This is a genomic window from Halomonas sp. MS1 (assembly GCF_024182575.1).
In the GTDB taxonomy this organism is placed as follows: domain Bacteria; phylum Pseudomonadota; class Gammaproteobacteria; order Pseudomonadales; family Halomonadaceae; genus Vreelandella.
Genome location: NZ_CP098926.1, coordinates 1,037,869 through 1,153,211, shown reverse-complemented (window position 1 = coordinate 1,153,211; position 115,343 = coordinate 1,037,869). Strand labels below are relative to the sequence as shown.

Sequence of the window (115,343 nt, the reverse complement as noted above, 5' to 3'; positions counted from 1 at the left end):
GATGTGGAACGTTATCGCGAACTGGTTCGCTTGGCTCAGGAAAACTACCGTCAGCATCAACGTGTTTATCAACAAATCGAAGAGAGGGTTCAGAATGGCGCTGGCAGAGGCGTTGATTTAGAGCAGATCACAGGTCGCTTAGCATTAGCTGAGTCTAACCTGATGACGGAAGCGTCTAACTTGCATGATGTTTCTGCGCGGTATTTGCGAATTGTCGGCCAATTACCAACAGACAGTTTAGCGCCTATGCCAGGATTTGAAGATGACTTGCCTCCATCCGTGACTGAGGCAGTTAATCTTGCTTTTGAGGGTAATCCTGAATTCCACGCAGCCATTGAAAATATTGAAGCCAGCCGTGCGCAACAAGATGCTACTCGCGCTGCTTTCCAGCCTCGCTTAGATCTGCAAGGGCGTACAGGCACTTACGATAATACTGACAGTACTCCTATTCCTCGCGGTAGCCAGGATCGCCACAGTATAGAACTAGTAGCCAGCATGAATTTATATCGTGGTGGAAGCGATATGGCATCATTCCGCGCGGCAGGTGATCGAATTGAGCAAGCGGTTAATCAGCGTGAGAATGTTTGCCATAATATTCGTCAAACGACGCAAATCGCTTTTAATGATTCTCGCCAATTGCGTGAACAGCTGAATTATATTAATCAGCATCGGTTATCCAGTGACCGTGTTCGAAGTGCTTACCAGCAGCAGTTCGATATTGGCGAGCGTACGCTGTTAGATGTTCTTGACAGTGAAAATGAATACTTTGAAGCAAGTCGTGCCTACGTAAATGCTAAGCAGAATGTGCTAGAGGCGGATGCACGCACGCTGGCGTCTATGGGGCAACTGATGTTGACCCTCGACGTTGTACGTGAAGGAACGCCTACGCTTAATGAGCTTGGTAGTAATGGTGTCAGTATCAACCCAGATGCCATCTGCCCAGCCACTCATCTTGCCACTCCCTCATTAGCCGAACTAACTAATAGCTACGGGAACACACAAGCCCCCGCATCTATACCCGATATGGTGCTATCAGCCGATGCACTGTTTACAACGGGTAGTGCCGAACTTAACTCAGGAGCACATGCTGAGTTGTCCTCATTTGCTCAAAAAATTCATCAAATGCCTTCGGTAAATCAGGTGGTTGTTTCTGGCCATACTGATAGCAGCGGTACTAATGCATTAAATGCTTCCCTCTCTGAACAGCGTGCTCTTAACGTCGCTGAATACCTCATAGAACAGGGGATTGATCCAAATATTGTGCAAGTGCGTGGTTATGGCTCCCGCCAACCGGTTGCTTCTAATGCGACTGTTGACGGCCGTCGAGAAAATCGGCGCGTTGAGATAACGCTAGATATTTCAAACAGCTAAGCACTTGTTCAAAAGGCTCCTTCGAATGTTGGAGCCTTCATAGGATCTTTGGATGGAAACGATGGAAACCGTCATCATTGAAGCAATCTCAGGCAACGCGTGGGTTCGTGATAGCAATGGAAACATAAGAGAGTTACGTGAAGGTGATACCGTTCAACCCGGCGAGACAATCATTACGGATGCCAATGCAAGCGTAATTGTCTCTACGCCTCAAGGTATGACACGTCAGTTGCCATCTGGTATTGAACTTTCTCATTCAGACATTGTTCTGCGTAGCGCAGAGCCTGATGAAGACATGCGTTTTTCTGAAGCTGAGAAGGCATTAGAAGCAGAGAAAGCATTAAAAGCCGAAGAACAGCTAGAAGAACAGCTCATTGCACAGTTTGATAACGATCCCCCATCGCAGGGTTCGTCTTCCGCGCCCATTATTAGTAAAGACGGGTTAACGTTTGTAATGCTTGAGCGCATTGAGCTGCCGTTGCCGCCTCTTGCGTACGCTTATAACTACGAGCGGGGTGATGAGCCTCTTTATCGCCTTAACGGTTGGGGAGGGACTAGCGAAAGTTTTGAGCCTAGAACGTCAGCTTTGGAGGTGAGAGTTGAGTTAGAAGGCGCTAATGATGACGGCATCTATAGCCAGGATGAGATTGGTGAAGATGGCACCGTTACCGCCCAGATCACTCTGGGAGAGGGCACCCAGGTAGGCGACACTCTGATTGTTACCGACAAAGACGGTAATGAACTGCTTAATCGCCCGATTACACAAGACGACTTGGATAATGGTGTCACGCTTGAAGTGCCGGTTGCCGAAGGCGACACCGGCGTCAGCGTGACCGCCACAGTGACTGATCCTACAGGTAACTCGTCTAGCGATAGTGACACAAAACCGGTGGCTAACGATGAGCCGCTAGAGGACAATGAAGCCCCTGCGGTATCTGTCGAGCTGATTGGCAACGGCGATGACGGCACCTACAGCCAGGATGAGATTGGTGAAGATGGCACCGTTACCGCCCAGATCACTCTGGAAGACGTCACCCAGGTAGGCGATACCTTGGTGGTTACCGACAAAGACGGTAATGAACTGCTTAATCGTCCGATTACACAAGACGACTTGGACAACGGCGTTACGGTGGAAGTACCGGTTGCCGAAGGCGACACCGATGTCAGTGTGACCGCCACGGTCACCGACCCAGCGGGTAATTCCAGCAGCGACGACGACAGCAAGCCAATTGAGCCGATCGATGACGTACCGCCGACTGTCTCGGTCGAGTTGACCGGCAGCGGCGACGACGGCATCTACAGCCAGGACGAGATTGGTGAAGATGGCACCGTTACCGCCCAGGTCACTCTGGAAGACGGCACCGAAGTGGGCGACACACTGACGGTCACCGACAAGGACGGCAATGTCCTCTTTGACGGAGAAGTAACTCAAGACGACCTGGATAATGGCGTCACGGTTGAGGTGCCGGTTACCGAAGGCGATACTGACGTTAGCGTGACCGCCACAGTGACTGATCCTGCAGGTAACTCGTCTAGCGATAGTGACACAAAACCGGTGGCTAACGATGAGCCGCCACAGGACAATGAAGCCCCTGCGGTATCTGTCGAGCTGATTGGCAGCGGCGATGACGACACCTACAGCCAGGATGAGATCGGCGACGACGGCACCGTCACCGCTGAAGTCACCCTGGAAGACGGCACCCAGGTAGGCGATACCTTGGTGGTTACCGACAAAGATGGTAATGAACTGCTTAATCGTCCGGTGACCCAGGACGACCTGGACAACGGCGTTACGGTGGAAGTACCGGTTGCCGAAGGCGACACCGATGTCAGCGTGACCGCCACGGTCACCGACCCAGCGGGTAATTCCAACAGCGACGACGACAGCAAGCCAATTGAGCCGATCGATGACGTACCGCCGACTGTCTCGGTCGAGTTGACCGGCAGCGGCGACGACGGCACCTACAGCCAGGACGAGATCGGCGACGACGGCACCGTCACCGCTGAGGTCACCCTGGAAGAGGGTACCCAGGTAGGCGACACCCTGACGGTGACCGACAAGGATGGCAACGTCCTCGACGAGCGAGAAGTCACCCAGGACGACCTGGACAACGGCGTTACGGTGGAAGTCCCGGTCTCGCCGGGCGACACCGACGTCAGCGTGACCGCCACGGTCACCGACCCCGCGGGTAATTCCAGCAGTGACGACGACAGCAAGCCAATTGAGCCGATCGATGACGTACCGCCGACTGTCTCGGTCGAGCTGACCGGCAGCGGCGATGACGGCACCTACAGCCAGGACGAGATCGGCGACGACGGCACCGTTACCGCCCAGGTCACCCTGGAAGACGGCACCGAAGTAGGCGACACCCTGACGGTGACCGACAAAGACGGTAATGAACTGCTTAATCGTCCGGTCACCCAGGACGATCTGGACAACGGCGTTACGGTGGAAGTGCCAGTTGCCGAAGGCGACACCGATGTCAGTGTGACCGCCACGGTCACCGACCCAGCGGGTAATTCCAACAGTGACGACGACAGCAAGCCAATTGAGCCGGTGGATAACGTACCACCCGCAGTCTCGGTCGAGCTGACCGGTAGCGGCGATGACGGCACCTACAGCCAGGATGAGATTGGTGAAGACGGCACCGTCACCGCTCAGGTCACCCTGGAAGAGGGTACCGAAGTAGGCGACACCCTGACGGTGACCGACAAGGATGGCAACGTCCTCGACGAGCGCACGGTGACCCAGGATGACCTGGACAACGGCGTTACGGTGGAAGTGCCGGTTGCCGAAGGCGACACCGATGTGAGCGTGACCGCCACGGTCACCGACCCAGCGGGCAATTCCAGCAGCGACGACGACAGTAAGCCAATTGAGCCGATCGATGACGTACCACCCGCAGTCTCGGTTGAGCTGACCGGCAGCGGCGACGACGGCACCTACAGCCAGGATGAGATCGGCGACGACGGCACCGTCACCGCCGAGGTCACCCTGGAAGAGGGTACCGAAGTAGGCGACACCCTGACGGTGACCGATAAGGATGGCAACGTCCTAGACGAGCGCGAGGTCACCCAGGACGACCTGGACAACGGCGTCAGCGTCGAGGTCCCGGTTGCCGAAGGCGACACCGATGTGAGCGTCACCGCCACGGTCACCGACCCGGCCGGCAATACCGCCAGCGACGACGACAGCAAGCCAATCGAACCGGTGGATAACGTACCACCCGCAGTCACGGTTGAGCTGACCGGCAGCGGCGACGACGGCACCTACAGCCAGGATGAGATCGGCGACGACGGCACGGTCACCGCTGAAGTCACCCTGGAAGAGGGTACTGAAGTAGGCGACACCCTGATTGTTACCGACAAAGACGGCAATGAACTGCTGAATCGTCCGGTGACCCAGGACGACCTGGACAACGGCGTCAACGTCGAGGTACCGGTTGCCGAAGGCGACACCGATGTCAGCGTGACCGCCACGGTCACCGACCCAGCGGGCAATTCCAGCAGCGACGACGACAGCAAGCCAATCGAGCCGATCGATGACGTACCGCCCGTAGTCTCGGTCGAGCTGATCGGCAGCGGCGATGACGGCATCTATAACCAGGATGAGATCGGCGACGACGGCACGGTCACCGCTGAAGTCACCCTGGAAGAGGGTACTGAAGTAGGCGACACCCTGATTGTTACCGACAAAGATGGCAATGAACTGCTGAATCGTCCGGTGACCCAGGACGACCTGGACAACGGCGTCAACGTCGAGGTACCGGTTGCCGAAGGCGACACCGACGTGAGCGTGACCGCCACGGTCACCGACCCAGCGGGCAATTCCAGCAGCGACGACGACAGCAAGCCAATCGAGCCGATCGATGACGTACCGCCCGCAGTCTCGGTCGAGCTGATCGGCAGCGGCGATGACGGCATCTATAACCAGGATGAGATCGGCGACGACGGCACGGTCACCGCTGAAGTCACCCTGGAAGAGGGTACTGAAGTAGGCGACACCCTGATTGTTACCGACAAAGATGGCAATGAACTGCTGAATCGTCCGGTGACCCAGGATGACCTGGACAACGGCGTCAACGTCGAGGTACCGGTTGCCGAGGGCGACACCGACGTGAGCGTGACCGCCACGGTCACCGACCCAGCGGGCAATTCCAGCAGCGACGACGACAGCAAGCCAATCGAGCCGATCGATGACGTACCGCCGACTGTCTCGGTCGAGCTGACCGGCAGCGGCGATGACGGCATCTATAGCCAGGATGAGATCGGCGACGACGGCACCGTCACCGCTGACGTCACCTTGCAAGACGGCACTGAGGTAGGCGATACCCTGATTGTTACCGACAAAGATGGTAATGAACTGGTTAATCGTCCGGTCACCCAGGATGATCTGGACAACGGCGTTAGCGTCGAAGTCTCTGTCTCGCCGGGCGACACCGAGGTTAGCGTCACCGCCACGGTCACCGACCCAGCGGGCAATACCGCCAGTGACGACGATAAGAAGCCAGTGGACAACGTACCGCCCGCGGTCTCGGTCGAGCTGACCGGCAGCGGCGACGACGGCACCTACAGCCAGGATGAGATCGGCGACGACGGCACTGTCACCGCTGACGTCACCCTGCAAGACGGCACCGAAGTCGGCGATACCTTGGTGGTCACCGACAAGGACGGCAATATCCTCGACGAGCGCGAGGTCACCCAGGACGATCTGGACAACGGCGTTAGCGTCGAAGTCCTGGTCTCGCCGGGCGACACCGAGGTTAGCGTCACCGCCACGGTCACTGATCCAGCGGGCAATACCGCCAGCGACGATGATAAGAAACCGGTAGACAATGTACCGCCCGCGGTCACGGTTGAACTGACCGGCAGCGGCGACGACGGCACCTACAGCCAGGATGAGATCGGCGACGACGGCACGGTCACCGCCCAGGTCACCCTGGAAGACGGCACCCAGGTAGGCGATACCTTGGTGGTGACCGACAAGAACGGCAACGTCCTCGACGAGCGCACGGTGACCCAGGACGATCTGGACAACGGCGTTAGCGTCGAGGTACCGGTCGAGCCGGGCGACACCGATGTCAGCGTGACCGCCACGGTCACCGATCCGACGGGCAATACCGCCAGCGATGACGATCAGAAGCCGGTGGATAACACATCCCCAGCGGTCTCGGTCGAGCTGACCGGCAGCGGCGACGACGGCACCTACAGCCAGGATGAGATCGGCGACGATGGCACCGTTACCGCCCAGGTCACCCTGGAAGAGGGTACCCAGGTAGGCGATACCTTGGTGGTGACCGACAAGAACGGCAATGTTCTCGACGAGCGCACGGTGACTCAGGACGACCTGGACAGCGGCGTCAGCGTCGAGGTACCGGTTGCCGAGGGCGACACCGATGTCAGCGTGACCGCCACGGTTACTGATCCAGCGGGCAATACCGCCAGCGACGATGATAAGAAACCGGTGGACAACGTACCGCCCGCGGTCACGGTTGAGCTGACCGGCAGTGGCGACGACGGCACTTACAGCCAGGACGAGATCGGCGACGACGGCACTGTCACCGCTGACGTCACCCTGCAAGACGGCACCGAAGTCGGCGATACCCTGGTCGTGACCGACAAGGACGGCAACGTCCTCGACGAGCGCACGGTGACTCAGGACGATTTGGACAACGGTGTCAGCGTCGAGGTACCGGTTGCCGAGGGCGACACCGATGTCAGCGTGACCGCCACGGTTACTGATCCAGCGGGCAATACCGCCAGCGACGATGATAAAAAGCCGGTAGACAACGTGCCGCCTGCGGTCTCGGTCGAGCTGACCGGCAGCGGCGATGACGGCACCTACAGCCAGGATGAGATTGGTGAAGACGGCACGGTCACCGCCCAGGTCACCCTGGAGGACGGCACCGAAGTAGGCGACATCCTGGTCGTGACCGACAAGGACGGCAACGTCCTCGACGAGCGTGAGGTCACCCAGGACGATCTGGACAACGGCGTCAGCGTCGAGGTCCCGGTTGCTGAAGGCGACACCGACGTTAGCGTCACCGCCACGGTCACCGACCCGACGGGCAATACCGCCAGCGACGACGACAGCAAGCCGGTGGATAACGTGCCGCCAGCGGTGAGTGTCGAGCTGACCGGTGGCGGCGATGACGGCACCTACAGCCAGGATGAGATCGGCGACGACGGCACCGTCACCGCTGAAGTCACCTTGGAAGACGGCACCGAAGTGGGCGACACCCTGACGGTGACCGACAAGAACGGCAACGTCCTCGACGAGCGCACGGTGACCCAGGACGACCTGGACAACGGCGTTACGGTGGAAGTACCGGTGGCACCGGGCGACACCGATGTCAGCGTGACCGCCACGGTCACCGACCCGAGGGGCAATACCGCCAGCGACGACGATAAGAAGCCAGTGGACAGCGTGCCGCCCGCGGTCACGGTTGAGCTGACCGGCAGTGGCGACGACGGCACTTACAGCCAGGACGAGATCGGCGACGACGGCACTGTCACCGCCCAGGTCACCCTGCAAGACGGCACCGAAGTCGGCGATACCTTGGTGGTCACCGACAAGGACGGCAACGTCCTCGACGAGCGCGAAGTCACCCAGGACGATCTGGATAACGGCGTTAGCGTCGAAGTCCCGGTGGCACCGGGCGACACCGAGGTTAGCGTCACCGCCACGGTCACCGATCCAGCGGGCAATACCGCCAGCGACGATGATAAGAAGCCGGTGGACAGCGTACCGCCCGCGGTCACGGTTGAGTTGACCGGCAGCGGCGACGACGGCACCTACAGCCAGGATGAGATCGGCGACGACGGCACCGTCACCGCCCAGGTCACCCTGGAAGACGGCACCGAAGTAGGCGATACCTTGGTGGTCACCGACAAGAACGGCAATGTTCTCGACGAGCGCACGGTGACCCAGGACGACTTGGACAACGGCGTCAGCGTCGAGGTACCGGTTGCCGAAGGCGACACCGATGTGAGCGTGACCGCCACGGTCACCGATCCGACCGGCAATACCGCCAGCGATGACGATCAGAAGCCGGTGGACAACGTGCCGCCCGCGGTGAGCGTCGAGCTGACCGGCAGCGGCGATGACGGCACCTACAGCCAGGATGAGATTGGTGAAGACGGCACGGTCGCCGCCGAGGTCACTCTAGAAGACGGCACCCAGGTAGGCGATACCTTGGTGGTCACCGACAAAGACGGCAATGTTCTCGACGAGCGAGAAGTCACCCAGTCCGACTTGGACAACGGCGTTACGGTGGAAGTACCGGTTGCCGAAGGCGACACCGATGTGAGCGTGACCGCTACAGTCACCGATCCGGCTGGCAATACCGCCAGTGACGACGATCAGAAGCCGGTAGATTGGGATGTCTCGGTCGACGTGCCGACGGACCACGACGCCACCACGCCGGATGGCAACATCGCCGACCAGGTGGTGTTCGAAAGCGGCCTGGCGGATGGCTCTGCCCCGAACGCCGACGACACCCGCGTCGAGTCCAGCCTGACGCTGACCGCCCTGGATGGCTTACAGGACAACGGTGCGGTGACCCTGGATTACACCGACGCGAACGGCGATCCGGCGACCCTCGAACTGAGCAAGGCGCAGGTGGAAGCACTGGGCGATACGCCGCAGAGCCTGACCACTCAGTACGGCGAGCTAAACCTGAACGGCTACAGCCAGGCCGCTGACGGCACTATCACTCTCGACTACAGCTATGAGCTGACCACGGCACCGAGCGAGAACGTCGATGACCTGATGGATAGCATCACCGTCACCGCCACCGACCGTGATGGTCAGACCGACAGCGGCGATCTAAACATCAAGATCGTCGACGACGCGCCAGTGGCCGAAGACGACACCAACGCAGTGACGGAAGACAACGCTCTCACCACGACTGGCAATGTGCTGGGCGATAGCGGTGCCTCGCCGGGCGATGTGGCCGATACCCAAGGCGCCGACGGTGCCGCGGTGTCCGGCGTGGCCAGCGACAACGTACCGGGCAACGACGCTACCGACAGCGGCGGCACCTTGGTGATCGACGGCGAGTACGGCACCCTGACACTCAATGCCGATGGTAGCTATACCTACACGCTCGACAACGCCAACCTCACGGTACAAGGGCTGAGCGACGGTGAGACGCTGACCGAGACGTTCACTTATACGCTGACGGATGGCGACAGCGATGCGAACGATGCCACGCTGACCATTACGGTCAACGGCAGCGATGACGGCGTGACCGTCGATGTGCCCAACGACCACGACGCCACCACGCCGGATGGCAACATCACTGACCAGGTGGTGTTCGAAAGCGGTCTGGCCGATGGCTCCGCGCCGAACGCCGCCGACACCCGCGTCGAATCCAACCTGACGCTGACCGCCCTGGATGGCCTGCGGGACACGGGCGCGGTGACGCTGGCGTATACCGACGATAACGGCGATCCGGCGACTCTCGAACTGAGCAAGGCACAGGTGGAAGCGCTGGGCGATACACCGCAGAGCCTGACCACTCAGTACGGCGAGCTAACCCTCAACGGCTACAGCCAGGCCGCTGACGGCACCATCACTCTCGACTATGACTACCTTCTGACCAATGCGCCGGAGGAAGACGTCGATAACTTGATGGACAGCATCAAGGTCACCGCCACCGATGAGGATGGCTCGACCGACAACGGCGATCTGAATATCCAGATTGTCGATGATGCGCCGACCGCCGAAAACGATACCAACGCCGTGACCGAAGGTGCCGATACGAGTGGCAACGTGATCGGCGGCGATGGTGTCTCGCCGGGCGATGCCGCCGACACCGAAGGCGCCGACGGCGCCACGGTTACTGCGGTGACCAGCGACAATGTGCCCGCCAACGATGCCACCAACACTGACGGCACGCTGGTAATCGAGGGCGAGTACGGCACGCTGACGCTTAACGCAGACGGCAGTTATACCTACGAAGCCGACCCGGCCAGCACGAATGCCGATGTCCAGGACGTCTTCACCTACACCGTACGTGATGGCGATGGGGATGAAAGCACCGCGACCCTGACCATCAATGTTGCCGATGTCACCGGCACCCCGACCGATACCACTGGCAGCGTGGATGAGGCAGGTCTGGCGGATGGCACCGATGCGTCCGCCGACAGCGAAACCATCAGCGGTGGAAGCCTCGACTTGCAGTCGGGCTGGACGGTGGAGTCGTCGCAGAGCGGCACGACGTCATTGGGTAGCTGGACGGTCAATACCGATGGCACCTTCGATTACACCCTGAACAGTGACGTAGACCACTCCGGTACGCCGCCGACCGATAGCTTCCAGTACACTGCGGTCGATCAGTACGGCAATACCGTCACCAACACCGTGACCATCGATATCGTCGATGATCAGCCGGTGATCAGTGTCGATAACGGTCAGTTGGGCAGTGTTGAAGTCGATGAGAGTGACTTCGACGCTGGGGAAGTCAGCGCCACCGATGCCGACTTTATCGACGGCGTATTCGCTATCGACCATGGGGCAGATGGCGAGGACAGCACGAGCTATCGGCTGCAGGTCACCGAAGGTGCGGTATCCGGCGTAATGGATACCGCCACGGGCGAAGCCGTTCATCTCTTTATGGATGGTGACGATGTGGTCGGTCGTGTGGGCAATGATCCAACTGGCGAGATCGCCTTCCGTATCGAGCTTGATGGCGACACCGGTGCCGTGACGCTGACGCAGACTCGTCCGTTGGAGCACCCGGATAGCGCTGACCACGATGATGCCATCACCCTGAATGACGATGCCCTCCAACTGGTGGCAACCGCCGTCGATGGGGATGGGGACAGTGTCGATAGCAATGCCGTCGATGTCGGTGGTAAGTTCACCTTCCGTGACGATGGTCCTTCCATCACAGCGCCGCCTTCTAGCGCCTCGGTCAATGAAGCCAACCTGGCCTTGGGCAGCGATCCTAATGTGCCAGCGACTAGCGTATCCGATACCTTTGAAGTGGATTTTGGTACCGATGGTGCAGGGGATGTCCAGTTCAGTGAAGGGGGTGTCGATTCGACAGTATCGGCTCTTGAAGCTGCCGAGCTGACGTCGGATGGACAAGATATAGAATATGTCGTTAGTAACGATGGCCACACCCTGACGGGTTATCGCGGCACTGACCGTAGTGAAAGTGGCAAAGTCTTCACGGTCGAGATACTCAATCCGACCTCGGCAACGCCTGGCTATGAGTTCACGCTGCATCGGCCGCTGGATCATGACGGCGGGGCCGAGACCCTCGATATCAACTTGCAGCATCTGACAGTCACCGACGGTGACAATGATACGGTTGAAACCGGCTTCACCATCACCGTTGACGATGATGATCCCAGCGTTGAGCCTAAAGCCATCACGGTGGAGGAGGATTCGGACGTCGGGTCGACCGAGAATACCTTTAATACCAATGCCGATGCGACGGGCACTAACACTGGCATTGACGGTGGCACACCGGACGCAGAAGGTTGGGTAGAAACGACATACGGTAAGGCCAAGGTAAACGACGATGGCACCATTACCTACGAGCCCAACGAAAATTATAGTGGTGAGGATTCCTTTACCTATACCACGACGACCGATAATGAAACCAAGACCTTTACGGTTAACGTGACGGTCAATCCGGTCGCCGATGCGCCGGATCTACAGGGCGGCAATGTCCAGACCGATGAAGATACTGCGGTCGCGCTGAACCTGACGGCACCGAACCCTGTCGATACCACGGATCAGAACGGGGCAACCGCTGGCGACAACCCCGAACTGTTGGGCGAGATTACCCTGAGTGGTATTCCCGAAGGCACCGAACTGCTGGATGGCAGCGGCAATGTGCTGTGGACGAGCGATGGCAGCAATGGCAGCAATGGCGGATCGCTGACCATCGTGCTCTCCGATGGCGATCATACCGCCACGGCCGCTGGTGATCTGACCATGACCACGGCGCAGTACCAGGCGCTGCAGGTCAATCCGCTTGCCCAGAGCCACGAGAACTTCACCGTCGACGTCAGCGTGACCAGCTATGAGGTCGACGACAGCGGTAACCCGCTGAGTGGCGTGGACGGTGCGGAAAGCACTGCCCAAGTGGAGGTTGGTGTTCAGGCCGTAACCGACGACGTCGATCTGACCATCGACGGCTCCGATGATCCCCATACGGCCACCATCGACGAGGACGGCGCGCTGGATCTTGGCAACCTGCTCGGCGCCAGCTTCGAGGATCTCGACGGCAGCGAGGAGCGCTGGCTTGAAATCAGCGATGTGCCGGAAGGCACGTCCGTGACGATGAACGGTAGCACCATCACCGCGGGAGCCGATGGCAAAATCGTTATTCCGGCAAGCGACCTTGGTGACTTCGGCGCCGGCACATCGACGCAGATTCCATCATCCTTGGTACTGACGCCACCGGCCGATTTCAGTGGCGATCTCGATGGCATCACCGTCACTCTCAAGGCCCAGGATCATGACAGCGATGCGGGTGATAACAACGGTGAGGTGAAGGAAGACTCGGTGACGCTGAATATCGACACCCTGCCGGTCGCTGATAAGCCGGCCGATATTAGCGCGGTGGGGCCGGAAGATAGTGAAATAGCCTTCCTGGCGGATCTCGATGTCAGTGATACCGATGGCAGTGAGACGATCATGTCGATCAGTATCGACAGCGTACCGGATGGCTGGGTGATCAAGGATGGCGACGGCACTGTCTTGCATACCGGTAACGGCAGCGATGGCTTCACGATCGGTCCAGACGATGTGGCCGACGGCAGCTATACCGGCTACACCGTCACGCCACCGGCCCATAGCAGTGTCGATGAAAGCCTGTCATTGCAGGTCACCGTGGGGGACACCGCCTCGACCGGCTCGGATATCCAGACCCACAACGTCACGGCGGATATCGCGGTGACACCGGTCGCCGAAGAGGTCGGTGGCGATAGCGACGGCGACGGCCAACCCGATCTGACCATGAATCCCGACCATACCTATGGCTCGACCGTGGACGGTATCGAGGATACCTGGTTCGCGCTCAACGCCGATGGCTTCAATCCGGCGGACGGCTGGGCTAACCAGGACGCCGATGGCTCGGAGCAGACCTTCGCGCTGCTGACGCCGGAGCTGGTCTCAGGCCAGGGTGATAACGCCGATGGCTCCAGCTTCCGCTATTCCACGGATGGTGGCGCCACCTGGGTCGAGCAGACCTATAACGGCTCACCCATCGAAGTGCCGGTGGAATACCTGGACACCCTGGAGTTCCGTGCGGCGCCGAACCAGAAGGGCGAGTTCCGGATTCGCGTCGAGGCCAAGACGGTGGATACCGATGACGAGGGTAATACGGATACCGCTATCTCCGGCGAAGCCATTCTCGATGGTATCTTTATCGACACACCGGTAGCCGACCTCGCTTCGCTCAACGTCGCCTCTCCGGCCGAGGGCAACGAGGATGAAGCGATTGCGCTGGATATCCGTCCACAAAGTTCAGATCCTAATGAGAGCTTCACGGTCACCATCAGCGATGTGCCGGATGGCGCGGTGCTGACCTACAACGGAGCGGACCTCACGCCCGATGGCGACGGCAACTATGTGATCGATGACTTCGACCGCAATGCGCCTTTGACCGTCACGCCACCCCAGGATAGCAACGAGGACTTCACGCTGACCGCGAGCGTGGTTACCGTCGATGAGTATGGTGGTGTGACCGATACCCTGGCGACGCCGGTCGAGAAGTCGATCAACGTCCATGTGGATGGGGTCGCCGATAATCCCGATGTGACCACCGATACGCCGGTCTACGCCGAAGAGGATCTGGATGATGGTAGTGACAGCGTCACGCTGAGCGATATCATCACCGCCAATTCGGGCGAAGCCAGCGGCGATGGCTCGGAGATGTTGACCTACCGCATCACCGGTCTCGACGAGCAGTTCGATGTCGAGGGCGCGACGTTGATTCGCGGCGAGGGCGCCGAGCGTGTCTGGGTAGCCACCGACCCGAATGCCGTCAAGATCACCACGCCGGATAACTTCAGCGGCCAGGTGGACTTCTCGGTCACGCCCATCGTCACCGAAGATGACGGCAATACCCTGGAGAGCGCCGAGCAGCAGGTATCCTTCCAAGTCACGCCGTCGCCGGAGGCAGGGTTTAGCATCCAGTCCAGTCTGGCCGAGGATCAACTGGGGCAGCTCAACCTGAGCTTCGAGCCGCAGAACGGCGATACCAACGAGTCGTTGAATTCGGTATGGATCGAGGTTGCCAGCGTCACGGGCAATCAGTTCGAACTTTACTATGGTGATGACGGTACTACCACCCTGGCCGATGCTGCGGCAGATGGAAGCGTCACCGGCGTGATTGAAGAGGGCGGCTACTATAAGCTGACCGACGGTGCCTGGAACAACATCTTCGCCCAGGGCGACGAGCACTTCTCCGGTAGTGCCGGCACTCTCGAGGTGCAGTACGAGATCACCGATACCCCCAACGCTGGCTATGAGGGCGATGTTGACGACACCACGGTGGTCAAGAACGAAACCCATGAGGTCGTCATCGAGGCCGTGACCGATGTGCCCACGGTGACCATTACCGGGATCGTCAATATCGGTGACAGCGATGCCACCATAGACGAGCCCGCCAAGGACGTCACCGCCGACGGTAACGATCGTGTCGAGGTTACCGTCGATATCACCCAGCCGGATACCGACGGCAGTGAGTCCCTCAAGTACCTGCTGATCGACAATGTCCCCGCCGGGGTCGGCGTCGTGGGTGGCGAGTTCGTTGGGCAGGTCGCAGGTGGCACGGGCAGCCAGTGGCGTATCGAGATCGATCCCGACGTTGCTTTCAATGGCACCGACACCCTGACCCAGACCGTCGAGTTCACGATGGGCGATGGTACCCAGGTGGACGCCATTGAGGACCATGAGATCACCATCACCGCGGTGACCCAGGACAATGGCGCGACCAGTCAGGAGGAGAGCGGCAGCGATAGCTGGACGCTGACCGGTGAGGGCGACTTCGGCGATGGCGAGGACCCGAGCGAGATCATTAGTTGGCAAGACGCCAATGCGACCATGACCGAGGACACCGGCATGGCGCTGTCCGACCTAGTAACTGCCGAGATCGGGGACTCGCCTGATGGTCACAGCGCGGTGACCATCTCCAACCTACCGCCGGGCGCCGTAGTCAACGGTATGCAGCAGACCACCATCGACGGCGAGATAGTGTGGTATGCCAGCACCGATGACGGCAGCAATGCCGCCCTACAGACCCTGCTGGACGGCATTACGGTGACGCCGCCGGCCGACTGGAACGACAGTGAAGGGCCGTTCTCTTTTGACACTACCCTGACGACGCAGTCGCCGAGCGGCGAGGAAAATGCCTCGACGATCAGCGTCACGCCGCCGGTAACGCCGGTGACCGATACGCCGGCCGTCAACGTTTCCGCAGGCGATGTTGTTAGCGGCGAGGATATCGACTTCACCATCGACGTCTCCAGCCCGGCGGATGATCCTGATGTCAGCCTGGTGGATGGGCAACTGGTGATCACCCTCGATGAGACCGGTATGACCAGCGGCGACGGTGCCTCAGGCAGCCTGTGGTACAACGGCGAAGAGATCACGCCGGATGGCGACGGCAACTACGTGATTGATGGTGTCGCCGTGGGCGACTCGGTCACGGTGAGCTATCGTCCGGGGGACAATACTTGGGGCAACGTTTCGCTTATCGCCGAGGCGGCGACCCAGGAGACTGGTGCGGCCAATGTCGAAACCTCTACAGGGTCGAGTGCTTCCGAGATCGCGCCACCGCCGCCGGAAGTCACTGCCAGCGATGCCGTCGGTACCGAGGACGAACTGGTCGAACTGCAGGATCTGGACGTTTTGCTGCCGGATGCCTCACAGAGCCTTGATGCCTTGCTGTTAGAAGGTGTGCCAGAAGGCTGGCTGGTCAAAACCGGTAGCGATGCCGGTTCGGCGACGCTGGCTGATAACGTCGGTGGAGGAGGCTGGTCGATCCTCAACGACGACGGCAGTATGCCGGACTTCGTGGGCCTGGTGCCGCCGCGCAACTGGAGCGGTACCCTGGATGGCGCAGATGCCCTGACCCTGACGGCGCGGACCAGCCGCAACGGTGAGAGCGAGACCACCTCCACTGACTTGGAAGTGGACGTTCAGGCCGTGGCCGATGGCATCACGCTGTCGCCCGAACTGAGCTTCGGTGACGAGGGTGACAAGATTCCGCTCAACCTCAGTGCCTCGATGGAGGACCTGGACGGCTCGGAAACCGCAACGATCAAGCTGACGGGGCTTGGCGAGCATGCCAGCTTCTTCACCGACGGCGGCGATGCGCTGCTGGATAGCGTCAGTTATGACAGCGGCAGTGACACCTACACCCTAAGCGGTATCACGCCGGATCAGATCAATGATTTGTATCTGGTGCAGGGGGCGATGCAAGGCTCCGTGGATATCAAGGCCTGGACCACGGATGGCAGCGATGAGTCGGCGCATGTCTCGGATAGCTTCGAGGTCAATATCGCAGCCGTGGAGCCGACATCCGGCGACGATACGCTGTTGTATAGCGGCTCACCGATTGACGCCCTGGGCGGCGAAGACACCATCGTGATGCGCTTCAGTGAAGACCTGGACCAGAACGACTACGCTAACTTCGATAATATCGAGCGCCTCGATCTGACGGAGAGCGGCAGCAATACGCTGGATGCCCTGCGTCCGGAGGATGTGCTGGAAATGACCGATGAAGGAAATACACTGAGCATTTTAGGTGATGAGAATGACACCGTTGAGATCGGGACAGGCTGGACCGAGGGTGGCAATCTCATAGAAGATGGCGTTACTTTCCGAGTCTACAACAACGCTGATGAAGATATCTCGTTGAAAGTGCAGAGTATACTCGTGGAGTAAGTCAGCAATAGAGACAGCAGCAAGTGTGCAGCGCCAGGGTTGTAAAATACCCTGGCGTTTTTTTAACTGCGACATCCTTTTATTATGAGGTTATAGCACTAATTTCAATGGTTGCTCACGCAACCCCTGCTATACTCCCCCGGTTTTTAAAAATAGCCTTTCTTGGTGCCATTTCGGTCTTTCTTAGTCCGCATGATGTGCTGCCAAGCCTTGGCTGTCGTTTGAAAAAAAGTTAAGTATTCCATGGAAAAAATAAACAGGAGCAGTTATAGGTCTGCACGCCGACGACCATGTTTTTTGGAAGTTACTTTCATTCTTAAAGCGCTGGTGTATCTAGAGAGGAGGGGTGTTGATATTTATTAAATATATGCAGTGGAGCAGTAGAAAAAAACTAAAAAACGCCAGAAAAATTAAAATATAACTACAGGAATGGTTGTGATGATTTTAGGGCTTACCTTGCTATATGTTGGAGCAGTTCTTTTTGTGAACGGAATATGGCTGCTAGGCAAAATTGGTGACAAAGAGGTATCTGTCATCAACATAATGGTTGGTGTGTTGAGCTTCATGATTGCTGTCTATTTGATTTTCCGAGAGCCAGATAATTCTGCTGCTATTAGCGCTGGGGCATTTACCTTGCTATTTTCGTTTACTTATCTTTGGGTTGGGGCTAACCAGTTTTTAAAGGCGGATGGGATCGGGCTTGGATGGTTCTGTTTCTTTGTTAGTATTACAGCAGCCTTTGTTGGGGCGAGCTCTATCACCAATATAGGACTCAACTTCGAGCTGTGGAATACGCTCAGCTGGTTTGCATGGTCTGCTTTGTGGTTCAGTTTTTTTTGTCTGCTAGCGTTGGCGAAAAAAATACAGCGTTCAGTCGCGGTCTACACACTCTTTTGTGCGGTTTTTACGGGTTGGATTCCTGGCATTATGATACTGTTAGGCATCGTCAATACATAGCGACTCGTTACTAAATGTAAACATTACTTAAAATTTATTGAGAACGCCCACATTGCGAATTTACGCGGTATATAATCGTTTAATGGCCGCGGCTGTTCATGAGCACGCCTGTCATGCTGGAGTAGCGCTCTTAACATGTTTTACTGTGCTATCAGTATATGGCAAAGCAATTAGCAAATTATGGAGATGAAAACATGGCATCAGTATTGAGCGACTACATCAAGAAAGAGCAGATGTTAAAGCAGCTGCAGGAAGAGCTGCAAGCGCTTGAAAGTAATAGTGAACTGAAGAAAGAGCTGGAGTTCAATGAAAAATTACAGAAGCTAATGACAGAGCATGGAAAATTAGCTCGCGACGTATGCGAAATGCTTGACCCATCATATCTGTCTTCATCAGTTAAAGTCACCAAGACCAGTAGTACCGATGGTCGCAAGAAGCGTCCTTTAAAGGTGTTTAAGAATCCTCATACAGGGGAAGTCGTTGAAACGCGTGGTGGCAACCACAACGTCATTAAAGAGTGGAAAGCTAAATTTGGCAACGAAGAAGTGGTTAGCTGGATCGTAGAAGAGCGCGCTTAATATGTTCATCCGCCGCTCGTCTGGAGTGCTCCACGGGCGGCGAAGATTGGCAGCCTGGCCATTTGACCTATAGTTTTATAAAGCGGTTGCGCTTCTCTATGTTTACCTTGTAAGGCTCGTAGAGTGCTAGGAGCGAATAATGAACAGAAAATGGCTGGGTTGCTTAAGTTTAGCGGTAACCGTTGGGGTTTTATCTTTGCCGGCAGCGCACGCAGCAGACAGGTTGTGCGAAGACAAAATGACCGTCTTACGGCAACAGCTGGAGCACGCCCAAGAGCATGATAATCAACATCGTGTTCGAGGACTGCAGCGTGCGTTGCACTCCATCGAAGAGCATTGCACGAATGAGCAAGTCCTTGCTGAGGCTACCGAAGAGGTTCGGGAGAGCCAGGAAGAAGTGCGTGAGCGCGAGTTAGCGCTTGAGGAGGCGCTTAGTGAGGGCGACGAAGATGATATTCAGAAACGGCGTGAAAAATTAGCAGAAGAAGTGCGTGAGCTTGAAGAGCACACCCAGGAGCTGAATTCACTGCAGCGGCGTATTAACGAATAATCTGCACGAGGCCGCAGCACCTAGCTGCAAGACTTACGCTTATTCCACACAGCCTCTTTTAATATCGACGAAATACTAGCGACGCCCAATAGAGATAAAAAACAAGCCATAATGAGGGGGAGGAGTACCGCAATGCAGTCACTCCAGCAGCGTATTGGCCTTATGGCAACCATGCTAGCGATGGTAACTCTCATCAGCGGATGTCGCGGGCAACTCACCGTAACGGTACCATTGCCCATGCTGGTGAACAATCCAGCAGCCTTTGATGACAGGCACATCGTTACCCAGGGCGTCGTGCGGCATTTCAACGATCCCATTCATTATTGGATCGAAGACGAAGAGTTGAATCGGGTTGAGATACTCCCCCACCAGGAAATAGCGCCCTATTTAGATGAAGGTGTGGAGGTAGAAGGCCAGTTTCACTTTTCTCCGCATGAGGGGCGGCGGCTTATCCTAACGCGGGTCGATCAGCTACCACGCTGATAACGTCTGCAGTTAAGTGACGCTATTAGCAACCTAGCGTAGCAAGAGCGAACGATCTATCGCTATAAACTCACTGGCCTCATTTATTAATGATGCTGCCGTAAGTTGGGGAACACCATAAACCTCAACTTTTTTACCATGCTTAACGCGTATTTTGTTGACTAAAAGATCAAAGTCTCCATCGCCGGACACTAATACAATAACATCTGCTTGTTCTGCATATTCCATTGCATCGAGAGCAATGCCAACATCCCAGTCACCTTTCGCAGAACCGTCTGAGCGTTGGATGAACGGTTTCAGTTTTACATTAAAACCAATTGCTCTGAGTATATTTTGAAACTCCCGTTGCTTTGGGTCACCTCTGTCGATGGCATAGCAAAAAGCAGCCACAACGTCTCTGTTAGTGGTTACTTGTGCCCAAAATTTGTTGTAATCAAAGTTTTTACCATACGCTTCTCGCACGGTGTAATAGACGTTTTGGATATCAATAAATATCGCAACTTTTGTCATTAGCTATAATCTTTTTTGTCGTTAGTGATGAAATCAATGTGATTCTTCGGCGAGCTGGCATAGTGTTTTTACTGCCGCTGGCTGGCGCCCCTTTTGCCAAGCAAGCATGAGATCCGTGGCTATTGGCAAGTCGTCTAATTCATAGGCGACAATGTCTTCATCGCCGAGTGCCATGATGCTGGGCATAATCGCATACCCCATTCCCGTGGCGACCAAACTGCGAATAGTGATGTCATCGCGACACTCCTGAACAGTATTGGGTACGAAGCCTACCTTCTGAAAGCACCTATCTAACCGGTCGAAGCTGCCAGGCGTTGAGGTTCGACTAAATCGAATGAATGGCGCGTCGTGAAAATCCTTAAGCGAGGTCGGGGTAGTCGCTATGAGAGGGTGGCATCGACTGGTGAAGACCGCCATACGAAAACTGGCTAGTGGATAGTAATCTAGCCGTGGCTCATCTTCTCGTTCAATGAATAGAATGCCGGCATCGAGCCGACCCGCCAGAATCGCCTCTGCCTGAGGACCTGACAACATTGATTCTAGCGTTAACTGTGTTGAGGGGTAGCGTGAGCGAAATCTGCTGATGAGTGCTGTGATGCTGGGAATATAGGGATGTATGGTGCTAATTCCGAGCGAGAGACTTTCACGGTAGCCATTGGCAATATCGCGTGTTTTCTTCGCGACACTTTCGAGTTCTGACAGTAGACGCTGCCCATTGGCATATAGGTAATGCCCCGCTTGGGTCAGAGATACCCCTTTGCGATCACGATAAAACAGGACTGCCCCGATATCGGCTTCAAGCTGATGTATCTGTCGCGTCAAAGCGGGCTGAGCGATGGGTATCTGCTTGGCTGCAGACGATATCGAACCCGCTTCGACCACTGCCAGGAAGTACCTTAGTTTTTTTGTGTCCATGTCCGCTCCCGGAGACGTCACGATGCGCGTCTCATTTCATACAGAAAATACAACTAAAGTCTCATCTCATAAAGGTATGACGCTATCGGGAAGAAGTATTTTATTCGTACTAAGCGTTACAACATACTCAAAACCAATCTGGTTAAGCGCATAACGGCGTACGCGACTCATGTTGCACAAGTATGCGTTCCTGCGGACGCCAGACGGCGCACTTCTCCCAGGCTTACCACTTTACAACAAGGTTTTACCTCTCATGACGTTATCAGCCATTGAGCTTGAGAAAATGATCACGTTTCGTCGGGAGCTCCACCAGCACCCAGAGTTATCTGGTCAGGAGTCTATAACCGCTGAGCGTATTGCAATGATGCTACGTGACTTGGGGGTAGATGAGGTGCATGAGAAGATAGGCGGCCACGGTGTGGTCGGCGTCATTAAAGGCACTAGCACAGGGGCAACCGTTGGGCTTCGAGCCGACTTCGATGCCTTGCCACTCGAGGAAGCTAATCAGTTTTCGCATCGTTCCAGCCAGTCAAATGTAATGCATGCATGTGGGCATGACGGCCATACGGCAATGCTGATGGCTGCTGCTGCACAGTTGGTTAACCAGCGCCCAGCTAAGGGAAATGTCGTGTTGATTTTTCAACCCGCCGAGGAAATTGGTACCGGTGCTGAAGCGATGCTCGCGGAGGGGCTCCAGGAGAAATTCTCGCTTGATGCGATTTTTGGACTACACAATTGGCCAGGTGTAGAGGCCGGGCGTTTTGTTATCCATGACGCCCCCCATATGGCATCAAGCGACGACTTTGAGGTGACGTTCCACTCCACGGGGGGGCATGGCGCCATGCCCCATCTCACAACGGACCCCATCGTCGCGGCCAGCCTATTTACAACCGCTATTCAACAGATTGTCAGTCGTAATATTGACCCTCAGGACATCGCTGTAATTAGTCTGGGTAGCCTGCAAAGCGGCCATGCTAGCAATATTATTCCGGCGACTGCTCGGCTGACGGGTACCGCGCGCTGCTTTAAACCTGAGCTACGCAAACGTCTTGAGAAACGGATTAGCGACGTGGCAGAAGGGGTTTCCAAGGCAACAGGATGCGACGTCACACTCGATTACGTTCCTTCAACACCAGCGGTTGCCAATGATGGCGGTTGTGCCCAACTGTGCCGCGATGTGGTGGTGCAGCGTTGGGGGCATGAACAACTGGTAGAGCACCCAGTCAGCATGGGAGCTGATGATATGGGGGCTTTTCTTACCCATATTCCTGGTGCCTATGCATGGATTGGCAATGGTTCAGGGCCACAAACACCGAAACTTCACCAGCCTGACTATGACTTTAACGATGCCATTCTGTCGATTGGAAGCGACTTCCTGACAAGTGTGGCAATGCAGTTTCTCGATAACCATCAATAAACTGGGGATACCCCATGACACCTCTCGAAAAAACAATGACACACGAGATGAGTTCACGACCAACATTTCGCTTCCCGCATATTTTTGTCGTGTTATTTAGCTTTATATGTCTCGCTGCTTTATCAACCCACTTTCTTCAGGCGGGTAGCTATGAGCGTGTAACCAATGAGCAAGGGCGTACGGTTGTAGTGCCAGACAGTTATGCGGCGGTGGAAGCGCAAGAAGCTGGCTGGTTAAGTCCCTTCATGGCGGTCTTTGAGGGGATGGGTGAAGGTAGTAGCATCATCTTCTTTATTTTTATCTCAGGCGGCGCGTTTGGCGTGCTGAAAGCAACCGGGGTCTTACAAAAAGTCGTTGCCAGTATCAGTAATGCGCTTACTGGGCGTGATCTCATTCTTATCCCTTTACTGATGCTTTTATTTGCGATGGGGGGAGCTACCTTCGGGCTCGCAGAGGAAACAATAGCTTTTATCATTATCCTTGCACCGCTGCTGCGTATGCTGGGGTATGACTCTATTACGGCCGCAGCGGTACCTCTGGTAGGTGCTGGTGCCGGTTTCTCTGCAGCGTTTATGAATCCTTTTACCGTTGGCGTTGCCCAGGATATCGCTGAGCTCCCGATGTTTTCTGGAATGACTCTGCGGGCCTGTTACTGGCTCATATTCGTCAGTGTCAGTATTGCTTTCGTCACTCGCTATGCGGCCAAAGTCAAAGCTCACCCCGAAGCGAGCCTTGTCTTTAATAGTGACCGCCGCCAATTTGGCAAACCACAAGCCAATGAAGATCCTGGCGCGTTATCAGTTGCCGATAAACTCGTCCTCGCTGCTTTCGTAGGCACTATTCTGGTTATTGCCTATGGGGTGATACGCCACGGCTGGTATATCGGTGAGATGTCCGGCGCCTTTCTCTTGATGGCTATTTTAATCGGTGCATTTGCGCGTATGAACCCGAATAAAATTGCCGACCATTTTGTTGAAGGCATTCAGGAAATTGCGATGGGGGCACTGGTAGTGGGCTTTGCCTTTGGCATCCTGGTGATTCTGAGAAATGGGGATATCCTAGATACCATTCTTTACCATCTCGAAGGGCTGCTGAGCGGAATGCCCGCGGTGGTTACTGCGGTATGTATGTTTTTTGTTCAACTTGTCCTGAACTTCTTAGTCCCTTCTGGCAGTGGCCAAGCAGCACTGACCATGCCTTTGATGGTGCCTCTTGCGGATCTTGTGGGAGTCACCCGTCAGACGGCTGTTCTTGCGTTTCAGTTTGGTGATGGTATCTCCAATATTCTTACCCCAACGTCGGGATATTTCATGGCAGGGCTTGCAGTGGCAGGTGTGTCGTGGAGTAAGTGGATCAAATGGATACTTCCATTAGCGATTCTTCAACTAGGTATGGCAAGTCTCATGATTGCGCTGGCTCAGATCTTTTCCTGGACATAAATAAGGCATCAATAATGCGTATTAACAAAATCACGGTATATGGTGTACGTCTTCCGCTTAAACAACCATTTAAGATTGCCTATGACACTTATCACGATATCGCCAGCCTGATTGTCAGCATCGAAACTGCTTCTGGCCAGATTGGCTGGGGTGAAGCCGTGGTAGATCAGCATGTGTCGGGAGAAACGTATCTTGGCGCACGAGAAATCATAACCCGTGAACTAGCGCCGCTACTAATGGGCACCGACGCCAGTGATATTGCGCAATTCCATCATGCTGCCAACCTTAAAATTCGCCATAACCCCTCGGCAAAAGCAGCTCTCGATATTGCGCTTCACGACCTGGTGGCGCGTGAGTGCGGAAAGCCGCTTTATGCGCTGCTAGGTGGGCGTAGCCATGCTAGATTGGAACTTCCATATGTTATTAGCATGTTAGCGCCGGAGGAGATGGCACGTCAGGCGAAAGAGGCTGCTCGACGCGGTTATCAGTCCATCAAAATCAAACTGGGCGATACGCCGGAACATGATGTTGAGCGGATTGCACGGGTTAGAGAAGCACTAGATCGGTCGGTTGCGCTACGTGTAGATGCCAATCAAGGGTGGAGTGCAAAGCAAGCGCTTCAGGTTATTCGGCATGCAGCGCCCTATCAAGTGGATTGGTTTGAACAACCCGTCGCTATGGAGAACCTCGCCGCCATGGCCCGTGTGACGCAGTCGACCGATGCCATGATTATGGCTGATGAGCCTATTCATGGTGTTAAAGAAATGTTGGAGGTGATCCAACTAAACGCTGCTGACATGGTTAACATCAAGCTAATGAAATCCTCCGGCTTACGCCCTGCTATGGCGATGGCAGAGGTCGGAATGGCAGCGGATATACCCTGCCAGATCGGCTCTATGGTGGAGTCCTCGATCGCGACGCTCGCGGGTGCCCACCTAGCGCTGGCGCATCCCAATATTATTGCGAATGACTTGGTGGGGCCTGCCATGATTGGCGAAGATGTTGCCCAGATGCCGGGAGATGAAACGCATATTGTGTTGGACGATTCACCTGGACTTGGCGTGACTATCGATAGGAGTCGAGTGCGGGATCTCAGCGAATTTGTCGACACCATTGACTGAACCAAGATGTACTCTCGGGCAGGAGTGAAGTAAGAAGATGTTCTCTTCTTTGGTGCTTCTGCCCGATAGTTATCAATGCTGTTATAAAATCTCAAACGTATGAATATATAAACATATTAATAGCGTTAAGCTTTTTATAGGCGTTAAGCTTTTAATAGGGATTAAATGAGGTAATTGTTTGGCACAAAGCAATGGCTAGTTGTTTAGCTATCACATAGCCGTGCGCGGCATTGTGTCAGTATCAATCACTGAACTGGGTAATATGCTCTACAAAGCGTCGCACTTTGGCGAGTTCCCCCAAGTGTTCAGGGTAAACAAGGTAATAAGCACTCTCACTGAGCAGCCGATATGGCCAAGCGACGGTCAGTCGGCCACCTTCCAACTCTTCATCGACGGTAAAGTGAGGAACCAGTGCGACCCCACCGCCTGCCATTGCCGTTCGCACCAGCATAGGAAAGGTCTCGAAGCGGGTGCCGTGATAGCTACGGTCAGTAATGATCTCTTGGTTTGCAAACCAATGATGCCATGCGTCAGGGCGTGTTGAGAGATGCAGCAGCGGCAGTTGTGTTAAGTCATCGACTGACTGAATAGGGTGCCGAGCGAGTAATTCAGGGGAAGCAACCGCGACCATATCCTCATCAATAAGCTTATGGCAAGCAAGGCTTGGCCAACTGCCATGGCCATAAAACAGAGCAATATCGATATCTTGCTGCTCAAGATCGAAATCTTTTACGCGGTCATGAAACTCCAAACTAATGCCTGGATTGGCGGCTAGAAAGGTGGGCAACTTATTGGCCAGCCAGCGGCTACCAAAGCTAGGTAAGGTGGCGATTTTAAGAACCTCGCTATTACCGCTGTAGGTCATTATCGCTTGCGTCGACATCTCAATTTGAGTGAGCACTTTGCGTACGTCACTTAAAAAAATGGCCCCTTCTGGGGTTAGCAGCAGGCTGCGTCGCACGCGACGAAATAGCTTGTGTTGCAAGGTGGCTTCAAGGTGCGCGACTTGTTTGCTGACAGCACTTTGGGTGAGGTTTAGCTCATCTGCTGCTCGAGTAAAACTCATATGGCGTGCGGCTGCTTCAAAGCATTGCATAGCCGCCGTAGAAGGAAGATTGCGTGATGCCAAACCTGGCGCTCCTGATGACCTGAAAGCCGCCCCGGCGACTAAGCGCCGGGGGGAAGCTAGGTTTTTATAGTGGCTCATTGGGCGAGCGTTGCAGCCTCCTGGGATTTATCAGGTCGGCGCGATTGAAGCCAGCCCACTGTCACCATGGCAAGCAAGCCTAAGCCGCTGGTTAGCAACTCGGGAACCACCATGGCAAGCCCTGCGACTAACAGTACCAGACGCTCCCCGAAGAAGGAATCACGTACAAAGTAACCGAGTAGTGCGCTGCTGACGCCCATAATCCCTACGAGTGAAAAGAACAGCGCGCTTAACAGTCCCAACAGCGTCGGTTCGACTAATACCAGCATAGGATTATAAATGAAGGCATAAGGAATAATAAACGCACCAATGGCCAATTTAACCGCCGTAAAGCCGGTCTTCATGGGGTTGGCTTGTGCAATGCCTGCACCCGCAAACGCGGCTAAACACACGGGAGGCGTAATATCGGCGATGATGCCGAAATAAAAGACAAACAAATGCACTGCCATTGGCGGAAGGCCGAACTCATTAATCAGTGCTGGTGCGGCAATCGTAGCAGTAACCACATAGTTTGCTGTTGTGGGTAATCCCATGCCCAAGACAATACAGGCAATCATCGTGAACAACAGCGCAAGTATCAAAACGCCATCCGCTAAGCTAATAATGCCAGCAGCAAATTTTGACCCCATGCCTGTCATGCCTACCACGCCGGCGATAATGCCTGCGCAAGCGACCGCTGCGATGACTGGCAGTGCCACGCGCGCCCCTTTTTCAAAAATAACCAATATATCTTTTAGCGATGGACGTGTTTCTTTGCGCGCCAAACTGACAGCAAATGCACATGCGATACCCAGTAGCGCTGCTCGTTGAGCGGTAAAGCCAACGCTAATAGTCGTAATAATGACCAGCAAAGGCAGCAACATGTAGCCTTTGGACAGTATCAGCTTACTTTTGCTGGGCAATTGATCTTTGGGAAGGCCGAGAATGCGATGACGCTTGGCTTCGAAATGCACCCCGATAAAAATACCCGCAAAATAGAGAATGGCGGGAATCAGCGCCGAGAACATGATTTCACGGTAAGAGACGCCCACATACTCCACCATAATGAAAGCCGCAGCCCCCATTAAAGGCGGCATAATCTGCCCGCCGGTAGAGGCTGACGCTTCGACAGCTCCTGCTACTTCGGGCTTGAAACGGGCATTTTTCATCATAGGAATAGTGAAAGAGCCAGAAGCCACGGTGTTGCCGATAGAGCTTCCCGAAATCATACCCTGAAGCGAACTTGCTATAACGGCGGCTTTACCGGCACCACCCGTAAAGCGCCCGGTTAACGCAAAGGCTAAGTCATTAAAGAATCGGCCGACGCCGGTATGCATCAGAACAACGCCAAAAAACAAGAACAAGAAGATAAAGCGCGCCGATATTTGCAGGGGCGTACCAAAAACGCCGCTTTCCCTAAACCATAAGTAGGGAGACACCTGCTCAAGAGAGAAGCCTGGATGAGAAAGCAAAGGGCTGGGGATCAAGTTGCCAAACAGCGCATAGAGAATTGCCAACGTAGCCATGACAACAATTGGCATACCAACAGTACGGCGAGTTGCTTCTAGTACAAACAGCACGCCGAGTGCGGCAATTGCTAGGTCAAAGGCTGAATAGCCCGTAACCCTGGCACGCAGGACTTCTTCATAAAACAGGATTTTATAGTAGGCGGCAAAGGTGGCTACGAAGGCGAGTATTACGTCGTACCACGGCACGCCATTACGCCTGCCCGCACCGCGCGTTGCAGGGAATAAGATAAAAATCATCCCCAAGGCAAGCCCTAAGTGGACGGCGCCTTGCTGCTGTGACGGTAGCGTACCAAAATAAGCGGTATAGAGATGAAAGCACGTCAGTGAAACACCCATTAGGGTGATCATCCAACCCCACTTGCCTAGCTGTAGTGCAGAGCGTACTTGTGACTCACGATCATACTTTTCTAAAAGCGCCGCTTCGTCAGGAGTTTTTTTTTATCCACGATTAAACCTCATACATATAACGCCGCTGGCTTAGCCAGCGGCGAAAAGGGAACATCAATCAGTTAGATCACTTAGGCTGTCAATATTGGAGCGTTCACGGGTGATAATCTGAATGACTTCAGGGTAGATGTGCCCGATAAAGGCGACGTTATCAATCGCGCCACTTTCGAACTCTCCGCGTCCGGCAACGGCATCTTGTGCCGGTGCGTGTACGGTCATCCCAAGATCCATACCGTTATCACGAATGCTCACTAAGTTTTCGATTGAAGCGCCAGTTTCAATATTGGTGAAGTTATGGTTTTCCAGGTAACGGTTCCAAATGGTGGCCATCTCACCGCCGAGTGGGTAGTAAGTGCCGCCTTGGCTACCGGTACCTAAAATAAACTCTTCTTTGGCTTCAGTTTCGCCAAGCTCCGCAACCGGGTTATTTACGGTGAGGCCTTGCTCTTCGTAATATTTTTTAGCACCGGGGTGAATGGGGAGACCTTCTGAACCATTGAGGGCATTTTCAAGGGTAATGAACGCAGATTGAGAGTGCGTGTTTTCTTCAGCATGTTCATGCATTAAACGCGCGAGTTCATAACCCAGGTCTTCATCAATAGTATTTGTGTTGCCAACTAAAATGGCATAAGCCGTAATAGTATTCACATCTTCATTTTGAAAAGCATAACTATTAGCGGGAATCGTAAATCGCTTATAGGCACTGTTCTCTTCAATATAGTCAATAGCGTCATCGCTTAAACTAATTAGGCGTGCATCGCCACTCGAGGCTTGTAAGTTCTCGATGCTGCCAGAAGGTAAACCAAGAATGCCGATAGAAATATCGATGTTGCCATCTTGCACACCATCGAGTGCAGCACCAAAGCCTTCTTGATAGGTATTGTACTTATCGCTACCAATACCGTAGGCATCAAAAAGTAGTTGGGAAACGCCTTGAGTGGTGCTGGCAGGAGGGCCAATAGCAATATTAGGTTTGCTGTCGCCACCGCAACCTGCCAACAGAAGAGTCGCACCAACGCCGCATAGCACTTTTGGTGACAGTACTTTAGAGGTAATGTTTTTCATGTTAACTCCTGCTAATTAAATTATTTATAATAAAATTCTGCTTAGCAATTCTCGCAAGCCGACCGTCTGGGGATCGGTCAGCGAAAAGAGCGCGAAAAAGTAGCTGGCTATTGTTCACGTATGCCGCCCGACAGACAAAAGAAATTAAGTTGCGTACGTATTCCATTTTGTCATGCGATTTGGTTTTAATAAATACCTCTCATAATCAATGATTTACGATTTGTGTCAGTACGCCCGGCACGCTGCCTTCCTTTTAAATTTTTTTAATATTTTTAGTGTCATAGGTGCCAGCAACGCGTGCCTGTGCTAGGCGGCGACCGTTCCCGCTTTTAAATCAATCAGCTATTTTCTATGCATTCCTATTGGGCATACATTTAGCGTTTTTTTTCGTTTGTGATCTGCTATTTGAACCTGTTTGATAAGGGAACATTTGGCAATTTCAGGAGCGTTTACGACGATGGACCTTCCCAACGTCAGCAGTGCATTAGGCATCCTCCATCCCGTTTGCATTACTAAAGGGCGTAATGCAGAGGTATGGGATGAAGCAGGGCAGCGTTATATCGACTTTATTGGCGGTATTGGTGTGCTTAACCTGGGGCATGGCCATCCAGCGGTGGTCGAGGCCGTCAAGGCTCAGGTCGATACCCTCATGCATTCAGCGTTTAATGCTTTGCCGCACCGTGGCTACCTCTCTGTCGTAGAGCGACTTGACCAGTTTGTGCCGGTTTCTTATCCGCTGGGATGTATGTTGACGAACAGTGGTGCGGAAGCGACTGAAAATGCTCTGAAAGTGGCCCGTGGTGTCACGGGGCGCCAGGGCGTGATTGCCTTTGACGATGCTTTCCATGGCCGCACGTTGGCCGCACTCAATTTGAACGGCAAAGTTAAGCCCTACAAAGCCGGTTTAGGCGCGCTACCTGGCCCGGTTTATCACCTGCCGTTTCCCAGCCAGGATAGTGGGATCTCCGCCGAGCAGTCGCTGGCGGCCCTAGAGCGTGTATTTGACGTAGAAATTGCCCCCAGTGAAGTGGCGTGTGTCGTCGTTGAACCCATTCAAGGGGAAGGCGGTTTTCGCTTACTTTGCCCCCAGTTTGCGAAAGCGCTGCGGGAAATCTGCGATCAGCACGGTATTTTATTGATTTGTGACGAAATCCAATCAGGCTTCGGACGAACCGGTAAACGCTTTGGTTTCAGTCACCTCGGCATCGAACCCGACTTGCTTCTGTTAGGAAAAAGCATTGCCTCAGGCCTTCCTCTGGCCGCCTTGGTAGGGCGTAAAGAGTTAATGGATGCTTTACCCAAAGGCGCGTTGGGAGGTACCTATTCGGGCAATGCGGTTGCGTGTGCAGCTGCATTGGCAGTGATGGATATCATGCAAGACGAGGCGCTAAGCGAATGGGGTAATGCCCAAGAAGCGGCGATTGTGAGTGCTTACCAGCGCTGGAAAGCAAGCGAGCGTTTTCCCATGCTAGGTGCCATGACGGGTATTGGCGCGATGCGCGGTATCGTCTTTGAAGACACCGAAAATGCCACGGGGGGAGAGCACTTAGCTAACCTATTGGCCGCGGGGCGCGATGCTGGCGTTTTGCTAATGCCCAGTGGCCGCAAGCGTAATGTCTTACGCTTATTGCCGCCATTGACCACTGAACCAGACGTCATGGCAGAAGGGCTAGGGCTCATCGAGCAGGCGCTGGAGACGCTCAAGGCATGATCGCAATGGTCAGCGAAGTGGCAGTGCGAAGTGGCTATGTGGCGTTTCTCAACGCCTTGCGCGCCCGTGGCTTCGAAGGCGAGATTGCCCCTGACTATGCCAACCGCACGGTGCTGGCAACGGATAACTCGATTTACCAGCGCCTGCCTCAGGCGGCGGTGTTTCCTAAGCACGCGGAAGATCTTGAGCGCCTAGCTAAACTGGCTGCTGAGCTGCCCCACCGCGATATCGTGCTCACGCCTCGTGGCGGCGGCACCGGTACCAACGGCCAGTCGTTGACCGACGGTATCGTGGTGGACGTTTCCCGCCATATGAACCAGATCCTCGAAATCGATGTAGAGGCTCGGCGGGTACGCGTTCAGGCGGGCGTGGTGAAGGATCAACTCAACGCGGCGCTGAAGCCCCATGGGCTGTTTTTCGCCCCGGAGCTATCCACCTCTAACCGCGCCACCATCGGCGGGATGATCTCCACCGATGCCAGCGGCCAGGGTAGCTGCGAGTATGGCAAAACCCGTGACCACGTGCTGGAGCTGGATACCGTTTTGCTGGGGGGCCAGCACTTGTACAGCCGTGCACTTAGCGCTGACGAGGAGCAGCAGGCCGTTGCCCAACCCGGCATGCTCGGCCAGGTGCACACCACCGCGGCCGAAATTATCGACCAACAGCGCGGGCTGATTGAGGCCAAATTTCCGCCGCTCAACCGCTGCTTAACCGGCTACGATCTGGCGCATCTGCGGGAAGCAGAAGGCCAGCTGAACCTGAACAGCCTGCTGTGTGGCTCGGAAGGCACGCTGGGCTTTTTGAATGAAGCGGTGCTCAATGTGCTGCCGATTCCCAAACATGCCACTTTGGTCAATGTGCGTTACGCCAGCTTTATGGACGCGCTACGCGATGCCAAGGCATTGATGACGACCAGCGCGCGCCCCACCTCGATTGAAACCATCGACGACACCGTGCTGCAGCTGGCCATGGAGGACTTTGTCTGGGACAGCGTGGCGACGTTTTTCCCCGCCACCGGCAGCACGCCAATTCGTGGTATTAACCTGATCGAGTTTAATGACGATAACCCAGAGCGCTTGGCAGAACGGGTGCAGGCGTTCACGGACCATTTGAGCCAAGACCCCACGGTAGAGCGTTTAGGCTATACCCTGGCGGAAGGTCGTCCGCAGATCCAAAAAGTTTACGCCATGCGCAAACGCTCGGTGGGCTTGCTGGGCAATGTGCAAGGCGAAAAGCGCCCGATTGCGTTTGTCGAAGATACCGCCGTACCACCGGAGCACTTGGCTGACTTTATTAGTGAGTTTCGCGCCGCACTGGATGCCCGCAAGCTCTCCTACGGCATGTTTGGCCATGTCGATGCGGGGGTACTGCACGTGCGCCCAGCGCTGGATATGAAAGATCCCGAGCAGGAAAAACTGATTCGTGAGATTTCTGATCAAGTGGCTGACCTGACCCAGAAGTACGGCGGGCTGTTATGGGGCGAGCATGGCAAGGGCGTGCGCTCGGAGTACGGCCCCAAATTCTTTGGCGAGCTGTATCCCAGCCTACAGCGCGTTAAAGCCGCGTTTGACCCGCATAACCAGCTAAACCCCGGCAAGATTGCGTCGCCCGCCGAAGGCAGCGAATTAATCGCCAAAGACAGTGACCCTGAGCTATTAACGATTGATGGCGTCACCCTGCGCGGCCAGTTGGATCGCACCATTGATGAGCGGGCGTGGCAGGCCTACGACGCGGCGGTGTACTGCAACGGCAATGGCGCCTGCTACAACTACGATGTTGATGACCCCATGTGCCCTTCCTGGAAGGCTACCCGTGACCGCGTGCATTCGCCTAAAGGCCGTGCCAGCTTAATGCGTGAGTGGTTGCGTCTGCAGTCCCAGGCAGGGATCGATGTAGTGGAAGAGTCGCGCAAAAAGAAAGCCGAAAACGGCTGGGGCTTTATCAAAAGCTTTCCGCACCGCGTCGCCAATACGCTCAGTCGCAAACAACACCACGACTATTCTCACCAAGTTTACGACGCCATGGCGGGCTGCTTGGCGTGTAAATCCTGCGCCGGCCAGTGCCCGATTAAGGTCAACGTGCCACAGTTCCGTTCGCAGTTTTTAGAGGTCTACCACGGCCGCTATTTACGCCCGCTGCGCGATTACATCATTGGTGGCACTGAGTTCATGCTGCCTACGCTTGCCAAGGTAGCGCCGCTGTATAACGCCCTACTCAGCCAGCGCTGGGTCGATAGCCTAATGCGTAAAGGGTTGGGAATGAGCGATTCCCCGCAGCTTTCCCGCGCCAGCGTGAAAAAGCAGCTGCGCGCCTGGGGCGTGGCCGAAGCCACGCCTACCTCGCTTGCACTGCTGACTGAACAGCAGCGTGCCAACAGCGTGATCATTGTCCAGGATGCCTTCACCAGCCACTTTGAGGCCAAACTGGTGATGGATGTAGTGGAACTGCTGTCGCGACTGAATCTGCGGGTGTTCGTGATGCCGTTTTCTGCCAACGGCAAACCGCTGCAAGTGCAGGGCTTTTTAGGCGCCTTTGAGCGCACGGCGGAAAAACAGGCCAAGCGCCTGCGGGCACTGGCAGAGTTCGACGTACCCATGGTGGGGATCGACCCAGCGATGACGCTGACCTACCGCCAAGAGTACGTCAAAGCCCTGGGGGCCGAGCAAGTGCCCAACGTGCTGATGCTGCAAGAGTGGCTGGCCACGCGTATGAACACGCTAGCGCCTCGCCCACTGAACCTAACCGATCCTGGCTTTAAGCTGCTGTCTCACTGCACCGAAAAGACCAACGCCCCAGGCAGCCCAAAGGCCTGGCAGCAGGTGTTTGCGGCATTTGGTTTAGAGCTGGAGTTAGCCACCACAGGGTGTTGCGGCATGTCAGGCACTTACGGGCATGAAGCCCGCAATGTCGCAACCTCCAAAACCATTTATGCCCAATCCTGGCAGCCCCAGGTGGAAGCCGACGAAAACACGGGCCAGCTGCTCGCCACCGGCTACTCCTGCCGTAGCCAGGTGAAACGCTACTCAGCGCAAACATTACACCACCCGCTTCAGGCGCTGTTGGCGCTATTGACGCCGGTGTCTCATCCTTATCCCAACAATATGCAAGAGAGAGCAACGAAATGACTCAGCCGAGCCTTCTTTCAACCAACGAAGTGCGTGACCGTTTCTCTAAGGCAATGTCGGCCATGTATCAAGCCGAAGTGCCGCAGTACGGCACGCTGCTTGAACTTGTCGAGCGCGTTAACCAAGAAACACTTAGTCAACAGCCTGAACTGCATCGCCGCCTGGAAGCGCAGGGCGAATTGGCCCGTTTGAGCGTAGAACGCCATGGGGCTATTCGCGTGGGAACTGCTGCAGAGCTTTCCATGCTGCGCCGCCTGTTTGCTGTGATGGGTATGTATCCGGTGGGCTATTACGACCTTTCAGAAGCGGGCGTGCCGGTTCATTCAACCGCCTTCCGGCCTATCGACGATGATGCGCTGGCGATGAACCCTTTCCGTGTTTTTACCTCGTTACTGCGTTTAGAACTGATTGAAAGTGAGGCTCTGCGCCAGCGTTCGGAAGAGATTCTAGCCAAGCGCGATATCTTCACCCCAGGGGCGCGCGAACTTATCGAGCGCCATGAAACCCAGGGTGGCTTAACCAGCGAAGAGGCCGACCAATTCGTCAAAGAAGCGCTGGAAACCTTCCGTTGGCACCAGGATGCGACGGTCGATCTGGAAACTTATCAGGCGCTCCATGATGAGCACCGTTTGATTGCCGATGTGGTGTGCTTCCGTGGGCCGCATATCAATCACCTGACGCCGCGTACTCTGGATATCGACGAAGCACAGCGCCGCATGCCGGAGATGGGCATGAACCCCAAAGCCGTCATTGAAGGGCCGCCACGTCGTGAATGCCCCATTTTGCTGCGCCAGACCAGCTTTAAAGCATTGGAAGAATCAATCCGCTTTGCCGGTGACGCGCAAGGTACTCACACCGCTCGCTTTGGCGAAATTGAGCAGCGTGGCGTGGCGCTAACACCAAAAGGCCGTGCGCTTTATGACCAGTTACTTACTGAAGGCCGCAAGCAAACCGCAGGGTTGGATAACGACGCCCACCAAACGGTTATGCAAAACATCTTTGCCCAGTTCCCTGATAACGACGAAGCCATGCGCCGCGAGGGGCTAGCGTATTTTCAGTATCATCTGACCGAGAAAGGTCAGGCAGCTAAAGACGTTGGTAGTACCGATATTGAAGCGTTAATCGCCCAGGGGCTGGTGGAAGCACAGCCGATTACCTATGAAGACTTTCTACCAGTGAGTGCGGCGGGTATTTTCCAGTCGAATCTCGGTGGTGCAGAGAGCGAAGCCTATGCTGGGAATGCCAATCGCGATGCCTTTGAAGAGGCACTGGGTACCCAGGTGACCGATGAGCTGTCGCTTTACGCAGAACGTGAAAATATTTCTAAAAACAAAGTGTTGAATAGCCTATAAATAACGTCTGGCTGGGTGAGCCAGTATGTGTTGCAAAGGGCCTGCGAGTTTTCGCAGGCTTTTTTATATATTCATATTTTAAATATAGCTAATGTATCAAGTTTGTGTATGTAAGCTTGTTATTTAGAAATAAGTGATGAAGTGCCTGCAAACCAGGAATCGTGCAGTGCCCCTCCAAACAGGCTGCTTTTCGCTCACGCTGTAATGTGCTGATGCGCATAGCTGAAGATAAAATAAAGCTAATTATAATAATTGCTTAGTTAGATTTTTAATGCTTTTTGGCTATAAATTTGGTGAATTTACATCACTTTATTTTGTGTTTTCTCATATTATTTAATGGCGCTGAAGGTTGGGCTTTGATACTTTTAATTAACCAAATGAAACATTTCCAGGTGTTTCTTCACCTCGGCGTGGCAAGGGGGGCGTCATGAGCTATAGCGCTATTTCTGGGGTGCCCTGCTCAGACTCCAAGCTTCAGGCGGTTTTCCTGCATCAGGAGCCGCATTCTCGCGCCGAAGTGCCGTTCGGGGTCAATGTATTTATCATTGGCTTGCAAGGCCATTCTGATACTGAATCCCGATTCCAGGGTGAAACCGACTTTATTTTACCAACCTGCACTGACGGGACCGTTCACGCTCGAATCTCGTGCCATAACTAACTTATAAAGCGAGGCTTTTATGCAAATTGGTGACACTCGATATAATGTAGAAACTGATCCCTCTGTTAACAGTTATGTATATAGTGTAGAACGTGTTAACGGCCAACTCTATGTCACCTATTCCGCTGGCGGTGATTTAAATATAATTTCAGTTTCTCCTGATGGTTCAGTCAGTACTGCTCCATCACCTGTTCTTGATCCACGCACTGATGACAATTCTGATAGCGTTATTTTTAAAGGCCTTTCTGATGGGAATATTCTTGTTACTTGGTACAGTAGCTCTAGCAGTAAAGGCTTTACCGATACATATTTTAAAATCATTGATGACACTGGTCAGGAAGTAGTCGGCGCTACTAAAATAAATTCTGAAGCAGGTTCCTTGAATCGCTTTACAGAAGTTGCTGAGTTGTCAAATGGTAACCTGGCATTTGTTTGGGCGACAGGTGGATCTGATTATGCCATGCGCAGGTTTGAGGTAGATGGTACGCCATTTGATAATGAGCAATTGTCAGTAACCAACCTTGCTGGGATAAGTGGTTCACAATATCAGCATAATATCGCTGCAAATGATACTGGATTTATCATCACGTGGGATGCTTATAATTATAATAATTATCTAGGGATGCTGTTCGATAATGATGCCTCTATGCCTACTCAAGTTAATGGGAGTAATCGATTCTCTATAGGCGATAGTATTGCGAAAGGAAGTACGTCGCAATATGTGGAGACGCTTCCTAATGGTAATTACCTTGTGCTTTTTAAGGGGGCAACAGGAGATAGTAGTACTCGAGATGTTCGTTACCAGATATACGATGATAGTGGTAATGCGTTACTCTCAAATGATACGGTTATTGGCGGTATGAATTCCTGGGGGGATTTTTCTAAGCCAGTGATTCTTGATGATAGGCTAGTAGTTAGTTATAGCTACGTTGACTACAATACTGATCCAACAACAATAGAACGTTATTTGGTAAGTTATGATTTTAATGGAAATTTAATTGAAGACCTTTCTTCAAGCATACCTACAACGCAAGGTGAGTATGGGTATGTTACATCTTTCGTTGATGTTGATGGTAACCTTTCTTGGTTAGTTAATGATGATGATAGCGGGAATGGTGATTATGATACTTGGCTGCTTCGACAGTCTGAAGTGATTCCTGAGGGCGAAGTATCAAACGAAGCCCCTGCCATTATTTTGCCCTCATCATTGGTTTTTGACGAAAATACCAGCGCTAATGCAGTTTCAGGGCTTTCGATCACTGATGGGAACGCCGACAATCAGACGGTAACTCTGACAGCAACTGATGGTACGATTAATCTTGCTAACATTAATGGTCTTACCAAAGTTTCTGGAGAATATAATTCTGGCTTTGTTACTTTTAGTGGTGATCTCAATGATGTTAACACTGCTCTCAATAGCCTGACCTTTACTCCAACGGCTAATGTTTCTGGAAATAATGCAGCGTCACTCTTTATTCAAACCGCTGATGGCAATGGCGGCAGTGATAGTCAAACGTTGGAGTTCAATATTACCGATGTCGATCCGATCATTGGCAACAACAGTTTCTCTGTAAATAAAAATAGCGTAAACGGCACCGTGATTGGAACGGTTACCCCTAGTGGAGATACTAACGGACTAACATTCAGCATTACCTCTGGCAATGAAAGCGGCGCTTTTGCCATTGATAGTAACGGTCAGATTACTGTTGCCGATGACAGTCAGCTGAACAACAATAGTTACTCTCTGACAGTTGCTGTTGATGACGAAGATGAGGATAGTACGGCAGACGATACTGCCTCTATAACGATCAGCGTCAATAACCCTCCGACGCTAACTGGAGTGCCGGCTAGTATAACGGTCGCTATTGGCTCGATATCTGACCTTGATTTATCTGCCGTCAGTCTGGCAGACATTGATAGTGATGAAATTACACTTGAGATAAGCACTCCTTCGGGAACATTGGCTGCAAGTTCTGATACAGGTGTTGTTGTGAGTGGCTCAGATACCAACACCCTGACGCTCGAGGGAACACCTGATGCTATTAACACTTATCTGGATACAGTCTCCAATATTCAATATAAGCCGGAAGACGAAGGAAGTGGTACAACGCTGACGCTGAGAGCCTCTGATGGAGAGGCTGACTCTGCCATTGCCACGTCGATAATTAACGTTAACGATTTGCCTACTGGTGACGTCACCATCACAGGCGATGCGGTAGAAGACGCGACTTTAACTGCCTCCAACACCCTGGCGGACGAAAACGGCCTGGGCATGGTGACCTACCAGTGGCTACGCGATGGTAATGAAATCACCGCCGCCACCGGCGGAACCTACACCCTGACCCAAGCGGATGTGGGCGCTGCTATCAGCGTCCGCGCCAGCTACACTGATGATCAGGGCACAGCCGAAGCGGTGACGTCTGCTGCCACGGATAGCGTTGCCAACGTCAACGATGCCCCCACTGGCGATGTCATCATTACCGGCGATGCGATCGAAGATGAAACACTCACAGCCGACACCAGCGCTCTGGCCGATGAGGATGGTCTGGGCACTTTCAGCTACGTTTGGAAGGCCGATGACACCGCCATCACCGGTGCCACCAGCAGCACCTACACCCTGACTCAGGCTGAAGTGGGCAAGGCAATCACTGTTGAAGTCAGCTACACCGATGATCAGGGTACCGCCGAAGCGGTCACATCCGCTGCCACGGAGAGCGTGGCGAACGTCAACGATGCCCCCGCTGGCGATGTCATCATTACCGGCGATGCGATCGAAGATGAAACGCTCACGGCCGACACCAGCGCTCTGGCCGATGAGGATGGCCTGGGCGCTTTCAGCTACGTTTGGAAGGCCGATGACACTGCCATCACCGGTGCCACCAGCAGCACCTACACCTTGACTCAGGCTGAAGTGGGCAAGGCAATCACCGTTGAAGTCAGCTACACCGACGGGCAGGGCACCGCCGAAGCCGTGACATCTGCTGCCACGGGTAGCGTCGCCAACGTCAATGATGCACCGACGGGTGGCGTGGCCATCAGCGGCGATGCGATCGAAGATGAAACGCTCACAGCCGACACCAGCGCTCTGGCCGATGAGGATGGCCTGGGCGCTTTCAGCTACGTTTGGAAGGCCGATGACACTGCCATCACAGGTGCCACCAGCAGCACCTACACCTTGACTCAGGCTGAAGTGGGCAAGGCAATCACCGTTGAAGTCAGCTACACCGATGATCAGGGTACCGCTGAAGCGGTCACATCCGCTGCCACGGATAGCGTGGCCAACGTCAACGATGCACCGACGGGTGGCGTGACAATCAGCGGCGATGCGGTAGAAGATCAGACACTGACGGCGTCTAACACCTTAGCCGATGAAGACGGCCTGGGCACGGTGACCTACCAGTGGCTACGGGATGGTAATGAAATCGCTGATGCGACTGACACCACTTATACGCTAACCCAAGCGGATGTGGGCGCTGCTATCAGCGTTCGCGCCAGCTACACCGACCAGCAGGGCACGGCGGAAGCGGTGACGTCTGCTTCGACAGATAGCGTGGCCAACGTTAACGATGCGCCGACGGGCAACGTCATCATTACTGGCACCACGACTGAGGATGAAACACTCACGGCCGACACCAGCGCTCTAGTCGACGAGGACGGTCTGGGCACTTTCAGCTACGCCTGGAAGGCCGATGGCACCGCCATCACAGGTGCCACTAACAACACCTACACCCTGACTCAGGCTGAAGTGGGCAAGGCGATCACCGTTGAAGTCAGCTACACCGATGATCAGGGTACCGCTGAAGCGGTCACATCCGCTGCCACGGAGAGCGTGGCCAACGTCAACGATGCACCGACGGGTGGCGTGGCCATCAGCGGCGATGCGGTAGAAGATCAGACACTGACCGCCTCTAATACACTGGCCGATGAAGACGGCCTGGGCGCAGTGACCTACCAGTGGCTGCGCGATGGCACCGAAATCACTGACGCCACCGGCGAAACTTACACCCTGGCCCAAGCGGATGTGGGCGCTGCCATCAGCGTTCGCGCCAGCTACACCGATGATCAGGGCACCGCCGAAGCAGTCACATCCGCTGCCACGGATAGCGTGGCCAACGTCAACGATGCACCAACGGGTGGCGTGACCATCAGCGGTACGGCGACGGAAGACGAAGTTCTTACGGCGTCTAACACCCTGGCGGATGAAGATGGCCTGGGCACGGTGACCTACCAGTGGCTGCGGGATGGCACTGAGATCACCGACGCCACTGGCGAAACTTACACCCTTACCCAAGCCGATGTGGGCGCTGCTATCAGCGTCCGCGCCAGCTACACCGATGATCAGGGCACGGCCGAAGCGGTGACATCTGGCGCAACGGATAGCATCGCCAACGTTAATGATGCGCCGATGGGCAACGCTATCATTACTGGCACCACGACTGAAGATGAAACACTCACGGCCGACACCAGCGCTCTAGTCGATGAGGATGGTCTGGGCACTTTCAGCTACGTTTGGAAGGCCGATGACACCGCCATCACCGGTGCCACCAGCAGCACCTACACCCTGACTCAGGCTGAAGTGGACAAGGCAATCACCGTTGAAGTCAGCTACACCGATGATCAGGGTACCGCCGAAGCGGTCACATCCGCTGCCACGGAGAGCGTGGCCAACGTCAATGATGCACCGACGGGTGGCGTGGCCATCAGCGGCGATGCGGTAGAAGATCAGACACTGACCGCCTCTAATACGCTGGCTGATGAAGACGGCCTGGGCACGGTGACCTACCAGTGGCTGCGCGATGGCAACGAGATCACCGCTGCTACCGGCGAAACTTACACCCTGACCCAAGCCGATGTGGGTGCTGAGATCAGCGTTCGCGCTAGCTACACTGACCAGCAGGGCACCGCCGAAGCCGTGACATCTGCCGCAACGGGTAGCGTCGCCAACGTCAACGATGCCCCCACTGGTGATGTCATCATTACCGGCGATGCGATCGAAGATGAAACGCTCACAGCCGACACTAGCGCTCTAGTCGACGAGGATGGTCTAGGCACTTTCAGCTACGTTTGGAAGGCCGATGACACCGCCATCACAGGTGCCACCAGCAGCACCTACACCTTGACTCAGGCTGAAGTGGGCAAGGCAATCACCGTTGAAGTCAGCTACACCGATGATCAGGGTACCGCTGAAGCGGTCACATCCGCTGCCACGGATAGCGTGGCCAACGTCAACGATGCACCGACTGGCGATGTCATCATTACCGGCGATGCGGTAGAAGATCAGACACTGACCGCCTCTAATACACTGGCCGATGAAGACGGCCTGGGCGCAGTGACCTACCAGTGGCTGCGCGATGGCACCGGAATCACTGACGCCACCGGCGAAACTTACACCCTGACCCAAGCGGATGTGGGCGCTGCCATCAGCGTTCGCGCCAGCTACACCGATGATCAGGGCACCGCCGAAGCGGTCACATCCGCTGCCACGGAGAGCGTGGCCAACGTCAACGATGCACCGACGGGTGGCGTCATCATTACTGGCGATGCGGTAGAAGATCAGACACTGACCGCCTCTAATACGCTGGCCGATGAAGACGGCCTGGGCGCAGTGACCTACCAGTGGCTGCGCAATGGCACCGAAATCACTGACGCCACCGGCGAGACCTACACCCTGACGCAAGCCGATGTGGGTGCTGAGATCAGCGTTCGCGCTAGCTACACTGACCAGCAGGGCACAGCCGAAGCCGTGACATCTGCCGCAACGGGTAGCGTGGCCAACGTTAATGATGCACCGAAGGGCGACGTTATCATTACTGGCACCACGACTGAAGATGAAACGCTCACAGCCGACACCAGCGCTCTGGCCGATGAGGATGGCCTGGGCGCTTTCAGCTACGTTTGGAAGGCCGATGACACTGCCATCACAGGTGCCACCAGCAGCACCTACACCTTGACTCAGGCTGAAGTGGGCAAGGCAATCACCGTTGAAGTCAGCTACACCGATGATCAGAGTACCGCTGAAGCGGTCACATCCGCTGCCACGGATAGCGTGGCCAACGTCAACGATGCACCGACGGGTGGCGTGGTCATCAGCGGTACGGCGACGGAAGACGAAGTTCTGATGGTGTCTAACACCCTGGCGGATGAAGATGGCCTGGGCACGGTGACCTACCAGTGGCTACGCGATGGCAATGACATTCCCGACGCCACCGGCGAAACCTACACCCTGACCCAAGCGGATGTGGGCGCTGCCATCAGCGTGCGTGCCCGCTATACCGACCAGCAGGGCACCGCCGAAGCGGTCACATCAGCTGCCACGGATAGCGTTGCCAATGTTAACGACTTGCCCACTGGCAGTGTGGCCATCAGCGGCGATGCGGTAGAAGACGCGACTTTAACCGCCTCCAACACCCTAGCTGACGAAGACGGCCTGGGGGCGGTGACTTACCAGTGGCTACGCGATGGTAATGAAATCGCCGCCGCCACCGGCGAAACCTACACCCTGACGCAAGCGGATGTGGGCGCTGCCATCAGCGTTCGTGCCAGCTACACCGATCAGCAGGGCACTGCCGAAACGGTGACATCTGGCGCCACGGATAGCGTGGCCAACGTTAACGATGCGCCGACGGGCAACGTCATCATTACCGGCGATGCGGTAGAAGATCAAACTCTGACCGTCTCTAACACCCTGGCAGATGAAGACGGCCTGGGCGCAGTGACCTACCAGTGGCTGCGCGATGGCAACGAGATCACCGATGCCTCCGGCGAAACCTATACCCTGACGCAAGCCGATGTGGGTGCTGCCATTAGCGTCCGTGCCAGCTATACCGATCAGCAGGGCACGGCCGAAGCGCTCACATCCGCTGCCACGGATAGCGTGGCCAACGTCAATGATGCACCGACGGGTGGCGTGGCCATCAGCGGCGATGCGGTAGAAGATCAGACACTGACCGCCTCTAACACCCTGGCCGATGAAGATGGCCTGGGCACGGTAACCTACCAGTGGCTGCGCGATGGCGTTGAGATTACCGATACCACCGGCGAAACCTACACCCTGACGCAAGCCGATGTGGGTGCTGAGATCAGCGTTCGCGCTGGCTACACCGACCAGCAGGGCACGGCTGAAACGGTGACATCTGGCGCGACGGAGAGCGTGGCCAACGTCAACGATGCACCGATAGGTGTCGTTACAATCAGCGGAGGTGCGGTAGAAGATCAGACACTGACCGTCTCTAACACCCTGGCGGATGAAGACGGCCTGGGCACGGTGACCTACCAGTGGCTGCGGGATGGCACGGAGATCACCGATGCCTCCGGCGAAACCTACACCCTGACGCAAGCCGATGTGGGCGCTGCCATCAGCGTTCGCGCCAGCTACACCGATGATCAGGGCACGGCCGAAGCGGTGATGTCCGCTGCCACGGATAGTGTTGCCAACGTCAACGATGCCCCCACTGGCGATGTCATCATTACCGGCGATGCGATCGAAGATGAAACGCTCACAGCCGACACCAGCGCTCTGGCCGATGAGGATGGTCTGGGCGCTTTCAGCTACGTTTGGAAGGCCGATGACACTGCCATCACCGGTGCCACCAGCAGCACCTACACCTTGACTCAGGCTGAAGTGGGCAAGGCAATCACCGTTGAAGTCAGCTACACCGATGATCAGGGCACGGCCGAAGCGGTGACGTCTGCTGCCACGGATAGCGTGGCCAACGTCAACGATGCACCGACGGGCGATGTCATCATTACCGGCGATGCGGTAGAAGATCAGACACTGACCGCCTCTAATACGCTGGCTGATGAAGACGGCCTGGGCACGGTGACCTACCAGTGGCTGCGCGATGGCAACGAGATCACCACTGCTACCGGCGAAACCTACACCCTGACCCAAGCCGATGTGGGCGCTGCCATTAGCGTGCGTGCCAGCTACACCGATCAGCAGGGCACGGCTGAAGCAGTCACGTCTGCCGCGACGGATAGCGTGGCCAACGTCAACGATGCACCGACGGGCGATGTCATCATTACTGGCGATGCGGTAGAAGATCAGACACTGACCGCCTCTAATACGCTGGCCGACGAAGATGGCCTGGGCACGGTGACCTACCAGTGGCTGCGCGATGGTAATGAAATCACCACCGCCACCGGCGAAACCTACACCCTGACCCAAGCGGATGTGGGCACTGCTATCAGCGTGCGTGCCAGCTATACCGATCAGCAGGGCACCGCTGAAGCAGTCACGTCTGCTACCACGGATAGCGTGGCCAACGTCAACGATGCACCGACGGGTGGCGTGGCCATCAGCGGCGATGCGGTAGAAGATCAGACACTGACCGCCTCTAATACGCTGGCTGACGAAGATGGCATGGGGACGGTAACCTACCAATGGCTGCGCGATGGCAACGAGATCACCGACGCCATCGGCGAAACCTACACCCTGACCCAAGCGGATGTGAGCACTGCTATCAGCGTGCGTGCCAGCTATACCGATCAGCAGGGCACGGCCGAAACTATTACATCGATGCCAACGTCTGCTATTAGTGCTAATCCTGATAGCGATAATGACGGCATTTCGAATGAAGATGAAAATCGCGTACCATCGCTGGATGGAAGCACTACCGGTGATGGCAACGGCGACGGCATTTCTGACGCCGAGCAAAGCAATGTCAGTTCTACACCGTTTTTATTGACGCCGACGGCTGTCTCTAATCCCGAAGATGCCCCTGAAGCGTTTATCACGCTGACGTCGAACGGCAGCCGTGACGCCGAGAGCGATGATGACTTACTAACGTTGCGTAATGTGCGACAGTTGGATGCGCCGAATGACCGACCAGATGACCTTGATATGCCATTTGGTTTAATCGCTTTTGAAGCGGATATAGAAACCGTTGGTGGGTCTAATGTGTTTTCTCTGTTCGTCGCCGATGATGTTGAGGCCAATGGTTACTGGAAGCAGAACGCGGCTGGAGACTGGGTAAATCTGGCTAGTGCAGCCTTTGGCGGTAGTCTGACAAATGAAGGTAATAAATTACGCTTTGATTTTGTCATTGAGGATGGCGGTGAGTTTGATTCTGATGGCGCCGCTAACGGCGTTATTGTTGACCCTGGTGCCATTGGATTCCGCTTACCAGAAACCCCCGAGGATCCAGAGCCTATACCGGATGTCGATGATGGAGGGGTAAACAGCGCACCTATTGCGCGTGACGATGAATTTTCGAGCCGGTTTGGTTGGTTACTGCGTGGGAACCTGTTGGAAGACAATGGCAACGGTATTGATCAGGAGGTTGATGGTGATGACTTCTCAATCACTGATATTGATGGTCAAGAGATTCTTTTTGATACCGCGCTTGTTTTGTCATCTGGTGCGACTCTCACCGTTCAGGAAAATGGTGATTTCCTCTACGACCAGAGAGGGGCTTTTGTGCCCTCACAAGAAGTAGACCGCGTCAGCGATATCTTTGAATATTCGATTGAGGACTCGCAGGGAGCATCAAGCACAGCGACAGTTTCTGTTGAACTGGGCGATGTCACGGATACGGTCGAGATCTCAGTGCTTCAAGCATTATATAAAGTCGCGTTTGATCGAGAGGCGGATGCTACAGGACTAAATTACTGGTCAGGTGTGCGTGAAAACGGTGTGAGTATGTTTGATATTGCTGATTTCTTCATCGAATCGGAAGAGTTTACCGATGATCACGGGAGTCGCTTCAGTGATGATGACTATCTGACCCTGCTATATGCCAACGCCTTTGATAGAGCTCCTGATGCTGATGGCTTTGCGTACTGGTCAGATGTGCTTGAAGAGCCGACGGTTGATCATGGTGATGTGATGACCTATTTCGCTACTTCTGAAGAAATGCAGGTGAAACATTTAGCGGAAGGTTTTATTTTCGCCTGATGCATTGACGTTAGGCAGAGCACCAGCGGCCACTCTTCGCCTGCGGGAAGAGTGGCCGCTTTTGATGTGTATCCGTTTTGTTTTGTTAAGCAATAACACCGTGATTAGATCAGCACTCGTAGACACTGACCTGCATGATACAGCGAGAAACCACCCTCATAGGCGCAGCTCCACAGTGGGCGGGCTTTGATGGGTTTGGGCTGTGACAACGGCAGCGGCAGCAGGCTGTCATCTTCGTTTGCAATGTAATGGGCAAAACCTTGCCCGACCACCGTGCCGGTAGTGATGCCGCGTCCGTTATAGCCAGTGGCTGACAATATCCCAGGGGCCGGTTCAAAAATACGTAAGGTGTGGTCCGGTGTGAACGCGACCTTACCTGTCCAGGTGTATTCCCAGCGAACGTTGCCGAGCCCAGGGAAGTAATGATCTTTTATGGTATCGGCCCAGCGGGTTAAGTAAGCCAGCGGCTTGCCTTCACCTTTCCCCAGGCTGCCCAACAGTAAGCGGCCTGCCTTATCCCGACGAATGCTGCTAAGTACCGTGCGAGTGTCCCAAGCGCCTTGTTTTTCTGGAAGAATCGCATCGGCGGCTTCGCCCGTCAGGGGTTCTGACGCCAGTTGATAATAGTGGCCGATAAAGAAGTGTTGTCGAACTTGGTTCCAGTCGTCTTCGGTATATGCATTGGTCGCCATGACGACTTTGTTCGCGGTTATGCTGCCATTTTGAGTTAACACCCGCCAGCGGTCTTCCTGTCGCTCGATGCCTGTTACGGGGCTTTGGCAATAGAGAGTGGCCCCTAGGTTTGCAGTAGCGCGGGCGAGCCCTCGTGTATAGGCGCACGGGTTGATAGTGCCAGCGCGCTTATCAAGCAGCGCGGTATGTATCTGAGCGGTTCCCGTCATCCGCTCGCATGCTTCACCTTCCAATAGGGTCACCGGGGCTCCACGGTTTTGTAACTGCTCGTGGCGGCGTGTGAGCTCTTGGCAGCCTTTGGTGTTATGGCCAAGGTGCAGGGTGCCTGTACGCGTTGCATCGCACTCAATGGCATAGCGCTCAATAATGTCGAAGACTTTTGCTGGCGCGCCGCCCAAAATAGTATTAACGCGTTCGCCTGTTTCTTCACCTAGCGCGGCCACGATGTCATCGGGTGGAATCCAAAGCCCGGCATTCACCAAGCCAACATTGCGGCCTGAAGCACCCGTGGGGATATCTCCCGCCTCCAGCAAAATTACCTTGATGCCTTTTTCGGCCAAATGTAACGCGGTGGACAGACCCGTAATACCGCCACCAACAACACAGACCTCGGCCTCTTCCTGGTTCGCTAACGCAGGATAGTGTACTGGGGCTTCCGCGCTCGTTTGCAGCCAAAGGCAGCGCTCGGAGAGGGTCGTTTGCATCTTTATAGTACCTCCTGAAAAGAAGCGCAGGTCGGCCATAGGTCCTGGTACTTTTAGTAAGGGCCCTACAGGGAAGGGCCCTTATAGAGGGGAAGGGTTAGTCGAACTTAATGCCTTGAGCTAGTGGGAGTTCACGAGAGTAATTCACGGTGTTAGTTTGGCGACGCATATAGCTCTTCCAAACGTCGGAGCCAGACTCGCGACCGCCACCGGTTTCCTTCTCGCCCCCAAACGCACCGCCAATTTCAGCACCGCTAGGGCCGATGTTGACGTTGGCGATGCCGCAGTCACTACCAACCGCAGAGATGAAGGTTTCGGCTTCGCGAACATCGGTGGTGAAAATGCACGATGACAGACCCTGTGGGACGTCATTATTGGTAGCAATAGCCTCATCCAGCTCTTTGTAGGTGAGAACATAAAGAATGGGCGCAAAAGTTTCGTGCTTGACCAGCTCGTTTTGCTCGGTCACTTCAACAATGGCGGGCTCGACGTAGTAGCCTTCACCACTGTTGGAGAATTCTACACGGTTGCCACCGAACACTTTTGCACCTTGCTCACGCGCCTTAGCCAGCACGCTTTGCATCGCATCAAAGGCTTGATGGTCAATTAGCGGGCCAACCAAGTTACCTTCAAGCGGGTTGCCGATGGACACCGCGCTATACGACTTCTTCAGACGCGCTAAGATTTCGTCTTTAATGGATTCATGAACGACTAAGCGACGCAGTGTCGTGCAGCGTTGCCCAGCCGTACCTACCGCAGAGAAAAGGATGGCGCGAGTCGCCATATCAAGGTCTGCGCTTGGCGCTAAGATCATGGCATTGTTGCCACCCAGTTCAAGAATGCTGCGACCGAAGCGCGCAGCGACTTGTGGGCCTACTTCGCGACCCATGCGGGTGCTGCCGGTAGCGCTGATCAGCGCAACGCGGGCGTCATTGACCAACTGCTCGCCAGCAGCACGCTCACCAATAATCACTTGGCTCAGGTGCTCGGGGGCTTCATCACCGAACTCTTCAATGGCACGTTCCAATAGTGCTTGGCATGCCAGTGCCGTTAACGGTGTTTTTTCGGAAGGTTTCCAAAGCAAGCTATTGCCGCATACCAGCGCTAAGGCTGAATTCCATGCCCAAGGGGCGACGGGAAAGTTAAACGCCGTAATCAGGCCAATCGGGCCTAACGGGTGCCAACTTTCGCGCATATGGTGACCGGGGCGCTCGGAAGCGATGGTCAGCCCAAACAGCTGGCGAGATTGACCAACGGCGAGGTCACAAATGTCGATCATTTCCTGAACTTCGCCAAGCCCTTCCTGGAGAATCTTGCCACACTCCCAGGTAACCAGCTCGCCAAGTGCTTCCTTGTGCTGGCGCAGTTGATCACCAAACAGGCGAACCAATTCACCACGACGGGGGGCAGGCATGCTTTTCCAAGCTTGAAAGGCTTTTTCTGCGTTCGCGATAGCGGTTTCAACGTCGCTGCTAGAAGCCGTTGTAAGACGGCCAATTTCGCTGCCATCAATCGGTGTGGTAACAACTAGATCGCCGCCTTGATACTGCTCTTTTGCGACACCCATTTTTTCCATCAGGGAATGAATCATTGCTTCACCAAATATTGAATTGTGAGTAAATTGGTTACAGGAGCAGTATTGCCAAGCATGAGGCAGCTCATCAAACGATGTTTGTGAAAAACATCATTCCTTAATTTCACCAAGTGGGAGTGCTATGCGTCGTCGAAACTTACCTTCTTTGACCAGCCTGAACTGTTTTGAGGCCGCGGCAAGGCATCTCAGTTTTACGCGGGCTGCGGATGAGCTGAGCCTGACGCAAAGTGCGGTGAGCAAGCAGGTGTCGCAACTGGAAGTTACCCTGCAACATCCGTTATTCAGGCGGGTGAGAAAGCGTCTGCACCTGACGCCAGAGGGAGCGGTCTATCTCGGCGAAGCGCGTAAAATATTAGCCCAAGTCGAAATGTCCACGCGTTATATGCAGTCTTACGGCGTAGAGGCAGATGTGCTGAATATCGCCACATTGCCCACCTTTGGGGCGCGGTGGCTTATCCCCAGACTCAACGGGTTCCGCTTTAAATATCCCAATATTAATCTCAATATTGCTAATCGTACCGAACCGTTTGATATGCAAAAAGAGCGTATAGAGGCGGCGTTCTTTTTTGGTCATGGCGTATGGCCGCGGGCGGAATGTATTAAGTTGCTGGATGAAGAGGTGGTGCCTGTCTGCTCGCCTGCCGCCATGGAGCAGACAACCGTTCGCGACCCATTAGATTTAACAGACATGGTGTTGTTACAGGTTTCTACTCGGCCCGAAGGGTGGCATGACTGGTTTGAAGCACAAGACCTCTATACGGAACACAGCTACCATGGCCCAAGATTTGATACGTTCTATATGGCGTTAAGAGCGGCACGCGCGGGCTGTGGCGTCGCCCTAGTACCAAAGTTTCTTGCTCAGGAAGAGCTTGATGAGGGGAAGTTAGTCATTCCTTGGCAGTTCTCACTTAAGAGTCAAGATGCTTACTATATGGCGTACCCAGAGCATATGGTTGAAGTTTATAAACTGCGCGCTTTTATTGAGTGGATTCGTGCGCATTTAGATTGATAACGATCAATCTAAATGCTTTGTTGGCGGTGGTTTAAGAATGACTGCTTTTTTTATATGGTCATCTAAAAATAATATGCTAAGTTATTAATCGCTATCTTATAAGGAGGGCTAAAATGTCAGACTTAGCCGAAACATATCTTTGTGCTGAATTCCATTTTCAATGATAGGCTCAGGATAGTTCTTCAAGAAAAAGTCTTTATCAATGCAATCAACCCTAAAGCCCTGGCGTTGGTAGAAGGTCAGTTGATAGCCGAATGTGCCCGTTCCCACCTCTAGGCGCTGTGCACCTGATTCCTTCACTTTTTCGATAACATATCTAAGCAGTTGGGTGCCAACACCATGCTGTTGAACCGATGGTGAAACGGCAATGTTCATCAGTTCCAGTGCTCCCTCATAAATTGGCTTGATAACACAAGCTCCGACGATCGCCCCTTTGTCGTAGGCTGTGAAGCACCTTGATTGGTATAGGTACCTTTTAATGGCCTCCTCGGACGGGTCCGCTAAAAGAAGTAGCTCCATTGGTACTTCAGAGGGTGTTATCTCAGCGATTTGCAACGCAATCTGCTCCTCTCGTATTCAGAATAATTTACATTCTATTTTTGTATGGATGTCTTTATGTGAGCGTTTGGGTGACTTTTTGACGTTAGGATACGTGTTCTGATTTGGATAGGCACACGTGGCCTGTCACTATAAAATTAAAGTATTTATGTAACATAAAAAGCCTGGGTGCAAGCTGCCTTAGGTAGGGGCATTTTGTTGCTGTTGGTTTGAAAAAGCTGATGTGCGAGCTCATCGGCGCGAAGTTATTCACACGAGATCATCATGACCCTACTGGATAAACGTGCATTGTACTTATTTGAGGTAAGCAGCTGCGGAGGCATTCGTGCGGCGGCGGAGCATCTGCATACCAATCCTTCCGTAGTAAGCCGCCAAATACGGGGGTTAGAGCGGGAATTGGGCATGGCCTTGCTGGAGCGTCAAGGGCGGCATGTGACGTTGACCGAGGCAGGCCAATTGGTAGTGGAAGGGTTTCTTGCTCAGCGGCGGTTGAATTCAGAGCTGGGAGATACGCTGTCCCGGTTACGCAATTTACAGTCGGGGAAAGTGGTCGTCTCGGTAGGTGATGGCTTTGTGGATAGTTTTATCAACCATGTGATGCGCCGTGTTTCCGAGCAGTACCCCGATGTGCTGATCGAGATTAAAACAGGGATTTATTATCCCCGAGAACCCCATGAGATGGTGGCCAACGACGAGGTAGATATTGCGATTACCTACGGCCCCATTTCAGACCCACGGTTAGTGGTGCACTCCTTTGAACGAGGGCCGTTGTGCGCACTGGTAGCACCGACCCACCGGCTTGCTCGCCAATATAGCGTGTCGATCACAGAGTTATTACAGCACAAGTTGATTTTTTTACCGGATGTCTCGGGCTCGCAGCAGTTCGTCAATGCGCTATTTGGTGCTGCCGGTCAGTTGGCTACGCCTGCCTATCGCTGCAACCTGCATTCAGTGTCTCGAAGGATGGCTTGTGCCGGGATTGGCGTGTCGTTTATGACGGCTGCTGCTGCACGCAGTGAAATAAATGCGGGTTTGCTGAAGGCGGTTCCTATTGATCACCCTATGGCGGCTAGCAGCCAGGGCAATTTGGTGCGTAGAGTCGGCAGAAGACTTTCGCCCGCTGCCGACTATTTATGGAAGTTAATGATGGCAATGCAGTGATGTGCTGACGTATCAGTTAGCCATCATGTACACGCCTGGGCCAATTGGCCAGCCCATCGCCAGCCAGAACATCAAAAACGTTGACCAGGCGAGCAAAAAGCCTATGGCTAACGGCAGCATGGTGGCTATCAACGTGCCTAGCCCCATATCTGGCTTATAACGCTGCATATACACCAGTGCTACCGAAAAATACGGGCTCATGGGGGAGATAATGTTAGTGCTGGAATCGCCTATGCGGAACATTGCCAACACAAAGGCTGGATCGAAGTCGATCATCATCAGCATCGGCACGAATACCGGAGCCATTAATGCCCACTGAGCGGAGCCGCTGGTCATAAAGACGTTCAGCACCGCGCTCATCGCAATAAACGCGCCTACTAGCGGTAGCCCAGTAAATCCGGTGCTTTGCAGAATATTGGAGCCTTCAATAGCAATAAATTGCCCCAGTTCTGACCAGCGGAAATAAGCAATAAACTGCGAAATTGCAAAGAACAGTACTAGGGTAGGTGCTAAGTCACTGGCAGACTCCGCCATGCGTTGTGGTACATCACGGCTGCTGGTGATCTTGCCGGTGGTGATGCCATAGACCAAGCCAATAGTGACAAAGTAGCCAAACATCAGTGGCACGAGTGAGCGCAAAAATGGCGAGGGAATCAAACCGCCTTCTTCATTGCGCAGTGGCGATGCTTCGGGTACCACGGCAATTAAGATCAGCGCTAGGTAAATCAGTGTGGCAACGCCTACCCGCTTTAGACCGCGCTTTTCTGCGTCGGTTAATGCCGGTTTTATGATGTCAGTTTTAAAGTCTTTGCTCATCGGTAGGGTGCGTTGCAGCCTCGGCTCTACGATCTTATCGATGACTAACGTGCCAATAATTGCCAGCACAAACACTGAGCAGGCCACAAAGTAGTAGTTATCCACAGGTGAGACGTAGGCGTCTGGGTCTACCAAGCGTGCAGCCTCCGTGGTTATGCCAGCAAACAGCGCATCCCCGACGGTAATAAACAGGCTGGCATCAAACCCGGCGCCTGCCGCCGCATAGGCGGCGGCTGCACCGGCGATTGGGTGGCGGCCCACCGAGTAGTACACCATGGCAGCTAGAGGGATCAGGATCAGGTAGTTGGCATCGGAGGCAATACTGCCGCAAATACCCGCCATAAAAACGCAGAAAGTGAGCAGAGCGGGTGGTGCTTTCGCCACGCTCACCTGCATCAAGGTCGACATTAAGCCCACTTTATCGGCCAAACCAATGCCAAACATCACCACCAAAATAAGGCCGAGGGGAGGGAAGTTAACGAAGTTACTGACCACGCTGGTCAGCATAAACTCAATGCCATCAGCCGAGAGTAGACTGCGTACCTGCACCACCGCGTCGGTTTGCGGGTTAACCGCTGAAACGCCGAGTGACGAAAGCAGGGCTGAGAGGATTACAACAGTGCCCGCTAAAATGGCAAAGAGAATAAACGGGTGTGGGAGCTTATTACCCACACGCTCAATAGATGAAAGAACACCTTGCATCGTATTAATCCTTTTTTCTTAACGTTATTTTTTTAATCGTAATGAGAGGCTTGCAGAGAATTAAGTTCGTGATAGCAACTCTTTTGCCAACGCCACAAACATCCCGCCTGCGACCGGCAGAACAGCATCGTTAAAGTCGTAGTGCTCGTTGTGCAGATAGGCGCTATCGCCATTACCGACAAAGAAGAAACACCCCGGTACTTCCTGCAGGTAGAACGCGAAATCTTCCGCCCCCATGGTGGGCATATAGTCCAACTGCTGAATGTCGTGGCTTACTGCGTGCTTGTTGGCAATCGTTAGCACGCGTTCTGACCACGCTGAGTCGTTAACCAGTGGTGGCACCTGGTGTAGGTGTTCCAGATGAAACTGCGCACTGTGGGCTGCGCATACGCCCGCGGTTACCTGCTCAAGCTTGCCTGCGAGTGCTTCGCGTGAAGAGGGGCGGTCACTGCGGATATTCACTAACAGTTCGGCTTGGCCAGGAATCACGTTGGCGGCGTCGCCCGCATGGAAAGCGGCTACAGTGATCACGCCTGCTTCCAGCGGCGATTTGTGGCGGCTCACTAACCCTTGCAACTGCTGTATTAGTGACGCCCCGACATAAATAGGATCGACCGCCAAGTGCGGCATGGCGGCATGGCCAGAAGTACCTTCAATAGTGACTTTATAAGTGTCGTTACCGCCCATAGCTGGCCCGGGTTTAACAAACAGTTGGCCTGCTGGGAAACCAGGGCGGTTGTGGTAGCCAAATATCGCGTCCACCTTGGGGTTTTCCAAGACCCCTGCCTTGACCATGATGTCGGCACCATTGCCACCTTCCTCGCCAGGCTGAAATAGCAGTTTAATGTGCCCACATAGCTCGTCACGCAGCGCTATGATGGCCTCGGCAGCCAATAACAGCGTGGCGGTATGCCCATCGTGACCACAGGCATGCATCAAACCTTGCCGTTGGGAGCGATGCTCAAACGTGTTGGCTTCATCGATGGGTAACGCATCCATGTCGGCGCGAAAGGCAATCACTGGGCCTTCGCGACCGGTCGCTAGCTCAGCCATAACGCCTGTAGTGGCAATACCTTCGGTAACGCGATAGCCAAGCGCTCTTAGCCGCTCCGCGACCAGCGCGGCGGTGTTATTTTCCTGGAATTTAAGCTCGGGCTGCTGGTGCAACCGATGCCGCAAAGCGGTGGCTTCACCAACTTGTTTATCTGAAAACATTTCCTATCCCTACTGTTGTCGGTGCCTTTATTCGGCTTTTTGTAAGCTAAGCGACTTGGCGGGTAGAAAGGAGTCGTTTTAATGACGAATTTGTTGCTTTCAAAGCAACAATAATGGGGGGATACAACCGAAGCTGCTTCCTAGCGATGTTATCAACGCCCTTGGCAGCTAGCGGTGAAATTTTCAGTGTCACCTTCCTTAATGCTTATTTTTAACTTAAGCATTCTGCTTATCGACTAAATCATACCTCTTTGCGGCAGCCGCACAGCAGGAGATTGCAATCACCCAGCAAAGTAGGCTATTGGTGGCGCAGTTGATAGATCAGCTTGATGCACAAGACACACACGGCCGTGGAGTGCTCGGTATGAAGACCTTGTCGAACATGGGGTTTGCCCTATTTGGTGCAGCGCTGGTCGCGATTAGTTATGGACTTGCGCGCTTTGCGTTTGGTTTGTTTGTACCTTCCATTAGCGCCGAACTAGAACTGACTGCGTACTTAGTTGGTATTATCGGGGCGCTGCCGTTTATTAGTTTTGTCTTGGCGACGTTGTTTGCACCGCTTGCAGCCGATCGGCTTGGTGCGCGTAATTTAGCAGTGTTATCCGGTGGATTCGGTGTGGCCGGGCTGGTCTTTATCAGCCAGTCGTCTGGTGCCTTCTCGCTCGGCGTAGGTGTGTTTGTCTGCGGGATCTGTACTGGCTTGATGATGCCCGCTCTGACGGCTGCTATGCAGGCGTTGGTGAGCCGAACAATGCATGGCCGCGTTAGCTCTATCATGAATGCTGGCACCAGTATTGGCATTATCGTAGCAGTGCCGACAGTCGTGTTCCTGGCCGATGCGTGGCGCTTTACCTACACTAGCTTTGCTGTTTTGGCGGGTTTAGGGGTGATTGCTGCCTGGTACTTTATCCCTTCGGTCTCTCGGGTTGTGCCAGCCAATGCGGCACCGCCACCGCCAATCACGCGGCTACAGTGGTCGCGCCTTACTCGGCTATCACTCTTTGCTTTCGCGATGGGGTTTGTGTCTTCGCCATTCTGGCTTTTTGCGCCTGATTTGGCCGTTACCCTTGGTGGGTTGCCTCCTAATCAAACTGGCTGGCTTTGGTTTGCCGTAGGACTTGCTGGGCTTGGAGGTGCCGTAGTGAGTGATTTGGCTGACCGTAATAACCCTCCTATTACGCAGGCACTAATGCTAATGATGCTGTCTTCAAGCTTGGCGTTGCTTGCTGCCAGTCCCAGCCAGTTAGCATTGGCGATATTTTCCGCCATGGTGTTTGGACTTGCTTACATGAGCTTAACGGGACTGTATCTGATGACGGGCATTCGGCTATTGCCGGGGCGGCTTTCCATGGGGCCCGTCTTACCTTTCATGGCCTGTGCGCTTGGGCAGGCAGTAGGCTCGCCGGTTGTCGGTATGCTGGTGGACGGTTTTGGTTATGCCTATGCATTTTCGCTATTTTCGGTCGTCGGCATTGTGGTGGCGATTATATCGCCAGCTTATCCCGGCCACATTGATTACTGGGCAGACTTGGTGGAAGAGTCAGCGCAAGAAGAACCACTGCAAGAGGAGCAGCCCGCTGCTGAAGAGACGGGTCTCCAAGCAGCCTATGACCACCAATTGCTGGATGAGAATGGCGAGCCCATCGAAGAGCCCGTTACGAAAGAGGATAACGTAGCCTAATGCGTTTCTGATTAGCGTTATACGGTCGAAAGCCATGGAGGAATTGGAGAAGATGCCAGGAGGGCGATTTGCCAGGGTTTGCTATCACCGGTAGCAGAGGGGGGCTAGAGGCAACGGATACCTAGCGGCATCGGCGATAAAAACGACAACGCCAGCTGAACCCAGAGGCTAGCGTTGTCGGACGAACAGCGATCAGGCGAAGGCGTTCAGACACCAGGTAATGGCGGGGATGGCGACAATATCGATCAGCACGGCGCCGCACAGCGGGACGATAATGAAGGCCTTATGCGACACCACACGATAGTGCTCGCACACCGCACTCATATTTGCCACCGCATTGGGAGTCGCGCCTAGGCCGTGGCCAATAAAGCCCGCGGTAAGCACTGCGGCGTCGTAGTTGCGGCCCAGCAGGCGGAACATCACCACCACGGCCAGGAAGACGATGGCCAAGGTCTGCACCAGCAGGATCAACAGCAGTGAGCCGCCCATCTCCTGGAGCTGCCAGATCTTGAGATTCATCATTGCCATGGTCAGGAACACGCCCAAGGCCACGTCGCCCAGAGTGGCGAGGGCGTTGTCCGGCATGCTGACCCAGTGGAAGCGATCATTAAGATTGCGTAGCAGGATGGCGACAAACATGGCGCCCACATAGCTCGGTAGGATGATCCCCAGGTGGGTCGACAGAGCCTCTTTGAACCACACGCCCAGCACCATGATCGGGACTATTACGGCCAGCACGCGCAGCAGGGTGCGGCTGTCGATGGGCGCTTGAGAGGGGCGCTCCTCGGCTTGCAGTTTCTCCAGGTCATGCACGTCCTCGGCGACAACCGGGATCTGCCGACGGTCGATTATCCAGCGGGCGATAGGCGCACCGATCACACCGCCGACAATCATGCCGAAGGTGGCAGAGGCAATGGCGGCAGTAGTGGCTCCCTGGGCGCCTAGGGCTTCCGCCTCAGGGCCAAAGGCCGCTGCTGCGCCGAAGCCGCCCTCTAAGGAGGTGGCTCCGGCCATTAGGCCGATCAGCGGGTCGAGGCCTAGCAGGCTGGCCATGCCAATGCCCACGCCGTTCTGCATCAGCGCCAACAGCCAGCAGGCCACTAGATAGATACCCAGCGCCTTGCCGCCTTTTTTGAGCAGCGCCAGGCTTCCGCCCAGGCCGACGGTGGTGAAGAAGGCGATCATCAATGGGCTCTGCATCGCCGTGTTAAGTTCGAAGGTAACCAAGCCAAGATCGCGCAGCAGCCAGGCCAGCAGAGCGAAGCCGAAACCGCCGATCACTGGGGTGGGAACGCAGAAGTGTTCCAGCCAGTTGAGCCGGCGCTTAAGCCCGGCGCCAAATGCAAGCAATATCAGCGCCAGTGCCGTGGTGGACACGGCATCCAGAGTAAAGTGCATGGTGATGCTCCATGAGTTGTTATGTGCCGCTCAGGGCGGTCGGGTAGGGGTGGCCGTTGACGACCGGTTAATCGTTGGTTAGCGCGCCAGGCGCTCGACCAGACGGGCCGCCACACGGGCTGTTCGCGCGTCTATATCCAGGCTTGGATTGAACTCGGCTACGTCCACTACTGGCAGCGCAACGCGTGCGGCTAGGTGATCAATGACATCCTCAACCAGGGACAGCTCGATGCCCCGGGCGGAAGGGGCGCTGACGCCCGGGGCAATCCAGGCGGGTAGGGCGTCTAAGCAGATGGTGAGGTAGAGCCAGTCAACCCGTGTCAGCAGCCGCTCAAGAGCGGTTTTCATCGCGGGGCTATCCAGCGAGCGACACTGCTCGTCGAGCACCCACTCCACTCCCAGCGACTCGGCGCGGGCGAAAAGCGCTGGCGTATTGCCGCCGCGACTCACGCCAAGGCAGGTGTAGTGGAAGTCGATGCCCGCCTCTTGGCACAGCTCGGCGCACTGCCGAAAGGGCGTGCCGGAGCTGGCGCGCTCGGCCTGGCGCAGATCGAGATGGGCATCCAGATTGAGGATGCCTATGCGCGGCATCGTCGTCTGACGCTGGGCGTGAGCCAGCAGCCCCGAGAAGCTAGCGAAGGCGATCTCGTGGCCGCCGCCTAAGCCGATAACCCGATGCCCCTGTTCGAGCAGTTCGGACACCCGCCCGGCGAAGGCTTGCTGGGCGCTCTCTAAGTTGTCGCCTTGGCAGACCACATCGCCAGCATCATACAGCGGTGCCGTCAGATGATACGCCTGGTTAGCTAGCTGGCGACGCAGCGCCAGGGGCCCTTCACTGGCCCCCGTCCGCCCTTGGTTGCGGGCTACGCCAGCATCAGAACAGAACCCTAACAAAGCACGCCCCGGCGCCTCGGCCCGAAAGGCCGGACGCATCACCTGATGCCAGCGCCGTGCGTCACCTGTCTCCGTGCTATCGACCCGGCCTTGCCAGGGCGCCATCAGCGCCGCCTCATTATCTGCTTGTGTCACTGCAGGAGTTCTCCCAATCGTTGTGCACTGAGGCGCGTGGCCTCGCTCAGAGTCTCGGCTCGGTCTTGAGCCCGGGCGCTGGGGGCCATCACACTGATCACCGCCTTGAGACGACCGCGGCCGTTGAACACTGGCGCGCTGGCGCCCCACACCCCTTGATCGATTTCGCCCAGACTGACCGCTACGCCCTGCTGGCGAATAGCCTCAAGGCCGATCAGGGCATCGTCCCGCTCCGCCTCCGAGCGAAGCATCAGTGCCATCTGGCGCTCTTCTTCGCTCATCCAGGCCAGCAGCGCTCGAGCGCTGGCACCCTTGAGTAACGGTTGCACCTGGCCTCGGTGGTAGCAGCAACGCAGCGGCTGTGGGCTATCGATCATCTCTACGCAGAGGGCGTGGTCACGCGCTGCCACCAGCAGCGCCGAGCTCTCTTGAGTGGTCTCGGTCAACTCGGTCAACACTGGGCGAGCCCAGCGAAGCAGCTCGTTGTTGTGCTCGAAGCCCTGGTGCAGACGTACCGCCTGAGGGCCCGGCGCATAGGTACCGCCCTCGCGCTCGCTGACTAGGCCCCAGGCCAAAAGTTGGCGCAGGTGGCGGTATGCGGTTGAGACTGGCTGAGCGGTCAGCTCGGCCAGCGACTTCACCGTCATTGCTTCCCCTTGATTGGCTAGGCAGCACAGTAGCGCTAGCATGCGGTCGGATGGTCCCATCGCAATTACCTCAAATTTTGATAAACGATACGCAGCAAAATAGATAAAAGAAAAAAAAGTTATCAATTTTTGATAATTAAAATTCTTAGACTTTAGTCTTGCTATGGGAGGGTGGGGTATTGTCGGCGTGAAATAGCAAGGGGCAACGCGATGTTCCAGCGGTATCAGTAACGTCGGATTTTTTAAAACGCCTAACGCAATGGTTGTGCTTTACCGATGCATTTTTACTCTGTACATCGCGCTATCAGCATGCCTGAGCAGCGTATCTGCATCGTCTCCATCGATGGGGTAGCAAGCTGTACCAATACTGCAAGACGGCATGTTGATCGCACCGAATTCTACGCTCAGTGGCTCGGCCATGATGGCGAGAATCTGATTTACCTTGTGTGTAACGGCCTCCATTGATTGGATGCCCGTCAGTAGAATAGTAAATTCATCACCGCCTATTCGCGCGGCCGTGTCTGTTTCACGTAGACAGCTTTCCAGTCGTCGAGCCACCGTACAGAGCACTTCATCTCCTATGGCATGCCCATAGGTATCGTTAATCACCTTAAAATCATTAATATCCAGAAACAGCAGCGCAAGGCTGCTCTGATGGCGATGAGCCGCGCCCAAGCCTGAAACGAGCCGATCATAGAAGAGTGATCTATTCGTCAGCTTCGTTAGTGGATCGTGATGGGCAAGGAAGCGCAATTCTTCTTCGGCTTGCATTAGGGCGGTTACGTCTCGGGCGACGCCGATGCGAACTTCCTCGTCTTTATACCAGCGAGCAGACCATAGAATGTGCACCGTGCTGCCATCCTTGCGGAGGTAGCGGTTGCGGAAATCGACGTGTTGTTGACCGCTCATGACCCGCACAATGGAAGCTTGCGTGAGCGCGAGATCGTCAGGATGCATGTAATGGGTGATTAAAGTGCCGGTCAGTTCATCGGCACGGTAACCAAGCAGTGACTCACAGGCATCACTCACAAACATGATTTGGTGGTCTTCATCGACCACGAAGACCGTGTCCAGCATCAGATGCACTAGTTTGGGATAGAGCGCTTGCAGGTCAACGGGCATAGGCGAATCCGGTGAACGTTGTTCAGTGGCAGGAAAGCTGCCAAAGAGCGATCATAACCTATGACCCAATGCCTAATACGTTGACCAGACAAAGTCAGTCGTTTAGCTGGTTAAGCCCACTAGCCCCATCATGAGCTTAATTCCCAGTGAAAGCAGTAACAGAACACCAACACTCGACAACCAAAGGGTCATTAACCAGCCTAAACGCTTAGCGAGTGATTTCATTGCATTGCTCCTGTACGTTCCTTAATACCAGTACGTTGATCAACGTCAGCTTGTTCAATGGTAGGCATCACCTGGCTTCACTTTGCCGCGGAAGACGTAGTAGCTCCATGCGGTGTACATCAAAATAATTGGTAAAATAAACAGTGTTCCCACTAGGGCAAAGCCTTGGCTTTGGGGCGGAGCGGCAACCTGCCAGATAGACGCATTCGGTGGAATAATGGTTGGCCACAAGCTAACTCCCAAACCGCTATAGCCTAGAAAAACCAGCCCTAGTACCAAAATAAAGGGAAGCGCGTTGCGCTGATAAGTAATGGCACGCCACAGCCACCAGCCGGTGATTGCCACTAATAGCGGCACCGGTAAGAACCACAGTAGATTGGGTAACGAAAACCAGCGTGACGCAATGTTTGGATAGGCAAGCGGTGTCCATACGCTTATCAGGGCGATCATTATGAGTAGCCCGATGACTAACGGTTTAGTGATCTGGTACATCCGCTGTTGCAAGGGGCCTTCAGTTTTCATAATCAGCCAGGTGCTGCCAAGCAGTGCATAAGCAAACAGCAGGCCGATACCGCAAAACAGCGAGAATGGCGTTAGCCAATCTAGCGCACCTCCGCTGTAGCGAACGCCATCGAAAGCGATACCTTGAATATAAGCACCTAATGCAATGCCCTGGGCCGTCGTTGCCAGCAGCGAGCCGCCAATAAAGGCTTTATCCCATACATGCCGTCGCTCGGGGGATGCTTTGAAGCGAAACTCAAAGGCGACGCCACGAAAAATCAGCCCTAGTAACATCACGATTAGTGGAATAGCGAGCGCTTCCAACACGACTGCATAGGCGAGGGGAAATGCAGCAAACAACCCTGCTCCGCCTAGCACCAACCACGTTTCGTTACCGTCCCACACTGGCGCAACGGTGTTCATCATAATGTCTCGGTCTTGCTCGTTATGAACATGCACAAAGAGCAAGCCAATGCCCAAGTCAAACCCATCCATGACCACATACATCATCAATCCAAACAGAATGATAATGGCCCAGGTGAGTGATAGATCAATTCCCATGGTGCGCCCCGTTCTAATTAGTGAGTCGTGTTGCTCAGCGTTTCATTGGCTGCCGAGAGAGGCCGAGCAGGCGTGCGATGATGGCCCGGACCGCCTAACGTAGGTGCGGAGGGCTCGCTTGGGCCTTTGTTTACCAGGTGCAACATGTACATAACGCCGGTGCCAAAAACCGCCAGATACACCACCACAAAAATAGTTAAGCTAATGCTGAGGTGAACAGCACTGTGTGCGGAAGCTGCATCGGCGGTTCTTAATAATCCGTAAACCACCCAGGGTTGCCGGCCTACTTCTGTGGTAAACCAGCCCGCTAGCAGTGCCACCAATCCTGCTGGCCCCATGCATAGGGTGCAGATAAGAAATCTACGGGACCCATAAAGTCGGCCTTTGACGCGCAGGATGTTGCCCACGATGGCAAGCAAAATCATTAATACGCCCAACCCCACCATCAAGCGAAAGCTCCAAAATACGATGGTCGAATTGGGTCTGTCTTGTGGGGCGAACTCGTTAAGGGCGGGCACCTGCTCGGTCAAACTATGTCGTAACAGCAGGCTTCCCAGCACGGGGATCTCCAGTTTGAAGCGGGTTTCTTCGCGCGCCATATCGGGCCAGCCGAATAGAATGAGTGGGGTGGGCTCGCCGCTGCTGTTATCCCAATGCCCTTCGATAGCGGCGATTTTGGCAGGCTGGTGCTTAAGCGTATTGAGACCATGAAAGTCGCCCACCACGGCCTGAAGCGGAGCGGTGATCGCCAGCATAATCAGCGCCATGGAGAGCATAGTGCGCACCTCGGCGGACTGCTTGCCCCGTAGCAGCAGCCAAGCGCCAGAGGCGGCGACGAATAAGGCTGTACTCAAAAAGGCGGCTAGTGCCATATGGGCAAGTCGATAGGGGAACGAGGGGTTAAAGACAATCTTCATCCAGTCAACTGGAATCACCGCGCCATTAACAATTTCGTGCCCTTGAGGTGTCTGCATCCAGCTGTTGGAGGAGAGAATCCAAAACATCGATACGATGGTGCCGAGTGCAACCATACAGGTAGCGAAAAAGTGTAAGCCTCGGCCGACACGCTCCCAGCCAAATAGCATTACGCCTAAAAATCCGGCTTCGAGGAAAAAGGCGGTAAGCACTTCATAGGTGAGCAACGGCCCTGTGACGCTGCCTGCAAAGGCGGAAAAGCCGCTCCAGTGGGTCCCAAACTGGTACGCCATCACAATGCCGGATACCACACCCATTGCAAAATTAACGGCGAATATTTTTGACCAGAAATGGTAAAGGAGGCGATAGGTATCCCGCTGGGTTTTTAGCCATAGCCCCTCTAATACCGCTAAGTAACTGGCTAGCCCGATGGTGATGGCAGGAAAGATAATATGAAAGGAAATAGTAAAGGCAAACTGAACTCTGGCCAGGTCAATGGCCTCAATTCCGAGCATGGTGCTTCCTCCGGTGACAGCCACTGTCTTTAACTCAATAGTGGGCCGGTATAGCCGCTGTGTGGCTTCATAGGAGTAGTCTATTGCCTGCTGTATTTCATAACAGACTCAGTTTTTCATTAAAAAACCATATCAGTTGAGAGGTGTCACGAGGTAAGCAACATAACAGCAATGAGTTATGGCCGATCTACTAGAGCCGAGTTGTTAAAACAAGGGTATTAAAACAGAGTTAATAGCTGCCCCAGGGTTTCCATGCCCCGCTCGCTGCGTGCTGTCCACGGGTGGCCATAGCTTAAGCGTACGCAGTGCCGGAACTGCTGGGTTGCGGAAAAAATGGGGCCTGGCGCCAAGCTAACACCATGGTCGAGCGCCATGTTAAATAAGCGTAGTGAATCAACTTTTTCAGGAAACTCTACCCACAAAAAGTAGCCGCCATCAGGGCGAGTAATACGCGTTTGGGTGGGAAAGTAGCGATCTGCAGACGCCAGCATACTGCCTTGTTGGGCTTCTAGAGCGTGGCGGAGCTTACGTAAGTGGCGGTCATAGCCGCCGTGCTGCAAATAGTCGGCAATGGCTGCCTGCGCGGGAATGGAAGGCGAAATAGTCGTCATTAACTTCAGTCGTGAAATAGCTTCGGCGTAGCGTCCCCCGGCTACCCAGCCAACGCGATAGCCAGGCGCCAAACATTTCGAGAAAGAGCTGCAGTGAATGACTAGCCCCTCATCATCAAACGCCTTCACTGGGGTAGGCGGTGTGCTGCCAAAGTACAGCTCGGCATACACATCATCCTCTAGCATGGGGACTTGGTGCTGCTTTAATAGTTGATAAAGGGTCTGCTTACGCTCATTGCTTAGGCTGGCGCCGAGCGGGTTTTGCAGATGGCTCATAAACCAGCAGGCTTTGATAGGTAGCGACGCCAATCGCTCTGCTAACACATCAAGGTCGATACCCTCGCGCGGATGCACTGGAATCTCCACTGCACGCAGTTTTAGCCGCTCCAATACTTGCAAGCTGGCATAAAACGCTGGGGACTCAACGGCCACCAAATCGCCAGGTTGGGTCACGCACTGCAGGGCTAAGTTGAGCGCTTCCATCGCGCCATTGGTAATCACCAGCTCTTCCATTGGAAGCTGAATTCCCCCCAGCATGTAGCGCAGGGCGATTTGTCGGCACAGGTCGACATGCCCGGTGGTCATGTCGGCGACGACCTGCTGAGGAGAAAGCTCGCGCAGGCCACGTGTCATGCTGGTGCTCAGCCGCGAAAGTGGAAAAAGTTCAGGGCTTGGGAAGGCCGACCCAAAGGGCACCGTTCGATCATCCTGCAGTGAATCTAGCACCGAGAACACTAGCTCACTGACTTCTACTTCCGCGGGGTCGGTGGGCTGCAGCGTCACACGTGGCTCACCCAGCAAGCGCCGAGCATGTTCACGCACAAAATAGCCTGAGCGTGCTCGTGCGGTGATGAGACCACGGTTTTCGAGTAGGTAGTACGCCTGAAACACTGTGGATGGGCTGATCCCATGGTGACGACTGGCCTGGCGAACCGACGGAATTCGCTCCCCAGGGCCAAGCACGCCCTGACGAATCAGTGTGGCGATCTCATCGGCAAATTGTTCGTAACGTTTCATGGGATAAACCGTCGGTGCGTTGAGGATAGCCCCAGGGTACTCCATCACAGTTTTAAGTGGCACAAGTGAAACTCTCTGCTAGAGGGAAATGCCACTGTGACGGATGTGGGAAATTTAAAACAGGCTCAAATTCATTAATAAAAAGCATATCAGAAGGTAAATTTATAAGCTGTTTCGACTCAACTGATACGCAATATTTATCTAAAACTGCGCCTGTTTGTTAGTCAGCGTAGTGGGGATAGTGGTGGTTAATAATCGGCGACGCCCCTCGACCGTATGACCTCCATTCCCTCTATTCTGGATATCGGTATGACGCAACGCATTCCACTGCAAAATTTAACCACTGAGGCAGCGGTTGAATACCACTCGCCTTCTGCCAATGATTCCCGTCATCAGCCTGCTAGTAACAAGCCACCCAGTAATAAGCCATCCAAGCTTGGGCATATTTATGTGCGAGAAATTGGCGGTTTCTTTCAACGCATCCGGCGTTACTCAAACTGGTTGTTAATGGCGCTGTATTTTGGCTTGCCATGGGTTAATTGGGGGGACCGGCCGCTGGTATGGTTTGATCTCGCTGCGCAAGAGTTTCATATTTTTGCGGCGACGTTTTATCCACAAGACTTTATCTTGCTCACCTGGATCTTGGTGCTGTGCGCCTTTGGCTTGTTTTTGATCACGGTAGCGGCGGGGCGCGTGTGGTGTGGCTATAGCTGTCCGCAAAGCGTTTGGACCTTTCTGTTTATCTGGTTTGAGCATCGCTTGGAAGGGCCACGGCACCGTCGTATACGTCGTGATAACGCATCACGCACTTTTGACACGCTGTGGCGCAAAACCGCTAAACATGCGGCTTGGCTGCTAATCGCGCTGGCAACGGGGATCGCCTTTGTCGGCTACTTCACGCCGATTAGAGCGTTAGTGGTGGACTTTGTCAGCTTGAATGCGCACCCCTGGGCGCTATTTTGGATCGGATTCTTCACGGTTTTTACGTACCTGAATGCGGGTTGGCTACGCCACCAAGTATGCCTCCATATGTGTCCTTACGCGCGTTTTCAGTCGGCAATGTTCGATGCTAATACACTGATTGTTTCTTATGATGCTGCGCGTGGTGAGCCTCGCCGTAACCATCATCAAAAAGCTGCTAAGGCATCCAGTGTTGGTGACTGCATCGATTGTGAGCTGTGTGTTCAGGTATGCCCAACAGGTATCGATATTCGTGATGGACTGCAATACGAATGCATTGGCTGTGCCGCGTGTATTGATGCCTGTGACAGCGTCATGGCACGGCTTAATAAACCGCTTGGCCTCGTACGCTATACCACGGAGCGCGCGTTGGAGGGAAAAGGCACCCGTTTCTGGCGCCCTCAACTGATCGCTTATGCTGTGGCGTTGCTCTCTATGGTGGTGCTACTCGTTGGCTTCTTGAATACCCGAGTACCCATTGATGTTGATATTGCGCGAGATCGCCAAGCGTTGTTTGAAGGCACCGAAAGTGGACGCATCGTCAACTACTACAACGTAACGCTGCGCAATCAAGATACCGATCCTCACCGCTATGTGTTAACGGCATCCGGCTTGCCAGGGCTGCGCTTACAAGGCATGCAAACCATTGACGTAGAGGCTAATGAGACCCGTCACTTGCGGGTTGCTCTCAGCGCCGATGAGAGTGTTTTGAATCACCCCAGCCACCCCATTGAGCTGCGCTTTACATCGCTGGAAAAGCCATCGGTAACGCGTGTTAGTGAAACGCGTTTCCTGGGGCCATCGAGGTAGTCGCCATTCTCTTAGCCAAACGCTAGTCAGCAATAGGCAAGTCGTCCCAGACATCAAGTGGAGAGGACTTGCCGTTTGACCATAGCCTGAACAACCTTAACCATTCATCTTGGTTATACACTCACCGATTGGCGAATGAGCTGTGCTTTTTCCATCAATAGCGGCCGGTAAGTTTCTAGCAGCGTAGGCATATCCACGCGGGCGGCATTGGTACTGATATTCATCGCGCCGACCAGTTTCCCATGGGTATCAAATACGGGGACAGCAATCGAGCGCAGGCCGGAATCCAACTCTTGATCGGTAATCGCATAACCCTGTTCCCGCGCTTGCTGAATCGCCGCTTTTAGTGATGCGCTATCGGTAATGGTTTTGTCGGTATAGCGCGTTAAGGTGAGCTGGCTCAGGTAGTTATCCAGCTCGCTATCCGGCAACTGGGCAAGGAGCACTCGACCCATAGATGTGTATGCCGCCGGTAGGCGGGTGCCGACGGAAAGCGTGATTGCCATTAAGCGGTGCGGAGCAGCTGAGCGGGCCAGATAGATAACGTCGTCACCATCGAGCACCCCAAGCGATGAAGACTCACCACACTGGCGGGTAATATCCTCCAGGTACTGCTGAATGACGCCTCGGTAATTATTAGACGCTAAATAGGAGTAGCCCAGCTGCAGCACTTTGGGGGTTAGCTCGAAGTAGCGTTGCTGTTTGCGCACATAGCCAAGGGCGTGGAGCGTCAGTAAAAATCGCCGTGCTTTCGCGCGGTTCATGCCTGTGCGCTCGGCGACTTCACTGAGTGTCATCCGCGTGTGCGTCTCATCAAACGCCATCACGACTTCCAGCCCGCTGGCCAGCGCGGCAACAAAATCACGATCCGTCGGTTTTAAAGCATCTTCTGGTAGGGCATTACTCATGAGTGTCTCGGCTGCATCGATGTGGATACGAAACGAGAAAATAACATTTTGTTCGAATGGCGAACAACAAGAGACGTTTCTTCGTGGTGAATCGGAGTTAACTTACGGGGGCTTAATAAAGACCTAAAAGCAAGTCTCAAGAGATTGCTAGCGAGTAGTTGCATCTATGGAGGGGCATCAGCGCTCATATATCGCTCTTTCTATCTATGAAAAAGGGTGGACCAAAAAGGCCCACCCATTAGCAAATTCCTGATTTAGGAAGGTTGCTGATTACTTCGAATTTCTAATCGGTAACTCAGCAGCACTGAACGTGCTCGCGTCGGTTTGGTGTTGCGCTGATGAATCAGGGTAGGAGATCTTATTGGCTTCACCAGAGCCGCGCTCGGCAAGTGCTGCACCAGAGAATAAAATTAGAGCGGCGGCTGCTACTGTATTGATTAACTTCATAACTTTTAACCTCACGTTAAATAAAACATCTCTACATTTGCGATGACGGTTCATCGCTATGTGGACGATGAGAGATATTGTAAGCAGGCTAACATAATTATAAAATTGATTAAAAATACTCGAACCATTCTATTATTTAGAATGGTTTTTTGAGGGGCTAGAATTGGTCACTAATGCACAAAAACGAGGCGCGACGGGTGAAACGTCACGTGGCTCCCGTGAGGTCAAACGACTGCTTTGTGTTAGGTAGCGGGTGGCAGGGGGCAAATAGTTGCGAATAGGCTAATGCCGTTGCCAAGCAAGACCGAAAGGCGCTTACTTGGCAAGGCAATGAAGTGGCGAGCGGTGAAGTATTACGCTGCGCTTAGTTTAGCGTAGCTTCAAGGCGTTCTGCTCGTTCACCCGGGGCGGGGTGGCTGGAGAAAAAGCTGCTGTTGTTGCCGTATGCTGCTTCCAATTTGCGTAGCGCAGTCAAAGAGGCTTCTGTATTCAGGTTGTACTGCTGCATCAGCTCAACAGCGTAGTCATCAGCTTCATTTTCCTGACGTTGGGAGAACTGGGCATTCACCAGTTTTTCGCCCAGCTCACCAAGTTGAGAGCTTGACAGTGCTGCTGCAGTAGCACTTCCGCTGGCAGCGGCGGCTTCACGCGCAGCCGATGCTGCGTAAGCAACTTGGAAAGCACGTTTGGAGTGTCCTAGCGCCACGTGGCCAATCTCATGAGCGATAACGTAACGCACTTCATCGTCTGTCATTGCGTCCATTAGGCCGGTATGCAACCGGATAGAGCCGTTGGGTACCGCAAAAGCGTTGATGTCATCCAACTGATAGACATTGTACTCAAGGTCGTTTCCGTCGATGTTTTCCCAACCCTGGGTCAGGCTTGCCAGCCGCTCGGCATATTGACTGTTGCTGGCGACAAGCTGGTTTTCGGCATCAAGCTGGGCAATTGTCTGGTCGCCGAGTTGCTGCATTTGCTCGTCGCTCATAGTGGCAGCGCCTGCTAAGCCGGTGCCAGCAGAGATCATGCCGCCTATATCCGCGCCTGATTGACAGCCGGTGAGGGTGAGTACGGCAGCTAAACCTAAGGTGTAGGATGTTTTACGTACTAGGGGCGTTGTTTGCATCGCCAGTTCCTTTGTCGATAGGTATGAATAAATAATGGAAGTCGAGAGTCTAACATGACGCTTATTCCAACAGGCTAACTATACTGTATATTAATAGGTGACTCTATACTTCTAGCAACGTATGGGGATATCTATGGGGATAGATAAGTGCAATATCTGACATATCAGGCTGATTACCTCGACTAAACGACGTTGGCCTTCAGCGTGGCGCTTGTTTAGGATCAAGAGTGATCCTTCATCAATTAGCGAGCTGTTCTTATGAAGCCTGAAACCATTGCCCTCCACCATGGCTATGCGCCTGATTCACAAAACGCTGTTGCTGTGCCGATCCACCAGACCACGTCGTTTTCATTTGATAGCGCCCAGCACGCGGCGGATCTGTTTGATCTGAAAGTGGAAGGAAATATTTACTCGCGCATTATGAACCCAACCTGTGCGGTGCTGGAGCAACGGGTGGCCGCGCTAGAAGGTGGCATTGCAGGGTTGGCAGTGGCGTCTGGTATGGCGGCGATTACCTATGCGATCCAAACCATCGCTGAAGCGGGCGATAATATCGTCTCGATTAGTGAGCTGTATGGCGGCACTTACAACTTGTTTGCCCACACTTTGCCACGCCAAGGCATCCAAGTACGGTTTGCCGATAAAGATGATATCGATGGCCTTGAAGCGTTAATTGATGAGCGTACCAAAGCGGTATTTTGCGAGAGCATCGGTAATCCATCCGGTGGCGTGGTAGATCTGCAAAAACTGGCTGATGCAGCGCACCGTCATGGGGTGCCGGTGATTGTTGATAACACCACCGCTACGCCGTTTTTATGTCGTCCCATTGAGCACGGAGCGGATATTGTCGTTCACTCGGCCACGAAATATATCGGTGGCCACGGCACCACGGTGGGCGGAGTGATTGTTGATTCAGGTACATTCCCCTGGGCGGAAAATGCCAGCCGTTTCCCGCTGCTTAACGAGCCAGACATCTCCTATCACGGCGTTAGCTATACCCGCGATGTAGGCGCCGCCGCCTTTATTGCCCGTGCCCGCGTGGTGCCGCTGCGCAACATGGGCGCGGCGCTTTCTGCCCAAGCGGCCTGGAACCTGCTTCAGGGGCTGGAAACGCTATCACTGCGTATTGAGCGCATTTGTGCCAATGCGTTAGCCGTTGCCAAGCATTTGGAAAACCATCCGCTGGTGAAGTGGGTGCACTACGCGGGCTTGGAAAACCATCCTGACCATGCGCTGGCCAAGCATTATATGAACGGCCATGCCTCGGGAATTCTTAGCTTTGGTATTGAGGGAGGGCAGGCCGCTGGTGAGCGTTTTTACGATGCCCTGGCGCTGATTCTGCGTTTAGTTAATATCGGCGATGCTAAAAGCTGCTCTTCCATTCCAGCCTCCACCACGCACCGCCAGTTAAATGAGCAGGAGTTAAAGGCCGCAGGCGTTACGCCGGATATGGTGCGCTTGTCGATTGGCATTGAGCATATCGACGACCTGTTAGCAGATATTGATCAAGCGCTAGCGGCTTCTCAAGGGTAACGCGCCTCTCATTCGGATGCCGTCCACGTTTTCTAACGCTAGGTGATAGGTAGTTAACTACTTGGTTGCCTAGCGTTATTACGTTGTGTAACGCAACTTTTAATCGCTACTTTCTTTGCGCGCCCCTTCGGCTAAGTGCATGACGTTAGAGGCTTCGATCCGGTTCAAACAAACGGGTAGGGGCTGATGTTAGGCATGTCTCAACGTTAGATATCACTTTAAATTTGACGATATTGCTAATGCTATCAAAACTAAAGCTAGCACCATAAAGCTAATTCCATAAGCGATAGCAGCGATGCAGGCGCTTTCCCATAGAGTGGGATCACAATAACTAACAAAACCTATCAAAGAGGGAACTGTCATGGAGTTGAATCACAGCGTGTCGACTCATCGTCTCAAGGCAGCGGTAGTGGCTAGCGTATTACTTTTTCCTGCCGCACAAAGCGCATTAGCGGATGAGGTTGTTGAACAGATCGAACTAGGTCTTGAACTCTATCAAGAGCAAGAGTACGGCGCGGCAATTACCGAGTTGGAATTTGCTATTGAAGATATGCGCAAGATGATGTCAGGCCTGATTGCCCAAACCTTCCCTGACGCACCGGAGGGTTGGACGGCACATGAAGCGACCTCCGGCGGCGCAGGAGGGGGAGCCGCCGCCATGTTTGGCGTTGGTGGTACGTCGCTTGAGCGCACTTATCAACAAGATGACGGCGATGGTCAGATAACCGCGAGCATGATGCTTGATAGCCCGCTGATACAAAGCATGGGGGCAATGTTTAACAATCCGGCAATGATCGCCGCGCAGCCAAATATGGAGCGTGTTCGCTTGGGGCGTGAAGCAGCAGTGGTGAAATGGGAACCTGAGCGCTCCCATGCGGAAGTGACGTTATTACTCGATGGGCGAATTATGATGCAGGTGAAGGGGGAAAACCTGGAATCCCAGGATGTCGCCGTCGACCTAATGCGTGACTGGGATCTTGCAGCTGTGCGTGAGCAAAGCGCACGTTAACGTCGCCTTGCACGTGTGACTCCATGTGATCATCAGTAGCCGTCTACTTCTCAACGACTTCTCAACCTTGTTCCGCCTCAACGCTGTGAGCGAAGAGGCGGCAACGCGAAGCGAGACTTACACGCTTAACTTTTCAACACGCTTAGACGCGGCCAGCGTATATAAAAACTCTAGCCCTAACGTGGCTGCGGCGAGTGACGTGATATCGCCATGGTCGTAAGCAGGGTTTACTTCAACAACATCCATGCCTATTAACGGCATGCCCACCATGCCGCGGATCACTTTTAGCATCAGGTCGGTAGACATGCCGCCACATACCGGTGTCCCGGTGCCTGGCGCGTAGGCAGGGTCTAAGCCATCAATGTCCAGGCTGATATAAGCTGGATGATGGCCAACACGGGCACGGATACGCTCCAGTACGGCGGCAGGGCCGTGATCATTTACCCAGTCTGCATTCAGCACTTCATAAGGGTGGTTATGACGATCATAGCTAGTGCGAATACCAATTTGCAGCGAGTGCTCCGGCACTACCAAGCCCTCTTTTAGGGCATGGTGGAAAATAGTGCCATGGTCAAAGCGCGTGCCTTGCTCGTAGGTGTCGGTGTGGGCATCAAAATGAATCAGTGCCAGTGGGCCATGCACCCGAGCATGAGCGCGTAGCAGGGGCAGGCTGATATAGTGGTCACCGCCCAGTGTCAGCATTTTTTTATCGGCTTTTAGCCACCGCAATGCGTGGGTCTCAAGGTTGTCGACTAGGCTTTCCGGCTCACCGTAGGCGTAGTCCAGATTGCCCGCGTCGCATACCCGCAGCCGCTCTTCCAAGGCGAAGTCCCAAGGCCAGCGTTTGCCTTCCCAGATCAGGTTAGCAGTGCTTTGACGAATGGCGTTTGGCCCCATGCGGGTACCTGATCGTCCTGAACATGCTAGATCAAAGGGCACACCGCTCACCACGACCTCAGCATCGGTCGTTTTAGGGTCGGTGGCCTTCGGCACGCCCATAAAGGTAGAGATAACATCACCAAACAGGCTTGGCATGATCTGAGATGGGGTCACCGAGCGTGTACTCCTATGGCGTGCAGTAGCAATAAAACAGGGGGATAGGGCTTGAAGTAGCGCGACGATAAGGAATTTTCAGCAATGAATGAAATGAATGTTTAGAATGAAACCATTCGCTGGGTAAATAGTGAGGCGCTATGCGTTCGCTTCGTCATTTTGATTTGAATCTTCTGCTGGTATTTGAAGCGTTGATGCGTGAGCGTCACGTGACACGAGCAGCGGAAAAGCTGCACTTAAGCCAGCCCGCCCTTAGTCATGCGTTAAAACGGCTGCGCGATGCGTTGGACGATCCATTATTAATACGTACCAACAATGGTCTGCAGCCAACGCCTCGTGCGCTGGCGCTGTTGCCAGTCGTGCAGCAGGCACTGGCCATGTTGCAGGAAGGTCTCGCCCCGCCGATCAACTTCTTACCCGCCACCAGCGAGCGGCATTTCACCCTGGCCACCACGGATTATTTTGAAGAGGTGATGTATCCGGCGTTTGTTAGCCAATTGTTGGCTTACGCGCCAGATATCAGCTTTTCCATTGAGCTGATCACTCCCAACGTACTGAGTGAAGGCCTGGAACAGCGCCAAGTGGACATGGTGGTCGGGTTGGATAGCCAAAGTGTGTTGCCCAGTGGTGTCATACAGCATCTTTGGATGGATGAGGAGTTGGTTTGTTTGGCAGCAACTGACAATGAGCGCGTAGGTGATGCACTGACTATTCAGCAGTTTGCCTGTGAGTCCCATGTGGCACTGTCTGATATCAGCGGTCTAAGACCCAGCAATATCGATAATTGTTTAGTGCAGCACGGCTTAAACCGCCGGGTGATTTCAAAGAATTTAAATTATATTGCGGCAGCGCGGGTCGTTGCGCTCACTGATGCGATCATGACGTTGCCACGCCAAATGGCCGAGCGATTTATCACCATGCTGCCGGTGCGGATCGTCGCGCCACCTAAAGAGTTACCTGCACTTAATATGACGCTGATTCAGCATGGGCTGTATGCCAATGATCCGGCCCTCATTTGGTTGACGCAATCGCTGATCGAATTCGCTAGCACCTTTAAGCAGAAAGCCGCTGAGCCATAGCCGGACTCCGCATGCTGGTAGGGAGTTGCTTCACTAAAGGCGGATGACCCCGTAGTGGTGACTTAATAGAGATGACTTAGTAGAGTGTTATAAAAGACACAGTAAGCGGGATTTAGCTAAACCACAGGCAACCATAATAATGACAGCGACATATAAACTCCTGATTGCCGACGATCATCCCCTGGTGCGCGATGCCATGGCGCGAGTGATCCGTGAAGCTTACGCAGATGCTGAGGTTATCGAGGTAGAAGACTTTGATGCGGCCCTCGCCCATGCCCAGCAAGATCCTGATCTTGATTTGATATTGCTAGATTTAAATATGCCCGGCATGAACGGGTTAACAGGACTTTTGCAGCTGCGTAATGAGCAGCCTACGATTCCGGTGGTGATCGTGTCTGCGGAAGAGGATAAGCAGATTATTCTGCAGGCAGTCTCTTGTGGTGCGGCGGGGTTTATCACCAAATCACTGCCCCGTGATCAAATGCGCCACGCCATTGCCCAGGTGTTGGAAGGCAATATCTTTCTACCGGCTGATGCCATGCGTGCACCGGACAGCATCCGCAAGCGTCGCCATCAGGATCAAGGGTTTACCGCGGAACAACTGCGCCTGCTGACTCGCAAGCAGCTACAAGTGTTGGAGCATATGACGCGCGGTGAATCTAACAAGATGATTGCCTATCACCTTAATATTGCGGAAACCACGGTGAAGGCCCACGTGTCAGCGATCTTGCGCAAGCTGGGGGTGACCAGCCGAGTACAGGCGATTTTATCTGCCAACGATATCGATTTTTCCCAGTTCCTCAATCGCTGACAAAATAGTGGCCAGCGCTATCCAGCCAGTGGGTTTGCCAGTGGCCCAGGGTGTTTACCTGAGAGAGTAAATTGGTAAGTGCCCGTGAATCGATGCGTTGTTGTCCAAGGCGATGCAGTGGTTGATGGGTACCTGCCAAGAGGCTTTGCCACTGGAGAACCAGCGCCGCGAGTGGCGTTTCAGGAGGTGTTAGCGTTGGCAGTTGCGCCTGCAGAACGCTATCCGACGTTTTCCAGAGGGCGTCGGTGATCGATTGTAGCTTTTCCGCTATCCGTTTTTCCTCTCTCAGCTTCCTCCCTGTCGAGCCCGCGTCTTTGCTGATTTCCCCCACATTACTGACTTGTCCCGCATTGCTAGTTTGCACGACATAGCCAAGCGAACAAGGCGCGCCGTCGCCCCTGCGAACCGCTGCCACATAGCCCAAGTGATGGTCATAGCGCGCCTGCTGAAAAAAAGCCGCGCTGTGATGCTGCTCCGCAAGTGCCAATAGTAATCGCTGGCTGGGTGTGCCCGGTAGGCTCAGTGTCCGCATGATGGCGGTGCTGGTCGCTAGGCTAGCAGGGGGAGGCTGCTCAGCGTGTATTGCGACGCGGCTCGCCAGATTTGCTAGCGCGTGGCAAACGGCAGCGGCGCCTGTGTTATGGGAAACCCATACCGCAGGCGCGGCAGGCAATGGTGTTAAGCGCTGTATCAACTGCTGAGCCAGCAGCCCTTGTTGAGCCTTAGAGGCAGCTAGCACGGCGTCTTCCAACAGCGCCACCATGGCGTGGTTGGCTTTACTACCCATCGCTATCACCCAACTGCCGTGGGGTGAGTTCTCTTGCTTGAAGACAATCGCCTGAAGCGCCAGCCGCTGAGCGGTGAGCGGACTGGGTACGACGATTGCCTCGGGCACAAAGCAGGCCGCCCAGGCGGTGGTGGCAAGTGCCGCAAAATCATCGCTAACACCGTACTGACCGCACCAATGCTGCACGGCGGGGTAAGCCGCTGGTTGTCTATCAAAAGCATCAAAAGCGGGTGGTGAGGGCGATGGAGACGCGTTATCTAGTAGCCAACGGGCATTACTAGCCGCAAACAGGATTGCGGCTGGCTGATGTTCAGAGGGTGGCGTAGCAAAGCGACGAGCTAGCGCTTGGCGGCGGGCGTGTGTAAACCAAGCCGGGGCTAACTGCAGCGTATCAGCGGGTGGCTGCCAACGGTTGTCATGATCGTTAGGTGCTGTTCCGAGCAGGGTTGCGAAGAAGGTTGCTAAGCGCTCACTTAGGGCCGCCGCAAGGGCTTTCACCTGCTCCTGTGTCGCAGTGCCGCTTAGCGTCAAGCTAAAGGCATCTGTCGCCCCGCTAGGGGCCAGCGTTGCGCGGTAGTCGGTAATCGAATCAGGTAATTGCTCCACTAGGTAGCCTTGCTGTACCGAATCAGCTAAGCCGCTAAGGGCGATAAGCTGATGACGAGCAATGGCCGAGGGCAGCGGCCACAGTAGCTCAACGGCGTTGCCCGTCCTGGCTATCTTCGCGTGGGGCAGATGGCTCCACCGGGGCGTAATGGCAAGCGAAAGAGCGCTGGGTGTGGGTGGGCTAAACAGCGTTGCCATGCGTTTAATCAGGCGGGCCATCGTTTCCGTGTCCCAAGGGCTAATAATGGCGATGCTAACGCGGCCGCCGTGGTAGTGGTCGCGGTGAAACGCGGTGAGCGCTTCAAGTAATAGCGCCATGTCGCTACCTAGGGTTTGCGCATTGCCGTGACGGCAGCCAGCACAGATATGTTGAGGGTCGCTGAGCGTGGCGATGGCTGACAGCCGTTGCATCGCCGAACTGTGCTGGCGGGCCTGCCACTCGGCATCGATAGCGGCGACTTCAGCACAAATGACGGATGGCGAAAACGCAGGCCTGGCGAGCTGGCTGGCAACCGTGAGCGCCGCTGATTCTAAGGTCTCTGCTGGTATCGAGAAATGTACATCGGTGACGTAGTCATCGGTATGGGCGTTCAGGCTACCTTGGTGTTGGGCAAGCCAAGTAAGCAGGCTGATGTTAGAAGACGCTTCCAGCGGCGCGGTAGTGAGCACGTGCTCGAGCAGATGAGCCAGCCCTGGCAGGGCGCGCGGCTCATCCAAATAGCCCGCCGCAATGGCGATGCTAACGTGAGCGCGGGTTAAGTGGGGCGCTTGGGCCAGCACTCCCTGCGCCCCGTTCGGCAGGGAGATACAGGTTTGTTGAAAGCTAAGCTTAGCCATTAAGCAGGCTACGTAGCAGCGCGCGCAGTTTGCCGGGGCGAACGGGTTTGTTTAATTGCGGCACGCCAGCATGACGCAGGCGGCGCTGCCAGTGGTCAGAGCGGTCGGCGCTGAGAATAGCGGCTGGAAGGTGCGGGTCGTGCCAGTGCTGGCGAAGTTGGCGAATAGCCTCCAGGCCGGTCATATGGTCATCTAAGTGCAGGTCGACCAGCAGCATATCCGGTGCTTCCTGGCTGGCTTTAGCGGTATCGACATCCAGGGCAGTATCGCAACTGATCTGCCATTCACTTAACAGCAGCGCCATGCCTTGCAAAATCGTTGGTTCATTATCCAGGATCAGCACGCGAAGCCCTTCAAACTCATTGCCAGCGGAGAGCGGCGCGCTGGGAGCGGGGGCTTGGCTAAAGGAAATAGCGCTGGCACGCGGCACCGTAACAGCAAAGCAGGAGCCTTGGCCGGGTGCAGAACGCACAGAGAGCGGATGCTCAAGGCGCTGGCTAATCCGTTCCACAATGGCAAGCCCCAGGCCAACGCCCTGGCGGTCCCGCGCGCGGGTAGCGTTAAGTTGGTGAAACTCGCGAAAAATAAGCTGGTAGTCGCTTTCGGGAATACCAATACCGCTATCGACAACTTGCACGGCCAGGCTGTCGTCGTTATGGCGGCGGACACCCAGGCAGATGCCGCCACGCTGGGTATAGCGGCAGGCGTTAGCAAGAAAGTTGCGCACAATGCGGCTGAGTAGATAAGGGTCGCTGGTCACCGCTTGATGAGAAGGCACGTAGCGCAGCGTGAGCCCTTTACGTTGCGCCACCGGGGAAAATTCATCCGCCAGACTGCTGAGGATATCGTCGAGTTTAAAGTGGCGTAGTTGTGGCTGTACCTGGCCGTGATCCAGCCGTGAAATATCCAACAGATCGGAAAGAATCGCTTCGGCGCCTTCCAATGAGTTTTGCACACTCTCAATCAAAGACAGGTTCTCGCTGTCGGTCAGCCGTTCCTGTAGCGAGGCCACCAATAAGCGTGCAGCGTTCATGGGTTGTAGCAGGTCATGGCTAGCGGCGGCTAGGTAGCGGTCTTTACTTTGGTTAGCAAACTCTGCGGCATCGCGAGCGCTTCTAAGCTCCTCGTTGAGCCGTTCAAGCGCTTGGGTGCGGTCAACTACCCGTGCTTCCAAATGGGCGTTGAGGGTTTCTAAATGCTGGCGCGCGCGCTCGCGCTCGGTAATATCTGCCACAAAGCCTTCGATCAGGTCTTCGTCCCCGGCAAGCTCGGCGGGCTTACGTATTAGGGTAATTGCCACGGGTACTTGATGCCCGGATGCGCCCTGCAGCCAGGTGGTTTGGCCGGTTACGTGGCCTTGCGCGAGCAGCAGATCGCGCAGTTGTTGCCCAGTAGATGCGTTAACAAACAGCGCGTCAAAGCGCGCGCAGCGCTCAAGTGTATGTTCCACGCTACTATCATCAAGCATGGCGGCTAGCGCCGGGTTAGCGGCGCGCAGTTTGCCGGATAGCGATGCTTGAAAAATACCGTGCAGCGCGTTTTCGAACAGCAATTTATAGCGATTACGCTCCACCTCAAGCTCTTCTAAGCGTACGGAAAGCTCGCGATAGTAGCTTTTACGCGCCGACTGCTGGCCAAGCCCGAGTAGGTCGCTGACCGAAAAGCCCGAGGGATCGCTGGCTTTTTTCATAGTGCCTCTTCGTAAACCACCGCCACGTCTCTTGAGCTGGAGCGCCGTGGATTGGTCAGGATGCAGGGATCACCCAGCGCATGGTTAGTGAGAAATGGCACGTCGCTACGCGAGACGCCCATCACGCCAAGGGTTCCGCCTAGGCCAACGGCATGTTTTAAGTCGACTAAGTACTGAAACAGGGCTTTTTTGACCTGCTGCTGCGACAACCCCCGACAGTCGATACCCACGGCCTCGGCCACCCGCTTAAAGCGGTCAGGGGCGGCTTCGTAGTTATAAGCCACCACGTGCTCTAGCAGCATGGCATTGCATAAGCCGTGGGGTAAATCCAGGAAACCACCTAAACTATGGGACATCGCGTGTACCGCGCCCAAAATGGCGTTTGAAAACGCCAGCCCTGCTTGCATACTGCCCAGCATTACCTGGGCACGCAGCTCGCCGTCGGTTGGGTTCGCCACCAGTGCTTCAAGATGGCTACTGATTAAGCGCATGGCTTCTAAGGCATGGGCATCGGTAAGCGGGCCGCTACCGGTTGAAACAAACGCTTCGATGGCATGCACCAGCGCATCGACCCCGGTACACGCGGTGAGATAGGGCGACATGGTCATGGTGACTTCTGGGTCGATCAGCGACACATCCGGCACCACGGCTTTGCTGATGATTGAGAATTTCATGCGTCGCTGTTGGTCGGAAATAATCGCAAACTGGGAAATATCCGCCGACGTGCCCGCAGTTGAGGGAATGAAAATTAGCGGCGGAATGGGCACGCTAATCGTATCCACACCTTCAAAATCAAGAATGTGGCCACCGTGGGCGGTGACGATGCCAATCCCTTTGGCACAGTCCATGGGGCTGCCGCCGCCCACTGCCACAATTGCTTTGCAGCCGGTTTCACGGTAGACCTCGGCACCGGCCATAATCTCATCGACCCGCGGGTTAGGTGATACGGCGGTAAAGCGCTCAACGGCAATATTGGCTTCCAACAGCTTGGCTTCAATATCGGCGACCCAGCCTGCCAACAGCACGCCGGGGTCGGAGACCAGGAGTACCTTTTCTGCCCCGAATGTCGTGGCGTAGTTGCCCGCAGCGTGGCGCGCCCCGTCGCCAAAAATAATTTCAGGAGCGACAAACTTACGAAGTTGTGTGAGCGGCGAAGTCATGGGGCGGTCTCGTTTATCGTTGTTAACCATTATCTTAAGCACCTTAAGGGATTGTTGCGCTACGACCTTGGTGCTGTCGTTAGGTGGCTAGATTGATAAAAGGCTAGCTCGCGGGCCAGCATGGTTTGGCGAGCTTTGGGGTGGCGAATGCCGTGGTATTCGTTATCAAACAGCAGTGTTTGTGCTTCGCCACCGTGGAGTTCGATATGCCGCGCCATGGCATGAGTTTGTTCTGGCACCACGATGGCGTCTTTGCCACCCTGAATAAACAGTGCCCGTAATGGGCGCTGACAACGGGTGACGTGGTAGCTAGGGCTGCGCTGGGCGAGCTGGGTCTCGTCTCCAATTAACCAGCCCAGGTAACCGGATTCAAAGCGGTGTGTTTGTGCCGCTAACGTTAATGCATCGGTTACCCCGTACAGGCTAGTGGCCGCAGCAAATAGCGGCGTGGCCGCCAAGGCATTAAGAGCAGTCAACCCGCCAGCGCTTTGGCCGCGAATAAAGCAGCGCGCTGTATCGATCGCAAAGCGTGTGCAGGCGGCGCTAACCAAGGCGATGACATCCTCAGTATCGCTGATGCCCCACTGGCCGGCTAAGCATTCGCGATAGCGGCGGCCAAAGTTGCCGCTGCCACGGGGGTTGATATCTAAAACGTGAAAGCCCTGTTGCTGCCAGTAGGCTACTAGCGGGTCATAAATAGGGTAGGCGGCGGCGGTGGGCCCGCCATGAACGCGCACAATCAGCGGCGCAGCGCGGTTGGCTAAGGCTGAGTAGAAAAAGCCGTGAACCGTTTCGCCTTCGTTGCCAACAGGGGTTTCCAGCCATTGTGCGGTGGCGGAATTTTCAGTCACTAGGTTTTGCGTTACGTTACCCTCGGCCTTACCTACTAGACAGTTACGCGAGCCATTTTCGTTGAAGCGTATCAACTGAGCGCCGCTGGTGGCGCTTTGCACAATGGCGTAGTCACCGTGCCTTGCTAGCGTGATGCTTGCCACGCGGCCGGGGTCTGGTAGTAGTGCTTCAACCTGCTCGCCGCAACGGCGATAAAGCTGAGCTGCACCCTGGTGCAGTTGGCAGTAAACCTGCCGATTGTCTCGCCATACGTGCTGGCGCTCACCCAACTGCCACGGTGTGGTGATGTGGTCAACCGGGGCATTGCTCAGGCACACAGGGGTAGCCAGGTTTACCTGCCAGGGTTGCCACCAGCCAGCGTGATCGCTCATGCAAATCAGCGCGTTGTGAGGGCCCAACTGTGGCTGGCTAATCGCTGCGCCGAAATCCCAATGCTCCAATATTTCAAGCTGACCTGTGCTGGTCACCCGCGCGAGATGTAGCTGGCTGCGTTGCCAAGGCATGTGCGGCAACGACCAACTGACCCAGGCGAGGTAACCACCATCGTCGCTTAATACCGCTGCGCCATAAAAATCAGCACCTTCAGCCAGCACTTGCCTGTTATCGCCCGTTCTGCTGCTGTCAGTAACGGCGACCAGCCGTTGACCTTGTTGATCTTCTTCTACCGCAATCACCCGCTGGCGCTTAGGGTCGGCGCACAGCCCGCCGTAGGCTGTTTGTGGGCGCTGTTGCCAGCAGTAGTTTTTACCGTGACGGTCGAGCTGCATAATGGCTTGATCGTGCTGGCGCACCCATACGACGCCCCCTAGCAGGGGCGTGTAGCTGCCGCCGCCGTACTGATTCATGCGGCTACCCACCGCCTCTTCTACTGCACAGCTCGGCGTCTCGTTGCTGTCGGCGCGCCACTGCCAAAGTTGCATGCCGCCCGTTTGCGGGGAGCGTGCGAGCCAGTAAACAGCTTGGGCGTCGCTGTGCAGCTCGGCCAAGGTATCAGTGGGTTCGGCGGCATCTGCCAGGGTAAGCAGCATAGGTGTGCTCCTTAGTGTGGGGCGCCCCACAGCAACCGTGCTTCGTAGCGTGGGTAAAGCTGCATTACGCTGCGGGTGAACTCATATTCGGTGAGTGCCATAGTGCTAAACGTGTCTGGTAGTTCAACGGCTAAGGCATGATTGGCACCCAGCCCTTCGCTAGCCACATCACTGAGGCGCTGGTCTAGCCATTCAAGGTAATGCGTGGTTTGGCCAATGATCGTTTCGGGCGGCGCACTGGGGCCATGACCCGGTACTGCGGTGCTGGCGTTGAGTGTGCGTAGATCATTCAGTTCTTCCTGCCACTGTTGCAGGCTTGGGCTGTGGGCAGTGGCGGCAGCACGTTGGTAGAAGCCCATGTCGCCTAAAAACAGCACGTCGGTGGCATGGTCCATAATCACCAGGTCACCACCGCTATGGCCGCTCATGGCGAACAGCGTGAGCGGGTAGTTGCCAAGGGTTATCTCGCCTGCCTCGATCACCTTGGGTAGGGCAATAGATGAGTGCTCCAAACTACGCCCGGTCAGCCGCGCTACATTATCGATCAGTGCGTCACGGTCGCGGGCCATCAACGTACGAGTGCTGGCTAAGGTGAGGTGCTGTGCCTCGCCAAAGGCGGCATTGCCAAAAAAGTGGTCAGGATGGTGATGGGTATTCAACACCCAGCGTACGGGTTGAGCGGTGTGCTGAGCAATGAGTGTTTTGAGCGCGTCGCCAAAGTGTGGGCTGCTGCCGCTGTCGATGAGAATGACACCACTGGGCGTAGCAATAAATGCTTGGTTGCCAATATGGCCGCAGTTGCTGGTGGAAAGCTCTTCTCTTAAGCCTTCCACCATCCAGGTGTTTTCCGCGACCGCTTGGGCGGTTAGCTGACGTTCGCAGAACATCACCGGTTCGCTGGCTGCCAGCGGCGTGATCAGCAGTGTACTGAAGGCGGCCAGAAAACCGGCTTTCATGGCTGCAGACCAATAGAAAAGCGGTTGCCGTTGTTATCCCGCGCGCCAATCACATAGCCGCCTGGTGAGGGGCGCATATGCAGCCCTAAGGTGGGGTTGGCGCTCACCGATGCGTCGATATCCAGGGCGGCCACTTGCTGGCCCTGCTGATCCAACAGTTCAAACGACTGCACATAAAAGGCGGGCTGGCTGGGGATTAAGCCGCTGTCCATGGGGTGAGAAAGGCGCACCCGCAGGCGCTGTTCATCTTCATTGGCAAACAGCCGACCCTGCAGCTCGCCGAAGGTGGTTTCCCAATCGGTGTCAGCGCTGGCAATGCCGGGTGTGGTGCAGCCACCGCCTTCCGCTTCAATGTAGGTGCCACCCACATGCCAAGTATCGCCCTGTTTTACTGCGACGCGCACCGCGGAGGCCTGTTCCAAGCGAATATTTAGCGACAGCTTGGCTAATCCATGGCTCATCGGGGAATAGCGGAACAGGCGGGGAATCGGGTTGAGATCCACCCAGGCAATAATGTCAGTGATTGGCTCGCCACTGGCTTCTAAGGCGCTGGCATCTAGCGCAATGGGGACTTGCCCTGAGTCTTCGGCGAACCCCGGCGCGCTAACGATGACGCGCTCATCAAACACCACGGGGGCATCGCCCAGAAAGCGCTCGCGGTACACAGGCCACATAAAGGAGTTAAGCGGATCCTGTTCAGCCGTGCTCGCTGTGGCCAATGCGGTGTTCGGCATTGCGATCAGTAGCCAGAAAAGCGCCGCGAGTGGAGGGGCAAGGTTTGCGGCGAACGTCGCGGCGAGCCGTTGTAACGTGATGATGGAAGTTAGGGTTGCCATGATGCCTCCCAGCGTTGGGATTATTGTCCAGTCGTTTCCATGCTGACCGTTTCCAACCAGGTGCGAATGGCCCACAGCCCTTCTTGGCTAACGTAATCGGACATGCGCGGCATTAGCACCCGGCCGTTGCGCTCGGCGCCATTGGTGACCAACTCTTTAAACCACTCATCGCCCCATGCGCCATTTTCCAGCTCGCGCAGGTCGGGAGCGATGCCGCCAGATTTCGCTTCTAGCCCGTGACAAGCGGCGCAGTTGCTGTTGTAAGCGCGGGCACCAATATCGATGGCAAGTTCTTGCTGGGGGTGATCACGGTAGGGGTTCTCTTCCCGCCATTCGTCGCCTAAGCGTTCGAGGTCTTTAATATCAACGGCTTGAGGAGTCACGCTGCCGTGAGACCAGGCCAGCGGCGAAGCTAGCAACGCGGCAACAGCGATAGCGCCCACTTGGCTACTGAGGCGTACGGGCAATGTTGCGGCGATTGTTTTTGCCAGTACGGTTTCTTTAAGTACGGTTTTTGTAATGGTCATGGGAAATGCTCCTCAGGGGATCAATGTATCGTCACTTGAGTGAGCTTAGGCAGGCAGGCCTTCCGAACCTATAGCACCTTAGGCATCGCTAGGCTCCTCCTTTGGAAGTAGTGCTAAATCAGGATGAGAACGCGACTGGAGGGGGAGATTGGTTTGTTATCCGAGCTTCTAAGCTGGACTTAGTCTTGCTGGCACCACGCAAGCAGCAGCTTGGCCGCTTTGCAGCCATTGCATTGTGATCATTACTCGGATGGAAAACCCATGACATACGCTATCAATAACAACACGTCAGCCCGCAAAATTTCGTGGCCCTTTCGCCTGCGTACACTCACCGCCGCCGTTGCTTACGCTTCTGCCTTAGGCGTCGGGGGCATTGCGCTGACAGCCCACGCCAGCGAGGTGACCTGGGACGATATTCTCAATGACCATAACAACACTGAAACGGTGTTGATGTACGGCATGGGCGTGAAAGCACAGCGCTATAGCCCGCTTGATCAAATTAACGCAGATAACGTCGAGATGCTGACACCTGCGTGGTCTCTCTCCTTTGGCGATGAAATGCAGCGGGGTCAGGAGTCGCAGGCACTGGTTCATGAAGGCGTTATTTATGTTACCGGCTCCTATTCACGTATTTTTGCTATTGATGCGCGCACTGGCCAGCGGCTGTGGTCCTACAACCATCGCCTGCCCAGCGATATTCGCCCTTGCTGTGACGTGGTGAACCGTGGCGCGGCCATTTATGGTGACAAGGTATTCTTCGGTACGCTGGATGCTGGCATCGTGGCGCTGAATAAAGATACCGGTGAGGTGGTGTGGCGCGAACGCTTTGGTGACCACCGTGCGGGCTACACCATGACCGGTGCGCCAACGATTGTCGAAGATAGTGAAACAGGTCGCGTGTTGCTAATTCATGGCTCTTCGGGAGATGAGTTCGGCATTGTGGGTAAGCTGTATGCCCGTGATCCTGATACCGGCGAAGAGATTTGGATGCGGCCCTTTGTTGAAGGCCACATGGGACGTCTGAACGGTGAAGAGAGCACGCCGACAGGCGATGCCAACGCACCTTCATGGCCCGATGACCCCGATAGCGAAACCGGCAAAGTACAAGCCTGGAGCCAAGGTGGTGGCGCGCCATGGCAGAGCGCCAGTTTTGACCCTGATACCAATACCATCATCATTGGTGCCGGTAACCCTGCTCCTTGGAATGGCTGGGCACGCACCTCGGAAGACGGCGACCCGTCGGACTACGACAGCCTTTACACCTCTGGACAGCTGGGTATCGACCCTTCGACTGGCGAAGTGAAGTGGTTCTATCAGCATACCCCCAATGATACCTGGGACTTCTCGGGCAATAACGAAATCGTCTTGTTTGAGTACGAAGATGAGAATGGCCAAACGGTGAATGCAGGTGCTCACGCTGACCGTAATGGCTTCTTCTATGTCACCGATCGCACCAACGGCGAGCTTATCAACGCCTTCCCGTTTGTCGATAACATCACCTGGGCCACCCACATTGACCTGGAAACCGGCCGCCCGGTTGAGGCTGAAGGTCAGCGCCCACCGCGCTTGGAAGAGGGACAAACCCGCTCTGAGCCTGTTGAAGTTTCACCACCGTTCCTGGGGGGTAAAAACTGGAACCCAATGGCTTACAGCGAAGACACCGGGCTGTTCTACGTGCCGGGTAACCACTGGAAAGAAGATTACTGGACCGAGGAAGTTGAGTACGTGGAAGGCGCGGCCTACCTGGGTATGGGCTTCCGCATTAAACGTATGTACGACGACCACGTCGGTATTCTACGTGCTGTTGATCCGGTCACCGGTGAGTACGCTTGGGAGCATAAAGAGCCCATGCCGCTGTGGGCAGGCGTGCTAGCGACCCACGGTGACCTGGTGTTTACCGGTACTGGCGATGGTTACTTAAAAGCATTCCATGCAGAAACCGGTGAAGAGCTTTGGAAGTTCCAGGTAGGCACCGGCATCATTTCACCACCGGTTACTTGGGAGATGGACGGTGAGCAGTACATTGGTGTTACTGCAGGTTATGGCGGTGCAGTTCCACTATGGGGCGGCGATATGGCTGAACTGACCCGGCCGATTGCTCAGGGCGGCTCGTTCTGGGTCTTCAAGTTACCTTCCTTCGTTCAAGATCTGGCTAACCGTTAAGTTATTGGCACCTCTTGGGCGGCTTTTGCCGCCCTTTTTTGAATGGAGATAACGGTAATGGAGAGAATAACAATGCTAACTCGCAGTGCTCCGCCTTTATGGAGCCGCCAAGCAACGGCGGTTTTCCTCTGCCTTAGCGCGATAGGCAGCGTTGTCGCCGATGATTATGTTGAAGCGTATCAACCGCCAGTGCATAACGGCTGTGAGTTGGTGCCAGGTACTCAGTGCGCCAATATGGATTTATCCGGCGGTGACTTTTCCAATCTTGACCTACAGGGCGCTAACTTTGCGGGCAGTAACCTAGAAGGCTCGGATTTCCGCCACAGCAACCTACGCAGCGTTGATTTTGAAGGCGCATCGCTGAGAAATGCCAACCTCAATCGTGCGCGCATGCCCAACACGCATTTACGCGGTGCCGATCTTTCCCATGCCAGTTTGGTTGGGCTGGATAGCTGGAGTATTTATGCCCAGGGAGCGACATTTGATTATGCCGATTTGACCGGCGCTAACCTTGAGTTTGCCCGGCTTTCCGGGGCCAGCATGCAAGGAGCAACGCTGATGGGCAGCAATCTGGAAATGGCCTGGATGAATAAGGTCAACCTGATCGGTGCGGACCTGCGCGATGCTAATCTGCAAGAAGCCAAAATGAACATCACGCGCCTCAATGATGCTGATATGACCGGTGCGCGTATCCACTACGGCAACTTCCAGATGGCCCAAATGGAGGGCTGTACCGGCTGTCCGTTTGATTGGGAGTAATATCACCATGACGACACAACCTTCGGCGCACTCTGTGTGCCGCTATCTCCTCTGTTTGGTGTGGGGGAGTGGCATGTTCAGCGGGGTGGCAGGCGCTGAAGCGCCCGCCGCGGCATTTAACCAAGAAGGCTACCGCTTGCCGCCTTTTAAAGCGCCGGTTACTGCACCGCTACCAGGGGTGACCACGTTAGATGACCATGCTTTTCAAGCGCTACTGGAATCGCCGCCTGTGATACTGGTGGATGTCTATGCGCTGCCCTGGCATAACGGGCTTTTTCTGCAGGATAGTGCGCACTTAACGATTCCAGGGAGTATTTGGCTGCCTAATGTGGGCGCGGCTAGTTTGGAAGAGGAGTGGATTGATTATTTCACCACAGCACTGGATGCGCAGCGTAAGCACGCTGAAGCCGCGCCGCTAGTATTCTTCTGCCGTGCTGACTGCTGGCTTTCCTGGAACGCTGCACGGCGTGCTGAGGCAATGGGCTATGAAGAGCTCTATTGGTACCCAAATGGGGTGGATGGCTGGCAAGCGAGCGGACATTCGTTAGCAGCCGTTTGCCCGCAGCTGCCCGCCCATGCTGAGCGAGCCACCTGCGAGCCTTAATCATTTTATTACTGATAAACAGGTTTATTGCCGATAAATCAGCTCAAGTGGTTGGCGGGGCGAAGGCGCCGCTGAACCAGTTTGATGGTCAGCCTGACGTTCAACCTGATTCTGTAACTGCTTTGTTTGCAACTGCTTTGATTGGCGGGCATTGCGGGGAATCAGCGTCGCTTGATCGGGCGTGTTGTGGCTGTTTTCTGCGATTAGGCTCTCTAACAACCCATGCTGGGGAGAGTGCTGGCATACCGGGTCGGTGGCGTTCATATCGCCGGTTAATAAATAGGCTTGGCAGCGGCAGCCGCCATGGTCTTTGTCGCGGTCGTCGCACTGTTGGCAGAGCGTAGGCATCCACTGGGTGCCGCGAAAACGGTTGAACGCATCACTTTGGTACCAAATGTCCTGCAGCGACGTCTCTTTGACGTTCGGAAATGCCATCGGTAGCTCCCTGGCGCTGTGACAGGGCAACACGGCGCCATCTGGGGCTACGGTCATAAAGATACTGCCCCAACCACCCATGCACGCTTTAGGCGCTTGCTCAAAGTAGTCCGGCACCACAAATAGTAATGACATATCGCGGCCACGTGCCGCCAGTGTTTCACGCCAGCGATTGGTTTCCGCCTCGGCGCGTACCAGCTGTTCACGGGTAGGCATCAACGCCTGGCGGTTCAAAAACGCCCAGCCGTAATACTGGCAGTTGGCCAGTTCAACCGCATCCGCGCCTAGCTCATCGCAGAGGGCAATCAGATCGCCAATTTGATCGATATTGTGCCGATGTAGCACCACGTTTAATACCATGGGGTAGCCAGCGGCCTTGACCGCTTTGGCCATGGCCAGCTTGTTGGCGTGGGCCTTGGTAGAGCCTGCCAGCGCCTGGGCCAGTTCGGGGTCGGCGGCTTGCAGGCTAATCTGGATATGATCCAGGCCCGCTTCTGCCAAGGCGTCTACCCGCTGGGCAGTGAGGCCCACGCCGGAGGTCAGCAGGTTGGTGTAAAAGCCTAGCTGGCGTGCTTCGCTTACCAGCGCTTCCAGGTCTTGACGAATCAGCGGTTCGCCGCCGGAAAAGCCAAGCTGTGCTGCCCCCATGGCCCTGGCTTGGCGCAGCACGTTAAACCATGCGTCGGTATCCAGCTCGTTTTGGTAACGGGTAAATTCCAACGGGTTAGAGCAGTAAGCGCACTGCAGTGGGCAGCGGTAGGTGAGTTCCGCCAGCAGCCATAAGGGCGGTGAGGTTGTTTTATTAACCACAATGAACCTCCTTCACGGCTAGCCAGCCGTTACCGCGGGCTTCATCGATAAACTGCACGACATCGTCTGCTAAGGTGTCCGCGCCTGGGTAGCGCTGCTGTAGGGTGGCTATAATGTCAGCGATGGAGTGGTGGCCATCAACCTGCTCAAGAATCGCGCCGGCAGTCGCGCTGAGCTTGACCATGCCTTCGGGATACAGAATGACGTGGCAGCCCTGAATGGCTTCCCACTGTAAGCGCCAACCGCGTCGCAGCTGGTAAATATCTTGATGTGATATGACGAGTTGCTGTGACATGGTGAATTCCCCAACGCTAGTCGATCATTGCCTAGTAATGAGAGTGCTCAAGCCCACGGTGATACACCGCTTCGCGGGTGACGGTGTGGTAAGGCGGGCGGTCTAACTGATAGGCCATGGTCATGGCATCCAACATGCTCCACAGCACATCGAGCTTAAATTGCAGAATATCCAGCGCGCGCTGCTGCAGCGCCACCGTGGTACACATGCCTAAAGCGATTTCCAGACCGTGCTCGACGTCTCGGCGGGCTTCGCTGAGCCGTTTCCGAAAATAGCGATAGCCTTGCTCGTTAATCCACGGGTAGTGCTGGGGCCAGGTGACCAGGCGGTTTTGGTGGGCAAGCGGCGCAAATAGCTCGGTAAGCGATGAGATCGCCGCTTCCTGCCAGGGGGCTCGGGCGACAAAGTGGCGGTAGGCATCCACCGCAAAGCGCACGCCGGGTAGCACACGCTCCTGGGAAAGCAGTGTATGACGGTGTAGCCCTACGGCTTCACCTAGGGCTAACCAGGCCTCAATCCCGCCTTCATCTCCGGCGTGGCCATCGTGGTCAAGCAGGCGCTGCACCCATCGCCTGCGGGTAGCGGCATCGGGGCAGTTGGCCAGCAGCGCGGCGTCTTTTTGGGGAATCATCAACTGGTAGTAAAAGCGATTAGCCACCCAGCCTTGCAGTTGTTCCTGGGTAAGCTCGCCGTTGGCCATCGCCTGTTGAAAGGGGTGATTAAGATGGTAGTACTGCCCTTTACCCATTAGCGCTTCACGAAACGCCTCCCGACTGAGCGGGGTGGCAGAAGCACTGGGCGTTATCGCTGTCATCGCCATAGTCGATTTCCTGGTTATTTTTGCAATATCTAATATATATATTGCTGATTTAAATGGCTTTTATTTTTAGCCATTTTTTATGCATAGAATTTATTTAATGAAACAGGTTATTTGGTTATAGCTCGCTCTGTTTGAATTATTTTATAAAGTTATATGCTTATTTTGGTTTAATTTTGTCAGGGCCTGTTTCCTCACTTTTTACCGATCTACTATCTTTTAAATTCTACTAACCTAGTGCTTTTTTAATCTAAGATTTAGGTCTGGATGTTAATAAATTAATACTCAATAATTCTAAGATAAGAGAGTGTTTAAGGTCTGTGAACGTCGACCTAAAACGTCAGTTTCATTCCGTCGTAAGCTGTTTCGATGCCTGCGGCCTGCAATGTTTTCGCTGCATCGCTAGCGCCGTCCAAAATCGGGTTGGTGTTGTTGATATGAATCAAAATACGCTGCGTGCTGCTGGGTAGCTCGTTCAATAGCGCACACATACCGCTGCTGCCATTGAGCGCGAGGTGACCCATCTGTTGGCCTGTGGAGGTGCCCACGCCAAGTGCCTGCATTTCGTCGTCTTCCCACAGGGTGCCATCCACCATCACCACATCTGCGGCGTTTAAGAAACGCATGGCCAGCGGTGTCGGGTTGCCAAGCCCGGGGGCGTAGCACAGCGACTTGCCGCTGTTGCGGTCAACAATATATAGCCCCAAATTATCGCCACAGGAGGGCGCGCCGCGCCGTGGTGAGTAGGGCGGGGCATTGCTGTGTAGTGCAAAGGCGGTGAGCGCGATATCTGGCAGAAAGGGAATCGAAAACTCGACAACTTCCTGATGATCTTCCAACTCAATCGGCTGCCAGCGTAGTCCGCCCCAGTATTCCAGCATCGGGAATAGCGGAAAACCAGTCGATAAATCGCGATGCACATTAGGCGTGCACCACACCTCTAACGGGCAGCCTTCTCTAAGGGAGAGTAGCCCGGTGACGTGGTCGATTTGGGCATCTACCAGTAGCACGCCACGAATACCGCTACCACGCAGATCACTTGGCCATAATTCCGGGTTGGCATTGAGCTGAGCGCGAATGTCAGGGGACGCATTGCATAGCAACCACTGCTTGCCATCCACGCTTAACGCAATCGATGATTGAGTGCGAGGTTGATGATCGGCACTGCCCAGGCGAGCGTGGTAGCAGTTAGGGCAGTTGCAATTCCATTGGGGAAATCCGCCGCCTGCAGCAGCCCCAAGAACTAAAATCTGCATAGACTGACCTCCTACGTTAGTGCTGTGGATGTGCTATGAATCCTGGCTGAAAGCCCCTACCTGATATCAACCCAATAAGGCAGGCAGGGGCCATTGCTCATTAGCTAGAGGTTAGCGGGTAGAGATATACAGCGTTACTTCAAAGCCAAGGCGCATGTCCTGATACGTCGGTTTGGTCCACATAAGTGACTCTCCTGCGTTGTTAAGCATGTTGTTGTGAGTGTCGTTACAAATGTCGTTATAAGTATTGTTGTGGGCGTTTTTGGCGATTAATCATTATTGCCATACCCACTACTTCAGTTAATCATGGGTAGGGCGAATTGAATGCGGTACTTTGGAAGTAGTTTTCTCTAACTTTTGGTGGGGAATCGTTGTTAAAAAGGGTAGTGTTGTAGTTAAACAACCCAATTGAATCGAAGGTTGAATAGTAACTGGCGGTCGCCGCGTTAGATCCTAAACTGCTATCTGGCGCGACGACGCATGTCAGTAATAATGCCCAGCGTCCAATAACCAAGGGTGAAAATATGACTGTTTTGGTCATGACGCTGGAAATGGGCTAACCAAGGGAGAAAGCGTGTGAAAATAGGCGCACCGAAAGAGACAGCTCAAGGAGAAGCGCGTGTAGCGCTTACTCCTGAGAGCGCAAAACAGCTTCAAAAGCTAGGCCATGAGTGCTTGGTGGAAGCCGGCGCAGGGGCTGCTGCGGGCTTTAATGACGACACGTATCGCGACGCGGGTGTCAGCGTTGTGGAAAGCGCGGAAGCGCTGTGGCGTGATGCGGACGTGGTGATTAAAGTCCGTGAACCTTCGGAAACTGAGGCTCACTATTTACGTGAAGGTCAGACGCTGATTGCGTTCTTCTGGCCAGCACAAAACGAAGCACTGTTGGAAACCTGTAAAGCTCAGGGCGCGTCTGTTATTGCGATGGACATGGTGCCACGTATTTCCAGAGCGCAGAAAATGGATGCGCTCTCCTCAATGGCCAATATCGCGGGCTACCGTGCGGTGATTGAGGCGGGCAATAACTTTGGCCGCTTCTTTACTGGCCAGGTAACCGCCGCCGGTAAAGTTCCTCCTGCCAAAGTATTGGTGATCGGCGCGGGTGTGGCGGGCTTGTCGGCGATTGGTACCGCGGCTAGCCTTGGCGCTGTGGTGCGTGCGTTTGATGTACGCCCAGAGGTGTCCGAGCAGATTGAATCCATGGGCGCTGAATTCCTGTTTCTCGATTTTGAAGATAGTCAGGACGGTTCAGAAAGCGGTGGCTATGCCTCACCCTCTAGCCCAGAGTTTCGTGAGAAGCAGCTAGAGTGTTTCCGCGAACAAGCACCGGATGTCGACATTGTCATCACCACGGCGCTGATTCCTGGCAGGCCCGCGCCAAAGCTGTGGCTGGAAGATATGGTGGCAGCCATGAAACCTGGCTCGGTGATTGTCGACTTAGCCGCTGAAAAAGGCGGTAACTGCGACTTAACCAAGCCGGACGAGCGTGTGGTATCTGATAACGGCGTAGTGGTGGTCGGCTATACCGACTTCCCCTCACGCATGGCCACCCAGGCGTCGCTGCTTTACGCCACCAACATTCGCCATATGCTAACCGACCTCACGCCTGAGAAAGACGGCGTCATCCATCACAATATGGAAGATGATGTCATTCGCGGTGCTACGGTCACGCACCAGGGCGAAATCACCTTCCCGCCGCCGCCGCCCAAAGTAAAAGCTATCGCTGCGGCGAAGCCAAAGAAAAAAGAGAAAGAACCAACGCCTGAAGAGAAGAAGGCGACTGAACACGCGGCGTTTAAAGCGCAAACCAAGCGTCAAGTAGGCTTGCTCGCCGTTGGTGGCGCGCTAATGCTGCTGTTGGGCCAAATAGCCCCAGCCTCATTTATGCAGCACTTCATTGTGTTTGTGTTGGCGTGCTTCATTGGCTTCCAGGTGATTTGGAAGGTGAGTCATTCGCTGCACACGCCGTTAATGGCGGTCACTAACGCTATCTCCGGCATCATTATTTTAGGGGCAATTTTGCAAATCGGTTCAGGCAGTGGCGTCGTTATCGTGCTGGCGGCCATTTCGGTACTGATTGCATCGATTAATATCGTGGGTGGCTTCCTGGTGACACGCCGGATGCTTGCCATGTTCCAAAAATCCTAAGCGGCGGAGAAACGAGATGTTAGGACAAGGATTCGTATCTGCCGCGGCAATTGCGGCAAGTGTGCTATTTATTTTATCGCTAGGCGGCCTGAGTAATCAGGAGAAAGCCAAGCGTGCCGTATGGTACGGCATTGTGGGTATGGCCGTAGCGGTGTTCTTTACCTCCCTCGGGCCAGGTATTGGCGGCTACTGGTGGCTGGTTCCGGCGATGTTGATCGGTGCAGGGATTGGTGCCTATGTCGCAGGCAAGGTCGAAATGACCGAAATGCCTCAGTTGGTAGCGGCACTACATAGTTTTGTGGGTTTGGCAGCGGTCTTTGTTGCCTGGGGCGCAGATTTAGAGCGCCGCCGGGTGCTGGCCGCACAAGCGGCCGACGGCGCGATGCAAGAGTTTTCTGCGTTTGCCGCATTGGTGGCCACGAAGGCTCCTGCTGAGCTGACCTTTTTGCAGATTGAGGTGGTGTTCGCGATTTTCATCGGTGCGGTGACCTTTACCGGCTCGGTGATTGCGTTCGGTAAGCTGGCAGGCAAAGTGGATGGCAAGCCTCGTCAACTACCGGGTGGGCATATGCTCAACGCCGGTGCTGCGGCGCTTTCGCTGCTGCTCGCGATTATGTACCTCAATGGTGCAGGCTTCTGGACATTGCTCGTGCTGGCGGCGCTGTCATTCTTTATTGGCTATCACCTAATTATGGGCATTGGCGGTGCGGATATGCCAGTGGTGGTGTCGATGTTGAACAGCTACTCCGGCTGGGCAGCGGCGGCGATTGGTTTCACACTTTCCAATGATCTGTTGATTGTTACCGGCGCACTGGTGGGGTCCTCAGGGGCAATCCTGTCTTACATTATGTGTAAGGCGATGAACCGCAACTTCGTTAACGTGATTTTGGGCGGCTTCGGTGGTGCTCAAGGGCCAGCGGCTGAGATTGAAGGCGAGCAGGTCGCGATTGATGCAAGTGGTGTGGCGAGTGCCTTAAACGACGCAGATAGCGTGATTATCGTGCCGGGGTATGGCATGGCGGTGGCTCAAGCACAGAGTGCGGTGAGCGATCTAGTACGCAAGCTGCGGGCATCGGGTAAGACCGTACGTTTCGGTATTCATCCGGTGGCAGGGCGTCTGCCTGGACATATGAACGTGCTCCTGGCTGAAGCCAAAGTGCCTTACGATATCGTGCTGGAAATGGACGAGATCAACGACGATTTCTCAAGTACGGACGTGGTGATCGTGATCGGCTCCAACGACATCGTAAACCCCGCTGCCGAGGAAGATCCCAATAGCCCTATCGCCGGGATGCCGGTATTGAAGGTTTGGGAAGCCAAGCAGGTGTTTGTCAGCAAGCGCGGTCAGGGCACGGGCTACTCTGGCATTGAAAACCCGCTATTCTTCAAAGAGAACACGCGCATGTTCTACGGCGATGCGCGGGATAGCTTGAACGCACTGTTGCCAATGGTGGAGTAAAGGTAAGAAAACGCTACTATCCTGATAGTGGTATGGGCAGGGCGTCTGACGCCCTGCCTTTTTTTATGGGCTAAGTTTTATTGGCTCAGTTTTTATTGACTAAGAAATAGCTAGTTTAATAATAAATAACTATCGATCTATTGGTTTATTACAAATTGTGACTATCGATGAGGTGCTTTAAAACAGTACATATCAACGCAACGCTTGCTGATTACCTACACTGTAGACAGCAATATGAGATGTCGATCATCTGTTTCCTTGGCGAGTCCAAGGCAAAGAGCAAGAAGGGGAGAGAAACATGAGTGGAAAATGTCCTGTAATGCATGGTGGTAATACGTCTACTGGCACCTCCAACAAAGATTGGTGGCCAGAGGCGTTGAACCTAGACATTCTGCACCAGCATGATCGTAAAACTAACCCGATGGATCCTGACTTTGACTATCGGGAAGAGGTCAAAAAACTCGATTTTGACGCCCTCAAGCAAGATGTTCATGCCTTGATGACTGATAGCCAAGCATGGTGGCCAGCCGACTGGGGCCACTACGGTGGCCTGATGATCCGCATGGCATGGCACTCTGCCGGAACTTACCGCATTGCCGATGGCCGTGGCGGCGGTGGTACCGGTAACCAGCGTTTTGCACCGCTCAACTCCTGGCCGGATAACGTAAGCCTTGATAAGGCGCGCCGTTTGCTGTGGCCAGTGAAGAAGAAGTATGGCAATAAAATCAGCTGGGCCGACCTAATCATTCTTGCGGGTACGGTGGCCTACGAATCTATGGGACTGCCCGCTTACGGTTTCTCGTTTGGCCGCGAAGACATCTGGCACCCAGAGAAAGACATTTATTGGGGGGCTGAAAAAGAGTGGTTAGCGCCTTCTGACGAGCGTTACGGTGACGTTGAACAGCCGGAAACAATGGAGAATCCGCTGGCTGCGGTTCAAATGGGACTTATCTACGTTAACCCAGAAGGGGTTAACGGCCAGCCTGATCCGCTTAAGACAGCTCTGCAGGTGCGCGAAACCTTCGCTCGTATGGCGATGAACGACGAAGAAACCGCTGCCTTAACAGCGGGCGGCCATACCGTGGGTAAATGCCATGGTAATGGCGACGCCGCTGCGCTAGGTGCCGAACCTGAAGCCTCTGACGTTGAAAACCAGGGCTTTGGCTGGGGCAACCCGACCATGGATGGCAAAGCGAGCAATGCCGTGACGTCGGGTATTGAAGGCGCTTGGACCACCAACCCAACTAAGTTCGATATGGGCTATTTCGACCTGCTGTTTGGTCATGAGTGGGAGCTAAGAAAAAGTCCTGCGGGTGCTCATCAGTGGGAGCCTATCGACATTAAAGAGGAAGATAAGCCGGTTGATGCAACCGATCCCTCTGTGCGTCACAATCCGATCATGACCGATGCGGATATGGCGATGAAGATGGACCCGACGTACCGTGCTATTTGCGAAAAATTCATGGCCGATCCGGAGTACTTCAAGCAAACCTTTGCTAAAGCGTGGTTTAAGCTAACGCACCGTGATCTAGGCCCGAAAGCACGCTATATCGGCCCAGAAGCGCCGGCTGAAGACCTTATCTGGCAAGACCCTGTGCCTGCAGGTAGCACCGATTACTGCGAAGAAGTGGTTAAGCAGAAAATTGCTGAGAGCGGCTTAAGCATTAGCGACATGGTCAGCACCGCGTGGGATAGCGCGCGCACTTACCGTGGTTCCGACATGCGCGGTGGCGCCAACGGTGCGCGCATTCGTTTGGCTCCCCAGAAAGATTGGCAAGGCAATGAGCCAACGCGTCTTGCCGATGTGCTAAAAGTATACGAGCAGATCTCTGCTGATACGGGTGCCAGCATTGCCGATGTGATTGTCTTAGCGGGTAGCGTGGCTATTGAAAAAGCGGCCAAAGCAGCGGGCTATGAGGTGCGTGTGCCGTTCCTCAAAGGCCGTGGTGATGCCACTGATGAGATGACTGACGTAGACTCTTTTGAGCCTTTAGAGCCACTTGCCGATGGCTTCCGTAATTGGCAGAAGAAAGACTACATCGTCAAACCCGAAGAAATGCTGCTGGATCGTGCTCAGTTGATGGGGCTCACCGCACCGGAGATGACCGTGCTGTTAGGTGGAATGCGTGTGCTGGGCACCAACTATGGTGGTACCAAGCACGGTGTGTTCACTAACCGTGAAGGCCAGTTGACCAACGACTTCTTTGCCAACCTGACCGATATGGGCAACAGCTGGAAGCCGGTGGGCAATAATGTTTACGAGATTTGCGACCGTCAAACGGGCGCGGTTAAGTGGACAGCCTCTCGCGTTGATCTAGTGTTTGGTTCTAACTCACTGCTACGCTCATACGCAGAGGTGTATGCCCAGGACGATAACGGCGAGAAGTTTGTTAAAGACTTCGTCGCCGCCTGGGCAAAAGTGATGAATGCGGATCGCTTCGATGTCGCATAAACGTCAAAGCAACGCTTGCTCTAAGTAACTTCCCTGTTCTAACCCGCATCGATAGATGCGGGTTTTTTAATGCCAATGGCTTAATTGCTTCCGATAGGCAATTTGCGCTTGGCTGGCACTGACAGGGCTCAAACGCACCTCGGTTCCCGGTACGCATTGAGCAAGCAGCGCACAGGCCATCGGGGTAAGCGCACCAAGGCGTGGGTAGCCGCCAATGGTTTGGCGGTCATTCATTAACACAATCGGCTGACCGTCGGGTGGGATTTGCACGGCGCCAAGGGGAATCCCTTCAGAAATAATGCCACCGAGCGTGCAATGCAGAGGTTGGCCGGTGAGACGAATACCCATGCGATCAGCGCGGTTATCTACTGTCCAAGGCTGGTTAAAAGCGTTGTACAGGCTACGTCCGGCAAAATGTGAAGCCTGCGAGCCAAGCACCATGCTGAGTTGGCAGCTTTTTTCCGCCATGGCGGGGGCTGTTCCTTCAGGCAAGCTGCGCTCACTGGGTGAGTTACCCTGCCAGGTGAGCTGGTCGCCGGTTTGTAGCGGTTTGCCGTCGTCATGGAGCCCGCCAATTTGTTCGCGGGCAGTGCAGGCACGGCTGCCCAGAATCGTTGGTGCGTTTAATCCGCCAGGAAACGCGAGATAGGCCCGTAGGCCACGCCGGGGCTGGCTGAAAATGAGTGTTTGACCGGAACGCAGCAGAAAGCTGGTGTTGGTGGCTAATGGCTGTCCATCGATGGTAGCGCCAAGGTCGGCCCCAGTGAGTGCTAAGCGCACCTCGGCATTGGCAACCAAGCTGAGGTTGCCACCCATAACAATTTCCAGTGCCGCGCTATCCGGTGCGTTACCGAGGAGCCAGTTTGCCCAGCGAAATGAAATCCAGTCGGCGGCACCGCTCTGGGTAACCCCCAAATGACCCACGCCGAACCGCCCTAAGTCTTGAATCAGAGCCAGTGGTCCGGCCTGCTTCACTGTTAGCATTGCCTGGCTCATGGCCGCTCCTCCATCGGCGTTGTATCGCCCCCTGCTGCTTCAAACTCTGCTTTGCCAATCGCTTTAAAGCGTACCTTATCGCCGGGTCGCAGCAGCGGCTCGCCCCGCTTAGCGTATTCAAATAGTGGTACGGCGGTGCGACCTAAAATATTCCACCCCCCTGGAGAAAGGAGAGGGTAGATAGCCGTTTGTCGATCGGCAATCCCCACACTGCCTGCCGCGACTTTGCGGCGGGGTGTTTTCAAGCGAGGCGTGGCGATGCCTTCGTCTACCAACCCCATAAAACCGTAGCCGGGGGCAAAGCCCAGCGCGAAGACGCAGTAATCATGGCCGCAGTGACGTTCGATCAGAGAGTCAATGCTGAGCCCTGCGCGTTTTGCCACCAGCGGAAGCTCAGGGCCAACGCTTTCGTCATACCACACGGGGATCTCATGCAGCTGACCGTTCTGCGATTCGGCAGGCGTTAAGTGGCGCAAGGCATTGCGAATCAGCGTAGCGACTTGGCCAAAGGTTAGTTGCTGGCTGTCGTAGTGCACCAGCAGCGTGGTATAGGAGGGAATCAGGTCAATGAGTGCCTCGCCCAGCGCATCGCGTAGGGTTTGATCGGCAGCTATGATCCACGCCATATTGGCTTCATCGATAGTGTCAAACAGCCGTACCGTTACGGCGTCCATGGCCGCCGTTTCTAAACGCAGTTTCACGCAGACTCCAGCGCCGTAAAGGCATCACGAATCGCGCGCACGGCAGCCACCGACTCAGGGTTGTCGCCGTGCACGCACAGGGTGTCGCAGGGTAGATGCAGCGCGCTACCGTCGCGGGCGGTCAGCGCCTCGCCTTTGGCGAGCGCAACAGCTTGCGCAACGATAGTGGCTTGGTCGTGGTGGACAGCGCCTGCCAGGCGGCGAGAGGCGAGATGGCCGGTTGCTTCATAAGCGCGGTCAGCGAACGTTTCAAACCACAGGGTAACGCCCATTTTTTTCGCCAACTGACGATGAGGTTCCGGATCGGCAGTTGCCATGACCATCAGCGGAAGGTCGGCATCATAAGCACGTACCGCGCGCATAGCACCTTCCAATAACTCAAGATTCGCCGCCATGTCGTTATACATCGCTCCATGGGGCTTTATGTAGCTCAGCGTCACGCCTTCGGCTTGGCAAATTCCGGCCAGCGCACCGACCTGGTACAGCACCATATCCTCTACTTCTGCGGGCGAGCAGGCCATAGAGCGACGACCAAACCCCATTAAGTCAGGGTAGCCGGGGTGGGCGCCAATACGCACGCCATGCTGACTGGCCAAGGCGACCGTGCGGCGCATGACATGGGGGTCTGAGGCATGATAGCCACAGGCGATATTGGCACAATCGACATAAGGCATTACGTCAGCATCTAAGCCAATCGACCAATTACCGAAGCTTTCGCCCATGTCACAGTTGAGCAGTGGGATTGCCATATCGTCTCCTAGCCTGTTTTGAATTTATTAGAGTCACTTGTTGGTTAACAGCGAGTTGTTAGTTAGCAGCGTTGGCCAAGAACGCTTATTTTTTAATTACGGAGTGCTAATGTTGAAGAATTTGTTGTTAAAGGTGCGGTTGTCTGTGTTTGTTATGACTGCCCAGTGTAAATAGTTAGCTTGATTATCAGTGTGACGTCTTAAAACCAATATATGAACCTATCCTGTTAAGTTCCAATCGTTTTTAGCGATACTTAGTATCGGTGCTTCCTATCGTGCTGTTATTTATTGGAAAAATGGTTGACGCTAGGGGGGAATACGATTATCAAATAAATAAAGCGACTCGATAAAAGATTATAAAAAAAACGCTCACGCCAGCCCTAACGAATACCCGCAGCACTAATAATAATCGGCGGTCAGTGAGTCGTTTTGAGGAGTGAAACATGCAAACGTCGGCCATGAGCCAGCTCATCGCTGTTCAGCTAGACACTGTTCAGCGAAAAACAGTGGGTAATCCCACCATGCTGGCCCTAAGATTGCATTACACAGCAATGCGACCATTTCACCCAGTGACACATTGCGCTAGGGGGCGGCACTGCGCGCGACGTTACCTGCGCTGTGTAGGAATCCCCGCCGATGTTACTGCAACCGTTGGTTAGGCAAATGTATGCTTGATTTCAAGGAGCTAGACGCTTTTGTATGGGCGGTAAAGCTTGGCTCTTTTCGCAAGGCGGCGGTACGCCTACATATCACGCAGCCTTCTGTTTCTGAGCGTATTTCACGCTTGGAAAGCACCGTAGGTGAGCTATTGCTTGAGCGTTCGGCGCGCCCGGTTCAGCCGACCATGCGTGGCCGCGAGTTCTTTCTGCATGCTGAGCGCATACTGCATCAGCGTGATGAGGCGCTAAAGCTATTTGATAGTGCCGAGACATTTTCTGCACCCCTTAGGCTCGGCACCATTGAAACCATTGCACATAGCTGGTTTCCCGCGTTCATTCAGCAGCTTACTGAGCGTTTTCCAGAACTTATAATCGAGTTAACAGTTGATTACTCGCCGGTTCTTAATGATCGGCTGATGCGCAACGAGATTGATATTTTGCTGGCAATGAATGGTTACTTGGCTCCGGAGCAAATTGAGTGCGAGACGTTAAGTCCTTATGAGATGGGCATGTTTGTTTCACCTCGCCATGCCGAGCTGCTAAGCGAACACCCCAACGCTTGGTGCCAGTCGTTGCCGTTTATTTCCTTTGGCAGGCAGGCTCGCCCCTACGAAGAACTGGTTCGTTACCTTTCTGATGTGGGCGTTCAGCAGCCTCGTATCCATAGCGTTAGCACATTGATGACCATTGCACGAATGACGATGGAGGGGCTGGGAATCGGTGCGCTTCCGGTCGCCACCGTATTAGATGAGTGGCGGCGGGGTGATCTATACCGTTTAGCGCTACCCGTGCCGTTGCCGCCTATGAACTATGATGTGATATGGCGCAGTGCGAATCATCCTCGCTTTTGTCGCAGTGTGGGGCGGATCGCCCAAGAATGTGCAGCTAACTATGCCAGAGATCGGTGCGCTGACATGGCAAACACAAGTTTTACCGGCCGCTGGGTTCGCCCTAGCGCAACCCCCACCACTCCCGAAGCAACACCTCGATCAACCTGAACTTCCATCAATATGAATAAGAGGACGTCCCCATGCATAAACGTATAACAACGCCGTTACTGCTAGTGACCGCTTGCAGTCTTGCCGCTGCGGCGACCGCCCATGCGGCTGAATGGACCATGGCAACGCCTTATGGTGATGCAAGCTTCCATACCCAGAACAATAAACAGTTTGCAGAGGATGTGGCTGAGGCCACAAACGGTGACTTAACCATTACGGTGCACAGCGGTGGTTCTCTGGTCTCACATGGTGAAATTAAGCCGTCGGTGCGCCGCGGTACGATTGATGCTGGCGAAGTGTTCCTCTCCATTCTTTCCAACGATGACCCTATTTTCGAAGTGGATACGCTGCCGGGGGTAGCCGGTAGCTATGAAGATGCCTATGCCTTGTGGGAAGCCACTAAGCCGATGATTACTGAGCTGTTTGCCTATGAAGGAATGGTGCCTTTGTATGCTGTCGCTTGGCCAGCGCAGGGCATTTACACCTCTGCGCCGTTAACCGATCCCGATCAGTTCGATGGCTTGCGGGTGCGTGCGCCAAATATTAATACTCAGCGTTTCGTTGATAATTTAGGTGGCAGCCCGACGGAAACCGAAGAGTCTGATATTCCTACCGCGTTTAGCACCGGTCGTGTGGATGCCATGATTACGTCCAGTTCTACCGGTAACTCCATGGCAGCCTGGGACTATGTGACCGACTACACCGATGCCAACTTATGGCTGCCTAAGAATATTGTGTTTATGAGTCAGCGCAGCTTTGATCGTTTAGATGAAGCTACCCAAGACGCGCTGATGGAAGCGGCTGCTAGGGCTGAAGAGCGTGGCTGGCAAATGAGCCGCGAGAACAATGAAACTAGCTTGGAGGCGCTGAAGGAAAATGGCATCTCAGTTTCTCAGCCTAACGAGACGGTGTCTGCTGCTCTGCAAGCGGCGGGCGATGAGCTGTTTGCCGACTGGGAATCCCGCGCTGACGATGACGCAAAACAAGCCTTAGAGAGCTATCGCGAACAACGCGGTAACTAAGTCTTAACAACTAATGCTGGCTTTAAGGGCGGCTGTTTGTGCCGCCCTTACCACCCACGCGCTCAATGAGACTGCGAACATGATGTTTAAATTCGACAAACTCTACCGCCTCGGTGCTTGGGGTGCTGCTGCGTGTATGGTGGCTATTTGTGCACTTATCGCACTGCAGGTCACGTTTCGGTTAGTAGATGCGCTGCTTGTTTTGGTTGGCCTTAGCCGGCTCGGCGTGAGCATCACCGGCGTTTCTGAGATGGCGTCTTATCTGTTAGTCGGGGCAACGTTTCTTGGGCTTGCCTACACCTTTGTTCACCATGCGCATATTCGGGTGACGCTGCTTATCTCGCGACTACCCTCAGCCATACGCGTCTGGTTTGAGGTGTTTGGGTTACTCATTGCGGTAGTGATCAGCCTGTTGCTGGCTTATGGCTTGATTGGGCTAGCAAGAGAAAGCCTTCAATATAACGATGTATCGTCAGGCTTTTTATCGATTCCCTTATGGATACCGCAATCGGTATTAGTCGTTGGGGTAGGGCTCTTGGCATTGGCACTTCTGGAAGCCTTGTGGATAGCGCTGCGTATCGCTATCCACGACCCTGCGAGCTTCCGTGAAGCAACCGCCATCGACGACAACGAAGCGCATTAAGACGCTACCCAGGAGACACCCTCGTGCTATTACTTAGTTTGGCTACCATCTTTACCCTTGTGGTGCTGTTAGGCAGTGGCGTCTGGATTGCCTTTGCTCTGATTGGCACTGCTTGGGTTGCCCTTCAGTTTTTTAGTCCCTTCGACCCCGGCCCTATTCTTGCCTCGGATTTTTGGGGAGCAAGCTATGGCTGGGATTTAACGGCGTTGCCGATGTTTATCTGGATGGGTGAGATTCTGTTTCGCTCAGGTCTTGCCGACAATATGTTTCGTGGCTTGTCGCCCTGGTTAAATCGCCTGCCAGGACGCTTGCTCCACACCAATATCATTGGCAGCGGCATGTTTGCCGCCGTATGTGGTTCTTCAGCGGCGACCTGTGCAACGGTGGGGAAAATGACCCTGCCGGAACTCGAGCGCCGCGGCTATGACAGCAACATGGCGATTGGTACATTGGCCAGCGCTTCAACGCTAGGCTTGCTGATTCCGCCTTCTATCGTGCTGATTGTTTATGGCGTGGTGACTGAGCAGTCCATTACTCGGCTATTTATGGCTGGGATCGGACCAGGGCTGATGATCTTGGCCATGTTTATGACCTATCTGGTGCTGTGGGCCCTATTGAAAGGTAACCGAAACGGCTTAACCGGTGCTGATGAGTCGGGCATGAGCTTTGTTGAGAAGCTGCGCAATACCTGGTCGCTGGTGCCAATTCTGCTGCTGATTGGCGGTATTATCGTATCGATTTATGGCGGCCTAGCATCACCAACAGAAGCTGCCGCGGTAGGCGTTGTGCTGTCGATGGTCATTGCGCATTTTAATGGCCACTTTAATCGAGACATTTTTACCAGCTCGTTATTTGCCGCAGTACGTACCGCGTGCATGATTGCTTTTATTATTGCTGGCGCGTCATTTCTGACCTCTGCGATGGGCTTTACTCAGGTACCAATGCAGTTAGCTCGCACGATCGGTGAAATGGGGCTATCCCCCACGATGCTGCTAGTGGCCTTAACGGTGCTGCTGTTGATCATGGGCTGTTTTTTGGATGGTATTTCACTGATTCTGCTAGTCACGGCCATTATTATGCCCGTGGTTAGCGCCGCTGGATTTGATCTGATCTGGTTTGGTATCTATCTGGTGATTGTGGTTGAGATGTCGCAAATTACACCGCCAGTGGGCTTTAACCTATTTGTCATTCAAGGGCTCACCGGTAAAGATATTGTCACCATCACGAAAGCCACACTGCCATTCTTTCTGCTGATGCTGCTGGCGATTGCTTTTATGCATCTCTTCCCTGAAATCGCCTTGTACCTGCCCCAGGCACTGAACAGATAGTAGACGACTAACGGTTAATCTTGGCCATGAATGGAGATGCCCCGGCGGCCAGAGCGTTTGATGAAATACATGCTCTGGTCGGCGGCATCTATCAGCTCCCGCTCATTACTGAAGTTGCCATCGCTTAAACATGCAATGCCCATAGAGGCAGTGATATACAGTGCTTCTTGGTCAATTTCCAACATCGGTTGCTCATTTAAATGCAGCGCAATGCGTTCGGCTAACTGTCTCGCAGTTTGAGCGGTCTCATCGGGCAATATAATTAAAAATTCTTCACCGCCATAGCGCCCAGCCAAGTCGCCTGAGCGAGTTAATGACGCGAGCGTTTTACCAAAACGTTCCAGAATTAAGTCGCCTGCCTGGTGGCCATATTGGTCATTAAGCACTTTGAAATGATCTAAATCGATAAACACCACTGACATTGTGCGGCCTTGCTCATTGCAAAGTGCAAAATGCTCCTGGAGTTGCTGCTCTAACCAAGCACGGTTAGCCAATTGAGTTAGTGGATCAATACGGCTGCGTTCTTCTAATGCAGAATTATGTAGCTGTAGTGTATCCAGCTGCTGTAGCTGAGCGTCTAATCGTGCGGTGAGCGTCAAAGCATGTTGATAGAGCAACTGCTGTGCGTCCGCCAGCAGTGTTTGACTATCCACAGGCGCGGGTACGGTGATATCCAGAATATCTGTTAATAAGTCAATTTGTTCTGGCAAGTGATGGAAGAGTGCTTCCATGACATTCGTAGGCAGTGTTTCTGTGACCGCTAACTGCCTAAGCAATATTGCTAAGGTGGTGCTTGGTTCAGGGCTGAGCCATGCATCGGCGATTGGGCCGGATAAACGCAGGCAGAGTGTCGCCATGTCATCGGTTATAAAGCCGTCATGGCTTTGGTCAATAGCATGCACGATCGAGGACGGTAGCCCCCATTTGGCGGCTAACCAAGCACCAATCAGTGTATGGTCACTGCCAAAGTGGCGGCGTTCAGCGTTGACCAACTGTGCGTGAGACATTCTGCGTTCAGCGTATAGTGCCTCGGCCTCGTCTGGGTAGGTAGAGAGGATCGCCAAAATGCCTATATCTTGCAGTAGGGCAAGCGTGAATGCGCTGCCAACCTGTGCGGGGCAGAGTTGGTGAGCCAGCTTGCTTGCTACCACGGCGGCAACAATGGCGCGTCGCCATGTTTGCAGAGCCGCGTTCTCTGTAGGTGGCCAGGGAAACAGAGTGAAGCTCAATACGGTGGCGAGCGTTGCGTCTAATCCCAGTCGCTGGGTGGCTTCCAAGCTGGTTTGTGCAGGATGAGCTGAACGCAGGTAGTGCACGCTATTCGCGGCCGCAATAAGGCGCGCCGTTAACCCAGGGTCGCGTTCAATAACGCGCGCATAGTCACTCAGAGAAGCTCGGGGGGAGCGTGCGATATCAAGCACTTGCATGGCAATAGCAGGAAGCGAAGGTAGGCTAGCCGAGCGTAATAACGCATTACCAAGAAAACTGGGAAGCTCGCTAGTGAGCGAAGTATAAAGTGTTTTGTCTTCCGCTAAACGGCTCGTCATATTATCCCTCAACGTGCTGTCCAGCATAGCGAGCAGCCACTAAGTTATGTGCTAAATAATCAATTATAGCGTCTGCGTGTGTTAGCAGAGTCATAGATAGGCATGGTAAATCAGTAAAATAACTGTTTATGCTGTAGCCCGCTGCATTTTATTGCAACAGCTTATTATAACAGTGCTCTGTGGGCAGCTGCTCTACGATGACAAAAGTGAGTGCGCCAATGCACACCAGAAACGAAGCGTCGGAGATTTTCCGTCAGTTGGCGGAAGGTTTAGGACGTAGCGGAAGACCTGACTTTTATACGACGCTTGTCGAGCAACTTGCCCAACTGCTTGGGATTGATCATGCGTTGATCGCTGTGGTCACCGAGGCGCATATGGCTACAACATTGGCCGTTTGGTCAAATAACGATCATCAGGAAAATATCGCTTATCCTCTTATGGGAACGCCTTGTGAAACGGTTGTAGGTAGAGAACCTTGCTTGTATGCCTGCGATGTTCAAGCGCGCTTTCCTAAAGACGAGCTGCTCAGCCAACTGGGTGCAGAGAGTTACATGGGACTGCCTCTGTTTTCATCCGATGGCTCGGCCATTGGCATCTTAGCGGTGTTAAGCAATAAACCGATGCAGCTCGATGGACTTGAAAACGAAATCTTGCGCATTGTGGCCGCTCAAGCGGGGGCAGAGCTTGGCCGCTGCCAAGCCGAGCAAGCGCTTCGTCAAAGTGAAGAATTGGCCCGAGAGAGTGAGCGGCGTTTAAACACATTGCTGAATCACCTTCCTGGCATGGCCTACCGTTGCCTAAATGATCAACACTGGACGATGCAGTTGGTCAGCCAAGGGGCTGAGGCGCTCACGGGCTATCATCCGGACGAATTACAAGATAATCGACTCATCAGTTTTGCCTCCCTCATACACGAAGCCGATCAAGACCGCGTTCATCTAGCAGCACAACAGGCAATCCAGCAGCGTCAGCCATATCGTGTGGTGTACCGATTGCGCCATCGGGATGGCAGTTACCGTTGGATGTGGGAGCAAGGGCAAGCTGTTATCGATGATGATGGCCATGTGGCCTATCTCGAGGGCTTTATCTCAGATGTGACCGACCAGCACGAATCACAACGCGTGCAGGATGCGGTGGTACAAGTAGCCTCTACAGTTACCTCACGCGTAGGAGACGATTACTTCCACCAGTTGATCATCACGTTAGCCACGTTATTAGAAGCAGATGCTGGGTTTATTGCGTTACTGGATCAACCTGTTCCACGGTCTTTGGGGACATCTAATAAGATAAACACGCTGCGGCCCGCAACAGCAGCCCAGACCGTTAGTTTAGTCGCGAATGGCCAGTTAATAGATAACCAAACGTTTATGCTGCAGGGAACGCCTGCTGAACGAGTCGTGTTTGAAGGCGAGAGCGTTGTTCAAAGTGGCCATGCGTTTACGCTGCCGGGAACCTCGTTAAGTACCCAGGCGTGGATAGGCCGCCGCTTGGATAATGCTAAGGGCGATGCCATTGGTGTGATGATGGTGTTTTATCAAACACCACTGACGACCAATGCGTTTGCAACTTCCGTGTTGAAAATTCTCTCTACGGGTGCTGCCGGTGAGCTAGAACGTCGCCGTGATCATCGTCACATGCAACGTCTTGCCTATACAGACAGCACAACAGGATTGCCTAATCGTGCGCGCTTTATGGAGCTATTGGCCAGTATGGGAAAAGAGGCATCTAGTCAGGGTGACTCTCTTTCGCTGCTGCTGCTGGATATCCGGCGCTTTAAAGAGGTGAATGATTTACATGGCCACGAGGTAGGAGATCAGTTACTCGCAACCGTGGCCGAGCGCTTACGGCAAGCTAGCCTATCTAAAAGCGCTGTCGCACGACTTTCCAGTGATGAATTTACCGTACTGTTGCCCAGCATTGAGGATGTTCGCCTTCAAGAAGTGGTGTTTCAGTTATGCGAACTTATCAAACTCCCTATCCAGCTGGGGCATCGTATTTTTAACCTCGATGTCAGTATCGGGATTGCTAGCTATCCAAGCGATGTAGCGGAGGCCGGTGAGCTGTTTAACGCAGCCAGTATCGCACTCCATCACGCAAAACGCCGTGATAATAGCGTATGCCCCTATACACAAGTGATGCGTCAGACGCTGGAGCGCCGCCAATGGATGACCGAGCGCCTGCATCAAGCCATTACTGAACGGCGCTTACAGCTTTATTTTCAACCGCAGTTCAGTCTTACGAACAAAACATTGACGGGGGCTGAAGCGCTGTGCCGCTGGTTTGACCCTGAGTGGGGATGGGTAAGCCCTGGCGAGTTTATTGCTTTGGCGGAAGAGCGTGGCTTGATCTGCATGCTGGGAGACTGGGTGCTAGAAGAAGCGGCACGTCAGTTAAGTGTTTGGCAGGCCGGTAATACGCCACTGCCAGGTAGGCTCTCAATCAATATTTCAGCGCAACAATTTGCCGACCCTCAGCTAACCGCACATGTGGCTAAGCTAACCGCCTGTGTACCTCCAGGCACCATTGCGCTTGAACTGACTGAAAGTGATTTTATGCGTGATCCCGATCAGGCGGTCACAATTACTCAGGCAATGCGTCAGGCTGGCTACGCGCTGTTTATTGATGACTTCGGTACAGGCTACTCATCGCTCTCGTATTTACGGCGCTTTGCTGCGGACGCGTTAAAAATAGACATTTCGTTTGTGCGTGACATGCTCGATAACCACCATGATCGGGCGATTGTGCAAACCATTATCGCTATGGCTGACACGCTTGATATGAAAACCCTTGCAGAAGGCGTTGAAAGCCCTGCCCAGGCCGATTTGCTCGCACAAATGGGCTGCAGCGAAGCTCAGGGGTACTGGTTTGGTCGTCCGCTACCCGCCGATGAGTTTGCCTCAATGTGGTTAACCCCTTAAGCCATTTTATTGACAGGTAGGGCGAGCAATTTCCATTCTCATCAATGGCGTCATCGTCCTGTCATCATCGTTGGCATACCCTACGCGCCGCCGAACTCGCGAAAAAAGGAGTGCCACATGCGCCTCGCTCTGTTTGATCTTGATGACACCCTCCTGGATGGAGACTGCAGCGACCGCTGGAATTTATGGATGATTGAGCAGGGGTGGATCAGTGATGCCGAGACCTTTATAGCCCGTGCCGAACAGATGCAGCTGGCTTATCACGCCGGTAAGTTAAAGCTAGAGGAGTACTTGGCAATGACCTTGGCGCCATTGCGGGGCCGCCGAGTAATCGATGTACAAAAAGAAGTTGAGCGCTTTGTCGCTACCCATTTGCAGCCCCGTATTTTTGATCAAGCCTGGCGCTGCCTGGACGCGCACCGTCAGTCAGGCGATATCCTTGTCCTTATTTCTGCGTCATCGCATCACCTGGTCGCGCCGATTGCGACGATGTTAGGGATTGAGCATGTGCTGGCGGTAGAGCTTAGTGTCGAACAAGCGGCAAGTGGGGCAAGCTACACCGGCCATAGCAAAGGCGTGCTTTCTTACCGTGGGGGGAAAGTAGTGCGTTTTCAGCAGTGGTTAACCGAGCAAAAAATTGCCCCTAGCCATACAACGTTCTACTCAGATTCCCGCAACGATATCCCGCTGCTGCAGTATGTCGACTGCCCAGTGGCGGTTAACCCTGACCCCGTGCTGGCAGAGGTGGCTAGTGTAGAAGGGTGGCAGCGCTTAGACTGGCGGATGGCAGCGTCGACAGACGCTTCATCGGCCAACGATCTATCAGGAAAATCGGCGCATGCCTGATGCCTACTATTTACAGTTAACGGAACAGCTTCGTTATTTAATTACCCAGCATGCCACGCAGTGGGAAGGCAGGTTGCCCGCTGAGCGAGCGTTGGCGGAGCGCTTCTCTACGACCCGCGTTACGTTACGCCAAGCCTTAGCGCAACTGGAGGGGGAAGGGCTCATCCACCGCAGCAATCGGCGTGGTTGGTTCATTTCACCCGCCCGGCTGGTGTATGACCCTACCCGGGACGCAGGCTTTAATGACTATGTGGGCGCTCAGGGGCGGCAACCACGCACGGCGGTTCTAAAGCTGGAAACCCGCTCACACCTGGCGGCAGCCCGTGCCTTGGGGCTGCCCGATGACCAGCCGTTTCACCATATTCGCCGTCGCCGCTACGTGGATGATCGCGCTGTGCTGGTGGAGTCGCTTTGGGTGGTGCCAGAGCGTGCGCCAGAATTGCTAGACATCTACAGCGGACAATCACTCTGGGGGTTGTTAAGAGGGCGGTGGGGGCATCACTTGGCCAATCGCTCAATACGCATGGTGTCTGAAGCGCTGTCGCCATTAGATGCAGAAGAATTACTCGTTGCCCCAGGTGCGGCCGGGCTAAACATTTGCCGCGCCATTTTTGATGATCAACAGCGTCCTATCGAATATGACGAAGAGCACTGGTTACACGATTCGTTATGCATCCGTGTTGAGCTGTCGGGTCAGCAGTAGCCTGATTGCAGAGACAAGGACGCTCACGAGATCCCATCCATACGCGTACATAACAACTTAAAAAATCAGTCAAACAAGCGTCATCGCACTGTCATCTAACGACGGCAAACTTCTGGTCTATACCAAAACGCTGGGAGCCTACCATGTCGAAACTTCGCCGTTTGTTCCAACCTACTCAGATTGCAACTGCTCTGCTTGCAACGACTGCCGTTGCCTTCACTTCGATGGCTAGCGCCACTGAGCTAACGGTGTACACCGCCGTTGAGTCAGATGACCTGCAAAAATACGCCGAACGCTTCAATGCCGCTCACCCCGATATCACCATTAACTGGGTGCGAGATTCTACGGGCGTGATTACTGCGCGCTTGCTGGCGGAAAAAGATAATCCCCAGGCAGACGTCATCTGGGGCTTAGCCGCCACCAGTCTGCTGGTGCTTGAAGAAGAGGACATGCTGGAGCGCTATGCGCCCGCAGGCGTTGAAAACCTTGATCAAAAATTTATTGATGCTGCTTACCGTAACGGTGAAGACCCTGCGTGGGTAGGCATGGACGCCTGGGTCGCGGCCATTTGCTACAACACTATTGAAGGCGAGCGTCAGGGCGTGCCGATGCCGACCTCCTGGGAAGACCTGACCCAGCCTGAGTTTGAAGGGCATGTGATTATGCCTAACCCCAACTCCTCGGGTACCGGTTATCTGGATGTAGCCAGCTGGATGCAGCTATGGGGCGAAGAGCAGGGCTGGGACTATATGGACCGCCTGCATAACAATATTTCCCGTTACACCCACTCCGGCTCTGCTCCTTGCAGCCTGGCGGCCACCGGTGAAGCAGCAGTCGGTGTGTCGTTTGCCTTCCGTGGTGCACGGTTAAAATCCCAAGGCGCACCGATTGAAGTGATCTTCCCGGAAGAGGGGCTTGGCTGGGATATGGAAGCTGCCGCCATCGTTGCGGGAACCGCCAAACAGGAAGCTGCACAAACGCTGATGGATTGGGCCGTTTCCCGCGAGGCTAACGAACTCTATAACGAAGGCTACGCCGTGGTGGCCTATCCCGGTGTGGCACAGCCGATTGAAAACTATCCCACTGACATTGCCGATCGCATGATTGATGCCGACTTCCAGTGGGCCGCGGTTAACCGCGAACGCGTGCTGGCAGAGTGGCAGCGCCGCTACGACGGTAAAACCGAACAGTAAGCACGAACAGCTGCCCCGGCCAAGGCCGGGGCTTGGAGATGTTATGCAGACCACACTGACATCGCCGCTGACGGCTCACTCGGCGGCGAAAACACTCTCACCCTCTGCGCACCTAAGCATAGATGGTGTCACCAAGCGCTTCGGTAGCTTTACCGCGCTGGACAACATTGCGCTACAGATTCAGGAAGGCGAGTTTGTATGCTTTTTAGGGCCTTCTGGCTGTGGCAAAACAACCCTGTTGCGCACTATTGCAGGCCTAGCTCAGCAAACAGCAGGTAGCTTAATTCAGCGCGGCAAGGATATTTCCACGCTGCCCCCGCAGGCGCGGGATTTTGGCATCGTGTTCCAATCTTATGCGCTGTTTCCCAATCTGACGGTGTTCGACAACGTTGCCTACGGGTTACGCAACCGTCGCAGTGATCGAGCGACGATTGCTGCCCGCGTGGCGGAGTTACTTGCGCTGGTTGATCTTAGTGGCAGCGAACATAAATATCCTGCCGCGCTTTCTGGTGGGCAACAGCAGCGGGTTGCGTTGGCGCGGGCGCTGGCTACTGAGCCCGGCCTGTTGCTACTTGATGAACCGCTCTCAGCGCTGGATGCGAGGGTGCGCGGCCATTTGCGACATCAGATCAAAGCGCTACAGGCGCGCCTTGGCGTGACCACCATTATGGTGACCCACGATCAAGAAGAAGCACTCACCATGGCTGATCGTATCGTAGTGATGAACCACGGGGTGATCGAACAAGTAGGTACGCCTGCCGAGATCTATCACCAGCCCGCCAGCGCTTTTGTGGCGTCATTTATCGGCACCATGAACTTTTTAGAGGTGACCGCACAGGCGAATAACCACGCGTTGCTAGGCACTATTTCCTGCCCTTGTTTGCCGCACGCCTACCCGCAAGACCAAGCAGCTCAACTGGCCATTCGCCCCGAAGCAGTCGCGCTTAGTGCCAGCACCAGCGGGCTGAGCGGTGATGTCATGGGCATTGAGTTTTTAGGTGCGTTTCAGCGGGTATCGCTGCGTCTTAACAATACCGAGCAATGGTTGCTAGCTGATGTTCCCAGCCGTGATAGCGTCACACTAGGATTACGGCTAGGGCAAACCTTGGGTATCCATTTGCCTGCTGATGCTGCCCGCTTATATCCGGCAGGGAGCAACCAGTCATGAGGGCGAGTATATTTTCAGCGCCTGCAGCAACGCCTTCGCTGGAAGCATTGATACGCCTGATCGTGCTGCTAGCGGCTGTGGCGCTGTTAGTGTTCGGCCTGCTGTTTCCGCTATTTGCAATGTTGGTGAAAAGCCTGCAAGACCGCAGCGGCGACTTTATTGGGCTGGCGAACTTTGTGCAGTATTTTCAAACGCCAGCACTGGTCAATTCGATCGCCAATTCATTGCGCGTAGCGTTCACTACGACGGTGGTCGTCGCAGGGCTCGCCTTTTTATGCGCCTACGGCATTACCCGTACCTGCATGCCTGGCAAACGGCTGTTTCGAATGTTGGCGATTTTGCCCATTTTGGCCCCTTCGTTGCTACCCGCCATTAGCTTGGTTTATCTGTTTGGTAACCAGGGGTTTTTGAGCGACGTGCTGGCAGGTCATTCGATTTATGGGTCGATTGGCATTGTGATGGGCATGAGTTTCTGGATTTTTCCCCATGCGCTAATGTTGCTAACCACTGCGCTGACCAATAGCGATGCACGCCTCTATGAAGCAGCAGAAGCACTGGGCACGCCGAAGTGGCGTACGTTTTTGACGATTACGCTGCCCGGGGTGCGTTACGGGCTGATTTCATGCCTGTTCGTTGTCTTTACGCTGGCCATTACCGACTTTGGTGTGCCGAAAATTATTGGCGGCCAATTCAGCGTGCTCGCCACCGATGTGTATCGCCAAGTGGTGGGGCAGCAGAACTTTCAAATGGGCGCGGTGGTTAGCGTTATTCTACTGATGCCTGCAGTGCTATCGTTCATCGTCGACCGCTGGATACAGAAACGCCAAGTGGCTCAGCTCTCGGCTCGGGCAGTACCCTGGCAACCAACGCCTAGCCCGCTGCGAGACTGGACGTTTGCGCTGCTGTGTTATTCGGTCGCGGGCATTATTCTACTGGTCATTGGTACCGCAGTGTATGCGTCGCTCATACAGTTTTGGCCCTATAACCTGTCGTTCACGCTGCAGCATTACACCTTTCAGGGCTTAGCCGGCGGTGGCTGGGGGGCGTGGTTTAACTCTCTCAAACTGGCCTTTAGCGTCGCGTTAGTGGGGACACTGGTGATTTTCTTCAATGCGTGGCTGATTGAAAAGAGCGAAGGCTATCGCCCGCTGCGCCAAGGCCTGCATTTTATGGCCATGCTACCCATGGCGGTGCCGGGTATGGTGCTGGGTCTGGCTTATATCTTCTTTTTCAACCAGGCAGGTAACCCCCTTAACTGGCTTTACGGCACCATGGCGATTCTGGTGCTCAACACGCTAGTGCACTTCTATACGGTGTGTCACCTCACCTCTGTCACTGCGCTGAAACAGCTCGATCCGGAGTTTGAAGCCGTGGGGGCCTCGTTAAAAGTACCGTTCTGGACCACGTTTAGCCGCGTGACATTACCGGTATCGCTGCCTGCCGTGCTGGATATTTCTGTCTACCTGTTCGTCAATGCGATGACGACAGTGTCTGCGGTAGTGTTCCTCTATAACAGCGATACGCGGCTTGCTTCAGTGGCGGTGCTGCATCTGGACGAGGCGGGCTATTTTGCTAGCGCCGCGGCCATGGCTGTGCTGATTTTCCTGACCTCGCTGGTGGTTAAACTGCTCCACACGGCGCTTACCCACGTTCTCTTAAACAACGCTCAGCGTTGGCGTCAGGCGGGCTAAACAGCCCGCTACGCCAGCGGCTAATATGTGCTTATAATCTGGTATAGACCAAAATGATGAGTCATTCACAAGTGCCTTACCTCTTAACCCCAGGGCCACTAACCACCTCCCAGGCGACCAAAGCAGCCATGTTGCGGGACTGGGGCTCCTGGGATGACGACTTTAATCGCGTCACTGCCGATGTGCGTGCGCAACTGCTTGCCATGGCCGAGGCGGCAAGCGACGCCTATGCCTGCGTGCCGATGCAAGGCAGCGGCACGTTCGCCGTTGAAAGTGCGCTGGCCTGCGCAACCGACCCCAACGGCAAGGTGTTGGTGTTAATGAACGGCGCTTACGGCAAGCGGGCTGCTCAACTGCTCGATATGATGGGTCGCCGTTATGTGACGCTGGACAAAGGTGACTACTTACCACCGCAACCCGACGAAGTGGCGGCACTGCTACAGCAAGATGCTGACATTACCGCAGTGTTCCTAGTTCACTGCGAAACCAGCTCCGGCATTTTGAACCCGCTGGAAGCCATCGCTGAGGTGGTGCGTGATCATGGGAAAACGCTGATCGTTGACGCCATGAGCTCGTTTGGAGGCGTACCGATTAGCCTGGCAAAAACGCCTATTGATGTGCTGATTTCATCGGCCAATAAGTGCATCGAAGGCGTACCGGGCTTTGGTTTTGTGATCATTCGCCAGACGCTACTTGCTGCTGGTAAGGGGCGTGCCCACTCGCTGAGCCTGGATTTACACGCCCAGTGGGACTACATGGAACGCACTGGCCAGTGGCGCTTTACTCCGCCCACGCATACGGTGGTGGCCTTTCAAGCGGCGCTTGCCCAGCACCGGGAAGAGGGCGGCGTGACGGGGCGCTGCGCACGTTATACCCATAACCGCGAAGTGCTGGTAAAAGGCATGCGGGCGTTAGGCTTCAGCACGCTTTTAGAAGATGAGTGGCTATCGCCGATCATCACCACCTTTTTGAGCCCTACTGACCCCGCGTTTGAATTTAAGGCGTTCTACGCAGCGCTGAAGGCGCGTGGCTTTTTGATCTACCCGGGCAAGTTAACTGACGTCGA

At 54.5% G+C, this 115,343-nt stretch carries 76 protein-coding genes (2 of these 76 only partly in view); 38 read left to right on the top strand and 38 right to left on the bottom strand.

Features of this window, described 5'->3' with window-relative positions; all coding sequences use genetic code 11:
- The 6 genes from NF683_RS05115 to NF683_RS05090 form a co-directional block, all read left to right on the top strand.
- Positions 1–1,371 carry the 3' portion of a TolC family outer membrane protein gene (locus NF683_RS05115; protein WP_253921456.1) on the top strand. It extends 489 nt beyond the left edge of the window, so 1,371 of the gene's 1,860 nt are visible here — the last part of the coding sequence; its start codon lies beyond the left edge, outside the window; its stop codon occupies positions 1,369–1,371.
- Between the two features lie 52 nt (positions 1,372–1,423).
- Positions 1,424–17,287, top strand: coding sequence for a VCBS domain-containing protein (locus tag NF683_RS05110; protein WP_253921455.1), 15,864 nt, complete (start codon positions 1,424–1,426; stop codon positions 17,285–17,287).
- Positions 17,288–17,725: 438 nt separating this feature from the next.
- Complete coding sequence (locus NF683_RS05105; protein WP_253921454.1) at positions 17,726–18,244, top strand: AmiS/UreI family transporter; 519 nt, start codon at positions 17,726–17,728, stop codon at positions 18,242–18,244.
- A 194-nt stretch (positions 18,245–18,438) separates the two neighbouring features.
- On the top strand, positions 18,439–18,822 hold the full coding sequence (locus tag NF683_RS05100) for a histone-like nucleoid-structuring protein, MvaT/MvaU family (RefSeq protein ID WP_089040478.1): 384 nt from the start codon (positions 18,439–18,441) through the stop codon (positions 18,820–18,822).
- Between the two features lie 139 nt (positions 18,823–18,961).
- Positions 18,962–19,372: a DUF1090 domain-containing protein gene (locus tag NF683_RS05095; protein ID WP_253921453.1), complete on the top strand. Its 411-nt coding sequence runs from the start codon at positions 18,962–18,964 to the stop codon at positions 19,370–19,372.
- Between the two features lie 132 nt (positions 19,373–19,504).
- A complete protein-coding gene (locus NF683_RS05090; RefSeq protein WP_253921452.1) occupies positions 19,505–19,855 on the top strand; it encodes a hypothetical protein in 351 nt (116 codons plus the stop codon).
- Between the two features lie 33 nt (positions 19,856–19,888).
- Here NF683_RS05090 and NF683_RS05085 read toward each other — a convergent pair whose 3' ends face one another.
- Together NF683_RS05085 and NF683_RS05080 are read right to left on the bottom strand one after the other, a co-directional pair.
- Positions 19,889–20,365 (bottom strand): LabA-like NYN domain-containing protein, encoded by a 477-nt coding sequence (locus NF683_RS05085; RefSeq protein ID WP_253921451.1) that lies wholly within the window; start codon positions 20,363–20,365, stop codon positions 19,889–19,891.
- A gap of 33 nt (positions 20,366–20,398) precedes the next feature.
- Entirely contained in the window at positions 20,399–21,280 is an 882-nt protein-coding gene (locus NF683_RS05080) for a LysR family transcriptional regulator (RefSeq protein ID WP_193061149.1), read from the bottom strand.
- A 253-nt stretch (positions 21,281–21,533) separates the two neighbouring features.
- On the opposite strand from NF683_RS05080, the gene NF683_RS05075 reads away from it, so the two are divergent.
- The 3 genes from NF683_RS05075 to NF683_RS05065 are packed head-to-tail and all read left to right on the top strand — an operon-like array spanning position 21,534 to position 25,257.
- Positions 21,534–22,697, top strand: a complete 1,164-nt coding sequence (locus tag NF683_RS05075; protein WP_253921450.1) for a M20 metallopeptidase family protein — start codon at positions 21,534–21,536, stop codon at positions 22,695–22,697.
- Between the two features lie 47 nt (positions 22,698–22,744).
- Positions 22,745–24,136: a YfcC family protein gene (locus tag NF683_RS05070; protein WP_253921449.1), complete on the top strand. Its 1,392-nt coding sequence runs from the start codon at positions 22,745–22,747 to the stop codon at positions 24,134–24,136.
- 14 nt (positions 24,137–24,150) lie between these two features.
- On the top strand, positions 24,151–25,257 hold the full coding sequence (locus tag NF683_RS05065) for a mandelate racemase/muconate lactonizing enzyme family protein (protein ID WP_253921448.1): 1,107 nt from the start codon (positions 24,151–24,153) through the stop codon (positions 25,255–25,257).
- A 241-nt stretch (positions 25,258–25,498) separates the two neighbouring features.
- Here the strand turns inward: NF683_RS05065 and NF683_RS05060 are convergent, their stop codons facing one another.
- The 3 genes from NF683_RS05060 to NF683_RS05050 form a co-directional block, all read right to left on the bottom strand.
- Entirely contained in the window at positions 25,499–26,386 is an 888-nt protein-coding gene (locus NF683_RS05060) for a LysR substrate-binding domain-containing protein (protein ID WP_172422232.1), read from the bottom strand.
- Positions 26,387–26,460: 74 nt separating this feature from the next.
- Entirely contained in the window at positions 26,461–28,320 is a 1,860-nt protein-coding gene (locus NF683_RS05055) for a TRAP transporter permease (protein WP_253921447.1), read from the bottom strand.
- A 153-nt stretch (positions 28,321–28,473) separates the two neighbouring features.
- The gene (locus NF683_RS05050; RefSeq protein WP_253921446.1) at positions 28,474–29,484 is read right to left on the bottom strand and encodes a TAXI family TRAP transporter solute-binding subunit; all 1,011 of its coding nucleotides are present in this window, start codon (positions 29,482–29,484) and stop codon (positions 28,474–28,476) included.
- Positions 29,485–29,941: 457 nt separating this feature from the next.
- Between NF683_RS05050 and NF683_RS05045 the strand changes: the two genes are divergently transcribed.
- The 4 genes from NF683_RS05045 to NF683_RS05030 all read left to right on the top strand — a co-directional run bounded on the left by NF683_RS05045 (position 29,942) and on the right by NF683_RS05030 (position 46,225).
- Complete coding sequence (locus NF683_RS05045) at positions 29,942–31,195, top strand: 2-aminoadipate transaminase (RefSeq protein WP_089040486.1); 1,254 nt, start codon at positions 29,942–29,944, stop codon at positions 31,193–31,195.
- Entirely contained in the window at positions 31,192–34,320 is a 3,129-nt protein-coding gene (gene ydiJ / locus NF683_RS05040) for a D-2-hydroxyglutarate dehydrogenase YdiJ (protein ID WP_253921445.1), read from the top strand. The genes NF683_RS05045 and ydiJ overlap by 4 nt, the downstream gene beginning before the upstream one ends.
- The gene (gene hglS, locus NF683_RS05035; protein ID WP_253921444.1) at positions 34,317–35,672 is read left to right on the top strand and encodes a 2-oxoadipate dioxygenase/decarboxylase HglS; all 1,356 of its coding nucleotides are present in this window, start codon (positions 34,317–34,319) and stop codon (positions 35,670–35,672) included. Before ydiJ ends, hglS begins: the two co-directional genes overlap by 4 nt.
- Before the next feature lie 1,304 nt (positions 35,673–36,976).
- Complete coding sequence (locus NF683_RS05030) at positions 36,977–46,225, top strand: DUF4214 domain-containing protein (RefSeq protein ID WP_253921443.1); 9,249 nt, start codon at positions 36,977–36,979, stop codon at positions 46,223–46,225.
- A gap of 104 nt (positions 46,226–46,329) precedes the next feature.
- Here the strand turns inward: NF683_RS05030 and amaA are convergent, their stop codons facing one another.
- Positions 46,330–47,622, bottom strand: coding sequence for an L-pipecolate oxidase (gene amaA / locus NF683_RS05025; RefSeq protein ID WP_253921442.1), 1,293 nt, complete (start codon positions 47,620–47,622; stop codon positions 46,330–46,332).
- 97 nt (positions 47,623–47,719) lie between these two features.
- Positions 47,720–49,213, bottom strand: coding sequence for an L-piperidine-6-carboxylate dehydrogenase (amaB, locus tag NF683_RS05020; protein ID WP_253921441.1), 1,494 nt, complete (start codon positions 49,211–49,213; stop codon positions 47,720–47,722).
- A 124-nt stretch (positions 49,214–49,337) separates the two neighbouring features.
- Between amaB and NF683_RS05015 the strand changes: the two genes are divergently transcribed.
- A complete protein-coding gene (locus NF683_RS05015) occupies positions 49,338–50,225 on the top strand; it encodes a LysR family transcriptional regulator (protein WP_253921440.1) in 888 nt (295 codons plus the stop codon).
- 111 nt (positions 50,226–50,336) lie between these two features.
- Here NF683_RS05015 and NF683_RS05010 read toward each other — a convergent pair whose 3' ends face one another.
- The gene (locus tag NF683_RS05010; RefSeq protein ID WP_253921439.1) at positions 50,337–50,783 is read right to left on the bottom strand and encodes a GNAT family N-acetyltransferase; all 447 of its coding nucleotides are present in this window, start codon (positions 50,781–50,783) and stop codon (positions 50,337–50,339) included.
- A gap of 267 nt (positions 50,784–51,050) precedes the next feature.
- On the opposite strand from NF683_RS05010, the gene NF683_RS05005 reads away from it, so the two are divergent.
- Positions 51,051–51,947 (top strand): LysR family transcriptional regulator, encoded by an 897-nt coding sequence (locus NF683_RS05005; RefSeq protein WP_253921438.1) that lies wholly within the window; start codon positions 51,051–51,053, stop codon positions 51,945–51,947.
- Positions 51,948–51,959: 12 nt separating this feature from the next.
- Here NF683_RS05005 and NF683_RS05000 read toward each other — a convergent pair whose 3' ends face one another.
- On the bottom strand, positions 51,960–53,465 hold the full coding sequence (locus NF683_RS05000; RefSeq protein WP_253921437.1) for an AbgT family transporter: 1,506 nt from the start codon (positions 53,463–53,465) through the stop codon (positions 51,960–51,962).
- A 60-nt stretch (positions 53,466–53,525) separates the two neighbouring features.
- On the bottom strand, positions 53,526–54,680 hold the full coding sequence (locus tag NF683_RS04995; protein WP_089040501.1) for a M20 metallopeptidase family protein: 1,155 nt from the start codon (positions 54,678–54,680) through the stop codon (positions 53,526–53,528).
- Positions 54,681–55,044: 364 nt separating this feature from the next.
- On the opposite strand from NF683_RS04995, the gene NF683_RS04990 reads away from it, so the two are divergent.
- On the top strand, positions 55,045–56,361 hold the full coding sequence (locus NF683_RS04990) for an MFS transporter (RefSeq protein ID WP_089040992.1): 1,317 nt from the start codon (positions 55,045–55,047) through the stop codon (positions 56,359–56,361).
- Between the two features lie 192 nt (positions 56,362–56,553).
- Here NF683_RS04990 and gltS read toward each other — a convergent pair whose 3' ends face one another.
- The 8 genes from gltS to mapR all read right to left on the bottom strand — a co-directional run bounded on the left by gltS (position 56,554) and on the right by mapR (position 64,902).
- Positions 56,554–57,759, bottom strand: a complete 1,206-nt coding sequence (gene gltS / locus NF683_RS04985; protein ID WP_089040502.1) for a sodium/glutamate symporter — start codon at positions 57,757–57,759, stop codon at positions 56,554–56,556.
- Between the two features lie 78 nt (positions 57,760–57,837).
- Positions 57,838–58,788, bottom strand: coding sequence for a formimidoylglutamase (gene hutG, locus NF683_RS04980; protein WP_253921436.1), 951 nt, complete (start codon positions 58,786–58,788; stop codon positions 57,838–57,840).
- Positions 58,785–59,495, bottom strand: a complete 711-nt coding sequence (locus NF683_RS04975) for an IclR family transcriptional regulator (protein ID WP_089040503.1) — start codon at positions 59,493–59,495, stop codon at positions 58,785–58,787. The genes hutG and NF683_RS04975 overlap by 4 nt, the downstream gene beginning before the upstream one ends.
- Positions 59,496–59,705: 210 nt before the next feature.
- On the bottom strand, positions 59,706–60,557 hold the full coding sequence (locus NF683_RS04970) for a sensor domain-containing diguanylate cyclase (protein WP_089040504.1): 852 nt from the start codon (positions 60,555–60,557) through the stop codon (positions 59,706–59,708).
- 102 nt (positions 60,558–60,659) lie between these two features.
- Complete coding sequence (locus tag NF683_RS04965; RefSeq protein ID WP_089040505.1) at positions 60,660–60,782, bottom strand: DUF2474 family protein; 123 nt, start codon at positions 60,780–60,782, stop codon at positions 60,660–60,662.
- Positions 60,783–60,836: 54 nt separating this feature from the next.
- Positions 60,837–61,844, bottom strand: a complete 1,008-nt coding sequence (gene cydB / locus NF683_RS04960) for a cytochrome d ubiquinol oxidase subunit II (RefSeq protein WP_089040506.1) — start codon at positions 61,842–61,844, stop codon at positions 60,837–60,839.
- 17 nt (positions 61,845–61,861) lie between these two features.
- Complete coding sequence (locus tag NF683_RS04955) at positions 61,862–63,274, bottom strand: cytochrome ubiquinol oxidase subunit I (RefSeq protein ID WP_253921435.1); 1,413 nt, start codon at positions 63,272–63,274, stop codon at positions 61,862–61,864.
- 218 nt (positions 63,275–63,492) lie between these two features.
- Entirely contained in the window at positions 63,493–64,902 is a 1,410-nt protein-coding gene (mapR, locus tag NF683_RS04950) for a GntR family transcriptional regulator MpaR (RefSeq protein ID WP_089040994.1), read from the bottom strand.
- Positions 64,903–65,211: 309 nt separating this feature from the next.
- On the opposite strand from mapR, the gene ccoG reads away from it, so the two are divergent.
- Positions 65,212–66,672 carry a cytochrome c oxidase accessory protein CcoG gene (ccoG, locus tag NF683_RS04945; protein WP_253921434.1) on the top strand — a complete coding sequence of 487 codons (1,461 nt, stop codon included), beginning with the start codon at positions 65,212–65,214 and terminating at the stop codon, positions 66,670–66,672.
- A 113-nt stretch (positions 66,673–66,785) separates the two neighbouring features.
- Here the strand turns inward: ccoG and NF683_RS04940 are convergent, their stop codons facing one another.
- The 3 genes from NF683_RS04940 to NF683_RS04930 all read right to left on the bottom strand — a co-directional run bounded on the left by NF683_RS04940 (position 66,786) and on the right by NF683_RS04930 (position 69,153).
- Positions 66,786–67,580, bottom strand: coding sequence for an IclR family transcriptional regulator domain-containing protein (locus NF683_RS04940; RefSeq protein ID WP_089040521.1), 795 nt, complete (start codon positions 67,578–67,580; stop codon positions 66,786–66,788).
- Positions 67,581–67,850: 270 nt separating this feature from the next.
- A complete protein-coding gene (locus tag NF683_RS04935; RefSeq protein ID WP_193059691.1) occupies positions 67,851–68,027 on the bottom strand; it encodes a hypothetical protein in 177 nt (58 codons plus the stop codon).
- Positions 68,028–68,391: 364 nt separating this feature from the next.
- Entirely contained in the window at positions 68,392–69,153 is a 762-nt protein-coding gene (locus NF683_RS04930) for a M48 family metalloprotease (RefSeq protein ID WP_089040522.1), read from the bottom strand.
- Between the two features lie 258 nt (positions 69,154–69,411).
- Between NF683_RS04930 and NF683_RS04925 the strand changes: the two genes are divergently transcribed.
- Both NF683_RS04925 and NF683_RS04920 read left to right on the top strand, forming a co-directional pair.
- A complete protein-coding gene (locus NF683_RS04925) occupies positions 69,412–70,686 on the top strand; it encodes an O-acetylhomoserine aminocarboxypropyltransferase/cysteine synthase family protein (protein WP_089040523.1) in 1,275 nt (424 codons plus the stop codon).
- Between the two features lie 361 nt (positions 70,687–71,047).
- The gene (locus NF683_RS04920; RefSeq protein WP_089040524.1) at positions 71,048–71,695 is read left to right on the top strand and encodes a hypothetical protein; all 648 of its coding nucleotides are present in this window, start codon (positions 71,048–71,050) and stop codon (positions 71,693–71,695) included.
- A 117-nt stretch (positions 71,696–71,812) separates the two neighbouring features.
- Here NF683_RS04920 and speB read toward each other — a convergent pair whose 3' ends face one another.
- Positions 71,813–72,730: an agmatinase gene (gene speB, locus NF683_RS04915; RefSeq protein ID WP_253921884.1), complete on the bottom strand. Its 918-nt coding sequence runs from the start codon at positions 72,728–72,730 to the stop codon at positions 71,813–71,815.
- Positions 72,731–72,888: 158 nt separating this feature from the next.
- Between speB and NF683_RS04910 the strand changes: the two genes are divergently transcribed.
- Positions 72,889–73,827, top strand: a complete 939-nt coding sequence (locus tag NF683_RS04910) for a LysR family transcriptional regulator (protein ID WP_253921433.1) — start codon at positions 72,889–72,891, stop codon at positions 73,825–73,827.
- Positions 73,828–73,966: 139 nt separating this feature from the next.
- Positions 73,967–74,638, top strand: coding sequence for a response regulator (locus NF683_RS04905; RefSeq protein WP_009723006.1), 672 nt, complete (start codon positions 73,967–73,969; stop codon positions 74,636–74,638).
- Here NF683_RS04905 and NF683_RS04900 read toward each other — a convergent pair.
- From NF683_RS04900 to pedF, 7 genes are read right to left on the bottom strand one after another with little or no spacing between them, the layout of a single operon-like run.
- Complete coding sequence (locus NF683_RS04900; RefSeq protein ID WP_253921432.1) at positions 74,628–76,868, bottom strand: insulinase family protein; 2,241 nt, start codon at positions 76,866–76,868, stop codon at positions 74,628–74,630. The genes NF683_RS04905 and NF683_RS04900 overlap by 11 nt on opposite strands.
- Positions 76,861–78,558 (bottom strand): PAS domain-containing hybrid sensor histidine kinase/response regulator, encoded by a 1,698-nt coding sequence (locus tag NF683_RS04895; RefSeq protein ID WP_253921431.1) that lies wholly within the window; start codon positions 78,556–78,558, stop codon positions 76,861–76,863. Before NF683_RS04895 ends, NF683_RS04900 begins: the two co-directional genes overlap by 8 nt.
- Positions 78,555–79,718 (bottom strand): alcohol dehydrogenase-like regulatory protein ErcA, encoded by a 1,164-nt coding sequence (gene ercA, locus NF683_RS04890; RefSeq protein ID WP_253921430.1) that lies wholly within the window; start codon positions 79,716–79,718, stop codon positions 78,555–78,557. Before ercA ends, NF683_RS04895 begins: the two co-directional genes overlap by 4 nt.
- A gap of 59 nt (positions 79,719–79,777) precedes the next feature.
- A complete protein-coding gene (locus NF683_RS04885; protein WP_253921429.1) occupies positions 79,778–81,598 on the bottom strand; it encodes an alpha/beta hydrolase family protein in 1,821 nt (606 codons plus the stop codon).
- An 11-nt stretch (positions 81,599–81,609) separates the two neighbouring features.
- Positions 81,610–82,554, bottom strand: a complete 945-nt coding sequence (locus NF683_RS04880; protein ID WP_253921428.1) for a quinoprotein relay system zinc metallohydrolase 1 — start codon at positions 82,552–82,554, stop codon at positions 81,610–81,612.
- On the bottom strand, positions 82,551–83,390 hold the full coding sequence (locus NF683_RS04875; protein WP_253921427.1) for a quinoprotein dehydrogenase-associated SoxYZ-like carrier: 840 nt from the start codon (positions 83,388–83,390) through the stop codon (positions 82,551–82,553). Before NF683_RS04875 ends, NF683_RS04880 begins: the two co-directional genes overlap by 4 nt.
- A 20-nt stretch (positions 83,391–83,410) precedes the next feature.
- Entirely contained in the window at positions 83,411–83,917 is a 507-nt protein-coding gene (gene pedF / locus NF683_RS04870; protein ID WP_342760369.1) for a cytochrome c-550 PedF, read from the bottom strand.
- Positions 83,918–84,178: 261 nt separating this feature from the next.
- Between pedF and NF683_RS04865 the strand changes: the two genes are divergently transcribed.
- The 3 genes from NF683_RS04865 to NF683_RS04855 all read left to right on the top strand — a co-directional run bounded on the left by NF683_RS04865 (position 84,179) and on the right by NF683_RS04855 (position 87,443).
- A complete protein-coding gene (locus NF683_RS04865; protein WP_253921426.1) occupies positions 84,179–86,080 on the top strand; it encodes a methanol/ethanol family PQQ-dependent dehydrogenase in 1,902 nt (633 codons plus the stop codon).
- A gap of 72 nt (positions 86,081–86,152) precedes the next feature.
- A complete protein-coding gene (locus NF683_RS04860; protein ID WP_089040533.1) occupies positions 86,153–86,839 on the top strand; it encodes a pentapeptide repeat-containing protein in 687 nt (228 codons plus the stop codon).
- A 7-nt stretch (positions 86,840–86,846) separates the two neighbouring features.
- A complete protein-coding gene (locus NF683_RS04855) occupies positions 86,847–87,443 on the top strand; it encodes a rhodanese-like domain-containing protein (protein ID WP_253921425.1) in 597 nt (198 codons plus the stop codon).
- Positions 87,444–87,467: 24 nt separating this feature from the next.
- Here NF683_RS04855 and pqqE read toward each other — a convergent pair whose 3' ends face one another.
- The 5 genes from pqqE to pqqA form a co-directional block, all read right to left on the bottom strand.
- On the bottom strand, positions 87,468–88,688 hold the full coding sequence (gene pqqE / locus NF683_RS04850) for a pyrroloquinoline quinone biosynthesis protein PqqE (protein WP_253921424.1): 1,221 nt from the start codon (positions 88,686–88,688) through the stop codon (positions 87,468–87,470).
- A complete protein-coding gene (gene pqqD, locus NF683_RS04845; RefSeq protein WP_253921423.1) occupies positions 88,681–88,983 on the bottom strand; it encodes a pyrroloquinoline quinone biosynthesis peptide chaperone PqqD in 303 nt (100 codons plus the stop codon). The genes pqqE and pqqD overlap by 8 nt, the downstream gene beginning before the upstream one ends.
- 31 nt (positions 88,984–89,014) lie before the next feature.
- On the bottom strand, positions 89,015–89,803 hold the full coding sequence (gene pqqC / locus NF683_RS04840; protein WP_089040537.1) for a pyrroloquinoline-quinone synthase PqqC: 789 nt from the start codon (positions 89,801–89,803) through the stop codon (positions 89,015–89,017).
- Positions 89,804–90,132: 329 nt separating this feature from the next.
- On the bottom strand, positions 90,133–91,056 hold the full coding sequence (gene pqqB, locus NF683_RS04835) for a pyrroloquinoline quinone biosynthesis protein PqqB (protein WP_253921422.1): 924 nt from the start codon (positions 91,054–91,056) through the stop codon (positions 90,133–90,135).
- Positions 91,057–91,167: 111 nt separating this feature from the next.
- Positions 91,168–91,239, bottom strand: a complete 72-nt coding sequence (gene pqqA, locus NF683_RS04830) for a pyrroloquinoline quinone precursor peptide PqqA (protein ID WP_009722990.1) — start codon at positions 91,237–91,239, stop codon at positions 91,168–91,170.
- A gap of 393 nt (positions 91,240–91,632) precedes the next feature.
- On the opposite strand from pqqA, the gene NF683_RS04825 reads away from it, so the two are divergent.
- The 3 genes from NF683_RS04825 (at position 91,633) to katG (ending at position 97,115) form a co-directional block, all read left to right on the top strand.
- Positions 91,633–93,204, top strand: coding sequence for a Re/Si-specific NAD(P)(+) transhydrogenase subunit alpha (locus NF683_RS04825; protein ID WP_253921421.1), 1,572 nt, complete (start codon positions 91,633–91,635; stop codon positions 93,202–93,204).
- Positions 93,205–93,220: 16 nt separating this feature from the next.
- Positions 93,221–94,663 (top strand): NAD(P)(+) transhydrogenase (Re/Si-specific) subunit beta, encoded by a 1,443-nt coding sequence (locus tag NF683_RS04820; protein WP_089040540.1) that lies wholly within the window; start codon positions 93,221–93,223, stop codon positions 94,661–94,663.
- Positions 94,664–94,961: 298 nt separating this feature from the next.
- Positions 94,962–97,115: a catalase/peroxidase HPI gene (gene katG / locus NF683_RS04815; protein WP_193059767.1), complete on the top strand. Its 2,154-nt coding sequence runs from the start codon at positions 94,962–94,964 to the stop codon at positions 97,113–97,115.
- A gap of 66 nt (positions 97,116–97,181) precedes the next feature.
- On the opposite strand, the gene NF683_RS04810 is transcribed toward katG, so the two are convergent.
- The 3 genes from NF683_RS04810 to NF683_RS04800 are packed head-to-tail and all read right to left on the bottom strand — an operon-like array spanning position 97,182 to position 99,561.
- Positions 97,182–98,111, bottom strand: a complete 930-nt coding sequence (locus NF683_RS04810) for a 5-oxoprolinase subunit C family protein (protein ID WP_253921420.1) — start codon at positions 98,109–98,111, stop codon at positions 97,182–97,184.
- Entirely contained in the window at positions 98,108–98,812 is a 705-nt protein-coding gene (gene pxpB, locus NF683_RS04805; RefSeq protein WP_253921419.1) for a 5-oxoprolinase subunit PxpB, read from the bottom strand. Before pxpB ends, NF683_RS04810 begins: the two co-directional genes overlap by 4 nt.
- On the bottom strand, positions 98,809–99,561 hold the full coding sequence (locus NF683_RS04800) for a 5-oxoprolinase subunit PxpA (protein ID WP_253921418.1): 753 nt from the start codon (positions 99,559–99,561) through the stop codon (positions 98,809–98,811). Before NF683_RS04800 ends, pxpB begins: the two co-directional genes overlap by 4 nt.
- Positions 99,562–100,228: 667 nt before the next feature.
- On the opposite strand from NF683_RS04800, the gene NF683_RS04795 reads away from it, so the two are divergent.
- From NF683_RS04795 to NF683_RS04780, 4 genes are all read left to right on the top strand, one after another.
- On the top strand, positions 100,229–101,218 hold the full coding sequence (locus tag NF683_RS04795; RefSeq protein WP_253921417.1) for a LysR family transcriptional regulator: 990 nt from the start codon (positions 100,229–100,231) through the stop codon (positions 101,216–101,218).
- A 32-nt stretch (positions 101,219–101,250) separates the two neighbouring features.
- Positions 101,251–102,240, top strand: a complete 990-nt coding sequence (locus NF683_RS04790) for a TRAP transporter substrate-binding protein (protein ID WP_253921416.1) — start codon at positions 101,251–101,253, stop codon at positions 102,238–102,240.
- Positions 102,241–102,319: 79 nt separating this feature from the next.
- Entirely contained in the window at positions 102,320–102,883 is a 564-nt protein-coding gene (locus tag NF683_RS04785; RefSeq protein WP_120386230.1) for a TRAP transporter small permease, read from the top strand.
- A 23-nt stretch (positions 102,884–102,906) separates the two neighbouring features.
- Entirely contained in the window at positions 102,907–104,211 is a 1,305-nt protein-coding gene (locus NF683_RS04780; protein ID WP_038478843.1) for a TRAP transporter large permease, read from the top strand.
- Positions 104,212–104,225: 14 nt separating this feature from the next.
- On the opposite strand, the gene NF683_RS04775 is transcribed toward NF683_RS04780, so the two are convergent.
- Complete coding sequence (locus tag NF683_RS04775) at positions 104,226–105,758, bottom strand: GGDEF domain-containing protein (RefSeq protein WP_253921415.1); 1,533 nt, start codon at positions 105,756–105,758, stop codon at positions 104,226–104,228.
- A gap of 218 nt (positions 105,759–105,976) precedes the next feature.
- Here NF683_RS04775 and NF683_RS04770 point away from each other — a divergent pair, with 218 nt between their 5' ends.
- The 7 genes from NF683_RS04770 to NF683_RS04740 form a co-directional block, all read left to right on the top strand.
- A complete protein-coding gene (locus tag NF683_RS04770; protein ID WP_253921414.1) occupies positions 105,977–108,676 on the top strand; it encodes a bifunctional diguanylate cyclase/phosphodiesterase in 2,700 nt (899 codons plus the stop codon).
- 117 nt (positions 108,677–108,793) lie between these two features.
- On the top strand, positions 108,794–109,522 hold the full coding sequence (locus NF683_RS04765) for an HAD family hydrolase (RefSeq protein ID WP_253921413.1): 729 nt from the start codon (positions 108,794–108,796) through the stop codon (positions 109,520–109,522).
- Positions 109,515–110,225: a UTRA domain-containing protein gene (locus NF683_RS04760; protein ID WP_089040551.1), complete on the top strand. Its 711-nt coding sequence runs from the start codon at positions 109,515–109,517 to the stop codon at positions 110,223–110,225. Before NF683_RS04765 ends, NF683_RS04760 begins: the two co-directional genes overlap by 8 nt.
- Positions 110,226–110,368: 143 nt before the next feature.
- Positions 110,369–111,418: a putative 2-aminoethylphosphonate ABC transporter substrate-binding protein gene (locus NF683_RS04755; protein WP_089040552.1), complete on the top strand. Its 1,050-nt coding sequence runs from the start codon at positions 110,369–110,371 to the stop codon at positions 111,416–111,418.
- 43 nt (positions 111,419–111,461) lie between these two features.
- Complete coding sequence (locus tag NF683_RS04750) at positions 111,462–112,586, top strand: putative 2-aminoethylphosphonate ABC transporter ATP-binding protein (protein WP_253921412.1); 1,125 nt, start codon at positions 111,462–111,464, stop codon at positions 112,584–112,586.
- Positions 112,583–114,277 (top strand): putative 2-aminoethylphosphonate ABC transporter permease subunit, encoded by a 1,695-nt coding sequence (locus tag NF683_RS04745; protein ID WP_253921411.1) that lies wholly within the window; start codon positions 112,583–112,585, stop codon positions 114,275–114,277. Before NF683_RS04750 ends, NF683_RS04745 begins: the two co-directional genes overlap by 4 nt.
- A 53-nt stretch (positions 114,278–114,330) precedes the next feature.
- On the top strand, positions 114,331–115,343 hold the 5' portion of the coding sequence (locus tag NF683_RS04740) for a 2-aminoethylphosphonate--pyruvate transaminase (protein WP_253921410.1). 124 nt of this gene lie beyond the right edge of the window; the window shows 1,013 of its 1,137 coding nt (coding positions 1–1,013); it begins with the start codon at positions 114,331–114,333; its stop codon lies off the right edge, out of view.

Excerpts from the sequence above, each read along its gene's own strand:
- NF683_RS05055 (WP_253921447.1), bottom strand. The coding sequence starts at position 28,320 with ATGATCACCCTAATGGGTGTTTCACTGACGTGCTTTCATCTCTATACC.
- amaB (WP_253921441.1), bottom strand. The coding sequence starts at position 49,213 with ATGATTCATTCCCTGATGGAAAAAATGGGTGTCGCAAAAGAGCAGTAT.
- NF683_RS04935 (WP_193059691.1), bottom strand. The coding sequence starts at position 68,027 with ATGAAGTTAATCAATACAGTAGCAGCCGCCGCTCTAATTTTATTCTCT.
- NF683_RS04975 (WP_089040503.1), bottom strand. The coding sequence starts at position 59,495 with ATGGGACCATCCGACCGCATGCTAGCGCTACTGTGCTGCCTAGCCAAT.
- cydB (WP_089040506.1), bottom strand. The coding sequence starts at position 61,844 with ATGGGAATTGATCTATCACTCACCTGGGCCATTATCATTCTGTTTGGA.
- NF683_RS04875 (WP_253921427.1), bottom strand. The coding sequence starts at position 83,390 with ATGGCAACCCTAACTTCCATCATCACGTTACAACGGCTCGCCGCGACG.
- NF683_RS04810 (WP_253921420.1), bottom strand. The coding sequence starts at position 98,111 with ATGAGCCAGGCAATGCTAACAGTGAAGCAGGCCGGACCACTGGCTCTG.
- NF683_RS05095 (WP_253921453.1), top strand. The coding sequence starts at position 18,962 with ATGAACAGAAAATGGCTGGGTTGCTTAAGTTTAGCGGTAACCGTTGGG.
- NF683_RS04785 (WP_120386230.1), top strand. The coding sequence starts at position 102,320 with ATGATGTTTAAATTCGACAAACTCTACCGCCTCGGTGCTTGGGGTGCT.
- NF683_RS04920 (WP_089040524.1), top strand. The coding sequence starts at position 71,048 with ATGGAGTTGAATCACAGCGTGTCGACTCATCGTCTCAAGGCAGCGGTA.
- NF683_RS04955 (WP_253921435.1), bottom strand. The coding sequence starts at position 63,274 with ATGCTCGGAATTGAGGCCATTGACCTGGCCAGAGTTCAGTTTGCCTTT.
- NF683_RS04910 (WP_253921433.1), top strand. The coding sequence starts at position 72,889 with ATGCGTTCGCTTCGTCATTTTGATTTGAATCTTCTGCTGGTATTTGAA.
- hglS (WP_253921444.1), top strand. The coding sequence starts at position 34,317 with ATGACTCAGCCGAGCCTTCTTTCAACCAACGAAGTGCGTGACCGTTTC.
- NF683_RS04795 (WP_253921417.1), top strand. The coding sequence starts at position 100,229 with ATGCTTGATTTCAAGGAGCTAGACGCTTTTGTATGGGCGGTAAAGCTT.
- NF683_RS04885 (WP_253921429.1), bottom strand. The coding sequence starts at position 81,598 with ATGCTGCTTACCCTGGCAGATGCCGCCGAACCCACTGATACCTTGGCC.
- pqqC (WP_089040537.1), bottom strand. The coding sequence starts at position 89,803 with ATGGCGATGACAGCGATAACGCCCAGTGCTTCTGCCACCCCGCTCAGT.
- NF683_RS04775 (WP_253921415.1), bottom strand. The coding sequence starts at position 105,758 with ATGACGAGCCGTTTAGCGGAAGACAAAACACTTTATACTTCGCTCACT.
- NF683_RS04745 (WP_253921411.1), top strand. The coding sequence starts at position 112,583 with ATGAGGGCGAGTATATTTTCAGCGCCTGCAGCAACGCCTTCGCTGGAA.
- NF683_RS04905 (WP_009723006.1), top strand. The coding sequence starts at position 73,967 with ATGACAGCGACATATAAACTCCTGATTGCCGACGATCATCCCCTGGTG.
- pqqD (WP_253921423.1), bottom strand. The coding sequence starts at position 88,983 with ATGTCACAGCAACTCGTCATATCACATCAAGATATTTACCAGCTGCGA.
- NF683_RS04995 (WP_089040501.1), bottom strand. The coding sequence starts at position 54,680 with ATGTTTTCAGATAAACAAGTTGGTGAAGCCACCGCTTTGCGGCATCGG.
- NF683_RS04880 (WP_253921428.1), bottom strand. The coding sequence starts at position 82,554 with ATGAAAGCCGGTTTTCTGGCCGCCTTCAGTACACTGCTGATCACGCCG.
- NF683_RS04765 (WP_253921413.1), top strand. The coding sequence starts at position 108,794 with ATGCGCCTCGCTCTGTTTGATCTTGATGACACCCTCCTGGATGGAGAC.
- NF683_RS05005 (WP_253921438.1), top strand. The coding sequence starts at position 51,051 with ATGACCCTACTGGATAAACGTGCATTGTACTTATTTGAGGTAAGCAGC.
- NF683_RS04925 (WP_089040523.1), top strand. The coding sequence starts at position 69,412 with ATGAAGCCTGAAACCATTGCCCTCCACCATGGCTATGCGCCTGATTCA.
- NF683_RS05090 (WP_253921452.1), top strand. The coding sequence starts at position 19,505 with ATGCAGTCACTCCAGCAGCGTATTGGCCTTATGGCAACCATGCTAGCG.
- katG (WP_193059767.1), top strand. The coding sequence starts at position 94,962 with ATGAGTGGAAAATGTCCTGTAATGCATGGTGGTAATACGTCTACTGGC.
- pedF (WP_342760369.1), bottom strand. The coding sequence starts at position 83,917 with ATGACCATTACAAAAACCGTACTTAAAGAAACCGTACTGGCAAAAACA.
- NF683_RS05110 (WP_253921455.1), top strand. The coding sequence starts at position 1,424 with ATGGAAACGATGGAAACCGTCATCATTGAAGCAATCTCAGGCAACGCG.
- mapR (WP_089040994.1), bottom strand. The coding sequence starts at position 64,902 with ATGAAACGTTACGAACAATTTGCCGATGAGATCGCCACACTGATTCGT.
- NF683_RS05000 (WP_253921437.1), bottom strand. The coding sequence starts at position 53,465 with ATGCAAGGTGTTCTTTCATCTATTGAGCGTGTGGGTAATAAGCTCCCA.
- NF683_RS05085 (WP_253921451.1), bottom strand. The coding sequence starts at position 20,365 with ATGACAAAAGTTGCGATATTTATTGATATCCAAAACGTCTATTACACC.
- NF683_RS05045 (WP_089040486.1), top strand. The coding sequence starts at position 29,942 with ATGGACCTTCCCAACGTCAGCAGTGCATTAGGCATCCTCCATCCCGTT.
- NF683_RS04760 (WP_089040551.1), top strand. The coding sequence starts at position 109,515 with ATGCCTGATGCCTACTATTTACAGTTAACGGAACAGCTTCGTTATTTA.
- gltS (WP_089040502.1), bottom strand. The coding sequence starts at position 57,759 with ATGCACTTTACTCTGGATGCCGTGTCCACCACGGCACTGGCGCTGATA.
- NF683_RS04940 (WP_089040521.1), bottom strand. The coding sequence starts at position 67,580 with ATGAGTAATGCCCTACCAGAAGATGCTTTAAAACCGACGGATCGTGAT.
- amaA (WP_253921442.1), bottom strand. The coding sequence starts at position 47,622 with ATGCAAACGACCCTCTCCGAGCGCTGCCTTTGGCTGCAAACGAGCGCG.
- NF683_RS04970 (WP_089040504.1), bottom strand. The coding sequence starts at position 60,557 with ATGCCCGTTGACCTGCAAGCGCTCTATCCCAAACTAGTGCATCTGATG.
- NF683_RS04770 (WP_253921414.1), top strand. The coding sequence starts at position 105,977 with ATGCACACCAGAAACGAAGCGTCGGAGATTTTCCGTCAGTTGGCGGAA.
- NF683_RS04990 (WP_089040992.1), top strand. The coding sequence starts at position 55,045 with ATGAAGACCTTGTCGAACATGGGGTTTGCCCTATTTGGTGCAGCGCTG.
- NF683_RS04930 (WP_089040522.1), bottom strand. The coding sequence starts at position 69,153 with ATGCAAACAACGCCCCTAGTACGTAAAACATCCTACACCTTAGGTTTA.
- NF683_RS04800 (WP_253921418.1), bottom strand. The coding sequence starts at position 99,561 with ATGGCAATCCCACTGCTCAACTGTGACATGGGCGAAAGCTTCGGTAAT.
- NF683_RS04900 (WP_253921432.1), bottom strand. The coding sequence starts at position 76,868 with ATGGCTAAGCTTAGCTTTCAACAAACCTGTATCTCCCTGCCGAACGGG.
- NF683_RS05070 (WP_253921449.1), top strand. The coding sequence starts at position 22,745 with ATGAGTTCACGACCAACATTTCGCTTCCCGCATATTTTTGTCGTGTTA.
- NF683_RS04860 (WP_089040533.1), top strand. The coding sequence starts at position 86,153 with ATGCTAACTCGCAGTGCTCCGCCTTTATGGAGCCGCCAAGCAACGGCG.
- NF683_RS05075 (WP_253921450.1), top strand. The coding sequence starts at position 21,534 with ATGACGTTATCAGCCATTGAGCTTGAGAAAATGATCACGTTTCGTCGG.
- NF683_RS05105 (WP_253921454.1), top strand. The coding sequence starts at position 17,726 with ATGATTTTAGGGCTTACCTTGCTATATGTTGGAGCAGTTCTTTTTGTG.
- NF683_RS05030 (WP_253921443.1), top strand. The coding sequence starts at position 36,977 with ATGCCTACTCAAGTTAATGGGAGTAATCGATTCTCTATAGGCGATAGT.
- NF683_RS04790 (WP_253921416.1), top strand. The coding sequence starts at position 101,251 with ATGCATAAACGTATAACAACGCCGTTACTGCTAGTGACCGCTTGCAGT.
- NF683_RS04820 (WP_089040540.1), top strand. The coding sequence starts at position 93,221 with ATGTTAGGACAAGGATTCGTATCTGCCGCGGCAATTGCGGCAAGTGTG.
- NF683_RS05050 (WP_253921446.1), bottom strand. The coding sequence starts at position 29,484 with ATGAAAAACATTACCTCTAAAGTACTGTCACCAAAAGTGCTATGCGGC.
- NF683_RS04755 (WP_089040552.1), top strand. The coding sequence starts at position 110,369 with ATGTCGAAACTTCGCCGTTTGTTCCAACCTACTCAGATTGCAACTGCT.
- NF683_RS05015 (WP_253921440.1), top strand. The coding sequence starts at position 49,338 with ATGCGTCGTCGAAACTTACCTTCTTTGACCAGCCTGAACTGTTTTGAG.
- NF683_RS05080 (WP_193061149.1), bottom strand. The coding sequence starts at position 21,280 with ATGGACACAAAAAAACTAAGGTACTTCCTGGCAGTGGTCGAAGCGGGT.
- NF683_RS04965 (WP_089040505.1), bottom strand. The coding sequence starts at position 60,782 with ATGAAATCACTCGCTAAGCGTTTAGGCTGGTTAATGACCCTTTGGTTG.
- NF683_RS04855 (WP_253921425.1), top strand. The coding sequence starts at position 86,847 with ATGACGACACAACCTTCGGCGCACTCTGTGTGCCGCTATCTCCTCTGT.
- pqqB (WP_253921422.1), bottom strand. The coding sequence starts at position 91,056 with ATGCAGATTTTAGTTCTTGGGGCTGCTGCAGGCGGCGGATTTCCCCAA.
- NF683_RS04895 (WP_253921431.1), bottom strand. The coding sequence starts at position 78,558 with ATGAAAAAAGCCAGCGATCCCTCGGGCTTTTCGGTCAGCGACCTACTC.
- ercA (WP_253921430.1), bottom strand. The coding sequence starts at position 79,718 with ATGACTTCGCCGCTCACACAACTTCGTAAGTTTGTCGCTCCTGAAATT.
- ydiJ (WP_253921445.1), top strand. The coding sequence starts at position 31,192 with ATGATCGCAATGGTCAGCGAAGTGGCAGTGCGAAGTGGCTATGTGGCG.
- NF683_RS04865 (WP_253921426.1), top strand. The coding sequence starts at position 84,179 with ATGACATACGCTATCAATAACAACACGTCAGCCCGCAAAATTTCGTGG.
- NF683_RS05100 (WP_089040478.1), top strand. The coding sequence starts at position 18,439 with ATGGCATCAGTATTGAGCGACTACATCAAGAAAGAGCAGATGTTAAAG.
- NF683_RS05065 (WP_253921448.1), top strand. The coding sequence starts at position 24,151 with ATGCGTATTAACAAAATCACGGTATATGGTGTACGTCTTCCGCTTAAA.
- speB (WP_253921884.1), bottom strand. The coding sequence starts at position 72,730 with ATGCCAAGCCTGTTTGGTGATGTTATCTCTACCTTTATGGGCGTGCCG.
- NF683_RS04750 (WP_253921412.1), top strand. The coding sequence starts at position 111,462 with ATGCAGACCACACTGACATCGCCGCTGACGGCTCACTCGGCGGCGAAA.
- ccoG (WP_253921434.1), top strand. The coding sequence starts at position 65,212 with ATGACGCAACGCATTCCACTGCAAAATTTAACCACTGAGGCAGCGGTT.